The following is a 101,608-nucleotide window of genomic DNA, read 5'->3' on the forward strand; positions in this document are numbered from 1 at the left end:
GACCCCCGCTGCGCACTTCGTGCGGCGGGGGTCCTGCCGTCCTGCGGAAAGATTTGGGGGCAAAGCCCCTGGCCTCCCCTACGTTCACTTCGCTGGCGGCGGCTACAGGGACCTACACTCTGTAAAAGCGCCGGGCTGATAGTTGCTTTTTATTGGTAGGGGCTCTTGCTAGGTAGGGACACTTACTAGTGACAGGCTTCGCCTGTGCGCTTGGTTTACGCTGCGCTGGTTTCTTTGTATTCGAAGACTGGTTCTAGGAGGTCTTCGATGTTGCAGTGGAGGGCTTTTGCTATGGCTCTTACGCTTGTTACCGAAGCTTCATTGATGTTTCTCTGGCGCTGCTCGTACATTTGGATTGAGCGGAGTGACACACCCGATTCGTATGCCAGATCTTGTTGGGTTTTCTTGAGCCTCTTTCTTGCTAACGCAAGTTTGGTTTGCCTGGACGCTTTTTTCGCCATATCGCAGACGAGGCAAGTCACGCGTTCCTCCGAGGCTTCGTGCCAGGGGTAGTACAGACTGCGTAGCACATCGAATGGAACGACATGCAGCAAATCTTCGAAAGACTCCCCTAGGCGCCACTGAAGGTATGCCAATATCCAGCCTGTCCAATATTCCGGTGTCTTTTCGAATCGGTAGGTTCGATTTGGCATCGGCCTTGATTGATAGCCGGACCTTTCGGCAATGAGCGCGAACAGCTCAACGCCCGATTTTCCCGACACTACCCATGCGTTGCCGCGTTCGAACTCGCGGGCTACGCCGCTCAGGCAAAAGAGTTCAGCAACTTCCGATCCTTCTGCCCCATAATCGTTAACGGCATAGTCAAAGCAGTCGCCGAGGTTGTTCATTGCATCCTCGAGGTAGTAGACGGGGTATGTCCTACTCGGCCCACAATCCGTTAACTCTTGGATCATTCAAATCAACCCTCCCTGCCATCAAATCCCTAATGTCGACACCCTCGGTGTCAAATCCGTTTACCGTATCCAGGTACTTACGTCGAGCGTTCTGTTCTCGCTCAAATCGTTTGGGATAAAACTCAGCTCCCGAGGCCTGCTTCCAATCGCGAAACCTGATCGCCGAGAACGCGCGCTCACTCATAAGCGCATATTGAATGCCCAAATCCCCCAAAAACATAATGCGCTGCAATTGCCTGAGCGAAATCATGCCGTTAACGAACTGTCTTGCAAACGAAAAGTAGGAATCGTCAGCGCGATAGCCTCGAATAACGTCATAGGGAGAAATATCAATCAGGCAGTTGTCCAGCAAATACCGAAGTCCTTCGCGTGCCAGCGGCGTCGAGACATTAAACTCCCGGTTGTCGGCCAAAATCGCAAGCCAATTGAGGATTGAGAACTCCCCAGACTCTAAATCCAAGACCGAAAGGCCATCTAAATCAAGCTCATATCGATTGGCAATGCCATCAGACTCGGTCCGGCATGCCCATTCCATTGCCATTTCCTCATGTGGTGTGCAATAAAACCCGCGCCCATAGTCATTGAATTGCCTGCATTTATCCAACGATGGATGCTCGACAACAACCTCCGACCCGTGCCAAAGCTCCATATCGACCTCCTAAAAATATCACCCCAGTGATAGTTTACCAATAACTATCACTGGGGTGATATAGATGAGAGCTTTTGAGGGGCTGCAGCCTTACTAGAGGCAAGCCTCGGCGATGCGCTTTTTTAGTTCGTCGATGCCGGTGCCGGTCTGGGAGCTCGTGATGATTACGTTCTCGGCCGGGACGTTGAGCTGCTTCTTGATGGCCGCTGCCTGACGGGCCTGCTGGGTACGGCTGAGCTTGTCGGCCTTGGTGAGACAGACGATAAAGTTGAACTCGTTGCCCTGCAGGTAGTCGATCATATCGTGATCGAGCTTGCTGGGGTCGTGGCGAATGTCCACCAGCGACACAACCAGGTTAAAGCTGCGCTCGGAGTCGAAGAAGTCGCCGATAAGCTCGGCCCAGCGGTCGCGCTCGGCCTTGGAGCGACGGGCGAAACCGTAACCCGGCAGGTCCACAAAGTGTACGTCGTCGGCCTCGAAGAAGTTGATGTTGCTCGTCTTGCCCGGCGTGCTGGAAACCTTGACCAGGTTCTTGCGGCCAAAGAGCTTGTTCATAATCGACGACTTGCCCACATTTGAGCGGCCAACGAAGCTCACCTCGGGACAGGTGGACTCGGGGATCTGCGAAACCTTGCCGTAGCTGGCGACGAACTTGGCAAGCTGATAGTTAATGGAATCGGCCATGGACACTCCTTGGTCGTAGGTTTTTACAAAACGGGCGTGCTATTGCGCGGCGGCGATACGACGAACGATGTCAAGCGTGATGCCGCTCGCGGTGCGAGCGTACTCATCCAGATCGAACTCGCGCTCGCAAAACGCGTCATATGCCTCGTCGCAATTATCGCTGATAGCGCGCAGCACCAGGCAATCGACACCATTCTTGGCCGCGATGTGCGCAATTGCCGCGCCCTCCATCTCGACGCAATCGGCATGCGTGGCCTCAATCGCAGCGTTACGCATGGCGTCACCCGTAACAAAGCGGTCACCCGTGGCGATAGTGCCACACAGGAACTGCTTGGGGTCCTTCTCCGCAGCCGCCACATCCAGCGATACGTCCACAAACCCATGCTCGGCAAGCACGGCGGCGGCAACATCAGCCAACGCCGGCGTCGAGACAAACTCCTCGAGCCCCGGCGCCGACTCGGCGATGAGCGCCGTGTCGGTATCGAGATAGCGCAGGCACTTGCCTATAACCACGTCGTTAATATGGAGCTTAGGATTTAGGCCGCCCGCAATGCCCGAAAACACAACGGCCTGCGGGGCATATTTGCTGATGAGATGCTGCGTTGCCGCCGCGGCGTTCACCGTGCCCATGCCCGCCGTTGTGGCGACAACTGTCAGGTCGTCGAGCTCACCGCTCACAACGGTCAAGCCCGCCTCCCGTGCCTCGCAAACGTCGCTCAGCTCTTCCTTAATCTGCATGATCTCTTTTTCGAGCGCACCGATAATCGCGATGGTAGCCATACCATTCCCCAAACCTATACGAAATTCTCAACCAAGGTATGGTACCAGCATTTTGTTTGACCTCGCCAAACGAACACGCTAAGCCAGTGCAGCTCGCGTATCAAACAGAGCCTTTGCAATCGCGGCCGTAACCTCGCTCGAACGGTCACTCCATGGCATCGATGTCATGACGCTCATGACATAGGTACGGCCATCGATGTCGATGAGGCCTGCATCGCATGTCGAATAGTAACCATCCTCGCTAATCCAGCCTGCCTTGTTGCGCACCAAAACCTGCTCGTCCGCAATGCCATCGCGAATAAACGAGCGCGATGTTGATGTCAGAAGGCCCGACAACCACTGTGAAGTCTCGGTATCCATGCTCAGATACTCGCTCATCTCACGCCATAACCTCGCAGAAGTGCGCGGGCAGTAGGTCGGAAAATCACTCATCGGATCCAGTGCCGTATCGTAATCGATGCCAAGACCGACAATCCAATCCTCGTAACCGACACGGTCAAACGCCGCACGTAACGCAATAAACGAATCGTTGTCTGAATAAACGACCGCAGCCTCTATCAAGTCGCGTACCGTCTGCCAACCCATGTTGTAGCCACCATAGGTGCCAAGGGAGTCATCGAGTGAAACCTGGCCCGTCTCGACCAGAGATTCGCAAATGTACAACGCATAGAGTGCCTTGTAGCTACTCGCACCGTACACCTCGACATCAGCGTTATACGTCACGCCCTTACCGCTCGACAGGTCGTAAAACACCACGCCCACATCGCCCAGCTCCTGCGCCTGGTCAAGCGCATTCTGGAGTGCGGCGAGGTTCTCATCCTCCAGGGCGAGGATCTGGTCATCAACCAGCGAGAAGGTCTGCACGGTATCGCCTGAGGGAATATCGTTAAAGTCCGCCTTCGAAAGCCCCGTCTTGAGGTTCGCTGTCGACAGGGTTTGACTTGCGGTGACTTTAGATTCAGAGACCTTTTTGTTTTGCGCCTGTACCGTTGACGCATCTGAGTGTGCCATTCGCTCCGACGCGTAGGTTTTGGCGGTAATTCCGAGGATAATAACCGCCGACGTTAGCATCCCAATGGCGGCAATCTTCCTCACGCGGATGCGAGTGTCGGCAAGGCCACGCGAAGACGTGTCCTTCGTCTTATATCTGCTGCCATGCTGCGGCACATACTCGTCCCGCGATGCGATGTTTCGCACGTGGTCTCCTGACTGCTACCGTTTATATACGAGCAGCATGATACCGAGCAGGCATTTCTTTCCAAAGATATTCAGTGGCGTTTAAGGTGTCTTTAAAGAAACCACAAGCGTTTCTATGCATTTTTGCCAATTCTGTTGCACATCTCTACCCAAAACGCAGTTGCGGTGAAATAGTTCCTGTTTGGACGGCATAAGCCGAAAAACAAGAACTATTCCACCGCAACTTGACGGGGCTCTTTGGCAATCAACTTGGTGCCCAGGGGTACTCATTTAAGTCTGTCCCCAATGAGTGCCTTTGGGGAGCGAAAATGGCTCGCTAGCCGATGGCGTTTTTGAGTTCGGCGCGGCGCTTTTTCATGCCCGTCATGACGGCGTTGCGCAGCTCGGGCATGCGCGCGGTATCCATCTGGGGCACGCCCTCAAGCTTATAGGGAATGCCCAGTTGCTCGTACTTGGCGACACCCATGGTGTGATACGGCAGCATTTCCAGGCCCACCACGTTGTGCCATGGAGCGATCAGACGACCGAGCGCCTCGCACTCCTCCACCGTGTCGGTAATGCCGGGCACCACCACGTGGCGGATAACGACCTTGATCTTGCGACGTGCAAGCTCATCGCCAAACGCCAAGATGCGTGCGGGATCGCAACCGGTCAGCTTTTTATGCTCAGCCGGATCGGCATGCTTGATGTCGAGCAGCACCATGTCGGTCTCGTTGAGAACGGCATCGAACTTCTCGGGGTGGTTGGGATCGAACGCATAGCCGCAGCTGTCCAAGCAGGTATGCACGCGGCCATCGGGGTTGTTGTGCATTGCACGGAACAGGTCGGCCAAAAACTCAGGCTGTAGGAGCGGCTCGCCGCCGGACACCGTAATTCCGCCGCTGCGATAGAACTCGTGGTTACTCTGGAACTCATCCATGAGGTGCTCGACGGTCACCATCGTGCCGCCGTTGACCGACCAGGTATCGGGATTGTGGCAATACGCGCAGCGCATGGGACAGCCTTGGACAAACACCACAAAGCGGATGCCGGGTCCGTCGACCGTTCCCATCGTCTCGATTGAATGCACGCGGCCAAGGGCAAACGCAGAGTCCTCGGGACGAGCGTCCACACCCTCAAGCGTCATTTCTGCCATTCGCGCTACCTTGCCTCTCCTTGGGTGCAACCAATTAAAATGCCAGAGCCATTCTAGCCCATACGCATGATGGTGAAATGGTTTAGCGGTCAATTGGATTGTTCTATTTGACCCCACGCAAGAGCGGCGGGAGGGTTATCGCAACCCGCCCGCCGCCGTGGCAATAGAAATCGATAGACGCCAGGCCTTTACGCCTTGAGTGTGAGCACCGCGCCGAAGGCGGTCGGGCCGCAATGGCTCGAGATGACGCCGCCGACCTGAGTCCAGGTAACGTCCTTAAAGCCCAGGCCGTGCGCATAGACTTCCATGTCGTCGCGCAATTCCTCGGAAAGGCCTACCGAATACGCCAGGCCAATATGCGAGTAGTCGATCTCGCCCTTCTCTACCATGTGATCAATAAAGGCACGGGCGCACTTGAGCATAGAGCCGCGGAACTTCTTGGTCGCCACGAACTTACCACCCGTCACCTCAATGCAGGGCTTAATCTTGAGCAGATGGGCGCCCAGGAACGCGACGTTGGACAAGCGACCGCCCGCCTTAAGGAAGGCAAGGTCCGTAGGAACAAAGCCCAGCAGCACGCGGTCCATGACGGAGTTCGTAAATGCAAAGATTTCGTCGACGGTGACATCGGGGTGAGCCTCGATGTATTTGGCGGTCTCGACGACAACGAGCGACTGGCCCACCGAGACAAAGCGCGTGTCCATGGAGAACACGTAGTCGCGCCCCTGAGCCGCAATCTTAGAGGACTGATGCGAACAGGTCGTGGCCTCGGAATATGCAAGATGCAAAATAGTCGCGTCGGGTTGCTCGGCATGGATGCGGTCGTACACATACGCAAAATCCGCTGGCGAACAGCCACTGGTCTTGGGCATCACACCAAACTCGTTGCAGCGCGAATAAATCTCGAGCGGATCGATCGAGCCGTCCTCGACGGTCTCGTCACCAATCGTGACATGCATGGGCACGCGCACGATGCCGTAGCGCTCGCAGAGCTCTGGCGTCACATCCGACCCAGACTCAACCACGATTACATACTTGCCCATTCTTATCACGACCCATCTCGACGTTGGTTTTTTAATATATGACGCACGTCCACCGTCCTGCTGTAGAACGGCCTCCAAGCGCCAAAGAGACGCCGTCCCTTGCACACAACAAAGGACAGCGTCTCCCTGGAAAACTCCGTGCTTATCTGAGATTCTACACGGTTTATTAAGGAGTGTTACTTATTCCGCAAACGGTCGCTATACGCGATAAGCGGTAGCTGGCCGCGGCAACTGCGACACATTCCGCCCAACAAGTCCAATCGTGCTCCATGCACGGTTAATGAGCGAGGCGGTAGAAATCCATCGACGCCGCACCCTCGGCGTTCAGCGCCATCGCCGGAACCGCCGGCGAATAGGTACGGCTCGTAAGTGCCGCCTCGCCACCGTTGGCAAAAATCTCGACCATCGTAGTGTCCGAAAGCACGCGCAGGTCGCGAAGTTCGCCGAGCTCGATCGACCTCTGGTCGCGTCCATAGCCTTCGTCGCCCATATCGAGGGCAAGCATCCCGTCCGTATAACGCACAAAGACACCCTTGCGGATTTCGAGCTCGATCATCTTGGCTCCCTCGCAGGAAACCACGACATCAAACAGGCGTCCCGGCTCCTCAACGGTCTCACCGCCTACAGCACGAACGCAATCGCCGCGCATCCTCTCAATCTCGTGCGCCGGCCACTGGCAGAGCTTGCCGCCGCGCATGCTCAGCTCTCTCGGCATCGTCAGCGCGCACTGCCACCCGCGCGCCGCCGTCGGGCTTTCTGTCGTCGCATCGGGGCAACCCGACCATCCGATCATCAAACGCCGACCCGCAGCGTCCTCAAAGGACTGCGGGGCATAGAAATCAAAACCGGCATCGACCATCGGGGGCATGCCCTTCCCGACGATTTTAAAGCTCGGCGCCTCCCAATCGGCCTCGATGGGGAACCACACGCACTGATGCGGATTGCGGTAACGCCAACCATCGGCAGGCACACCCTGCGGACAGCAAACGAGAATAAGCTCGCCATCGAGCTCAAACAGATCGGGGCACTCCCACATAAAGCCAAACTTCTCGCCCAACTCAATGCGCGTCGCATAGCTCCAGTCCTCAAGATTGCGCGAGGTATAGACAAGCACGCAGCCACGGTCGTCTTTCGTACGAGCGCCCAGAACCATGTAGTAGATACCGTCGTGTTCAAGGATCTTGGGGTCGCGCACGTGCGTACCGATATCGTCGGGGTAATCGACCGGCCCAACAGCTATGCGCTTCTCGCCCAATTCGTCGGGATTCTCGGCAACCATATGAATCTGGTTTTGCTCACGGCCCGTCAACACGTAGTCGTAATCATCACGGTCAAAATGCTTAACGTTGCCGGTATAGAAGTAGTGAATCTTGCCATCACGTACAAAGGCAGAACCAGAATACGCTCCACTCGAATCCAAATCGGAATCGGGGAACAGCACGGGACCGTGATTCTCGTACGTCACAAAATCCTTTGTCGCCAGATGGTTCCAAAGCACTGGACCGCCATGCGCAGCATCGAACGGATCGTATTGATGATAGATGTGATACGTATCACCAATCTGAACCAAACCATTGGGGTCGTTGAGCCAGCCAAGCTCAGGCTCCACATGGAACAAAAGCCTATCGGGGTCGGACGCGATGCGAGCCGCCGTCTCATCCTGTCCGGCACGCCACTGCTCATAGTCCGCACGCATCACCTTGTTTTTTTGATTAAACATCGCCATTGACCTTCTCGTCTATAGGAAAGGACGCTCGACTCACACGAGCCGAACGCCCTTCCCCAAATGGACTTATCCGCACATTACGCTGAACGGCTCAACTAGAAGCTAACGTCGAAGCCAGCGCCAGCGCCCTCTTCATCGGTGGTCGGCACGCCCTTTGCCTTGTTGTAGGCAAAGATCAAGACGATCGGCACGATGAAGGCGATGAGATTGCCAGCCACATACCACACGAGCGTCTCAGGCGTAACGATGAGCAGGCCAAGCACGCCGGTCAGACCCTGACCGATGGCGCGCACCTCAAAGAGCTTCACGAAGGCACCGCCGCAGCCTGCACCGATGCAAGCGCAGATGAACGGGATGATCGAGTAGCGCATGTTTGCAGCAAAGATTGCGGGCTCGGAGATACCGACCAGCGTCGGGATAAAGGACGACATGCAGATGTTGCGCTCTTTGGAATGCTTCTTGTGAATGAGGTACATGCCGATGGCGCCGCCGCCCTGGGCGATGATGGAAACCGACCAGATTGCCTGGATGTAGTTGAAGCCAGTCGTGGCAACGAGGTTTGCCTCGATACCCTGGATGAACTGATGCGTACCGGTAACGACGAGCGGCTGCAGGAATGCGGCAAAGACAAAGGCACCGAAGACGCCCATCCTGTTGTACAGGATATCGATTACGCCGGCGAGGACGTCGCCGATCAGGTTGCCGAGCGGGCCGAACACGGTGAACAGGGCGACGTTAGCAAGAATCAGGGTAACGGTCGGAACAAAGACGAACGAAACGACCTCGGGGATGTACTTCTGGGCAATCTTCTCGACCTTGGCCATAAACCAGGCAGTCAGGATTGCAGGGAACACGCCGCCCTGGAAAGCAACCATGGGAATGGAGAGCGGACCGAAGTTCCAGTACTCAGCACCCGTCGGGTCCATAACGAACGTGTTACGGTTCATAAGGCTCGGGTGAACCATGACGATACCGACGAGGATGCCCAGGATCGGGTTACCGCCAAAACGCTTGACCGCGCTGTACATAACCAGGACAGGTAGGTAGTCGAAGGTGGTGGCGATAATGGCAAAGAAGCTTGCGAGGTTCTTGAGGAACTCGCTGTGATCGGCGAGGCTGCCCTCCATGCCAAAGAGGCCGTTGGCAACGATCAGCGACTTAAGGCCGATGATGATAGCAGCGCCGACGAAAGCGGGAATGATGGGGATAAAGATGTCCGAGAATACCTTGAGGACCGAGAAGAACTTGCCCTTCTTGTCCGCCTCGGCGCCCTTGACCTCGGAAGCGCTGATCTCCTTAACGCCCGTCAGAGCCATAAACTCATCGTAAACCTTGTTGACGGTACCGGTACCGAAGATGATCATGAGCTGGCCGCTGTTGTACAGCACGCCCTTGACGCCATCGATGTTCTCGAGCTCGGCCTTGTTGTACTTGCTCGTATCCTTGAGCACCAGACGCAGACGCGTAACGCAATGCGTGGCGCCCTCGATGTTCTCCAGACCGCCGACGTTATCGACGACTTGCTGAGACACTGCTTTGTAGTCCATGTTCCTCTCCATTCCTTTACGAAATCATAAGACGTTTTGATGCCATTACAGAGACGCGATCGTTGCATTTGCGCACTTAAGCGTACCGTCGGTGACCGTCAGCGCCACACCCTGGCCCTGCTTATTGCAGAATCGAGCGTTAAGCGCAACATCATCGACAAAGATGGTCGCGATATCGTCGTCAACGACCAGGCGCACATGATGAGTGCCCTCGCCCTTAAAGAACAACGGACGCTCGAGGCCCATGTTGTTGACCTGGAACCACGGATACTGGGGGGCCGCCGTAAACTCGAGCTTGCCCTCACGCAGGTTGGCGCGGAACTCATAGGCAAGACCGGACTCGGCGTCCTCGGCAAGCTTCACCGAGAAGCCGGCAGCGTCACCGGCGAGCTCGATGTCGGCATCGAGCATATAGGTGGAACCGGCATCCGCGGCGAGCACCTGCTCGACCTTGCCCGACTCGCAGGAGAGCTCAAAGGCCTCGACTGCCTTAGCCTCGCCAAAGGCGCCAAGCATGCTGTCAGGAAGCTTGGTGCCGAGCGTTCCGTCGGCACGCTGAACGATCTCGAGGGGCATAAAGGTGCCACCCCACAGGTAAGAGCTGGGGTCGCCGCCCTCGTCACGCGTAGGAACCCAACCAAAGAGAACGCGGCGCTCGCCGTCAAATGCGGTACGCGCGGCATAGTACGCGCGGCCATCGAAGGAATCGTCCGCAGGAGTGATCCAAGGACCGTTGATAGAGCGAGACATGCGGTAACGGGTCTTGTTGCCATCACTGTACTCGGAGAACACCAGATACCACCAGTCGCCCATCTTAAAGAGATCAGGCATCTCGAACATGGTGTACAGGCCCGGATTCCACCAGTCGCCCTGGAACTCCCAGGTATCCAGGTCCTTGGAGGTGAACTTGACCAGACGACCGGTCATCAGACGCTTGTCCTCGCCCACACGCGTGCCGAGGATGAGCATGTACTCTTCGTTCTCCTCATCCCAAAGCACAAAGGGATCGCGCCAGTTGCGGTCATCGTAACCCTCCTGGGGCGGAAGCAGCGTCTCGGCGATGTTCTTCTCCCACTTGACGGCGTCGTCACTCGTTGCGTGAAGAAGAACCTGCTTCATCAAGCGTGCCTTGACCTTATCGCGATTGCAACCAGTGTAGAGCGCATGGTACTTGTCGCCCACCTTAAACACCGTGCCGGCATAAACATACTGGTCGACTTCCTCGTCGCCGCCACGCTCAAGGCTCTCGCCAAAGTCTTTGTAATTGACGAAGTCCTTGGTTGTCGCGAGTGCCCAGCCAAACGGCTCTCCGAAAGGTCCGGGGTTTCGCGTGTCACGCTGATGATAGAGATAGAACGTGCCGTCCTCGCCGTACGGCATGATGTCGCCTACCCAAATTCCCTCAGGCTGGTAATACACCTTGTGCATCCGAGACTTCCTTTCTCACGAGATACTAACTCGGTACAACTGCAAGATATGTCAATCGTTTTCATATGTCAAACGTTTTCACACCAATACGTCTTTTCGCAGTTCCAGTCGTCGGCAAACGGTTGACATATGCCGGCGAACGGTCATCAGAGGTGTTTGAGGAATTCTTTTGGCACGGGATGAACTACGCGGTTTTACCCTCAATGAGTTCAACGGGGAGCTTGATATTCGATTCGGGCTTTTCGCCGTTAATAAGAGCAACGATGGATTGCGCCGCGAGCTCTCCGATGCGATCGATATCTTGGCGAACGGTTGTTAAGTCAGGCATAAACGTCATAGTGCGGCGGGCACCATCCGCGCCCACGACCTTAATATCGCCCGGAGCGCTCAAGCCGCGCTGCTTCATCACGTTAAGACAGATAGCCGCCATCGTGTCGTCTCCCGCAAAGATGCCGTCAATATCGGGGTTCTCATCGAGGATCTTCGCAACGACCGCGCTCTTTTCGTCGTCGGGCTTAACGAACTCGACCTCACGGACAAGCGCGGGCAAACCGGCCTGCTCAACAACATCGAGGTAGGCATCGGTACGCTTATTGGCAGGCATGCGCATGCGGCTATTGCTGCGCAGGCACAGGATGCGCGAACACCCGTCATCGATCAGGCGACGCGTGGCAAGTTCGCCGATACTATAGCTGTCGCTCGCAATCTGAACAGAGGCCTCGCCAAGGTCGCAGTCGATACCAACCAGACTCAAACCCATCTCGGCATACGCCTCGGCACCGATATTAAGCGAGTTGACGATGACGCCATCAACCATATTGCGTCGAAGCATGTCGATATAAGAGCGCTCAAGCTCGGGTCGATTGGCGCTATTGCACAGCAGCATCTTAAAACCGTTTTCGGCCAGGGTATGCTCAATGACTTGAACCACTTGGGCATGAAACGGACTGCTGACATAGGGGACGATCATACCGATAAGATTCAGGCGACCGTTGAGCATGGCACGGGCGATATCGTTGGGCGTATAGTTGATGCGCTTCATCGCGGCATGGACCTTATCGCGGGTCTCTTGGCTAATATAGCCGCGATTATTAAGCACGCGAGATACCGTAGTAGGCGAAACCCCCGCCACCGCCGCAACTTCCTTGATGCCAGGCTTAGCCGTATCCTTAGAACGAGCACTCTCGCGAGCCATAGCACCCTCCCCCATCAACATGTCATACGTTTACATACGAACAAAGCATACCCCAACAAGAGCGGGAAGACGGTAACAGTACAAGTAAGTAAACGACTCATCCAAATAATTAGGAGAGTTCCGCCTAAAGGGTGACTACACAGGACCCAGCCAAGGCTGTTTGGGCTACCTCCCAAAATATTCCGCAGGACGCAAAGAGGCTCGCCGCACGAAGTGCGCAGCGAGCCTCTTTGCATGTCCGAGGACACCAATTTTGATTTAGCGTGGTTCCCTAAAGGGCGACAACGCAGGAGACCCGGCAAGGCCGGGAGCACTTTGTCTCGCAAACATTCCGCAGCCGCGAAGCGGCGAGGACGTTTGAGAGGCAAAGTGCGTAGGCCTTGCCGGGTCTCCGGTGGGAGTTGAGTCCCTTTAGAACTTGTTGTGGAAGGTACGCGAAATGACCTCGTCCTGCTGCTCCTTGGTGAGCGTGTGGAAGTTCACGGCGTAGCCGGAAACGCGGATGGTCAGCTGCGGATACTTCTCGGGGTGAGCCTGAGCGTCGAGCAGCGTCTCACGGTTAAAGACGTTGATGTTCAGGTGGTGGCCACCCTTCTCGGCGTAAGCGTCGAGCATGTGGACCAGGTTATCGGCCTGAGTCTCGGAAACTTCAGAAACCTTCATAATGTGTCTCCTTCGATTGATAGGCGCCGGCCGAAACCGGCGCGCCAATCAGTAATCGTTATTGTTAGTATAGCACTAACAATAGTTACTCGCCTAGCTGATCAAGGTCGATATCGCCAAAGAACACCTGGTCCTCCTTGCCGAGCGCACCCGGGATGATGGAGAAGGTGTTGGAGATGCCGTCCTGAGCATCGCGGAACGGGAGCTTGGAAACCGAAGACAGCGAGGCGATGGCGCCGAGGCTATCGCGCTTGTGCATGGGGTTAGCACCCGGGGCGAAGGGCTGGCCAGCCTTGCGGCCATCAGGCGTAGAACCGGTCTTCTTGCCGTACACGACGTTGGAAGTAATGGTCAGAACCGAGGTCGTGGGCACGGAGTTGCGGTAGGTGTCGTTCATGCGGATGTACTCCATGAACTGGTGCACAACGTCGTGAGCGATCTGGTCGACGCGGTCGTCGTCGTTACCGTACTTGGGGAACTCGCCCTCGGTCTCGAAGTCGACGATGATGCCATTCTCGTCACGGACGGGGTGGACCTTGGCGTACTTGATGGCGGACAGGGAGTCAGCCACGACGGAAAGGCCAGCGATGCCCGTAGCGAACCAACGGTGCACGTGCTTGTCGTGCAGAGCCATCTGGATGCGCTCGTAGCAATACTTGTCGTGCATGTAGTGAATGATGTTCAGCGAGTTGACATACACGCCAGCGAGCCACTTCATCATGTCGTTGTACTTTGCCACGACGTCGTCGTAATCGAGCGTGTCGCCCTCGACGGCGCGGTACTTGGGGCCGACCTGCTTCTTGGAGACCTCGTCAACACCGCCGTTGAGCGCGTAGAGCAGGCACTTGGCCAGGTTGGCGCGGGCGCCGAAGAACTGCATCTCTTTGCCGATGCGCATGGAGGACACGCAGCAGGCGATGCCGTAGTCGTCGCCGTGGTAAACACGCATGAGGTCATCGTTCTCGTACTGGATCGAGGAGCTGGCGACGGAAGTCTTGGCGCAGAACTTCTTGAAGTTCTCGGGCAGACGGGTCGACCACAGAACGGTCATGTTGGGCTCGGGGCTGGTGCCCATGTTCTCAAGCGTGTGCAGGTAGCGGTAGCTCATCTTGGTAACGAGCGTACGGCCGTCGACGCCCATGCCGCCGATGGACTCGGTGACCCACTGCGGATCGCCGGTGAACAGGGCCTGGTACTCGGGGGTACGGGCAAACTTGACCATGCGGAGCTTCATGATGAAGTGATCCACGAACTCCTGGATCTGCTCCTCGGTGAAGGTGCCGTTGGCAAGGTCGCGCTCAGCGTAAATGTCGATGAACGTGGAGGTACGGCCGATGGACATAGCGGCGCCGTTCTGCTCCTTGACGGCAGCGAGGTAGGCGAAGTACATCCACTGGATGGCCTCCTGCGTGTTGGTAGCAGGCTTGGAGATATCGAAACCATAGGTCTCGGCCATCATCTTGAGCTCGCCGAGGGCACGGATCTGCTCCTGCAGCTCCTCACGATCGCGGATGTTGTCGGCAGTCATGACCGTCGGGGTGGAAGCCTTCTGGGCCTCCTTGTCCTTGATCAGGTAGTCGACACCGTACAGGGCGACACGACGGTAGTCGCCGATGATGCGGCCGCGGCCATAGCCATCGGGCAGACCGGTGATGATGTGGGCCGAACGGCAAGCGCGCATCTCGGGGGTGTAGACATCGAAGACGCCCGCGTTGTGGGTCTTGCGCTCGAAGGTGTAGCGCTCGACAACGTTCTCGTCGATCTTGTAGCCGTGCTGGCTAGCAGCCTGGCAAGCGATGCGGATACCGCCGTTGACGTGCAACGCGCGCTTGAGCGGCTTGTCGGTCTGGAGGCCGACGATGGTCTCCTTCTCACGATGGGCGTTATCGATGTAGCCAGCGGGATGGCTCACGATACCCGTGACGGTCTTGGTGTCCATATCGAGGACGCCGCCCTGCTCGCGCTCCTTGAGCAGCAGGTCGAGAACCTCGCCCCACAGCTCCTTGGTACGCTCGGTCGGGCCGGCGAGGAACGACTCGTCGCCCTCGTAGGGGGTGTAGTTCTTCTGGATGAAGTCTCGGACGTCAACCTCTCCCGTCCAGATGCCTTCCTTGAAGCCTTCCCATGCCTCCTGCATTGTGTAACCACGCTCCTAGTTACGTATTATGCGGCGCTCTCACACCGCTGCTTATTGAATTCTTGAATATTCGACCTGCATGACCGGCTTCATTCGCCTTTCATCGCGCGTTAGCGCAGGGAAAAACGTTTATTCACCTTGGTCTTGCAACCCTAAACCCAAGATTTCACCCGTCTGTGAAGGATAACATAGCCACCCCCTTCATCAGGGCTGTTATATGTTCCTTTTTTTATACCATTAGTCCTTTTTTGACAAATCCGCAGGAAACGCACGCGTCATCAGCTACCGTTCACCGAATTGTTTGATATTTCCCCTTGCCTTTATACGTCCTTCACTCTAGCTGTTATGCCAGCTTTAGCAGGGTAAAGTGTCCTAGAGACCCTTCAGAAACTGAAGGGCGGCCACGGGATTTTCCCCGCGGCCGCCCTGTGGCGTGGCTAGTTTTTTAGCTTTGATTGCCGCTTGGCATTAAGCGGCTGAGGCGGCGCTGCCGGTCGCTGCCTTGCTGTTGCTCTGCTGGCCCTGAAAATGCTTGTAGCACCAGCTGGTGACCAGCGGGGTCAAAATGGCCGTCACGATAGCGCAGGCTGCAACCTGAGCCGTAGCCGTCGCGAGCACCGCACCGCCGTACATGGCCTCGTTGACGCTTGCCATAGCGGCAGGCGTTGCCACATTGGCTCCGGCGCAGCTGGAGATTGCCGCACCTGCGACACCGGTGCCACCGGTGAGCTTATCGACCGCAACAACGGGGATAGCGAAGACCACCGAGCAGATCACGCCGAGCAGAATGCCGGGAAGACCGCCGTTGATAAGCTGACCAAAAGTCATGGTCGAGCCCATGGCAAAGAAGACGAGCACGATGATGGCGGAAAGTGCCGGTGCCATCATCTTCTTAAAGCTCGGGAAGAGGTTACCCAGAATAATGCCGACGACGATCGGCAGGATGGCGCCCACGAGCGACCAGCCGATCGGAGCCTGGCCGGCGGCGCCGAGCACGATCATCGTGACCGGAGGGCCGACAACCAGCGTGGTGATGGCGACGGCGCCACGCTCGGCCTCGTTGCCCATGGTGCCCATCAGTCCAGCGTACATAGCGTTGTTGGCACCCGTGCAAGCGGCCAGCATCACCATGGCCGAGATGCCAAACAGGTTGTCGTTGAACACATAAAGGATGAGTAGCGACACGGCGACAACCACGATCTGCTTGACGGCAATGATAATGGCACCGCGGGCAGCGGCAGCAGGAGCGCTCTTAAACGAAATCGTCGTACCGACGATGAGCAAAAAAGCGCCCACAAGCGGGCCGGCGCCCTGCTGGGTCATACCGAGCGTAAAGCTGCCGAGCGTTTTAAACAGGTCGGGGAACAGCGTGTTGAGCAGGCAACCCAAAAAAAGCGGCACCAGGATATTGGCGCCCGGGATGGAGGACATCTTAAAGAACGGCTCTTTTGTTGCCGGCGCCTCCACCGCAGTCGATTCACTCATTTATATCTCCTTTTGATGCGTGTGACACGCGGCCACACGCTCCTGAGTCAGAAAGAAGGCGACGGTCCCGAGTCGCAGGAGCCGTCGCCGAATTATCGCCGCGGGGTATTACCCGTCCAGGACGATGCCGCCGTCGCAGTCGCCGATCTCGCCGTTCACGAAGCTGGCGAGGTCGGAAGCAAAGAACAGCACCATCTGTGCAGGCTCGCTAGCCTGGGCAGCGCGGCCCAGGGGAATACCGTTGATGATGCGCTGAGAGTTCTCATCAGAGAGAATCGAGGTCATGTCGGTAAGGGTAAGCGATGGGCACACGGCGTTGCAGCGGATGCCGAACTTACCGCCTTCCTTGGCGACCGCCTTGGTTAGGCCGTTGACACCGGCCTTGGAGCTTGCGTAGGCAGCAGTGCCGAGCAGGCCGCCGCCGATCTTGCCGGCCACAGAGCTCACGTTGACGATGGTGCCGGTGTGGGCCGCCTTAAAGTGCGGGTACACGGCATTCATCATGGTAAAGGTGCCGTTAAGGTTGATGTCGATGGTGCGGCGCCATTCGGTGTCGTCGATCTCGTCGAACTTTTTGGTGCTGATGACACCGGCGCAGTTGATCAGAATGTTGGTCTGGGGCAGATCCGCGAAGATCTGCTCGACGGACTCGCGCGCCTTGGACGCATCGGCGACATCGAGCTGGTAGAACTTGTTGCCCTCTCCAAGCTCGGCCACCGCGGCCTCGCCCTTGGCAGCGTTCCTTGCGATGAGCGCGACGTGTCCGCCGCCCGCAACGATACCCTTGGCAATCTCGAGGCCAATGCCCTGAGTGCCGCCGGTAACGATCGCGGTTTTGCCCGTGAAGTCAAATGCCATGACTCCAACCCCCTTGATTCAGGTGTCTCCTTGCGGGAAGTTGGAGCATCGCGCGTGGCGTTACTTGAGTCCCAATCGTCATGGTGGTGACAACCCCTCGCCTAACCGCGTGCATGATAATTCTTTGAAACGCTTCATCAATTGAATGATTTTAAGTCTTTATGCGCTCTTTATATTGCTCACCGCATGAGGCCCGCGTATGTGGGTATCATTTTCCACCGAAAATAGTTTCTAGTGTTAGGGGTTTTCGGTGGAAGATACCGATTTCCATGCGCTTGGGCGTCAGCTCTTTACCGAGTTTGGCAGCATGCATCAGCGCATTTCGCGCTTTGCCGACCAGGCCCTGAGCGGCGAGATGGCCGTCATGCGCGCCCTCATGCTCGCTGGTGGTTCGCTCACACCGAGCGAACTCGCTGATCGTGCCTGGGTCTCGAGCGCCCGCATCGCCAATATCCTGCGCGCTCTCGAAGCCAAGGGCTGGGTCGAGCGCGAGCACTCAAAGACCGACCGTCGTCGCGTACACGTCACGGTGACCGACAAGGGATTCCAGGATCTCGCAATCAAACGTCGGGAATTCGAGGACCGCACCGCGGCCTTCCTCGAGCAGCTCGGCGAAACAGATACCCAAGAGATGGTGCGCCTTCTTAGACGCGCCAACGAAATTATCGACCGCAATCAAGAAAGGAGAGATGCCGAGTGAGGATTCTCAAGCTCTTTAAAGAGCATATTCTGGCACTGTTCACAGCTATCGTACTTATCGTAATCAGCTGCAATGCCGACCTAGCGCTACCTACGTATATGAGTGACATCGTCGATGTGGGCGTGCAGCAAGGCGGCATCGCCTCGCCCGTACCCGACACCATTCGCGCCGAATCGCTCGATGACCTCAAGCTCTTCATGAGCGCCAAGGATGCCAAGGCTGTGGAGGCCGTGTTTAGCAAGGCGAACAAGAACGGCATTCGAACGTACAAGGGAACAGAGGAAGAGCGCGCCGATGGCGGCAAGATTGCTGACATTATGAGCCTGCCCGAGACCGTCGTCCTTTCGCTCAACCAGGGCATCGATGCCAGCTCCATGGGCGACATGATGGGCACGTCCAGTGAGAAAGATAACAGCGCCGCCCAAGCCATGCCCACGCCCGAGCAAATGGCAGCGATGACGCCCGAGCAGCTCGCCGAAATGCAGCAGAAGGCCGCAGCGGCACAGAACATGCAAAAGCAGATTGATGCCGACGGCGGTAAGATCACCATGAAGAGCCTACGTCTGGGCATCGAGGGCGGTCTGGTAGACCAAAGCAAGCTCGTCGAAGGTGCCAACGAGATGGCGGACAAAATGGGCTCCATGTCGGGTTCCATCGTCACGCAGCGCGCCGTGACCTACGTGCAGGACGAGTACAAGGCGCAGGGTATCGACCCCGCCGACGTGCAGAACTCCTACCTGGGCCGTATGGCGACCACGATGTTTGGCCTGTGCCTGGTGTCGCTTGTCGCCACCATCCTGACCGGCGCCGTGGCCTCGCGCACTGCTTGCTCCATCGCCCGCGACCTGCGCCGCGAGACCTTCAACAAGGTTATGCACTTTTCGCCGGCCGAGGTGGGCAAGTTTAGCCAGGCCTCGCTCATCACCCGCTGCACCAACGACATTCAGCAGATCCAGATGGCAGCGACCCTGTTCATCCGCATGTGCCTCATGGCGCCCGTCATGGGCATCGTCGCGGTCATGCGCGTCCTGGCCAACCACACCGGCCTGGAATGGACCATCGCCGTGGCCATCATCGCGGTCTCGGCCGTCGTCGGCGTGCTCATGGGCCTCACCATGCCCAAGTTCAAAAAGATGCAGAGCTTTGTGGACCGCGTGAACCTTACCGCGCGCGAGCTGCTCGACGGCCTTATGCCCATCCGCTCGTTTAACCGCGAGGAGCACGAGCTCGAGCGTTTTGACAAGGCATCGCTCGATCTGATGACCACGCAGCTCTACACCAACCGCGCCATGAGCTTTATGATGCCGCTCATGATGCTCGTCATGAACTGCATCACCGTGCTTATCGTCTGGTTTGGCGCACAAGGCGTGTCCGACGGCGTGATGCAGGTCGGCAACATGATGGCGTTTATCTCCTACACCATGCAGATCGTCATGGCGTTTATGATCCTCACCATGGTTTCGGTCATCCTGCCCCGCGCCGAGGTCGCAGCCGAGCGCGTGGAAGAGGTCATCACCTGCCCCACAAGCATCAACGACCCCGTCTCGCCCAAGCTGCCCGCGGCAAGCGCGCCGCGCGGTGAGCTCACCTTCCGCGACGTGAGCTTCCAGTACCCCGATGCCCGCGCCGATGTCATCAGCGGCGTGAACTTCACCACGCACGCCGGCCAGATGCTCGGCATCATTGGCTCCACGGGCTCGGGCAAGTCCACGCTCGTGCAGCTGATTCCGCGCCTGTACGACGTGACGGGCGGCAGCATTTCGCTCGACGGTATCGACGTGCGCGATATGACCCTTTCCGAGCTGCGCCGTCGCATCGGTTACATCCCGCAGCAGGGTCGTCTGTTCTCGGGCACCGTCGAGAGCAACCTCAAGTTTGCCGGCGATATGGTTAGTGACGAGGATATGCGCCAGGCAGCGCGCATCGCACAGGCCGAGGACTTTATCGCCGAGCGCGAGGGCGGTTACGACTCCCCCATCAGCCAGGGCGGCTCCAATGTCTCGGGCGGTCAGCGCCAGCGTCTGGCCATCGCCCGCGCCCTGGCCAAAAAGCCCGAGGTCCTAGTGTTCGATGATTCGTTTAGCGCCCTCGACTACAAGACCGACGCGCGCCTGCGCGAGGAGCTTGCCAAAAACGTCACTGACGCTGCGCTCGTGGTCGTGGCCCAGCGCATCGCGACCATCATGCACGCCGACCAGATCATCGTGCTCGATGACGGCCACGTAGTGGGCACCGGCACGCACGAGGAGCTGTTGCACAACTGCCCGGCGTACTTGGAGATCGCACAGTCGCAGCTTTCTGCCGAGGAACTGGGGCTTACCCAAGAAGAGATTGCAGCTGTTATGGAAGGAGGCGAGCGATAATGGCAGACGAGACCAAGACTCAGATTCCCAAACCCACCCGCCAGCGTGGCCCCATGGGTCGTATGGGCAGCATGGGCCGCGGCGAAAAGGCCAAGGACTTTAAGGGCACCATTCGGCAGCTGCTCGGCTATATCGGCCAACACAAGGTTGCCGTGTTTGCCGCCGTCGCCTTTGCCGTGTGCTCGGTCATCTTTAACATTGTGGGGCCCAAGGTGCTCGGCCAGGTTACGACCAAGCTGTTCGAAGGCCTGGTTGCCAAGGTCAACGGTACCGGCGATGTCGACTTTAACTGGATCGCCAAGACGCTCGGCTTTTTGCTCTGCCTGTACCTGGCGAGCTCTGCCTGCAGCCTGATCCAGGGCTGGCTCATGACCGGCGTTACGCAAAAGATCTGCTACCGCATGCGCAAGGAGATCGCCGCCAAGATCGCCGTCGTACCGATGAGCTACTTCAACGGCCACAGCAAGGGCGACGTGCTCAGCCGCATTACCAACGACGTCGATACGCTCGGCCAGTCGCTCAACCAGAGCGTGACGCAGCTCATCACGTCCATCACGCAGATTATCGGCGTACTCGTCATGATGCTGTCGATCAGCCTGCCGCTCACCGGCGTCACCGTGCTCACGCTGCCGGCCGCCGCGATTATCTTGATGGTGATGATTCACTTCTCGCAGCCGTACTTCCGCGAGCAGCAGCAGGTCCTGGGCACCGTCAACGGCATTATCGAGGAGGACTTTGCCGGCCAGAACGTCATTCAGGTGTTCGACCGCGCCGAGGCCTCGATCGAGGAGTTCGATAAGGAGAACGACCGTCTCTTTATTAGCGGATGGCGCTCGCAGTTCCTGTCGGGCCTGATGATGCCGCTTATGAGCCTGGTGGGCAACATGGGCTACGTGGGCGTCGTCGTGGTGGGTGCGCAGCTCGCGCTGACCGGCAATGCCACGCCTGGCGATATTCAGAGCTTTATCCAGTACGTTCGCAACTTTACGCAACCCGTGCAGCAGCTGGGCAACGTGAGCAACACGATGCAGTCGATGGCCGCCGCCACCGAGCGCGTCTTTGAGTTCTTGGCAGCGCCCGAGGAGGAGCAGAAGGTCGACGCACAGATCCCCGAGAAGCGCCCTGGCCACGTGGAGTTTGACCATGTCAAGTTTGGCTACACGCCGGACAAGACCATCATCCACGACTTTAGCTGCGAGGCGCAGCCCGGCCAGACCATCGCCATCGTCGGTCCCACCGGCGCTGGAAAGACCACGCTCATCAAGCTGCTACAGCGTTTCTACGATGTGGACGACGGTTCGCTACGCGTCGAGGGCATCGACGTGCGCGACTGGGACCGCGCGGCACTTCGCGGCGAGTTTGCCATGGTGCTGCAGGATACCTGGCTGTTTAACGGCACCATCCGCGAGAACATCCGCTACGGACGCCCCGACGCGAGCGATGCCGAGGTCGAGGCAGCTGCACGCGCAGCGCGCTGCGATCACTTTATCCATACGCTCGCCGGCGGCTACGACTTTATGATCAATGAGGAAGGCACGAACCTGTCGCAGGGCCAGCGCCAGCTCGTGACCATCGCTCGCGCCATTTTGGCCGACCGCCCGGCGCTGATTCTGGACGAGGCGACCTCCAACGTGGATACCCGCACCGAGGAGCTCATTCAGCGCGCCATGGATGCGCTGATGCAGGGCCGCACCAGCTTTGTCATCGCGCACCGCCTGTCCACGATCCGCAACGCCGACGTGATCTTGGTAATTCGCGACGGCGACATCGTCGAGAAGGGCACGCACGATGAGCTGCTCGCCCAAGGCGGCTTCTACGCCGACCTGTACAACTCGCAGTTCGACGAAGCGGCGTAAATTCTGCCGTAGGGAACGAATAACGCCCGAGAACGGGGGCGCAGGACAACCTGCGCCCCCGTTTTGTGTCCTTTGGGCCTCGAAACGCCTCCCCTGGAACCTGATTGACGCTCTCCCTCAAGACCCCGTGGGCAAAAAATGGCAAATATGAGTACTGTCACCTTTTTAGTAACAGCCAAAACTGCCCCAAACGACGTCTTTGCGGCCTAGATATGCCTTCAAATTGATCAAAACGCCCGGTAGCATGCTTCTGCGTGCCAACGTTAATGAACATATCTACTGTTGTGTCTAATATCTTATAAGGTCGATATGATACTAAGCTAGCAACAGTACTCATATTTGCCATTTTTTGTCCACGGGGTATGCCACAGAAGATCCAACTTGCTCCAGCATGTCGTACGCCGGCCCTCCTTCCGGCGAGTGCCGACATTTCCCCAGATAAAACCGACCGAAATAAACCTGTCCCTTTTCGGTAGGTTTCGCTTGCACTTTAGCGTGCGACAGCGGATAATGCCGAGCATTCGAGAATTCGCCAATTGTTGCCGTTAATTGATAAAGGAGGCCCCGTATGGCCATGGAATTCAAACGCAGGCTGCCGATCCCCATGGAGATCCGCGAGGAAATGCCGCTTTCCGCCGAGCTTACTGCCAAGAAGCAGGCATTCGATGCCGAGGTCGCCAAGGTCTTTACCGGCGAGGACGCACGCAAGGTGCTCATCATTGGCCCGTGCTCTGCCGATCGCGAGGACTCGGTGCTCGAGTACATGAACCGCCTGGCCAAAACCGCCGAGGAGGTCAAGGACAAGCTCATCATCATCCCGCGTGTTTACACCAACAAGCCGCGCACCAAGGGCACCGGCTACAAGGGCCTGCTGCACAACCCCGACCCCGAGGCGCCCGATGACCTGCTCGAGGGCGTCAAGGCCATCCGCCACATGCACCTGCGTGTCATCGAGGAGACCGGCTTCTTTACCGCCGATGAGATGCTCTACCCGTCGAACTACCAGTACCTCGTCGACCTGCTGAGCTATGTCGCCGTGGGTGCGCGCTCGGTTGAGAACCAGGAGCATCGCTTGGTGTCGAGCGGCATTTCGGTGCCGGTAGGCATGAAGAACCCCACCGCCGGCTCCACCACCGTCATGCTCAACTCCATCTACGCCGCCCAGGCGCATCAGAGCTTTATCTTCCGTAACTGGGAAGTCGACCCAATCCACTGTCAAGGGCCACAATGGCCCCGCCGACCGCTTGCAATCGGTCGGCGGGGCCTGCCGTTAAACCCGTCCCGGTCCGCCCCCGGCATGTCATCGACGCCTTCGGCTCAGTCTCATATCCGCGGAGATGCGGCAGTTGGGGACGTTCCTTTCCTGCCGGCAGTCTGGGACATTCCTTGGGGTAGTCGTTGGGGACGCTCTTGTTTGACTAGTCGTTTAAGAACGTCCCCAATGACTATCCTCGTGATCCCTTTTCCTCCGCCCCCGAAGGATCGGGGCTCGTCTGCCGAATGGTTGCTGCAGCGGCGGTGCGCCCATGTCACACTCAGAGGTGGCCTGACCCTACCTGGAAGGAGCCTCCGTGAGCCTTGACAACGTAACCCTGCGCGCCGCCACGCTTGATGACCTGACCGGCATCGCCGCCATCTACAACCAGCTGTGGTGCAACACGCTACGCAACCGCGGCGACGTCGAAGCTGCCGATTTCTGCGCGCGCTTCAACATCGCCATGCAGCTGCAGCGCTCCCCTATCGCACTCGTCGCCGAGGCCGAGGGCCGCATTATCGCCGCCTGCTGCATCGGCATCTTCGAGAACGGCAAGCCGCGTACCAACCCCACGTGGGTACCCTGCTACGACGAGATGTTCGCCCAGGCAACCGAGATGGCAAAGACTGCCGACGCCAAGCTCGAGGGCTCGCTCTTTGGCGACAGCCGTGAGAAGGCAACGGCCGACCGCTTTGCCGCCACGGGCAATGAGTATGCCCAGGGCCAGCTCAACCTGATCATCATTGTGCCCGAGTGGCAGGGCAAGGGACTCGGCCGCGAGCTCATCGACCTTGCGCGCGCCGAACTCGCTAAAGCCGGGTGCACCAAATTCTTCCTGATGAGCGACTGCAACTCTGACTGGCAGTTCTACGAGCACCTCAACATGAAGCGCATCCTGGAGGATCACAGCCAAGACACCGGCGACGGCTTTATCGTCTACATGTACGGAGGCGACACGCAGGATTAGCCTGAGTGCCGCCTCATGGCTTTCTCCAAAACAGCCCAAACCAATCAGCCACGCCAAAAGGGACATGCCAAAAAGGGACAGGTTTATTTTGGCAGGTTTTATCTGGGCAAACGCCAACCGCCGCGAGAAAGTTGCCTTCCCTCGCGGCGGTCTTCTAGCAGCCAAAACCAAGTGAGTAGACTTTTTGCAGGAGGCCGAGCACACCCCAAATCGCCACAGCGCTGACCTGCGGTTTTATTGAGCACTTGTCGTGATGTGCTCGGCAGATCCAAAAAAGCCTACTCACTTGGTTTTGAGGCGCTCCAGATAGGCAAAAAACGCCGCGAAAGGGGTCCGATCCTCTTCGCGGCGGTTGTTCGCGCTGGTTTTGAGGCGGTTTTGCCCGCTTGCTACTCGCTGTAGCGGGCAGCGATGGCAGTTCGCACCATGCCGGCGCTCATAAGGCAGGCCCCCGACGACTACAGCAGCACACGCCATAATCTGACAGTATCATTTGCCATAATCTTGCAGTAGTGTTTTCCATAATCTAATAGTAGCCCAGTTCAGAGGCGTTATTGGATAGTAACCTATAACCGTTTTAGAACGTCCCCGACGACTGCCTGGGAGCGATAACAGGTATTATCTGGTCAAACCCCAAATCCACCACAAAGGTGCCTGTCCCCTTTGTGGTGGTTTGGAGCTCTCCGCGGCGGGATGTTAGACTTGCGGCGTACACATTCGCGCTAAAACACGGGTCGCATGCAGGAAAGGAGATGCCATGGCGCCTATCGCACTGCTCAAAATACTCGTTGCCCCTGCCGCCAAGGCCATCGTCCACCTGAGCGACTCACTTACCTACAATGACGTCCCCTGTGTCGTCGAGGAGCGTTCGGACGGCTGCCCCTACCTGGGCCACGTCCCCTACTTTGCGCCTAAGCTCGTTTCCGATCCCGAGCACCGCGAACAGTAATCCAAGATGCACCAAGCGCTGCGCAACTCGCGGCGCTTACTGTTTTGGTGCAAAGTAACCTGACCCCCGTGCACCAACGCCGGGATTGTCGACGCTTCGGCCGCGGCGCGATATGAGGCGCGAAACCTCGCCCAGCAACACACCAATCACCACGCCCACGAGGATCGGCAACTTTGCCATCTCGGCAGGTGAGCTGTTGAGCGGCACAATCGTAGCAACAATCGAAAGCACAAGCTCCACCACGGGAATCGCAAGTGCCACCGCAAGCACCTTGCCCTCGAAGGGCGCGCGGAACACGCGCGGGCGATCGTCGTATTTGCGCAGGCGCCAAAACGCTGGGAACATCGGGATATAGCTCATGAGCAGAAAGACGACGTTCATCGAGAAGAAGACCCAAAAGACGTCGGAACCCTCACCCAGCGGAATCTGGAGCAGCAGCACCAGGCTGGCAAAACAGCCGTTAATGAGCGCCGAGCCGTTGGGCATGCCGGTCTTTTTGGACACCAACGCAAAGGGACGCGGCATGTTGCCATGGCGCGCGGCATAGCTCGCTACGTTGTTGACGCCAAAGCTCCAGCAGATCATATTGGCGAACAGCGTCACCAAAAAGGCCACGCCCACGACCATCGTCAGCGGGTGGGTGCGCCCCACCATAGCGGCGACTGCGTCCACAATGCCCGAATCGAGTGAAAGCTGCTCGGTGGGAACCGCGGCTCCAATGCCAATGCCGCAAATGATGTAAATTGCCGCAATGGCCACGCCACCGGCAATAACCGCCTTGGGGATATCGCGCGACGGGTTCTTCATCGTGCTGGCAAAAGTCGCGACCACTTCGAAGCCCATAAAGTTGAACAGGATAATCGATAGGTACGTCAACGAATTGGTGTCGCCCAGATCTGGAATGAAGGTCTTAAATGACATGTCGTTGGCAAAGCCGTTATTGCAGGCAAACCAAATGCCGACGATTCCCACCACAGCGGTAATGAGCACCTTGATGACGGCGCCGCCGTCCATAACCCAATCGGCCTCGGCCACCGGCTGCATTGCCATGACCGTGACGCCCCACACAAAGGCAATCTCGATGGCAATTCGGATCCCGAGTGAGAACTCGATACCCCACACCGCATTAATGACACTGGGGAACATGCAGGCGATACTTGCCGCCCACAGCGGAAAGTTAACCCAGTAGCACCAAGAGCAACGGGCGCCCCAACGGTCGCCCAGACCCAAGCGAACCCAATCGTACAGGCCGCCCTCGGAATCAAACGCCGTACCCAGCTCGGCCACCACCAGACCATAGGGAAGCAAAAACGTAATGATAAGGAAGATCCACCAGAAGAACTGCACGTTGCCCATGGCAGATGCCGGAGCCGCCGCCTCGATGGTAAACACAACGCAGATAACCGAAAGGATGACCTCGATCAGGGAGAACTTTTTACCTGCCATGGCGCGCGCCCCCTACAGCAAAAAGGATGGCATCTGTACCGAAGGCGCAGCCCAAGGTAGGGTTACAGGCCGCGTCACCGGTACAGGTGCCATCCCAAAGAGAGGAGAGGATGCAGTTGTTGGACCAACGCTCGCGGAACAGACGCGTGTAGATGACGATACGCTGGTACATAGATACTCCGATCAAAACGGCCGCGTTCGCGACCGGGAACTTTCGGCAATTGAAGACGCGTCTGACCTGGGAAATTCAAGCGAACAATTGGCCTAACCCGCAAAAAATCCCAGGCCAGACGCGTATTCAATCAAAGAAAAAAGGCACTCCGATGTGGAGGCAACGGAGTGCCCAAAGACAACCCAACCGACCAAGACATCAAGCAGCAGCCCATCAATGCCCCGAGATGGGACGACACGCCACCTGTCCGATTGATCGACTGGGTTTTCGAGGTGCCCCAGGTCGCCGCGAAAGAGGAGCGAAGCGTACTTTGGTACGCGAGCGACGGTTTGAGCGGCGAGATGGGGTGCCTCGGAAAGCCAGACGTTTACTCGGCGTGCTCAGGTGCGCCAGATTGGCGCGAACGAGGAGCGAAGCGTACTGACGCTACGTAAGCGACGAGTGAACGCCAAGGTGGCGTGCCTGAGTTACGCCGAGGGCTCCTGCTGCGTAATGCAGTGGATATTGCCGCCGCCGAAGACGACCTGCTCGGACTGAACGCCGACGCACTTGTAGACGCCCTCGCCCCAGACCTCGTCATAGATCTTCTGGAGCGTGTCAACGGCCAACTGGTCGTTCTCGTCGCCGTACTGCGGGACGATAACGCCGTGGTTGGTGACCAGGTAGTTCATGTAGGAGGCGATCAGCGGCTCGTCGGGAACGCGCGGCTCGGCGTTCTCGTCGGCGTCGATGGTGTCGCAGGAAGCCTGGTCCATGAACAGCGGGTTCACGGGCATGCAGAGCTTGTAGACCTTCATCTTGCGGCCCTTGGCGTCAACGGCGTTGGAGAGGGTCTCGTAGGCAGCGTGGCACTGCTCGTAGAACGGATACTCGGGATCGTCGGTCCAGATGCAGGCCATGACGCCCGGGGCGATGAACGTGGCGACGTCATCGATGTGGCCGTTGGTCTCCTCGGGGTCGATGCCCTCCTTGACCCAGATGACCTTCTCGACACCCAGGTAGTCCTTGAGGTGCTCGTCCATGTAGGCGCGAAGCTCCTCGCTCCAGGGCTCGAACTTCTTGTGGTACTTGGGCCAGATGGACTCGGGGTCCTCTTCCTCCTCGAGCACCGCGGAGCAGGTGCGGCCGGGGGACAGGAGGCACTGGTCGGTCACGACGAGGGTGCCCTCGCCGTCGACGGTGATGGAGCCGCCCTCGAGAATCATGTCGTCGGGACGGTAGCGGCGGCAGCCGGAGAGCTCGGCCATCTTGAGGGCGATCTGCTCGTCCTTGTCCCACGGGAAGTACAGGCCGTCGACGAGGCCGCCGTAGGCGTTGAAGTGCCAGTGGTTGGCGCGCTTCTCGCCCTTGCCGTTGATGACGTAGGTGGCGGCGGTGTCGCGGAACCAGGCGTCGTCGGTGGTCATCTCGATGACGGTGACGTTCTCGTCGTTCTCGAAGACGGCCTTGCAGTTGGCGTAGTCGACCTGGTTGGCGCACATATAGACCGGGGTGAACTCGGAGATGGCGCGAGCGATGGCGGCATACTGCTTCTGAGCCGGCTTGGCGCCGTGGGCCCAGGTGTCGGTGCGGTGGGGCCAGCCCATCCACACGCGATCCTGCGGGGCAAACTCAGCAGGCATGAAGAAGCCGTCGGCCTTGGGAGTGGACTCGGACTCGGTGATCGTACGCATAAGATTTCCTCCAAATCGAACGATCGCTTGCCGCGGGCGGGTTACCCGCGGCCTAAAAACCAAGAGATAGTGGGTGCCCGTCCCCCGGCAAAGGTCGGGGCGCCCGGTACCGGTTTTCACGGAGTCGCACCGGCGAGCGACGACGTAGCCAAGTGCGCGGAGACATACGCACGAAGGATACGAAAGAGAGAGGTTGGGGCGGGCGGTGGTTACCGGAGCTATCGCTCGCACCCGCCCCAGGAAATAGTGAGCAAATTTGTCGCTTTGGGCACGCCCCCGAAGAGGCTAGCGTGCCCGGAGTCGGGAGCGACAAGCCCGACGAAGCGTACTTTGGTACGCGAGGAGGGTTGGAGCCCCGAATCCGGGTGCTCTAGTCCTCTTCGGCCTCGGCGGCCTCCTCAGCGAGTCGCTGAGCAGCCAGCTCAGGGGTGAGACCCTTGTACTCGGTCTCGCGGCCCTTGGCGCTGACGACGCGGACGACCTCGCCGATGAGCACGAGCACGATGAAGATAACGATCATCGGGACCTTGTCGCCAATTTCATCGACGGAGAACGGAGCCAGCGTTGCAACGATGGCCAGGATCAGCTCGATGCAGGGGATGGCCAGCATAACCTTCATCATGGCGCCCTTAAACGGGAACGTGAAGATGCGCTCACGGTTCGGGTCGTTCTTACGAAGGTTGAGGAACGCCGGGAACATCGGGATGTAGGTGAGCAGCAGGAAGACGACGGAGGTGCCAAAGAGCATCCAGAAGACACCGTTGGAGATGGCGTCGATGGGAACCAGCTGCAGGCACAACACCAAGGAGGCAACGATAGCGTTGACCAGGTTGGCGCCGTTGGGCATATCGTCGTCAGAGATCATCGAGGCGAAGACCTTGGGCATGTTGCCGTGCTCGGCAGCGTAGCGAGCAACGGAGTTAACGCCGAAGGACCAAGCGGCCATGTTGGCGAACAGGGTGATCAGGAAGGCGATGCAGATGACCTTAAAGATCATGGAGTCGCCCACCATGGTCTGGACTGCGACAATCATGCCATAGTCGGGGTCGATGGAATCGGCCGGCACAGCAGCGCCGATGCCAAAGCCAGCGAACAGGTAGATCACAGCGATGGACAGGCCACCGACGATGATAGCCTTGGGGATATCGCGAGCGGGATCGGCCATGTCGTCGGTCATGGTGCAGATGACCTCGAAGCCCATGAAGTTAAAGATGATGATCGACAGGTAACCGAGAGCGTTGGTGTTGGTGAGCTCGGGCAGGAAGGTGGCAGCGGACATGTCGTTCGCAAAACCGTTCTCCATGGCATACCAAATGCCCAGAGCGCCAACGATAACCGCGACGGCGACCTTGATGATGGCGCCACCGTTAAGGACCCACTCGGAGTCGGACGCCTTGGAGCGGCCCATGAGGTAGACGATCCACACAAAGGCAAGATCGATACCCATCTTGGCGATCAAGTTGAACTCGACGCCAAAGACCATGCCCAAAATGTCGGGGAACATAGTGGCCAGCGAGGCAATCCACAGCGGGTAGTTAACCCAGTAGTAGTACGAAATGCGGGCGCCCCATTTGTCGCCCAGGCCGTCGCGTACCCAGTCGTAAATGCCGCCCTCGCCGTCATAGGTGGTACCGAGCTCGGCAACAACCATGCCATAAGGGAGCAGGAAGGTCAGGATCAGGAAGATCCACCAGAAGAACTGCTGGTTGCCAATGGCAGCAGCAGGAGCGGCGGCCTCGCAAACGAAGACGACGCAGATGATGGTCGAAATGACCGTCAAGAAGGAAAGCTTTTTCTTTCCGTCGCTCATGATGAGCTCCTTCGCTCAGTCTTGGACAGATCCGAGGCCCAAGGTACTAAGGCAATTGCTTAAGCCTCGGTGAGCGGGCGACAGGAGACGAGTATCCGCCGCCCGCAAACGTACTTTTAGCGGCCTTGAGGCTTAGAGCTGCTCGAGAGCCTTGAGAGCGGCGTGGAGCTCAGCCTTGGCGGAGTACTCGACACCCTCGTCGTTGAGCGGGGTGCGCTTGCCCAGGGCGGCAAGGAGAGCGCGGATGGAGTGCTTGCGGTTCTCGGCCTCAACCCAGCACAGGGAGCGCTCAGGGTCGTCCATGACCTCGTCGACGACCTCCTCGTTGCGGGTGGCCGGCAGGCAGTGCATGAACTTGGAGTTGGGGCCGGCAAAGTTCATCATGTCCATGGTGACCTGATACTTGGGATAGAACACGTCCATGTAATTCTCGCCCGAGACCTCCTCGTCGTACAGGCCATACCACACGTCGGTGTAGATGAAGTCGGCGCCCTTGATGCACTCGATGTCGTCGGAGATGACGATGGAGCCACCGGAGACCTTGCAGTTCTCCTCGGCGATGGCCATCATCTGCTTGCCGAACTCGGCGCGCTCCTCAACGGTGCCAACGTGCAGGCCGCCGTCGGGGACCTGGTGGCCCTTAGGTCCAAACTGGACAAACTTCATGCCGACCTTGGAGGCGATGAACATGAGGGAGACGCAGACCTGGGTGGCGTCACCGATGAAGGCCAGGGTGCAGTCCTCGATCTTCTTACCCTCGGGGAGGTTCTCGAGCATGGTCATGAGGTCGCCCATCTCCTGCGTGGGATGGTTGAACTCGGACATGCCATTGATGACGGGCACAGCGGAGCCCTCGGCGAGGCCGACGACGTCCTTGTGACGGTCAACGCGAGCCATCATGATGTCGAGCAGCGAGCCCATAACGCGAGCGGTGTCGCCCAGGGACTCGTGACCGCCGAGCTGGATGGTGCCAGGGCCATAGAACTGAGCATGGCCGCCGAGGTCGGTCATAGCGGTCTCGAAGGAAAGACGGGTGCGGGTGGAGACCTGCTGGAAGATCATGCCAAGGCTCTTGTTGCGGAGCAGGTGCGGATAATAACCGTCAACCTTGATGGCCTTCTTCATTGCCAGGCCAAGATCCTCGATAGCCAGGATCTGCTCTTTGGTGAAGTCATTGGTGTCGATGAAATCCTTAGGCAGTGCCATGTCAATTTCCTTTCCGCCGGTCTTGCCGACTATTACTATGAGACGCTCGAACATCACGCCTCGTGTTGACAAGACCATCATTCACCCGTATGCAATTTTTACCTAGTTTATTCGGGATTAAAGACCGTTCACGGAGTTACACCCCCTCTAATCCAATATAAACCCGCAGGTAGCGAGCTTGCAGGGGGTTTAGTATCTAGAACCGCGAACGGTATACGGCTATGCTGTAACTCGGCGCCTAATCCGCAATGGAACGAAGGGTTGAGACGTCTATATCCCACAAGATATACAGGACTCGACCATAGATAAATGAGATGGGACGGTGGCAGATGAACACTCTGATGTTCTTCTATACCCTAGCGATACTCGTGATCTGTATTGTGACGGCAGTGCTTTCGCTTGCCGCCTATGCCTCGTCTCGTCGACGGTTCTTTATCTATGGCAGCGGCGTTTTTATTTGCTATGCCATCGAGATGACCGAGATTTTCTTTTTTGAATACACGCTGCAAAACCAGAGTTTTCCGGCCAGCGACTATTACTCAATTACCATGCCTGTGTTGCGGACGCTTGTGGCAACCGCTTCACAAGCTTTTATTTGGCTCATTGCCATGGACTTGCTCGACAAACATTCAAAAAAGCAGTTTGTAATTCCCGTCGCAACGTTCTTCCTGAGCGAGCTGCTGATCATTGTCGCTGTCCCCTACGGCCCCATGCATCAATGGCTCTACTACACGATGCGTCAGGTATTCCTTGTATTTGTGGGGCTCTATATCTTTTGGACGGCGCATAAAAGCACGCAGGTCGAGCTTAAGGCGCGCGTCAACAATCAACGAAAGCACCTCATTATCGGCGCCATTCTGGTCGGGTGCATCGTTGCCGAGGACTTCTACAACATCTTGGTCGTCCCCATGAGCCTGGCACCCTCCTGGCTGCAGCTGTACCTATCCGAGCGCAACTTTAGCGAGAATATCTTTGCGTGCTACTTTGCGATCCTGCTGATTATCTATGCCTATCACGTGCTTTCGATTCGCATGCAGGAGGCACCCGAGGAAAAGAACGTCAGCGATCTTGATCGACACATCGAAGAGCAGATGCCCTTCTACCGCAACGCCTACAGGCTCTCCAACCGCGAGGCCGAGGTTTTGCGTCTGGTTGTGCTGGGCAAATCGAACCAAGAGATCGCCGACGAGCTATTCCTTGCCGTAGGCACCGTCAAGACCCACATCCACAACATCCTGGTCAAAACCGAGCAGCAAAACCGCACGACGTTGATCCTCCACTTCTGGAAGCGATAAAGTTATGCAGAAAAAACCACCACAAAGGGGACAGGCACCTTCGTGGTGGTTTTTGATTGTTTCGCCACGAAAGAATCACCCTGACGCCAGAACCACCACGAAGGTGCCTGTCCCCTTTGTGGTGGTTCTGGGTTGGACGAGCTACTCGCTGTAGCGGGTGGCGATGGCAGCCTGTACCATGCCGGCGCTCATGAGGTACGTCACCAGGAAGTAGCCGCCGTAGGCTGCCAGGAAAATCGCACAGGTAAGGCCCACCGTGCCACCGATGCTCATGTTGCCAAAGATGCTCACCAGCTCGATGATCACCTTGAGCGCCACAAAGGAGTGCGCCAAGCCCACTGCCAGCGGGAACAGGAAGAATACCGCTTGCTGCGCCATCACCGAATGGCGAATCTGGCGGTCGTCGCAGCCGATCTGTGCCAGCACACGATAGCTGCGGCTGCCGTCGGCCACGTTGGAGAGTTGCTGGATCGACAGAATCGCCGCGCATGCAACGACCAATACAAAGCCGATGTAGATGGCTAGGTAGCTAATAAGACCGTTCATTTGCGCTGCTTGCGCGTACATCTCGGAGCGTGTGATGAAGATTCCCCACGATCCCGGCTCCTTGCCGTCAACGAGCAGATTGTCGAGCACAGTGTATTTAATACTCTCGTCTGCCTCGGTCGTATCCATCCCCTGTTTGTAGTTAACGAGCAGGCTACTGGAATACGGCTGCAGATTGAGTTGGGACAACAGCTCGTCGGCAACGACGACGGTACCCCCGTTACTGCCCATCGCCGAGTTGGCGATGGCCGCCGTGTCCTCGTCCGACTTATCGGTTGCGGGCTTGAGCGTATGCCCGCCCAAGGTAAGGGCATGGCCGCCAGCCATATACTTGGTGTACAGGTCGACCAGCTCACCGCCCATATCACACGTAAGCAAGTACTGGTCGCGGCCAATGCTCACCGGCTCCTCGCCCATCATCTGGCGCAATTTGTTGTACTGACTTGCCGGCGTCACAGACAGGCCTGTCATGTCGGCGTTGCTGCCCTCGAACGCCTTGGGGAGCTTTTCGCCCATGGTCTTGCACATCTCACTTGGGATCACCGAAGGATTCGAGCCGCCAAGCGGGTAACTCAGATACGAATCGATCTGCACATGCTCACCGGCAACATCGGCGATATTGACCTTCTTGCCGGTCTCGTCGTTGTTGTCCGCCGACTTGTCCTTACGATCGCCGTGCCATGGATCGCCGTGCCATGCGGAGTACAAATCGACCGTACTATCGGCCAGCACCATGCGATCGGCCTCAGACGGATTGACGTACTCTTTGTAGTAGTCGAGCGTATCGGGCGTGTAATAGACATACGTCTGCGACATGTCGGCCGGATTATAGCGCTCCAGGTTCTCGTTCATCACGCTGGCAATCGACATACCGCAAGTCACAGAAGTAATGGCAAGGAACAGAATCATCGCGATGACGCCCATCGAAAAGCACACCGTGTTGACCTTGGCCGCAAGCTGGCGCACGGTAAACATGTTGAGACCGCGCCAATACACGCCGCGCAGGCTCTGCAGCAGCTTGATGAGCATGCCCGAGAGTCCCCAGAACAGGGCAAAGGTGCCCACGGTAACCATAGCGGTCGTAATACCAAACTGGTTCATGGCCTCTTGCAGCTTGCTGTCCGTCGCGGTTAGCGGGAACCCATCACGTAGCAGACGGTAATAGGCCACGCCCACCAGCACCACGCCCACGGCAAAGATGGCAATCGCGATCCAGGGGTTGCGTGTCTTGATGGTCTCGTTGCGACGCTCGGCACCCATAAGCTCGATGAGTTTGGTACGACGCACGGCGCGGAGGTTCAGCAGTAGCGTGAGCACAAACATTACGAGCATGCAGGCAAGGGCCAGATTGAACGCATGCATCGAGAAAAAGAAGTGGAAATTGGCGATCTGCGTCTTAAAGAGCGAGGCCGTAAAGAACGTCATGAGCTGGGAGAGTCCCACACCCAGCACAATGCCGGCAACAAAGGCCACCACCGAGACAATCACCGTCTCGAGCGCCATGATCGTGGCGACGCGCCCGCGCCCCATGCCGAGCACCTGGTACAGGCCAAACTCCTTTTTGCGGCGTTTCATGATGAAGTTATTGGCGTACACCATCAAAAAGGCCATGACACCGGCCAAAAAGTACGTCAGGTCGCCGAGCATACTGCCCATAACCTGCGCCAAGCCCTCTTCATCAATTCCGGCGATGTCGACCTGCATCGAGATGGTGTTAAAGGCATAGAAGACCGTGACGCCCAGGGTGAGCGTCAACAAGTAGACGAGGTAGTCGCGGCCGGCACGGCGGACGTTGCCCCAAGCGAGTTTACAGAGCATCGGAGCCCTCACCGCCCATCATGGCAACGACCTCCATAATGCGGTCGAAGAACTCGCGGCGGTCGGTGTCGCCGCGGCGCAGCTCGGTGAAGATCTTGCCGTCGCGGATAAACAGCACACGGCTCGTGTAGCTGGCGGCAAAGCTATCGTGCGTAACCATGAGCACCGTGGCGCGCAGGCGGCGGTTGAGCGCCTCCAGGCTCTCGAGCAGCAGGCGGGCGCTCTTGGAGTCGAGGGCGCCGGTGGGCTCGTCGGCCATGATCATCGTGGGGTCGGTGACGAGCGCGCGGCAGGCGGCAACGCGCTGCTGCTGGCCGCCGGACATCTGGTAGGGGTACTTGTCGAGCACTTGGCTAATGGACAGGCGCGCAGCCACATCCTGCACGCGGGTCGAGATCTCCGCCGAGTTCATACGGGCGATGGTGAGCGGCAGGGCGATGTTCTCGCGCGCCGTGAGCGTATCGAGCAGGTTGGAGTCCTGGAAGATAAAGCCAAGCTCCTCGCGGCGGAACTGCGAAAGCTTGGCCTGCTTCATGCGCGTCACGTCCTGGCCGTTGATGCGGATGGTGCCACTCGTGGCGCTATCGATGGTCGACACGCAGTTGAGCAGCGTCGACTTGCCTGAGCCCGAGGCGCCCATGATGCCGACGAATTCGCCACGGTTGACGGTAAAGCTGACGTCGTTGAGCGCGCGGGTCACGTTGCCCAGCGCTCCATATACCTTTTCGAGATGCGCGACCTCCAGTACCGGGGTCGCCGTTTGCGTGGTTTGCATACCGAGTCCTTTCTTGCGATTAGTCTACGGCATCTATAGTCGCAAGAAGCCGAGTCGGCTACCATCGATATGGCTTACGCTTGCCTTACCGTTGCGTAAGGTAAGGGTAGTCTTTTTGGGACGGGGCTTTTTTAGCTGCCCCATCCGAAGCTTTTGAGGCATGAGGGCGCATTTGACATAGGGCAGCTAAAAAAGCCCCGTCCCAAAAAGACTACCCCGTCATGTAATGGTGTTGAGAGAGGACTCCTGTTGAAGACCGTTCATGTTGCCGCTGGGATCATTCGCAAGGATGGATCTGACGAGCTACTTGCTGTGCAGCGCGGCTACGGCGACATGCAGGGACTGTGGGAGTTCCCAGGCGGCAAACTTCTGCGCGGCGAGACGCCCGAAGACGCCGTGCGCCGCGAACTTATGGAAGAGCTGCAGGTAAAGGTCACCAACCTACGTGATTTCTACACTGTTGAGTATGACTACCCCGATTTTCATCTCTCGATGGAGTGTTACTACTGCTCGCTGGCCAAAGCGTCCGGCGAGCCCCAAAAACACGACCGTCAGCTCGATATCCGCTGGATTCCGCGCACCTCGCTTGCCACGGTGGAATGGATGCCCGCCGACAAGGGGCTCATTGATGCCCTGATTGAGCTGAAGGAAGATCGGCTTAAGGCCAACAGCACTGCCAACGACACCGAGGCCACCACGACCGACGAGCCCGCTTCCAAGCCCAAGCGCGCACCTAGGCGCCGCAGCAAAAAGCGTCCCAAGCCCGGTCTGCTCGACGGCATCGATACCTCGGACCTTTCCGCCGACGAGCGCGAACTGGTGCGCCGTCGCGCTGCCATCAAAAAGTCCATGAAGGGCAACAAGCGTGCAAACACCAAACCCGAGCTGCTCGTTCGCCAGCGCCTGCGCGCAGCGGGCCTTACGGGTTATCGCTTGGAATGGAAGGTTCCCGGCAAGCCCGACATCGCCTTCCCCGGCCGCAAGATCGCCATCTTTGTCAACGGTTGCTTTTGGCATCGCTGCCCTAAGTGCAATCCGAGCCAGCCAAAACGCAATGTTGAGTTTTGGGAGGCAAAGTTCCGTCGCAACGTCGAGCGCGACCGCGCTGCCGTGGCAGCACTCACTCAAATGGGCTGGACGTCCATAACCATCTGGGAATGCGATCTCAAAAAAGACCGCATCGACGCCACGATGGAAAAGGTCATCGAGCGGGTGCGCGCCGCAGAGCCGCAGCGCTAGGAACGAGCCGTCCACACACCCCACACAGGCGAGCCACATCCACGTCACAAACCTTAGAAAGCCCTTAAGCCCAAAACCTTTCAAGAGTGTTACTCGATACCTCTGACCTGCGGTTTCATCGTAACGCCAAACCTCATTAAGCCTTTCTTTAGCGCTTCTTTGCGACGGCCGCGGCATAATACTGCCAACGCACGGGACCTAGCAGCACACCCCGCGCGCAATCTTTTGGTGGACATCGTGGAGGCCGCATAAGCATGCATTCTTCCAATGACGCAGCACAGCAGCCATCCCTAACACATGCAGACCTTTTCTCCTTCCCCCCGACACAGAGAGACGGTCTCCTCGACTCCCCCACCACAAAAGCCAAACGCTCAACCGACCAAAGCCTCAACTTGCAGACGTCGTTCGAAAAGCTCCAAGCATCCCTAGACAAAACCTTCCCCAACCAAGCCCGGGCATACTAGCCCCTCATCAACAAAGTAGCCCAAACGCCCCACCCTTCCAGCCATAACGCCACAAGGGCGACGACCTCGAGTAGGTCAACCTGGGAGGGACCAGGGCTTAGTTCCCCAATCTTTCCGCAGGGGGCAAAAAGCCTCGCCGCACGAAGTGCGCAGCGAGGCTTTTTGCATGCCCGAGGACGATTGGGGAACTAAGCCCTCGTCCCTCCCCGGGATATGTAGCGAGTCGGAGTACCCTTGCTGTTACTCTGCTTTGCCCACAGAGTTGAGGTTGGTCATGCGGATCTTAACCAGCTCGGTGATCTCACGCATACCCTCCTTGGCCGGCTTCTTAGGATCGAAGCAGGCGGGGTTCTCGGCCATGTAGGCCATGAAGCCCTTGGTGTAGGCCTGACGCAGCTCGGTAGCGTAGTTAACCTTGCAGATGCCGTTCTTCACAGCCTCGGCAACCTGCTCATCGGGCACACCGGAGGTGCCATGCAGAACCAGCGGCACGTCGACGGCGTCGCGGATGGCCTTGACCACGGACTGCTCGATGTGCGGATCGCTCGTGTACACGCCGTGGCTGGTGCCAACACCAATAGCGAGGGAGGTGCAGCCAGTGCGCTCGACGAACTCCTTGGCCTCGGCAGGATCGGTGTAGGGGCTCTCGCCCTCAACCGCGGGACCGTCGTCCTCCTTGCCGCCAACCTTGCCAAGCTCAGCCTCGACGGGCACGCCCATGGCGCGGCCAGCGTCGGCGACGGACTTGGTCAGGGCGATGTTGTCCTCGAAGGACTCGTGCGAGCCGTCAATCATGACAGAGGTGTAACCGGTGCGGAAAGCCTGCATGCAGCGGTCATAGCCATCGCCGTGATCGAGGTGCAGAGCGACGGGCACGGAAGCGCGCTCGGCGGCAGCCTTGACCATGCCGTAGAAGTAGTCCAGACCAGCGGTCTTGATGGTGCCCGGGGTGGTCTGCATGATGACGGGGGACTTGGTCTCCTCGGCAGCGGCCAGAACGGCCATAACAAACTCGAGGTTCTCGACGTTGAACGCGCCGACGGCGTAGTGGCCGGCCTGAGCGTCCTTGAGCATCTTTTCGGTGGTAACAAGTGCCATGAGCGTTTGCTCCTCTCCCTCGCCCGCATCTGGACATCGGGCGTACGTGTCCGCAAGGCCTTTTACCTTGCGTTTTGCTGCGCCCATTGTATGGAAATCGTTCGTGTTACATGTATGAGATATCACCGGCACGCAGGTCAGGACACCCGTTTTTGAAAAGCAAACGGAAGGGATTCGGACCAAATTTCTCTATCCGACACTGAAGTTTTCACGCGAATCGTCTTTCTTTTATAGAAAAGATAAGTAATCGAAAGGTGTTTTCTTACTTAAAAAGAAAATGAACGAAAATGGACTCAACACAATTCCTGCAAATTTCAGACGCGGATGGAGCAGCTATGGCCCACGTAACAACTCGAGCATTCGCCGACGAGCGGCGCGCCGCCATTATGGAAATGCTCGAGCATAACGCCTCCGTTCAGGTGGCAGACATCGCCCAAACCTTTGGCGTGTCCTCTGTCACCGCCCGCGCCGACCTGGACGCGCTCGCCGAATCCGGTAAGCTGCGCCGCACGCATGGCGGCGCCGTGTCGCTTCATAAACGCCTAACTGTCTCCACGCAAGATCGCCGCATAAACATCAATGTCGCCGCCAAGCAGGCTATCGCACAAAGTGCCATTGAACTCGTCGGCAACGGTGACACCCTGCTCGTCGACTCGGGCACCACGGCACTCGAGTTTGTCCGGCTCCTCGATCAGCGCGACGGCATCACCGTCATCACGGCCGACATCACCATTGCCGATTACATCGACGAAAGCATGCCCTCGGTCGATGTCGTCATGCTGGGTGGGGCGCTGCGCAAAGGCCATCGCTATCTATATGGCCCGCTCACCATGCAGGCGCTTCAAACGGTCCACGCAGACCTTGCCGTCATGTGCCCCGGCGCCTTTGTCCCCCACTGCGGCTTTACGACCGACTTTCCCCAGATGGCCGAGACCAAAGCGGCTATGATCGCCGCAGCCCGTCAAAGCGCCGCTCTCATGGACGCCAGCAAGGTCAACGGACGCGGCATGTATCGCTTTGCCGAACTGACCGATGTCGACACCGTCGTGATGGATTGCGACCCCGACCATGCCGTTGCCACCTCAATCGCCGAGATTGCCGATGACGAACGCCCGAACCTCATCATCACCGGCGCATAAACAAAAACCACCACAAAGGTGCCTGTCCCCTTTGTGGTGGTTTGCGCGTCAAAAGTGAGCGTATCGCTATTTGGAAAGCTCGTCGGCGAGGGCTTCGATCTGGGCGCGCGAGGCGTCGTTGAGCGAACCCAGCACGGTCACCTTGTTCTGCGTCAGGGTGATGTCCTTCATGCCCTCGAGCTCCTTGGTCATAACCTTGGCAGCAGCGGGCGCCCAAGAGCCGGCCTCGACAAGCGCCACCGTGCGGTTCTGGTAGGCATGCTCGGCGAGCGTGTGGATGAAGGTGCTCATAAACGGGAAGATCTCGCCCTGATAGGTGATGGAAGCGAGTACCAGACGGTCATAGCGGAACGCATCCTCAACGGCCTCGGCCATGTCGTCGCGAGCCAGATCAAAGACGGAAACCTTCTGGCCGCGAGCCTCAAGCGCGGATGCGAGTTCCTTAACGGCGGCCTTCAGATGGCCGTACACGCTCGCGTAGGCAATCGTGATGCCGTCGTCCTCGGGCTGATAGCTCGACCAGGTGTTGTAGGTGTCGAGGTAATAACCCAGGTTCTCGGTCAGCACGGGGCCGTGAAGCGGGCAGATAATCTGAATGTCCAGATCGGCGGCCTTCTTGAGCACGGCCTGCACAAACTTGCCGAACTTTCCCACGATGCCAAAGTAGTAACGGCGCGCCTCGCAGGCCCAGCCCTCAGGATCCTCGATGTCGTTGGCGCCAAACTTGCCAAAGCCGTCGGCACTAAAGAGCACCTTGTCGGTGGCCTCGTAGGAGAAGAGCACCTCGGGCCAGTGAACGTTGGGGGCGCCAACAAACGTTAGGCTGTGGCCGCCCAGGTCGAGCACATCGCCCTCTTTGACGACCATCTTGCGCTCGGGGAAATCGGTGCCAAAGAAGTTGACCATCATGCGGAAGGCGCCCATACTTGCCACGATCTGGGCCTGGGGATAGCGCTCCATAAAGGCGGCAATGCCGGCGGAGTGATCGGGCTCCATATGATGGACGACCAGGTAGTCGGGCGTACGGCCATCGAGCTCGGCCTCGAGGTTGCCGAGCCACTCGTCGACAAAGCCAGCGTCGACCGAATCGGCGACAGCGATCTTTTCGCCCAAGATAACGTAGCTGTTGTATGCCATACCGTTCTCGGACACGTCGTACTGGCCCTCGAACAGGTCGATGTCGTGGTCGTCGACGCCGATGTAGCGGATATCCTTGGTGATCTCCATCAGGCAAAACCTCCTAGATAGACAAAAGAACCCGTCTATCATAGCACTCGGCTGCATCCCAACAGCCATCTGCCGGCATCCTTATCGATTGTTATTGATGTTCAACATATCACCGTTGACCTGCGGAAACTATGCGCGCGGTGCCGCCGTACTATGTCGAACGATAAGCTGGCCGGGAATACGAATGGCAACGGTTTTGCCCGCCGTACCCGCCTCGGGAACCGCATGCTCAAACACCTCTCGTCCGCGCTGATGCAAGTCGAATCGAACGGTCGTGAGCTCGTTATGCGCGACAAAGTCGTCGAGTGAGTCATCGACGCCCACCACGCTCACGTCCTCGGGCACGCGCAAGCCGCTATCGCGCAGCGCGGCGATGGCGCCGTTTGCCATCTGGTCGTTTGCCGCGTAAATCGCCGTCATGGTGCGGTCGTGCTCGGCCAGGTACCTGCCGGCCTCGTAACCGCTGTTGGCAGACCAGTCACCCTCGAGCGGCTCTACCGGCTCGATGTGTTTACGCTCGAGTGCATCCTGCCAGCCGGCGCGACGAAACTGTTCGTCGACTGAGAACGACGGGCCACCAATATAGCGAATCTGCTCGTGCCCCAGCTCAAACAGGTGATCCATGAGCAGCAGCGAGCAGCCGTAATGATCGGAATCGACCGTGGTCACGCGCGGATGCGCATACATGGTGACGATAACCGTGCCAATGCCCGGCAGTGGATCAAACGACTCAAAATCGGGCGCCATGCGACTCATGCCGATGATGATGCCGTCCACCGGCAATGCAGCCATACGACGCGTGGCCTCGGCAAGCGAAAACTCCTCGGTCTTGGACATCTCGACCAGCGTGATGGCGCAACCGCGCTCACGGGCCGCACTGGCAATGCCGTCGATCATCGTCAGGTTACCGAACTTGGTGACATCGTTGACGCACAGACCGACCGAATGGTAGCGGCCGTCGCGCAGCGAGCGACCGGCATAACTCGGACGAAAGCCGAGCTCTTGCATGGCGGCCTGCACGCGCTGGCGCGTCTGTTCGTTAACGTTGGGCAAGCCGTTGGCGACGCGCGAAACCGTCTGCTGCGAAACGCCAGCAGCGCGGGCGACGTCGGCCATGGAGACCGGACGCGTACCTGTATCGTTGGACGGGCGCCTTGCCACAGGATCACCTTCACCCTTGCGAGATCTGAATAGCGTGAATGCCGGCCCGGGCAGAAACACACCCCGCGCCGAAGCCCGCTATCGTCGGACGCATGCTAACGTACTCTACTTTTTCAATCCGCAACTCTTCTGCTCTATAAGTCCATACGGCAATACCGTTCACGGCTGAATTTCTACCGATTACCAGATTCTCAAAAAGTGATAAGCGTTGTGTTATGAGTACGTTAACATAGCCCGTAACGTGCGGCATCGTAGATGCTGAGTTTACGCCGCTTCAGATTGTTAACGTACTCACTACGACGCAAAGCTCGTCAGTATGCGCCAAGGAAAGGACCCTCATGACCGCTCCCGACGAAAAGACACTCGCCACGCTCACCAAGCTGTTCGAGGATGAGTTTGGCCCCATCGGCGATCGCCAGGTGCTCTATGTGCACGCGCCCGGCCGCTCCGAGATCAGCGGCAACCACACCGACCACGAGGGCGGCCACGTTATCGCCGGCTCGCTCGATGTCGCCGTCGACGGCATCGCCGTGGCAACCGCTTCCAACAAGGTCCGCGTTGCCGACGAGGGCTATCCCACGTTTGAGATCGCGCTCGACACGCTAGACGTTCAGGAGTCCGAGAAGGGCACGTCCGCGAGCCTCGTCCGCGGCATGGCCCACGAAATCGCTGCTCTGGGCGTTGAGCCCCAGGGCTTCGACCTCGCCTTCACCTGCTCCGTCCCCTCGGGCGGCGGTCTTTCGAGCTCCGCTGCTGTCGAGGCGGCATACGGTCGTGCCATGGAGACGCTCTGGGGAGCGCCCGCCATCGAGCCCGTCGCGCTCGCCCAGATGAGCCAGCGCACCGAGAACAATTACTACGGTAAGCCCTGCGGCCTTATGGACCAGGCCGCCGTGTGCTTGGGCGGCCTTGCCTACATGGATTTTGAGGATCAGGCTCAGCCTAAGACCCAGAAGCTCGAGCTCAACTTTGAAGATCACGGCTATGCGCTCGTGCTCGTTAAGGTCGGCGCCGACCACGTGGCCGCCACCGACGACTACGCCGCCGTTCCGCGCGAAATGCAAGACGTCGCCGCCGAGTTTGGCAAGGCACGCCTGTGCGAGGTAAACGTTGCCGATTTTGACGCCAAGCTCCCCGAGCTGCGCGCCAAGCTGGGCGACCGTGCCTGCCTGCGCGCCGTTCACTACTGGTACGAGAACGGCCTGGTCGATAAGCGTTGGGCGGCCCTTAACGCCGGCGATATCGATCAGTTCCTGGTCCTGACGCGCGAGTCCGGCGCCAGCTCCGCCATGTACCTGCAGAATGTTGTTGCCAAGCTGGGATCTGAGCAGCCTTCCATGTATGCCCTGGCGCTGGCCGAGCACGTGCTCGACGGCCGCGGCGCCGTTCGCATTCACGGTGGCGGCTTTGGTGGCACCATCCAGGCCTTCGTGCCGCTCGACCTGGTCGACACCTTCATTGCCAAGATGAACGGCTGGCTGGGCGAGGGCTCTGCCCGCCACTACGCAATTTCTGACAAGGGGGCTTACGCGGCATGGCTGTAATGACCGACGTGCGCGAGGCCGCGCAGAACCTGATCGAGTACGCTATCCACCGGTCGATGATCGGCCAGGACGATCGCATCTGGGCATACAACACCATTTTGGAGTGCATCGGCGCCACGGGCCCGGCGCTCGATATGACCTGGGCGCTCCAGGCTGAGAAACTCTCGCTCTTGCACCCCGATACCCTGCCCGACTTTGACCTGGAGGGCACGCTCGCCGCGCTTGCCGAGGCCGCCGTTGCCAACGGTGCTGCCGAGGACACGGCATCGGGGCGCGACCGCATCGCCATGCGCATCATGGGTATGCTCATGCCGAGGCCTTCGGTTGTAAACGAGGAGTTCAACGGCCGCATGGGCGTCAACGAGCCCCGCGCCGCGACCGACTGGTTCTACGGCCTGTGCTGCGACGCCGGCTACGTGCGCCGTGCCGCCATCGCGCGCAACATCAAATGGAGCACCCCCACCAACTGGGGCGATCTCGAGATAACCATCAACCTGTCCAAGCCTGAGAAGGACCCGCGCGATATCGCCGCGGCAGGTGCCGCCAAGAACACGGGCGAAAAGTATCCCGCCTGCCAGCTCTGCATCGAAAACGAGGGCTACCCCGGACGCTCCGCCGCAGCCGACGGCGGCGCTCATCCTGCACGCCAGAACCTGCGCATTATCCCCATCTCGCTCAATGGCGATCGCTGGGGCTTCCAGTACAGCCCGTACGCGTACTTTAACGAGCACTGCATTGCCATGAGCTCCGAGCATCGCCCGATGCACGTTGATCGCAAGGGCCTGACGTGCCTGCTCGACTTTGTGGACCTGTTCCCGCACTACTTTATTGGCTCCAACGCCGACCTGCCCATCGTGGGCGGCTCGATTCTGTCGCACGACCACTTCCAGGGCGGCGCGCACGAGTTCCCCATGATGCATGCCACCGAGGTCTCACAGTTTAGCGTGCCCGGCTTTGACAGCGTTACGGGTGCTGTGCTGCAGTGGCCGCTTTCGGTGCTTCGCCTGCGCTCGCATGACCGCGCTCAGCTGCTCGACGCTGCCGAGAAGATTATCCTCGCCTGGCGCGAGTGGACCGATGAGTCTGTGGGCGTCATCGCGCACACAGCCGATGGCATGGCGCACAACACAGTGACACCCGTCATCCGCCGCGTCGACTCCCGCGGCAATGCCGGCGGCAAAATCTACGAGGCCTACCTGGCGCTTCGCTGCAACATCACGACCGACGAGCATCCGTTGGGCGTGTTCCACCCGCATGCCGAGTATCACCACATTAAGAAGGAGAACATCGGCCTGATCGAGGTTATGGGTCTCGCCATTCTTCCGCCGCGCCTGGTTCCCGAGCTCGGTGCTGTCCGCGAGCACCTGCTGGCGGCCAAGGCCGATGCCAGCTACGACCTTGCCGGCGCGCTCGAGGGCGATAGTCTTTGCCGCAGCCACGCCGCATGGGCCGAGGATGTCTATGCCCGCCGCGCCGACGAGCTTACGGCGGACAACGCCATCGATATCCTGCACGAGGAGGTCGGCGTGGTGTTTGGCCACGTGCTCGACAACGCCGGCGTATTTAAATGGGATGAAGCCGGCCGCGCCGCCCAGCAGCGCTTTATCGACTCACTGTAATGATCCCTTTCGGACGAAGGAAAACGGATCATTTCGTCTTCAAGACAATGGCGCCCGCCGGCAACATCGCCGGCGGGCGCCATTTTTGCGTGTAGTCATTGGGGACGCTCTTAAACGACTAGTCAAACAAGAACGTCCCCAACGACTAATGACTCGAGCGTGGAAAATCTCCCACTTTGAGCTCGTATGGGCACCAAAAGCAGGAGATTATCCACGCTCATTCTATTAGGAGTCGCAACCGCTACAACTCTACGACCTCAACGCTGTTGTAGACCTCGTCCCAGCGGTCCATGACCAGGTGGCCGGTCTTGGGATCCATGGCGTTGAGCTTGCCGCAGGTATTGGCGGTCTTGAGCACCGTGACGTCGTCGGCACCAGCAGCAATGGCATGCGCAAAGCCGGCGATGGTCGAGTCGCCGGAACCCGTCGCGTTCACAGCCGCAATCGCGGGCGTCTTGGCGCGGAACGCGCGGCCCTCATGGAAGCCCACCGAACCGGCAGCGCCCATCGAAACGACAACCCAGGGGATACCGGCAAAACGGTCATCGGCGGCAAGCGCCTCGCGCAGAGCATCGACATCATCGGTCGTGAAGGACGTGCTCAGCAGACCGTTGATCTCGGTCAGATTGGGCTTCACAAGCTCGGGCTTAGCGTCGGACTCCAGCGCGGCCTCCAGCGATGCACCCGAGGTATCGAGCAGCACCTTGGCGCCCGCCTCCTCGGCGATCTTGACGAGCTTGGCATAGTAGCCAGCATCGACGCCACGCGGCAGCGAGCCCGAAAGCGTCACAACGTCCGCCTTCGCTGCAAGCTCGGCAAACTTGGCCGTAAAGGCCTCGAGCTCGGCCGGGGCGATCTGCGGGCCGCTCTCCAGCAGCTCGGTCTGATTGCCCTCGTGCAGAATATTCAAGCAAATGCGCGTCTCACCGGCGATGGGCACAAAGTCGTTCTTGACGCCGTCGGCATCCATAAGCTCGGCCATATAGGCACCCATGTGGCCGCCGAGCAGACCGGTCGCGAGCACATCGTCGCCCAACTGCAGCAGCACACGGCTCACGTTGAGGCCCTTGCCGCCAGCGGTCTTTTCGGGCGTCACACGGTTAACATCGTCGATGATCAGCTTGTCGAGCTGATAGCGCGTATCAATCGACGGGTTCATGGTAACGGTCAGAATCATGTTGAACTCCTGTTCCGGGGCGGCATGACCCACCCCAAACATACGATAACTCGTTAAAGGATCTCGATCTCAAAGCCGCGGGTAACAGTCTCCCCCGGCTTGGCCACCAGGCAGCCACGCTTGTGCTCCAGGATATCGTCCTCGTCGGAGCAGGTGGACAGACCACCCCACGGTTCAACAGCCACAAAGTCGCCCTCTGGCTTGCTCCACACAATCAGGAACGACATATCGGGGAACGTCAGGCGCACGCCCTTGTCCTCGGTTTTCTTGGTCAGCGTAACCACGCGGCTCTCGAGCACGTCGAAGATGGTCTCCGCGAAGTCAAAGAGTTCATGGGTAAGCGGCAGGTTCTGGCCGATCATGGGGTTCTTGCTGCGATGCTCAACATCAATCAGGCCCGTCGAGGGAACGGCAGTACAGAGCTCGGTGGCCTCACGCTGTTCAAAACGAAGCTCGTAGTCGTCATAGGACTCGCCCTCGTCGAGCGGACACTTAAAGCCGGGGTGACCGCCCACAAAGAACGGCATGTCCTCGGTGCCCTCATTGGTCACCTCGTACGACACGGCCACCTTTTCCGAATCAATCGTGTAACGAGCAACGATCTTAAACGGATACGGGTACTGCTCGAGCAACTCGGCATGGTCGGTAGAGCTTAGGCTCAGCGCAACCATGTTGTCGCTCTGTTCCTCGAGCTTCCACTCCTGTTTGCGCGCAAAGCCGTGGCGGGCGAGGTTTACCTCGCGGCCACCCATGGTCGTTGCGTGACCGTCACGAAGGCCACCGCAGATCGGGAAGCAAATGGGTGCCTGGCCCGACCAGACCGCCGGGTCACCCCGCCACAGGTACTCACGGCCGTTTGCCGCAATAGAAGTGAACGACCCGCCCGCCGTGCTCAACGCCACACGAATCAAGCCGTTATCAAGAACAAACTCCATAGGAGCCTTCCCTTTCGTACGACAGCCCGCCAAGTCAATAGGGCTGATAGAAAACCGGCCCGCGCCCCCTCACAGAAACGCGAGCCGTCAACGGACTAGTAAATTACGCCGGATACCCGCTAGTCATGGTATTCGCCACGGTCCCACTTCTCGAGGAACTCGTCAAAGAAGTGCGGGTCGGCCTGAGCCTCGGCGTCGGCCTTATTGCAGGCATCGATCTTGGCAATCAGGGCATCGTGCTCGGGAGTCTTGTCGTAGGGCTCCTCCAGGAAAGCAAGCATGATATCGGCCATCAGGAACTCGCCGGTGATCTTGCCGCCAAAGCCCACGATGTTGGCGTTGAGCTCACGACGGGCATACAGGGCAGAGGTCATGTCGCGAACCAGGGCGCAGCGGGCGCCGGGAACCTTGTTGACGGCGTTGGTGATACCGATGCCGGTGCCGCACAGGGCCACGCCAAAGTCGGCCTTGCCGCTGGCAACAGCCTCGCCCACGGCCTTACCGTAGATGGGATAGTGCGTACGGGAGTGGCTGTAGGTGCCGCAGTCGAGCACCTTGTAGCCAGCCTGCTCCAGGCGGTCGGCCAGATAGATCTTCTCGTCCGTAACGATATGGTCGCAACCGATTGCGATGGTCTTCTTCATCAGAACGTCCTTTCGTCTGAATTCACAAGTTGAGGTAGAAGTTCGAGTTCTCGGTGGCTCTCGTTAGGCCATCTTGTTGAGCATGTCGACACGGATCTGGTGACGGCCGCCGGCGTACTGGGCGCGCAGGAACTCGCGGGCGATCTTCTTGGCGACCTCGGTGCCCACGACGCCCGGGCCCATGGTGACCATGCGCGAGCCGTTGTGCTCGCGGGTCATGTAAGCGGAACGCTCGTCGGAAATGTTGGCGACGACCATGCCCTTGATCTTGACGGCAGCCATATAGGAGCCGACGCCGTACTTATCGAATGCGAAGCCCTGGGAATCCTTGTGCTCCAGCAGGTCCTTGGCAACGGCGGTCGCGGAATCGACAAGGTCCGCGGCAGGGGTCTCGGAATAGTCGACGACTTCGTGACCGTCGGCGATGAGCATCTCCTTGATGGACTCCTTCATCGACATACCGTCGGCATCGGAAGCGATTACAACCCTCATGACATCCTCCTTGAGAGATACGCAGATGCGTAGTTTCTGTTTGGAAGTGTTGAATCGCGTTCAGGTCCGGGCATCTGAATGTGCGGTTCTTCACTGTTCATGTTTATTTGAACACATTCGAACATTAACTGCAACAACTATTTGTTTATCTTTGTTCTTTTTTGAACAAATACCATTCACGGGTGATTGCTGACCGTTTGGGTCTGGCGCGGACGTAGCGACCATGTGTCCAACAAACAAAAGGGCGGCCGAGAACGTGTCTCGGCCGCCCTTCGGCAGTATGCCCCGGTTTATACAGCTGTTTTAGCTACACGGACTGCCCACCCTTCTTGGCATGCTTGGACGGAGCGCTCAGAAAGCGCCCCGTTAAGTAGTTCGCCGGACCGGAAATATCGATCCCCAGCAGCGTGTGCCCCAACCACAGAAACGCCGCGAGCACCAGCAACGGAATAACACACGAGGTCACGATCATCACGATAACGCCTTCGATCAGATCAGTCACCTGCTGCACAATCTCATCGGTCATCTGCTTGGCGCCGCTGGTCACCGATGTGACAAGACCCGAGGCACCGTCGGCAAGCTGCTCAAGCACGTTCTTGGGCTCTGTGGACTCGGTCTTTTTCTTGCTTGCTTTGGAATTGTCGCTATCCGCCACGTCTGCAGCGTCGGCCGCCTTTTGCTCGGCCGCCTCGATGCTCACTCGATACGTTTCGTCGACCCTTTGCGATACCCACACGCTTGCAGGCACCAACGCCATGCCGATCATGGCGACTACCAGCACGCGGGTCGCCACGCGGCGCAGGACGGCACTCGTGCTCCAGCGTCCGTGAATGCCAAGCGAGACCGCAAAGAGCACCAGAGCAAACGGGATCAGGATGCCCAGGCCCACCGACCACAAGATGGTCAGCAGATATTTCTCGAGGTAGAGCACGGCAAGCACAATGCCCAAGTTGCCCGAAAGCTGGGCGAGCTGCTCGGCGACCGGCGTTCCCGTATCGCCCGGCAGCGCCGTAATGCCCGCAGACAGCGCCACGCACGAGGTCGTGAGCGCCAAAACGTTGCCCTTCTTTTGATCGATAACCTCGATGGTGGAGTCCCAAGTTTTGGTATCGGCGAAATGCGGACGAGCTACAAAGCCCAACAGCAGCGCCAGTACCACGAGCGCAACGATAAAGCCAATCTGCAGCTTTTTGTTTGCGCACACGACATCGGACAGGCTGGGCTGCAGCTCGGTTACTGTCGTGTGCTCGGTTATCTGGACAGAACGCCCATGAGCTACCTCGTGCGCGTCTCTTTTTTGTATTGACCCGTTATCCGGCATTTGGATACCTCCTCAGTCCGGCCTGTATTGCGGATGGAAGTATACCCACCCAGCGAAAAACCGAACGGAAGGGCGGCAGAGCACCCCAAGACTGTCCCCAACGACTAGTCGTTTAAGAACGTCCCCAATGACTAAAGGAGTGGCCCAAACTGCCGGCAGATAGGGAACGTCCCCAACTGCCGGATGCCGCAACTTGGAGGAGGACGGAAAAAGCCCTGTCGCGGGTTTGCGGCAGAGCTTTTGGAAGGGGACTTGATTGTGAGGACTCGTTAGGCGAGCTTGGCCTCGAGCTCGGCGATGCGCTTGTAGGCATCGATGGTAAAGCGGGCCTGCTTCTCCAGAATCATGGTGGTCATGAGGGTGTCCTGGGCGTGAGCCATGATGAAGGTCATCTCCATCTCGCCGCCGCCGGCCTCCTGCGACAGTAGCTTGGTCTGCGTGTCGTGAGCGCCGATGAGTGCATCGCTGGCATCCTTGTGCAGCTGCTCGGCCTTCTCAAAATCACCCTCGCGAGCAGCATCGAGCGCTGCAAGCAGATCGGTCTGGGCGTCACCTGCGTATGCGACAATCTCGAATCCAACCATCGAGATTTCTTCTTTGGTTGCCATATTGCGTTCCTTTCACATATGAACCAATGGAGAGCATCGCGTCCGGGCATACGCGCTGCGTTGTGTATGACAGAAACAATAACATTCAAACAAAAAAGAACAGCGCAAAACGTGATTTCGAGCTATGAACGGTCGCTTTTCGCCCGTGAACGGTTTTTAAACCAATCTGAACAATATCGAACACAATTAGCGGCAACCCAAACAGACCTGCGCCCTAGCGTACATCGCGCACCGTATCACCCTCGACGAGCACGCCCGGAAACAGCATGTGCTCCACACCGGGCGCAACGCCCTCGGCGCCGACAATCTTGTCGACCGCCCACATGCCGACGCGCTTGTTGTCAAAGCGCACCGTGGTCAGGCGACGGTCGGGCACGATATCGCCCAGGCTGTCATCAACACCCACCACACTCACGTCCTCGGGCACGCGCTTTCCGCGCGACTCGAGCCCGCGAATGCAGCCGTAGGCCATGGCGTCGTTGGAAGCATAAATGGCCGTACAGGTCGGATCATCCGCCAGGGCCTGACCTGCGGCATATCCGCTCTGCGCCGTCCAATCGCCACGGATAAGTCGCGGTGGCTCAATGCCATGCGCACGCAATGTCTCGCGCCGGCCTTCCTCGCGCCGCATGCCCGAAAGCGAGCGCTCGGGACACGAGATAAAGTGCACGGTCTTGTGCCCCCGCTCCAGCAAGTACTCGACCACCTGGCGCGAGCAATCGAACTGGTCGTTATCGACCGTTGAACAGAGCGGGTGCTCCAACATCGTAACGAGCACCGTCTGCATGCCGGGCAGCGGCTCAAAAGTGCCAAAGTCTGCCGGCATGCGATTCATGATCACAACCATACCGTCCACTGGCAGTGCGCTCATGCGCGACGATGCGCTCTCGAGGGTATACGGATGCCCGTCTACTTTAGTGAGGGTGATGGCATAGCCGTGTTTGTCGGCAGCGGCGGCAAAGCCCTCCATACGGTCGAGATTGCCGGTGCCGGTAATGTTGAACATGGCGACGCCGACGGTCTTAAACTTACCGCGGCGCAGCGATCGACCGGCAAAATTGGGGCGATACCCCAGCTCGCGCATGGCGGCACGCACGCGTTCCTTGGTCTCGGAGCGCACGCTGGGCGAATCGTGCACGGTGCGCGAGACCGTCTGCTCCGAGACGCCCGCGAGGCGCGCTACGTCTTTGACGGATACCGATATTTTAACAGCGGCCATAGGTCGATCTTTCTATGTCAACGATGCCATTGGTGGCACCTTGCGCAGTCATTTTTAACGCCTTCAAGTATATCCAACGCCTCCCCCACCATACGCTCACCACCCAAAACCTACCGTTCACCGACATTTTTGCTTCCCCGAACGGCTTTTGTCGCCCAAATGTTAACGTTGCCATTGTGCAAACACAGAGCCACCGGGCGGCTCAAACGTTTACGCGTAAGGAATCGACGGTTCGCAGGCACAGGAACCACCGGTTCACTTCTTTTTTTGTGTCACAAAATGGCAACGTCAACATTTTGGCAACCGAAAGCTAAAAGCTACCATCGTTGCTAACCCACCGACTCTTAGGAGCATTGCATGGAGCAACTCATCGCCATCATCGAAAAGGGCCAGCCCTTTTTCAACGCGATCGCCCGCAACAAGTACCTCAAGGCGATCCGCGACGGCTTTATCTCCGTCATCCCCATCATCATCTTCTCGTCCATCTTCTGCCTGGTAGCCTCGGTCCCCAACATCTGGGGTTTCTACTGGCCCGATGACATCAACAACGCCCTGTGGAAGTGCTACAATTACTCCATGGGCATCCTGGCCATCGCCTGCGCCGCCACCACGGCCAAGCACTTCGCCGACGCTCAGAACCGCGATCTGCCCAAGAACAACCAGATCAACTTCATCTCGTGCATGTGCGCGGCCATCATCGGCTTCTTGCTCCTTTCGAGCGATACCATCGCCACGAACGCTGTCAGCGGCTTCAACACCACCTACCTTGGTTCCAAGGGCCTGCTGACCGCTTTCATCGCTGCGTTTGTGACCGGCATCATCTACAAGTTCTTCATTAAGCGCAACATCACCGTCAAGATGCCCGAGCAGGTTCCGCCCAACATCTCGCAGACCTTCAAGGACATCATCCCCTTCTCCGTCTGCATCACCGTCTTTTGGGTTTTTGACATCGTCTTCCGCGCTGCTTTTGGCTTCTGCTTTGCCCAAGGCGTCATCCAGGTGTTCCAGCCCCTGTTCACCGCTGCTGATGGCTACATCGGCCTCGCTGTGATCTACGGCGCCATGAGCCTGTTCTGGTTCGTGGGCGTCCACGGCCCCTCGATCGTCGAGCCCGCCATCGCCGCCGCTCTCGTTGCCAACATGACCGACAACCTAGCTGCGTTCCAGGCCGGCCAGCACGCTTCCGCTGTCCTGACCCAGGGTGCCCAGTACTTCGTCGTCTGCATGGGCGGCACCGGCGCCACGCTCGTCCTGGTCTTTATGTTCTGCTTCCTGGCCAAGTCTCAGGAGATGCGCGCCGTCGGTAAGGCAGCTATCGTCCCCGTGTGCTTTGCCGTCAACGAGCCGCTGCTGTTCGCCGCGCCCATCGTGCTCAACCCCGTCTTCTTTGTCCCGTTTGTCTTTGCCCCGATCGCCAACATCTGGATCCTCAAGATCTTTATCGACTTCTTGGGCATGAACGGCTTTATGTACACCCTGCCCTGGACCGTCCCCGGCCCCATCGGCACCATCATGGGCCTGGGCTTCCAGCCGCTCGCCTTTGTGATGCTCGCCCTTATCCTGGTCGTCGACTTCGTTCTGTACTATCCGTTCTTCCGTGCCTATGACGCCCAGAAGTGCGCCGAGGAGGCCGAGATCTCCCAGGAGGAGCTCGCCGCCAAGAACGCCGAGAAGGCCGCCAAGCTCAACGATGCCTTCCAGGGCAAGGCTGACGCCAAGAGCGTTGCTGCCGGCGCCGCTGCCGAGGCCGTGAAGGCTGACGCCGCCCCCGCTGCTGCCACCACCGAGGCTACGGCCGCCAGCGACCTCAACGGCAAGCGCGTGCTCGTGCTCTGCCAGGGCGGCGGCACCTCGGGCCTGCTCGCCAACGCGCTGGCCAAGGCCGCCAAGGAGCGCGGCATCGATCTTGAGACCGCTGCCGATGCCTATGGCAACCACGTGGACATGCTTCCCGACTTTGACCTGGTCGTCCTGGCTCCGCAGGCTGCCAGCTACCTGGCCGACCTGCAGAAGGACTGCGAGCGCGTGGGCAACAAGTGCGTCGCCTGCCGTGGTAAGCAGTACATCGAGCTCTCCCAGAACGGCGACAAGTCTCTCGCCTTTGTGAGCGAGCAGCTGTCGAAGTAAGCAACGCTTAGGGCCAGCCAGCTATCCAAGACAGGCTGGCCCTTCGATTTAAACGATTGGATCATCATGTCCGTTAACCCTGCTAGCGTCACCAACCCGCCCGCGCAGTTTCCCGAGGACTTTGTCTTTGGCGGCGCCACCGCTGCCTACCAGGTAGAGGGCGAGACCCGCACCCACGGTAAGGGCAAGGTTGCCTGGGACGACTTCCTGGAGGCCCAGGGGCGCTTCTCCCCCGATCCCGCTTCGGACTTCTACAACCAGTACCCCGTCGACTTGGAGCTGTGCGAGGAGTTCGGTATCAACGGCATCCGCCTCTCCATCGCCTGGAGCCGCATCTTCCCCAACGGTACCGGCGAAATCAACCCCGAGGGTGTCCAGTTCTACCACGACCTCTTCGCCGAGTGCCACAAGCACCACGTTGAGCCGTTTGTCACGCTGCATCACTTCGATACGCCGCTTCCCCTCTTTGAGAAGGGCGACTTCCTCAACCGCGAGACCATCGACGCCTTTGTGGACTTTGCCACCTTCTGCTTTAAGGAGTACGCCGACCAGATAACCTACTGGTTCACCTTTAACGAGATCTGGGCCGACGCCTCCAACACCTACATTGAGGGCACCTTCCCCGGTGGCGTCAAGGCGCATCTGGCCGAGGCCTTCCAGTGCGAGCACAACATGATGCTCGCCCACGCCAAGGCCGTGCTGGCCTTCCACAACGGCGGCTTTAAGGGCAAGATCGGCGTCATTCAGTCGCTGGAGTTTAAGTATCCGCTCAACGAGAACGACCCCGCCGACATCAAAGCCGCCAACAACGAGCACGTGCTGCAGAACCAGTTTCTGCTCGACGCCACCTTCCGCGGCGACTATGCCCCCGACACCCTCGAGTGCGCCAACCGCCTGGCTGCCGTCTCAGGCGGCACCATCGAGATCCTGGACGAGGACCTCGAGATTATGCGCGAGGCCGCGCTCTACAACGACTACCTGGGCGTTAACAACTACCAGTGCCGCTTCCTCAAGGCTTACGATGGCGAGAACGACCTGCACCACAACGGTACGGGTGAGAAGGGCACCGGCCGCTGGCGCGTTAAGGGCATTGGCGAGCATGTGAACAAGCCTGGCATCCCCACCACCGACTGGGACTGGATTATCTATCCCGAGGGTCTGTTCGATCTTCTCGTCTACATTAAGCAGCGCTACCCCAACTACAAGCAGATCTTCATCACCGAGAACGGCATGGGCTACAAGGACCCCTACAAGGACGGTTTTGTGGACGACCAGCCGCGCATCGACTACATCGAGCAGCACCTGCGCTGGCTGCTTAAGGCCATGGAGGTGGGCGTCAACGTGGGTGGCTACTTCCTGTGGAGCCTGCAGGATCAGTTCTCCTGGACCAATGGCTACAACAAGCGCTATGGCTTCTTCTACGTTGACTTTAAAACCCAGAAGCGCACGCCCAAGGCAAGCGCCTACTGGTACAAGCACGTAGCGCAGACCCGCCGTCTGGACTAGCGGCTGACGGGGTTACCCGCCCACATAACCTGTCCCCATTTCTCAGCCGGGGGCGGCACGTCACACGACGCGCTGCCCCCGGCCTTTTTGTGCAGGTCGGAAGCCGTTTGTCTCAATCTGTAACATCTAGCCGAGTTTTTGGGTCCTAGCTGTTACAGATTGAGACGAACGGGCGGCCCGGGCCGAACAATCTCGATCTGTAACATGTAGACCACTTTTGACCGTCTAGTTGTTACAGATCGAGACAAGCGGAATAAGCCGGACCGAATTGTCTAAATCTGTAACAATTAGCTGAGATTTTCGGCTCTACCTGTTACAGATTGAGACGAACGGGCCGAAAAACCCTACGCCCGCAGGTCCTTTACGCTGGAACGTTCGACCAACACGCCCGAGACGAGCGTACGGCTTCTGGAGCTCGGGGCTTCCAGACCTGCGACGACCTCGTTAAGCGCACGGACGCCCAGCTCGCGGTGACGGAACTTCACCGACGTCAGAATCGAGTTGGGAATCGTCTTGTAGAGTTCATCGTCGAAGCCGATCACGGACACATCGTCGGGCACACTCAGACCCTTGTCACGTAGAGCCATCATCACGCCGTTTGCCATGCAGTCGTTAGCAGCGAGGACCGCCGTGCAATCGGGCTTATCGGCAAGCACAAGGCCCGCGGCATAGCCACTATCCGCATTCCAATCGCCTTGCAGAGGCTCGGGCGGCTCAATGCCACGCGCCTCGAGTGCCGCTCGCCAACCTTTCATACGGCACTGGCTCGACAGTGACTCTTTTTTACCAGAAACGAAGTACACGTTCTTGTGCCCGTGATTCAAGAAGTACTCGCACGCCATGCGCGCGCCGCCCTCTTGGTCGTCACTGACGGTGGAGCAGGTAGGATGCTCCATCGGCGTAATAATCACCGTCTTGAGGTCCTTCGGTGCCTCAAAGGCATCAAAGTCATCGACCATCTGACGCAGGTTGAAAATCATGCCGTCGACGGGAAGCTGCGACATTCTGTGCGCCGCATCGGCAAGGGTCATCTTCTCCCCCGCCCGCTTTTTGATCATCGTGAGAGCAAAGCCCCGCTCTTCGGCGGCATCGGCAATACCGTCAATCATGTCCACGGCGCCGCCCGACAAGTGAAACAGCACCACGCCGATACACCCGTAACGGCCCAACTTGAGCGAACGCGCGGCAAAGTTGGTTCGAAACCCGAGCGCCTCCATTGCGGAATGGACCTTATCGCGTGTCGACTCTCGCACGCTATCGGGCTCGTTGATCACGCGCGACACCGTCTTGAGAGAAACACCCGCGGCAATCGCCACATCGTTCATCGAGACGTTTTTCTTGTCCATCGTTGCCACTGCTTCTCCACTCGGTTCTCTATCGCTTGTTTTTTTGCGTTCTAGCATACACTACCTGCCTGACTGATAAATCAACCATTCACCGGACAATATCGACCGCTCGCCCGTATATCCTTGTTGCTCTTCCAAAAATGTCTTACGTTGTCATTAACGAAATGACAACGTTGTCATTTCGCAATGCCTTCCTTAAGCAGGAAGGCTTCCGGGCAGTCCTGACCATCCATCGACGACCAGTTCCATCCACATGCATCGCGCATCAAGTAGCAAAGGAGCTCTATGGACGCCATCGTAAAGATGCTCGAGAAGCATCAACCGTTCTTTGAGAAGATCTCGAGGAATGTCTACCTCCAGGCCATCAAAGACGGATTCCTTGGGTGCATGCCCATCGTCCTTACCTCTTCGATCTTTCTGCTGATCGCCACCCTTCCCGGCGTAGTTGGAATCACGTTGCCCCAGCCGCTCATCGACTGGTGCAACAAGCTGTACAACTTCACCATGGGCGTCATGGGCATCATGGTTGCCGGCACCACCGCCAAGAACTTTACGGCTTCCATGAACCGTCGCATGCCCGCCGGCAAGGTGCTCAACGACGGCTCCACCATGGTTGCCGCCCAGTGCAGCATGCTGCTGCTCGCTGTTACGCAGTTCACCACCAAGTTCGACGGCTCCGAGCTTTCTGTCTTCGATTGCACCAGCATGGGTACGCGCGGCCTGTTCTCGGCCTATATCGCCGCGTTCATTACCGTGTGGGTCTATAAGTTCTGCGTCTCGCGCGATCTGACCATTAAGCTGCCCAAGGAGGTTCCGGGCGCCATCGCTCAGAACTTCCGCGACATCATCCCCTTTGGCGGCGCTGTCATCATCTGCGGCATCATCGATGTTGTCGTGCGCAACCTCATGGGCGTTCCGTTCTCCGAGCTGCTCATCAAGCTGCTCTCCCCGCTCTTCACTGCGGCAGAAACCTATCCTGGCCTTATCCTTATCCAGGCAGCCACCGCGTTCTTCTGGTTCATCGGTGTCCACGGCCCCTCGATCGTCCAGCCGGGCATCGACCCCATCCGTCTTGCCAACCAGGCTGAGAACCTGCAGGTTCTGCTGGCCGGCGGCCACCCCGCCCACTCCCTCACCTTTAACATGTCGCTCGTGGGTGAGTTCGGCGGCACCGGCGCCACGTTCATCGTGCCGCTTCTGCTGATTCTCTTTATGAAGTCCAAGCAGCTCAAAGCCGTCGGTAAGGCCTCGATCGTTCCTGTTGCCTTCGCCGTCAACGAACCGCTGCTCTTTGGCGCGCCGATGATCCTTAACCCCTACATGCTCATCCCCTTTGTTGCCGCCGGCTGTGCCAACGTAAGTGTTGCCAAGTTCTTTATCGACAACGTGGGCATGAACGGCTTCTCCTTCGTGGTGCCTTGGGCTACCCCTGCCCCCATCGGCATCTTCATCACCACGAACTTCCAGCTTATCGCCCTGGTATTTGTCGCGATCATCATCTTGCTGGACGCCATCATCTACCTGCCGTTCTTGAAGGCATACGATAAGCTGCTCTGCGACCAGGAGGCCGAGCGCGCCGCCGAGCTGGGTCTCGAGTCCGATGGTGCCGCTGCCATCGCCGCCAACGCCCCTGCGCCCGCTGTCGAGCAGGCTACCGTTTCCGTCGAGACGACCGCTGCCGCCGCCGGCAGCGAGCCTGTCGCCGATCAGCCCGAGCCCGCTGCCGATGCATCCGCCAAGAAGGATGTCGATGGCCTGAAGGTCCTCGTCCTGTGCGCCGGCGCCGGCACCTCTGCCATGCTCGCCAACGCCATCAAGGAAGGTGCCGCGCAGACCGGAGAGAACATCGCTTCCTCCGCAGGCGCCTATGGTCAGCACACTGCCATCATGGATCAGTACGACGTCATCGTGCTCGCCCCGCAGGTTCGTAGCTACTACAACGACATGAAGGCCGACACCGATCGCCTGGGCATTAAGCTGCTCGCTCCCCGCGGTAAGGAATATATCGACCTTACTCGCGACCCCGCTGGCGCCATCAAGTGGCTCCGCGAGAACCTCGACTAGTTCCTCCCTCTGTTGGTGCCCGGATTCCCGGTTCGGGCACCTCTCCCTATTCGTATCCCACAGAAAGGATGACTCATGACCAACCCCATGCAGTTCCCCGACGGCTTTGTGTTTGGCGGCGCCACCGCTGCTTACCAGGTTGAGGGCGAGACCCGTACACACGGCAAGGGCAAAGTGCCCTGGGACGATTTCCTGGCTGCTCAGGGCCGTTTCTCCCCCGACCCCGCAAGCGATTTCTACAACAAGTACCCGGTCGATATCGACCTGTGCCAGCGCTTCGGCATCAACGGCATTCGTGTCTCCATCGCTTGGAGCCGTATCTTCCCCAGCGGCACTGGTGAGATTAACCCCGAGGGTGTTGCCTTCTATCACGAGCTCTTTGCCACCTGCAATAAAGCCGGCGTTATCCCCTATGTCACGCTCGATCACTTTGATACGCCCGAGGCCTTTTACCAGAACGGCGGCGAGGGCTTCCTGACGCGCACGACGATCGACGCCTTTGTCGAGTACGCCAAGTTCTGCTTTGCCGAGTTCACCGAGGTCAAGCACTGGTTTACCTTTAACGAGATTCCCGCGACCGCCGAGGGCAGCTTTATCGTCGGCAACTGGCCGCACGGCGAGAAGTATCGCCTGGACAAGGCCTTCCAGCTCATGCACAACATGATGGTGGCCCACGCCAAGGCCGTCGTCGCCTTCCATGAGGGTGGCTTTGAGGGCGAGATCGGCATTGTCCAGAACCTGGAGCCCAAGTATCCCCTCGACCCCAACAACGCCGCCGACTGCGAGGCAGCTCGCATGGCCGACGTCATCAACAACCGCTGGGTACTCGACGCCACCTTCCGCGGCCACTATGCCGCCGACACGATGGAGGCTGCGACCAAGCTGTCCCATATCGCCGGCGGCGAGCTCGACGTCCGCGACGAGGACATCGCCGCGCTGACCGCCGCGCTCCCCTACAACGATTGCCTGGGCGTCAACACCTACAAGTGCCAGTTCCTGCGTGCCGCCGAGGGCGAAAATGACATCAACCACAATGGCACCGGTGACAAGGGCTCCTCGCGCTGGTTCCTCAAGGGCGTGGGCGAGTCATGCGTGCGCGAAGGCGTACCCACCACCGATTGGGACTGGATCATCTATCCCGAGGGCCTCTACGACCTGCTGCTGCGTATTAAGAACGATTACCCCAACTACAAGAAGATCTACATCACCGAGAACGGCATGGGCTATAAGGACGACTTCGAGGATGGCTTTATCGACGACGCCCCTCGCATCGACTATATGCGCCAGCATCTCGCATGGATCCTCAAGGCAATCGACGGCGGCGTGAACGTCGACGGTTACTTCGTGTGGTCGCTGCAGGACCAGTTCTCCTGGACCAACGGCTATAACAAGCGTTACGGCCTGTTCTACATCGACTTTGAGACCCAGAAGCGCTATCCCAAGGCAAGCGCGTACTGGTACAAGAACGTCGCGGAGACCGGCCTGCTCATGGCCTAACTTTTGCCGCATACCCCCTGTCGGCCGCATACGAATCCCTCCATGGGTTCGCATGCGGCTTTTTTGTTTTGGTGGGCCCGAGCGGATCATTCGTCTCGATCTGTAACATCTAGTCGAGTATTTCGGCCCTAGCTGTTACAGATTTAGACGAACGGGTGGCCCGGGCCGAACAATCTCGATCTGTAACATGTAGACCACTTTTGACCGTCTAGATGTTACAGATCAAGACAATAAGATAGTCAAATCCAAACTTTCCAAGCAGTTATGAAGCATGGTTTCTAGTTTTCGGTATCACGAACATACTTTCGGTATCATTTAATGATATTATGATATCGAAAGTGTGTTCGTGATACCGAAAGGAGCCGCATGCGCCAGTTCGATTACACCACAGTCCCAGCGGAACTCGAAGCAACTCCAATCACCAACCTCCTCCTCTCGATACGCGAGCATAAAGGCCGACAGCTTGCTCTGAGTCAAGTCAAACCCGAACTTCTATCGTCCCTTATGGAGGAAGCTAAGATCCAAAGCACCCAATCCTCCAACGGACTTGAAGGAATTGTTACCACCCAAAAAAGACTCAAAGCGATCATGGCGTATTCCGCCAAGCCAAGCTCCCGCGCAGAGGAAGAAATCGCTGGATACCGAGATGTGCTGTCGCTTATTCACGAGCAACACGATTCCATTCCCGTAACGCCATCGGTCATTCTGCAGTTGCATCGTGACCTCATGGTACACACAGCAATCTCGTATGGGGGCCATTGGAAAGATAGCGATAACGAAATCATCTCCATCGACGATCAAGGCAATCGATTTGTGCGCTTTAGGCCGCCTTCGGCCCTAGCAACCCCCGGACTTATCGAAGAAGCCTGTCGGTCCCTCAACGACGCCTTATCTCGTCAAGTTTGCGACCCCCTCCTTATATCATTCCGCTTCATCTTCGATTTTGTCAGCATTCATCCCTTCAACGATGGCAATGGCAGGATGAGCCGGCTCCTTACAACGCTGCTACTCGAAAAGACTGGATACGACGTTGCGCGTTACATCAGCATCGAACGACTTATTGAAGACAACAAGGCGCTCTACTACAACGCCCTCGCTGCAAGCTCCGCTGGATGGAATGAAAATCAAAACACCGAAGCACCCTTTATCCGTTTCATGCTCGGAACAACCCTGGCCGCCTACCGACAGCTCGAGCAGCGTACCTTAATTGAATCAAGCACTCGTCCCATGTCGAAGCAAGCGCGCATCGCCGTTCTATTTCAACAGAGACCCGGTGTCATTAAGAAATCCGACATCCGATCCAACTGCCCCGATATCAGCGAGGTTACCGTTAAACGAACCCTCGGTCAGCTTGTTAGTTGCAGCGCAATCGAAAAAACAGGAGCGGGTCGTTCGACGGGCTACATACTCAAAGACGTCCATGCTCTAGAACTATTCTTGCAATCCACATTACCCGATAGCGAGGCCGCAATAACAAAAGAGGCTCCAAAGGATAAGCTCCTTGAACGTGTAAACCACGCCGAGGATGAAAGCAGAGAGGGGCTCTATGAAGACTACGATTCATTCTCAAGGGACATAAAGACGAAATACGGAGTCTAGTCATATCCCAGAATAGCCTCATCCTTGTTGCCCAAAGTTATTTACGCGTCATTGTAAAGCGGTACCCCCGCGCCGGCAGGGGGCAGATGTATCGCTTGCAGCGCTAGCTAGCAAATGACCTGCGTGAGTTCCTCGATGGCGGCGCGATCCTCGGCGGCGATGCCCGGCTCGCACACCACGGCGTCCAGGCTGTCCAGACGGCAGAAGGTGTAGAAGTCGCGCTTGCCGATCTTACTGGAGTCGGCGATCAGATAGCGCGAGTCGGCCTTGCTAAAGGCGAGCTGCTGGATACGACCCTCATCCATATTAGACGTAGACACGTCGCCATCCAGAATGCCGTTGGCGCCGATAAACGCCGCGTCGATACCCAGCGCACGCAGGGTATCCTCGGCCGTTGGTCCCACAAAAGCGGCGGTACGGCGACGGTACATGCCGCCCACTAGGCACAGGTCGCAGTCCTCGCGCGCCTCGAGCAGGTTAAACACCGAAAGCGAATTGGTCACGATGCGCAGACGAAATGCCGGCAGCATCGAGGCCATCTGCTCAACCGTGGTGCCCGTACCCAAAAAGATGGTCGAGCCCTCCTCGATGAGCTCCACGGCGCGGCGCGCGATCTGCAACTTTTCCTCGGCATGCTTGGTGCGCTTTTCGCTGTGCGAATACTCATGGCGCAACATAGCATGTGGACGGCCCTGCGCACTGCGGGCTCCACCGTGCACGCGCTCGATCTCGCCCAGGCTCGCAAGCTCCTCGAGATCGCGGCGGATCGTCATATCCGAGACACCCAGTGCATCCGAAATCTCCTTGACCGAGACCGTGCCCTGCTCCTCGAGCAGCTGACGAACCCTATCCTGTCGCTCTGCCTTAATCACGATGAATCCTCGCCGTTCTATGCGTGCATATCATTCAAACAGTAACGAACAAATTGTATCAGACCCGTGCGTGTCAAAAATGAACGCCCGTACAGCTCAATCATCACTTTTTTGAGAAAAATACCCCCTGCTTTAGTGGGGTGTAGTGATAATCTCGCCTGTTCGCGCTACAGTTTGTCGGAAATACCTCGATGTTAGGAACCAAATGATCACTTCCGAGCTTTTCGGCACCGCGCCGTGCGGTACCCCCGTTCATCGTTACACCCTCAACGGGCCCGAGATCTGCGTTCGCATTATGGACTTTGGCGCCACCGTGCTGGGCATCGACGTGCCCGACATCCCCGGCAACGTGCGCGATGTGGTGCTGGGCTTCGATAAGCTCGAGGATTACTTTGACAACCCCGCCTGCTTTGGCGCGACCATCGGCCCCGTGGCCAACCGCACTGCGGGTGCCACGATCACCATCGCCGGCACGGACTGGCATATGCCGGCCAACGAGGGCGTCAACAACCTGCACAGCGACCTTGAGCACGGCCTGCACAAGCGCGTGTGGGACGTTGAGCTCGACGAGGTCCACAATGCCGTGCGCATGACCACCTCGCTTGAGGACGGTGAGCTGGGTCTTCCCGGCAACCGCACCTTTACGGCCGTGTTTACCGTGACGCGCACCGGCTGCTTCCGTATCGAATACGGCTGCGAGAGCGACCGCGCCACCTACGTGGCCATGACCAACCACACGTACTTTAACCTTGCCGGCCATAACGCCGGAATGGACTGTGAGCACTTCTTTGTTGCTAACGCTGCCCACTACCTGCCCATCAACGAGCAGAACATCCCCACCGGCGAGATTGCTCCGGTCGAGGGCACGCCGTTTGACTTCCGTGAGCTGCGCCCCATCGCGCCTGGCATGGAGGCCGACGATCCGCAGATTAAGCAGGCACGCGGCTACGACCACTGCCTGTGCATCGATGACTATCAATACGGTCGCAACCTGCGCCGCGCCCTGCATGTCGAGGAGATGTGGACCGGCCGCGAGCTGGACTACTACACCACCGCCCCGGGCGTGCAGCTCTACACTGGCAATTGGCTGGGCGACGAGCACGCCAAGGACGATGCCAACTATAGCTGGGGCGCCGGCTTTGCCCTCGAGGCAGAGATGTACCCCGACACGCCGCACCAGCCGCTGTTCCCGCAGGGCATTGTGGGCCCGGGTCACCCATACAGCAATGTGATCGAATACCACTTTATGAGGCACTAGGCCCACAACGCGACATATCGCACACCAGCGCCCGCCGGCACCGCCGACGGGCGCTTTGCCACCTAGTCATTGGAGACAGTCTTCACTGCCAGACGAGGAGGACTGTCCCAATCTGCCGGCACTTGGGGACGTTCCTAAAAGGCCGGCACAAAAGGAACGTCCCCAAGTGCCAAGGGTGTCCCCAATGACTAGTTGAACAGATTGCCGATGGGGTCGGGATTGGAGCTGGGGAGGTAGCGGATTTCTAGTTCTATGCCGAGCGCTTGCAGCTCTTTAAAGGCGGCGGTATCTGCATCGCTTACGGCAACGGCAGGCGTTACAGAGCGCTTGCCCTCCCCTGCCTGCATATGGCCAATGCTAATCTTGGTGATCGGCACACCGCCCTTGACCAGCGTGAGTGCATCGGCGGGCGACGCCACCATGATGAGAATCCATTGGCGCGGCGTTGCGGTATGAATGATGTCAATGGTCCTTTGCACCGAGAAAAACCGCGTCCACACGCCATCGGGCGCCGCGACCCTCATAGGCGCCCACTTGCGCGAATCCGCCGCAATCTCGTCGTTCACGATTAGGACGAGGTTGGAACCCACAGCCTCGTTCCACAGCTCAACGTCTTGCCCGTAAATAAACCGATCATCGATACGTGTAAGAAGGATCCTGGGTTGAGCCATGGCAGCCCCATTCTGTTTGAGACCCGTAAGAGCAAGACATCGCGTTTCCAATATTAGTGCATTTAAAGCGAGAAAAGCCGTCAGAACACTTGCGCGGATGTGTGATGTCCCGTATCATAGACAACCGTTGACGCCTCCGTTGCGTCACCACATGGCCGCCAGCGTAGCTCAGTTGGTAGAGCACCGCTCTCGTAAAGCGGGGGTCACCGGTTCGAGCCCGGTCGCTGGCTCCATTGCACAAGATAGCCGCCTTCGGGCGGCTTTTTTGTTGCCGATTTTGAGTGCGCATACGCCAACCCAAGCATCACCACGTCGATCGCTTCCTGCTCAAAAACAGAAAGCCCCGCCAAACGTGATTCCCCTAGGGAAAACATGTTTGGCGGGGTCCTAGCGTGATTTCCCTAGGGGAATCACGCCATCAGACGAACAACTCAACCGAGCAGCTCGCTACTCCTCCCAGTAAGCATCTGCAAGCAGCTTAAAGCAAATCTTTTTGACCGGCTGTGCGCCATCGCCCGGGAACTCGAGCGTGGGCATGTGAGGCTCGCCGGCAACAAACAGCGCGAACTTGTCGTCGGCAAGATCGCCGGCGATCGAAGCGTCGGAATCGACCAGATCGTAGTCGTCCTTCTCGTCAAACTCCTGAACCAACGTCAGGCTGCCCGTGGCAACCTTAAAGGCCTCGCGACCCTCGACATCGATCTGCAGGTCGTGATAGCGCTGATGCGTCTCATAGTGAGCCTCGGCCTCGGGACGCGTCGTGGGAGCCATGACGTTCGCATAGACCTTGTCGCCCAGAATCGGATGGCTGCCGACCTCGAGCTGCGCCGGGTCGTTCTCCTCGAGCCAGTCGATCAGCACGTCGAGGCCCTTGAGCATTCCGCGATACTCCTCGATATCGCCCAATGCACCGTAAATCATCTAAATCCCCTCTCGGATCGTTTCCTTGGCGGCTACTCGGCAAACGCATTACCAAAGCTGTTGCCGCCCACATACGTCTCGACCAGGGTAAGGTCGGGACTGAACACGACAAAGTCGGAGTCGTGCCCCGGCATAATGCTACTGCACTTGTCGTCGACATGAGCTAGCAAGCGATGCCGGGGCCGCAGCACAAGCTCCTACAGCTCGGTCACGACAACGCCGTTGTAGACCTCGTCCCAACGATCCATGACCAAGTGGCCAGTCATAGGATCCATGGCATTGAGCTTGCCGCAGGTATTGGCGGTACGCAGCACCGTCTCATCATCCGCGCCGGCTGCGATGGCGTGCGCGAAGCCGGCAATGGTAGAATCGCCAGAGCCCGTAGCGTTAACGGCGGGGATATCGGGGGTCTTGGCGCGGAACGCGCGGCCGTTATGGAAGCCCACGGAACCGGCGGCACCCATGGACACGACGACCCAGGGGATATCGGAGAAGCGGGCATCAGAGGCGAGCGCGGCGCGAAGCTCGTCCACATCGTCGGTGGTAAAGCTCGTGCCCAGAAGGCCGTTAATTTCGGTCAGGTTAGGCTTAACCAGCTCAGGCTTGACCTCGGACTTGAGCGCAGCCTCAAGCGAAGCACCCGAGGTATCGAGCAGCACCTTGGCGCCGGCGTTCTCGGCAATGCCCGTGATCTTGGCGTAGTAGTCCGCCTCGACGCCGCGGGGCAGCGAACCCGAGATGGTAACGACATCGGCCTTGCTCGCAAGCTCGGCGAACTTGGCGGTAAAGGCATCGAGCTCCTCGGGGACTATCGTCGGGCCGCTCTCGAGCAACTCGGTCTGGTTGCCAGCATGAAGGATATTGAGGCAGATACGAGTCTCGCCCTTAATGGGCACAAAATCATTCTTAATACCGTTGGCATCCATGAGTTCCGCCATATAGGCGCCCATGTGGCCGCCGAGCAGACCGGTTGCCACAACGTCGTCGCCCAGCTGACCCAGCACACGGGCCACGTTGAGGCCCTTGCCGCCGGCGGTCTTTTCGGGCGTCACACGGTTGACGTCGTCGATAACGAGCTCATCGAGCTGATAGCGCGTATCGACAGACGGGTTCATCGTAACGGTGAGGATCATTTTTAGCTCCTTATCTCGCAGGCTCCTTGTGCCTCGCGATACGAGTCGACAAAACGGAATTACAGAATCTCGATCGTGAACGAGCGCACGATGGTTTCTTTGGGCTTGGCGATCAGGCAGCCGCGCTTATGCTCAAGCACGTCATCCTCATCGGAACAGGTCGAAAGGCCACCCCAGGGCTCAACTGCCACAAAATCACCCTCGGGCTTACTCCACACAATAAGATACGGGAAGCCCTCAAAGCTCAGGCGAACACCCTTGTCCTCGCCCTTCTTGGAAAGCGTGACCTGACGGCTCTCGAGCACGTCAAAGATGGTCTCCGCAAAATCGAAGAGCTCATGCGACAGAGGCAGCGTCTTTCCCACCATGGGATTCTTGGAACGCCTGTCCACATCGATCAATCCAGTCGAGGGAACGGCAGTGCAGAGTTCCGCAGCCTCGTCCTTCTCAAAGCGCAGCTCGTAGTCCGTATAGGCCTCACCCTCGTCGAGTGGGCACCTAAAGCCAGGATGTCCACCGATAAAGAACGGCATGTCCTCGGTGCCCTCATTGGTGACCTCATAGGAGACACGCACGGCAGCGTCCTCAAGCGTATAGCGGGCGACGAGCTTGAACGGATACGGATAATCTTTCAGCAATGCAGCGTTATCCTCGGATGCCAGACACACAGCCAGCTCGTTCGTGCTTTGGCTCAGCAGTTTCCACTCCTGCTTGCGCGCAAACCCGTGACGGGCGAGCTTCACATGATGCCCGGCGAACGTCATGGCGCTGCCGTCGCGCAGACCTCCGCAAATCGGGAAGCAAATCGGCGCCTGGCCGGACCACACGGCAGGATCGCCCTGCCACAAATACTCGCGACCGTCGGCCTCAATCGAGGTAAACGAGCCGCCGGCTGTGGAAACCTTGATAGAGATCGAATCGTTGGAGAGAGCGTATTCCATTGCCCATCCTTTCGAACAACTGCTTTTTGCTCGCAAGTACCCGTCTCGGCCCTAACCAAAGGACAAACCCGCATGTTCATCGATGCGCCCGGTATCCTAGCCATGCAACGGGGTACCATACAGACATTGACGTCATTACAGCTGAAAGGCCTTCTTATGCGAACCATCATCCTCTACGCCTCGCGTCACCACGGCAATACGAAAAAGCTCGTGGACGCCATCGTTGAGGCGCACCCCGAGATCGATACCCTCGATGTAAAAACGCTCGGAAAAAACGAGTATCCCGACCTGCACGAATATCATCTAATCGGTGTCGCTACGGGCATTTATTACTCCGAGATCGACAAAGATATGGCACGCGTGCTCACCAACGTGCTGCAGCCGCAGGACAAGGTGTTTGGCCTTATGACCTACGGTGGCAAAAACAAGTGGTACGGCAAGGATATCGATGGCATCTGCCGCATGAGACAGGCCATATTTATGGGCGTCTACGGCTGTCCCGGTTTTGACACGTGGGGACCGTTCAAGATTACCGGCGGCGTCCAAAAGGGACACCCAACCGCCGAGGAAATTAAGGGCGCCGTCGATTTCTTCGACAAAATCGAAGACGAGTACGGCGATATCATCGTCGAAGAGTATGCCAAGCGCGAGAAGCGTCTAGCCTACGAAAAGGAGCATCCTGCGGGAGGTCTTGTGGCCGGCGTCAAGCGCACAGCAAAGAAGATCGCTAACAAGCTGTAACTGTGAAGGTGCTTTTGAGCGTTTAACCCATACGGCGGGTCCGAGCAGATTCGGGCCCGCCGTCTTTTTCTATCGTTACTCGGTAAAGGCGTTGCCGACGCTCTGGCCGCCAACATACGTCTCGACGAGGGTGAGCTCGTGGTCGAATACGACAAAGTCGGCATCGCGACCCGGCATAATGCTGCCGCACTTATCCTCGATGTGCGCGGAGCGAGCCGGCACCTCGGTTGCCATGCGAATGGCGATATCGGCGCTGGCAATGCCCCAGTCGACAATGTTCTTGACGCCCTGGGCAAGCGTGAGCACCGAGCCGGCAATGCTCTTGCCGTCGGCGAGCCAGCACAGGTTGTCCTTCATGATAACGTCCATACCGCCACTGGTGTAGCTGCCCTCGGGCATGCCGCCGCAGCCCAAGCAGTCGGTGATGAGCACCGTATGCTGCCAGCCCTTAGCCTGCAGCAGTGCCTTGATAGCGGCGGGGTTCACATGCTTGCCGTCGCAGATAATCTCGGCGTAGGTCTCGGGGGTGGTCATAGCAGCGCCCACAACACCGGGCTCGCGGTGATGCAGACCGCGCTGGCCGTTATAGGTGTGCGTAAAGCAGCTAGCACCGGCATTGATGGCGGCGACGCACTCGTCATACGTGGCATCAGAGTGACCGATGCTGGTCACGACACCCTTAGCGTTCAGGGCGGCAGCATAGGCAGCAGCACCATCGCGCTCGGCGGCCATGGCGCTCTTAACGATACGTCCGCCGGCAGCCTCCTGCCACTGGTCGAAGACCTCCTCGGAGGGGTCGATCAGGTAAGCGGGGTTCTGTGCGCCCACGTGCTTCATGGTAAAGAAGGGGCCCTCCAGGTAGATGCCCTGAATGCGAGCACCGCAGAAGTCGGGGCCGCGGCCCTCGTCAGCCTGGGCAATAGCGGCACAGGCGTCCTTGATCTGCTCGACGCCATCGGTGAACGTCGTGGGCAGCCAGCTGGTGGTACCGCGACGGGCGAGCTCGGTCGAGCTGATATCGATACCCTCGGGATCGTTGTCAGTAGTTGAGTGGTTGTAGAAGCCATGGATGTGGGTATCGACCATACCCGGTGCGATCCACGATCCCGTGTAGTCCTTAATCTCGCAAGAGGGCTTGTCGGCCTGCCAGGCGCCAAAGACGCCATCCTCGACCATAAGATAGCCGCCCAGCTGCGGACCTGCCGGCAAGAAGAACTTGTCAGCCTTAATTGCGTACGTGCTCATATGCACTCCTTGCTTCTAAAGCAGTTGACTGTGGTGATGCTTATACCCGGTCCTAGTAAAAACAGAAAGCGCCCGCCCGCCGTTATGAGCGGACGGGCGCCCTTACAGGGGGGACGCGATTAAGCGGTGAAGGGGTGAATCGTCACGCCCTTAACCACGCGGTTGACCGTGCCAGTGGGGCTCGGCGTATCGGGCGTGTTGCCCACGCGCACGGAGTTGAGCAGGCTGATGGCCTGGGCAAACATCACGAACGGCAGGGCAAGGTAGCCCTCGGGGAGTGCCTCATAGCCCTTAAAGGTGAAGGACTCGCCCTCGTAGACGGTAGCGCCATCCTGCTGAACGGCAACGGTGTGCTGAGCGATCTCGTCGCCACCGATCTCGTTGAGGATGTCGATATCGTACTGACGGGTGTAGGCATCGTTGTTGACGAACACGAACACGAGGGTCTTGTCGTCGACGAAGGACTTGGGTCCGTGACGATAACCCATGGAGGTGTCGTAGGAAGTAGCGACCAGACCGTGAGCGAGCTCGAGGATCTTGAGCTGGCTCTCCTGGGCAAGGCCCCCGAAGGAGCCGGAACCCAAGTAGGTCACGCGGTTGAAGTCGCCAGCCAGGTAATCGGCGACCTCGGGCTCACGATCGATGACCTCCTCGCCCATCTTGGCGATGGTCTCGACCCACTCGGCCTTCTGCTCGTCGGAAGCCTCGTCAAAGATGAGGGTAGAGAGCAGGGTCATGCAGGTGTAAGAACCGGTCATGGCGAAGCCCTTGTCGTTGGCGCGCGGGATGAGCAGCGTCAGCGCATTGGGGTCATCAGCGGACTCGACGGCGAGCTTGCCCTCGGGAGCGCAGGTGATGTTAAGGAACTTGACGTTGTGGACGAGCTCCTTGGCAACGGCAACGGCGGCAAGGCTCTCGGGGCTGTTGCCAGAACGGGCAAAGGAAACCACGAGCGTGGGATCCTCGGCGCGCAGGAAGTCGCGCGGGGCGCTCACGATGTCGGTCGTGGCGATGGGCTTAAAGTCGTAGAGATCAGTGTTGCCAGCGTGACGCAGGTACGGGGCGCAGGTATCGCCAACATAGTCGGACGTACCGGCACCGGTAAAGACAACGGACAGACGGCCCTCGCCCATAGCGCGAGCCTCGGCCAGAAAGGCCTCGATGGCCTCCTTGTTCTCGCGATAGATGTTGAGCGTATCACGCCAGAGCTCGGGCTGCTGAGCAATCTCGGCCGTGGTGATCTGGGCGCCGAGCTCGGTGAGCTCCTCGACACTCTTCTCGAACATTTCTAATACCTCTCTCTAGAAGTAATCCTCTGACGTGCAATTATACACTTCAGTTGGTTATCTGGTAGTAACCAGTTAAATGCAAAGAATCATCACATGGAAACGATGTGAACACTAGTCGCCACGCTGGTGGTAAACCTTGTATTTAAACTGATCGGCACGAGCAACCGAGAGCGTATACTCCACAACCTCGTTTGACTCGTTATACGTAGTCCTGACCAAATCGAGCACAGGCGAACCCTCGACAATTCCCAAAAGATGGGCATCGGTGGGACGGGCTATGCTCGCATAAAACTCCTCTTCGGCCACGCGTATCTTTTGCTGAAAGTCCTGCTCAATCACATCGTAAAGCGGCTTACGCTCCAGCAGCGGTCGCTTTAGGGACAGAAATTGACGAACCGGTAGATAGCTACGTTCGACCATCATGGGCATGTTGTCGGCAGAACGAAGGCGCTTGAGCTTAAAAATGCGATCACCGATACGTAATCCCATATGCTCGGCCAGATTCTTATCGGCCTCCATCTCGCAAAACTCGAGAATCGTGGTCTCGGGGTCGCGACCCATCGCGCGCATCTGCTCGGTAAAACTGTAGGACTGCATAAGATTGGTTGCCTTTGCCGAACGGTCGGTCACAAAGGTACCGCGACCGTGCTGCCGAACCACCAGTCCCAAACGCTCCAGTTCCTGCAGAGCCAGGCGTACCGTAGTGCGCGAGAGGCCATAGCGTTCCGAAAGTTCGCGCTCGGAAGGAATCATGTCACCGGCGCGATATTCATGGTCAATCTTTTCGGTCAGAATATCGACCAGCTGATCGTACAGCGGTTGCTTACGCGCTCCGATCGCCATCCTATCCTCCCATTTTCTCAAACTCGGCTAACTACCTAGGGTGTTTAGCATTATCTGTCTGCCACACCCGAATCATCAAGAAAACAAAAGCCGCGCGCTCTTTCGAGCACGCGGCTTTTAACATACACATGGCTTAAGGGGTCGGGGTGTGAGCCGCGTAGGGACACACCCCTCAAGCTAGAGCCTTACCAGATGCTCGGCCAGAGACCAAGCGGGCCAGCGCCCAGGATGCCCAGGACGAAGAGCAGCAGAATGCCCTTGGTCGGGGTCCAGCTGTGCTTAGCGAACATGTAGTAAAGCAGCAGCGTAAGCATAAGCGGGACGAGCTTCGGGACGATGGTGTTGAGGGTGTCGGCAACGGAGAAGTTGACCGGATCCTCGGTGACGGTGCCGTAGGTAACGGACTCCATGCCGTTGCCCAGATCGGTGACGCCGCACTCGACAGCGTTGCCGTCGGCATCGGAAGCGGTAAGGGCGTTGCCGTCCTTATCGGTCATGGCGATGGTACCGGCCTCAGCGGTCTCGGTATCGATGCCCTCCATACCGGTGAAGTTCTCGGCCTCCTTCTCGGAGACGATCACGGTAGTAGCGGAGAGGCCACGGGTGGTGCCGTTGGGGATCTGGAGGTTGATCTGGGTGCCACCCATGGTGACGACCAGGCAACCGACGACGAAGACGCCCATGATGGAAGCGGCACGCGTGAAGGCCTGCATGTTGGCAGTCAGAGCGTCAATAGCGCTGGTGCCAAGCTTGTAGGACCAGTTCATGAGCCAGAAGCGCAGAGCGAACTGGACGACGTTGAAGATCACCAGGAAGATGATCGGCGCAGCGGCGTTGCCGTTGATGGCCATGTTGGAGGTGATGCCGGCCGTGATAGGCACGAGCGTCAGCCAGAACAGGGCGTCACCGATACCACCGAGCGGGCCCATTGCGGCGACGCGGACGGCGCGGATCGTGGGGATGTCAACCTTGTTCTGCTCGAGCGAAAGCACGATACCCATAACAAAGGTGACGAGGAACGGGTGGGTGTTGAAGAACTCCAGGTTGTGGCTCATGGAAGCCGCGAGGTCGTTCTTGTTGGTGTGGATCTTCTCCAGACCGGGGATGATGGAGTAAAGCCAGCCAGCGGCCTGCATGCGCTCGTAGTTGAACGATGCCTGCAGGAAGCAGGAGCGCCAAGCCATCTTGTTGAGGGTCTTCTGGTCGAGCTGCGGAGCAGGAGTGAGATCCTCGTAGTGCTCCGGGATCACATACTCATTAGATGCCATCTTCGAAGTCACCTCCGTCAGAAACAGCTGCACCCTTCAGCTCGGTCTGCTGCTGGAAGTCCCAGAAAGCGATGCCGAAGCCGATGAGAGCGAGGATGAGCAGAGCAGGGGTTGCCAGCGAATCGTTGGCAACGGTGATGAGCGCGAGGCCAAAGCCCATGAGGAAGAAGCCCCACATATCGCGGTTCATCATAACCTTGAGCAGGACGGCGAAGCCGACGAAGCGCATCATGCCGCCTGCAGCGGACAGACCGGTCTGCAGCCAAGTCGGGATGGCGGAAGCGATGGTCTGACCAATGGTAGCGCCAGCGATGAAGAACAGGGTGACGACGACAGCGAAGATCAGGCCGAGCAGAGCCATGGCGAAGTAGTTCAGGCGCTCGATGCCCTTGGTGTCCGCGTTATGAGCCATGTTATCGGCCGTGGACATAAGCGGGGACATAAGCGTGAAGACCAGGGTAACGCCGAGCTGACCAAGCAGAGCGAACGGAATGGCAAGGCCGACTGCCGCGTTGGGCTCGAGACCCGTAGCGATAGCGAGAATGGCTGCCATGATGCCGCCAATGACGGCGTTAGGCGGCTGAGCGCCTCCGATCGGCATGTTGCCGATCGTCATGAGCTGATAGGTACCACCCACGAGAAGACCGGTGTTGAGGTCGCCAAGGATAAGACCGATGACGGCGCCGGTGACGATGGGCTGATAGAGAGACTCGAGGAAGTCAAACTGGTCGATTGCCGCGATGAACGTGACGACGAAGACCAGAGCGATCTGGATAATCGAGTATTCCATCTTGCTCCTCCTTTCAAAATGTATGTACGCACTTTGGATTTCACGTACAGAACGTCAGGGTTTCAATCCTGACAACGTGGATCACGAGGATTACGAGAAGAGCTTGCTCGTGTCCTCAACAGGCGTGCTCGGAACGCGCCTGATCTCCAACTCCACCCCCAATTCCTGCAGCTCTTTAAACGCAGCGACATCCTCGTCGTTAACTGCGACGGAGGTGGCGACTTGGCGCTTTCCTTCCGACATGTGCATGTTGCCGATGTTTACCTTCTTTATAGGCACACCGCCCTTGACGAGCGTAAGCACGTCTTCCGGTGTTTCGGCCACGATGAAGATCTTCTGGCGCGGGCTCGCCTTGCCAATGACGTCGATGGTCTTCTGCAGGGAGAAGAAACGCGTAGCGACGCCGGCGGGAGCGGCCATCTTCATGAGGTTCTGGCGCATGGTGTTGGTCGACACATCGTCGTTGGCGACGAGGATGAGGTTGGAGCCCAGGGTGGAGTTCCACTGGGTAGCGACCTGACCATGGACCAGTCGGTTATCGATGCGGGTAAGAAGAATGTTGGGTTCTGCCATGTTGATCAGCTTCCTTTCGTTATTTGCTGACGACAGTTACTTGATCTCCTGAATCGCGTAACGCGAAACATCTACGACGGCACCGGATCGGACTTTGATCTGGACCTTTTCGCCTTCGATGCCCTTGACGGTTCCGTAGATACCGCCGGCGAAAAGAACCTCCTGACCCGGCTTGAGCTCGGTGTGCAGCTCCTTGAAGTACTTCTGCTTCTTCTTCATGTTGATTTGCGACCAGATGGTGTAAATCACACCCATGATGGCAAGCAGGCCCAAAAGAGCTACCGAGGAACTCAGAACACTGGCTCCGAAATCGGCCATTAGATGCCGTCCTCGTCGCCGAAGATATCCTCTTCATCGGAGCCGGCAACGGATGCGACCGTCTGGGCGGTGATGCCCGTCTGGCCAACAGTCACGGCCTGCTCGCCAAGCTCGGCGAGCGTGGCGTTACCGCGGAGGAACAGAAGCTCAATAACCATGGGAAGGTTGGTGCCAGTCAGAACCTCGACGTTGTCGACATCCTGGGCAATCATCATCGACTGATTGAACGGAGTACCACCGAGCAGGTCGGTAAAGACGAGCACGCCATCGCACTCCTCGCGCATGGCGGTAATAGCGGCGCGGAGATCCTCACCGTAGGAAGCAGCCTGGTCGCCCTCAAAAGGAACGACGGTAAAAGCGGGCTGGTCGCCGGCAACCATAGCGATAGCACTTGCAAGGCCGGGTGCGAACTGTCCATGACCGGTAAGAATAAAGCCAACCATTCAAATTTCCCTTCCGAAGGTGTGTACGATCTGAGTCCGATGATGTTCGGAAGCCAGCGGGCGCTCGCCCTTAAAGCTTCTTAGAAAGCGTTCTTTGAAGACCAGTGGTCTCTCAACTGGTAGTAACCACGTGACGTGTTGTTGTCACTATATCACCACAGAAGAGGTCGCTTTCGTTGATTCATACAGTAAAACGTTTTTGCACCGTTCACGGTGATAAATCGACCGTTTACCGCTCGTTAACACTTCTACCTGCGGTTTTGAAACCGTTTCGAAATGCGTTGGCAAAAGATCGGATCTTTTTCTGTGTCTAAACAACGTAGGGCGGCTAAATATAGCGTGTAGGAAAAATGCAGGTCATTGTGAAGATTTGTGAATTGGTCTTTTTGACTTAATACCAGTTAGAACCAGTTTAGAAATTATCGGTGAACGGTAGTTTTTGACCGTTCACCGGTTATTTGCAATCGTTTGCAGCCGTTTTCCCATATGAATTAGGGAGACCCGATGAAGCATTTGCGCTATTGCAGGAAATATCGTTCTTTGTCCACCCCCCCCCGCATTCCAAACTCCCATTCCCTGAATATGCCATAGCTCTCACTATTCGTCTCACAAACATTACTTACTCTAATCTGTAATTGTTTATCGTTTATCATTAAGTATGATATAAGATACAAGTATCATCCAAGACATTGGTTGGAGGAGCTATGGTCCGCTGGAACGTATCCAAATCGAATGAAGCCATCGACCGTGAACAGGCAATAGCCAAACTGAGGAAGCTCACTCGCTACTGCAAATGGGGCACAATCTGCACCATCGTGGCGCTCGCTCTGGCACTCCTCGCAGTCATTGCAATCGAACTTCTACTCATATTGCCTAGCCTCTCCCAAGGGTTCTGTCTCCAATCCGTAGAGCTTACGGCTGGCGAAGGGCCATTTCTCGCTCTCGTCGGCGCCAACGAACAGACCCCTCTTATGCTTGTCGCGCACGACGGTCATACTGCCATAGGGAGCGGCATGATGGCATGCCTCGCGCTTGCCATCGCGCTAAGCGCATACAGGTTTTTCTCCGCCATTGAAAAGGCGGGCAGGCCCTTTGACCTCGAATGCATCCGCATACTACGTCAAATAGGACATTTGTTCCTTATCGGCGGCGCCGCCGTGAAACTTTTTGGTGCCATAGTCACAGGGCTGATACTCTCAGGATTTGGCGGTAGCTTTACGGATGCGCTTGGCGGCCAGCATCTCGACCTCTCCATGCTCTTTACAGGCCTGATTATTAGCCTGATTGCCAGCGTCTTCCAGTACGGGTGTATCCTGCAAAAACAAGATGACGAGTTGCTCTAGGGGGAATCCATGATTATTCTGCGGCTCGACCGCATGCTCGCCGAACGCAAGATCTCATCGAAAGAGCTTGCGGAACGCGTGGGCATCTCCCAGGTCAATATGTCGCGCATCAAGACGGGCAAGGTTTCTGCCGTGCGCTTTTCAACTCTTGACGCGATATGCCGAGCACTCGACTGCCAACCGGGCGATGTACTGGAATATATGCCTGACGATGAAGCCGATAACCTTTTTGGACTTAAAGATTAATAGGCATAATCTAACCACCAGTGTCTAAACGCAATAAGCCCGCTAGAACGACATCCGTTCTAGCGGGCTTATCAGTTTTTTTGGCTACGCACTCGGTGGCTCGGGCAGCCCTTACGCAAACAGGCCGTAGATGCTGATGTTGGCCTTGGCGTAGAGGCCGTTAGCATACTCGGTCCACTTGGAGCTGGCGCTCGAAGCCTGCGAGGAGTACTGCTGGTAGGCGGTGTAATAGGCGGTCATGGCCTGTTTATAGGTAGCGCTATCGGCAGTAAAGGCATCGTCGGCGAATGCCTTAGCGTAGGTGCCATCGGCGTCCTTCCAAGTGCCCTTTGAGCTATCCCACTCGTCGCCGGCAAGGTTGATGATGTAGTCGGCGTAGTCCTTGCTCGCGGTCTCCTCGTTGCCGTCAGCAGGCTCGGTCGGGGCGGTCGGCATGCTTGCGGAGCTGTCGCCGACCTTCTTCTTGTAGAGCTTCTGCAGCGTCGCGGACTGGCGGACGATCTGCTTGGCCTGGTCCTTGGAGACGCCATACTGCTTGGCCATGGTGTCGTAGTCAGAAGTGCCGATAGAATCCTCGGCGTACTTCTTCATCTCCTTAGAAGAGACGGTAATACCCTCGTCCTCGGCAGCATCGAGCAGAATCTTGTTGCGCACGTAGGACAGGATGACGTCGGCAGAAGGAGCCGTGTAGTTGCCGTCGCCGTCCTTGACGGTGTCGAGGCTGTACTGGCTCTCGATAGCCTCGCGCGCGGTGATGTCGCTCTTCTTGCCGTTGTAGCTATAGCTTGCCACGGTCGAATCGAGCTGGTCCTCGGTCAGGGTCGACGAACCGACGCCCTTGCCGCCAAAGCCGCCATTGCCAATAAAGAAGCCGACCACAGCAGCGATCACGACTGCAACCACGAAGGCGGCGATCATCGTCTTCTTGTGCTTGGATGCATGGTCGTCTTCCTCGGAACCCAGAATATCGTCATCCTTGTCCTGGGCCTCGGGCATCAGATTCTCGTCAGCGGCATCTGCGGCGATCTGAGCCTCCAGACGGGCGTCCTCCTCCTCGGCCGTCGTACCGGCGGCAATGTGCTCGGCAGACGTACCGGCGACCAGGTCGATCTTCTCGTCCTCGTCACCATTGGGGCCTTCGCCGCGCTCGATGATCTGGATGCCGTCGATCTCGTCCTTCTCGTCCTTCTTTTGAATAAAACCCATATCGGTTACTCCTTGTTAGGAAACATAGTCCCCAATAGAATACGCCCGACGGAGCGCCGGGCGTATTGATTCTTAGGTTATACGCAAACACTTAAGTACTATTTAGGCGTTTGCAGTCTGCATGCCTTAGACCAGGTGCGCGATAACGGCATCGGCAAAGGCCTGCGTACCCACGGCACCCTCAACGGAACCGGTCTGGGCACGACGCACGTCACCGGTAACCTGCTCGCCCTCGTCGAGCGTGGCAGAAACGGCGGCGCGAATGCGATTAGCGGCGTCGTTCTCGCCCAAGTGATCAAGCATCATGGCAGCAGAGAGAATTTCTGCCGTGGGGTTAGCGATATCCTGGCCGGCGATATCGGGCGCGGAGCCGTGCGTTGCCTCAAAGATGGCGCAGTCGGCACCGATATTGGAGCCCGGAGCCATACCCAGGCCGCCCACCAGGCCGGCGCACAGGTCGCTCACGATGTCGCCGTACAGGTTGGGCAGCACCAGGACATCAAAGTCGTTGGGGTTCTGGACCAGGCCCATGCAGGTGGCGTCGACGATCTTGTCGTTGAACTCGATGTCGGGATAGTTGGCGGCCACCTCGCGCGCAACGCGCAGGAACAGGCCGTCGGTCGCCTTCATGATGTTGGCCTTGTGCACGGCCGTCACCTTTTTGCGGCCGCAGCGGCGGGCGTACTCAAAGGCGTATTCCACAATGCGGCGGCTCTTGGCGATGGAGATGGGCTTGATCGAGATGGCGGAATCAGCGGCGAAGGTCTTCTGACCCGAGCGCTCGACGAGCTGCGAGAGCTCCTCGACCTCGGCAGCACCCTCATCGAACTCGATACCGGCGTAAAGGTCCTCGGTGTTCTCGCGCACGATGACCAGATCGACGTCGCGGAAGCGCGAGCCGTCGCCCGGCTGCGACAGGCAGGGGCGCACGCAGGCGTACAGGTCGAAGTGCTTGCGCAGGGCGACGTTAACGCTGCGGAAGCCCGTGCCGACCGGTGTGGTGATGGGGCCCTTGATGGCAACTTTGGTCTCGGCGACCGCATCGAGGACGTGCTGGGGCAGCGGCGTACCGAACTCGTCCATGACGCCGGCGCCGGCCTCCTGGACGTTCCAGTTGATCTGGACACCGGTGGCCTCGACCACGCGGCGCATGGCCTGCGTAATCTCGGGACCGATACCGTCACCGGGAATCAGGACTACATCGTGCGCCATAATCTGTTACTCCTCGTCTTCGGCGTCGTCAGATTTCTTAACGCTAGCACGCTTCTTCTTTTTGGAGAGTTCCAGGCCAAAACGTTTAACAAGCATTTCGCAAATCTCGCTCGAACGGGCCTTGAGATAACTGCCCTTGCCGTTCTCGGCATCGAACTTAAGGCGCAGTGCGAGCTTGTCGGCGACCTCGGCGTCGATCTCGCCCTGGCTAAACTCGTACAGGCAACCGAGCATGTCGCGATACTCGAGGTCGCCGTGGTAGCACTGGATGGCCTCGTCCAGGATGGGCCAAGCCTCGCGCGAACGCTCGACGCTCGTGGCGCCCCATACGCACAGCAGGCGGAAGGCGGCATAGCGCAGCGTGGAGGAAATCTCGTCGAACAGCGCGGTCTCGGCACCCTCAAAGGCATCGCCCAGCTGCTCGGGGCAGGTGGTGGCGAGCGCCGCCAGGGCATCGAGAGCCTCCCAGCGGGTCTGAGCCTCGGGGCGGTCGAGCGCCTCGATCAACGCGGGCACGCAGGGCACGACGCGCTGCGGATCGCGCTCGGCAAGCAGGTGCAGCACGCGGGCGGCAAACTGGCGCATGCGGCGCGTGGGGCAGCCGAGCTCCTGGACCAGTCGGTCGACGGCGTTCTCGTTCTCCTCTGCCAGCTGAAGCTGTGCCAGCTCCTCGTCGGTGAGCTGTTCGTCTTTGTTTTCTGCCATAGTTACCTCTTCTTACTATTTCTTAGCGTGCTTGCCAGCACCCTTGCTGTCATCGGTGACCGAGATGAGCTGTCGGTCGGCCGCGCCATTGCGACGCGCACGGCGGCGCTCCTCGGCGTCACCCGCGTCGGCGGCGGCGCGATGGGCCTTGTTGACGTTAAAGACCTCGTCGTGCTTGCGCCACGGACCGACGGACTCGCCAAAGCTCATCTTAAGACCGGCGATAAAACCGCCGAGCCAGCCGATCGGCGCAAACTGCACCAGCGGGAACAGCGAGAACACCCAGGTCAGCAGGACGACTGCCGCCGCTCCTGCAAAGTTGGCAATCCAGTAGTCGCGCTTGGTGATGACGCGCTTTTCGCAGGCCCACTGGCCGCACAAAAAGCCAATGTAGATCGCAAAGAGAAAGAGCACCAGCGCGAGCACCACGAACGTCCAGCTCATGGGCGCTACTCCTCGTGATGGTGGCCGCAGCAGCACTCGTGGCCGTCGTCATGGCCGTGGCCGCCACAGCACTCGTGGTCCTCGCCGTGGTGGTGGCCACAACCGCACTCGTGGTCGTCGCCGTGCTCGCCGCAACCGCAGCCCTCCTCGTGAGCACCATGCTCCTCGGGACGATACTGCGACCAGTCCAGTCCGGCGGCGATGGCGTCGGCCTCCTCCTTGTAGAGTACCGTGATGGCCTGGGTGCCCAGCTTGGCGCCGCCGATGGCGTCGAGCATGTCGTAGAGCGTAAAGGCCACGTCGGCGCCGGGCAGCGCAAGCTCGCGATCGTCGGCATAGGCGAGCGCCAAACGCAGGTCCTTAATGAAGTGCTCGACCATAAAGCCGGGCTTGTAGTCGCCGTCGAGCGCCTTGGGCGCCAGGCTCTCCATGGCGCCGGACTTGCCGGTGCCGCCCATGATCATCTGACGGGTCTTCTCAAGATCAAGGCCGCTCAGCTCGGCAAACGCCAGCGCATCGGCCATGCCGACCATGCAGGCGCCCAGCGACACCTGGTTGGCGAGCTTGGCAGCCTGACCCTTGCCGGCGCCATCGAAGCAGCAGATAGTTGCCGCAAAGGCGGAAAGGATGTCGCGGACCGGGGCGATGTCGTTCTCGGTGGCGCCCACGATGGCCGTGAGCGTGCCGGCGATAGCACCGGACTCGCCGCCGGTGACGGGGCAGTCAAACGCCATGCGGCCGGAAACCTGGGCGGCCTCGGCAATATCGCGCGCGAGCTCGGGCGAGCTCGTGGTGAGGTCGATCAGGACCGCGCCGGGCTTGGTGCACGCGAGCAGGCCGTCGCCCGCCAGGTAGAGCTCCTCGACCTCGGAGGGATAACCCACCATGGTAAAGACGACGTCGGCGTTCGCCACGGCATCGGCCGGCGTATCGGCCCAGACAGCGCCGCGCTCGATAAGCGCCGCGGCCTTGGACTTGGTGCGGTTGTTGACCGTGACGGGATAGCCGGCGTCCAGAATGTGGCTGGCGATGGGGGCACCCATAATTCCGGTGCCAATAAATGCGACAGAGAGCTTGTTTGCCATGAAACCTTTCCTTTTGGGTTGGGTGTTATTACCGGGTTGAATACTCGGTGCCAGCGTTTGGGCTGTGAGTTGAGGGCGATTACGGCCGCGGAACCTGCCTACTGGCCGCGCACACGGCGGGCGATGCGGTCGGAAAGCGACGCCTTGTCGGCACGATTCTTACCCCAAAACGCGCAGGCCACCATGCCGGGTCCCACGTGCGAGCCGATGGTGGGGCCCACGGAGCTGCGGATGATCGTGGCGTCGGCGCAGCCCTCCTCCTTGCGGATGGCGGCCTCGAGCCAGTCACCGTCCTTCTCGGCATCGGCCGTCATAATGGCGATGGGCATGATGCGGTCGGGCACGTAGTTCTCGCGAAACGACTTGAGGATGGACTTGAGCGCCTTCTTGCGACCGCGGTTGACGCCGATCAGCGACAGTGAGCCGGCCAGGTCGTAGGAGAGCTCGGGCTTGACGTCGAGCTTTGCCGTGAGCTGTGCCGCTGCGGGCGGAATGCGGCCGCCGGCAGCCAGCGCATCGAAGCTCTCGAGCGTAAAGTAGCCGTGGACATAGGTCTTGGCCTCGTTTGCCCAGTCGACCAGCTGCTTGGCAGTCAGTCCCGCCGAACGCTGGCGCACGGCCTCGAGTGCCAAGAGCTCGCCGGTCGCGCAGGGCAGGGCGTTGTCGACCACGTAGAGCTCAAAATCGGGATACTCGGCGCGCACGGCATCTGCCGCCTGGCACGCGGAGTTGTAGCTCGACGACAGCGCCGAGGTAAAGCACAGGTAGACCGTGGGCGTACCCTCTTTGGCGCACTCGGTAAAGAACTCGATATAGCGACCGAGTGACACGGCGGAGGTAGACACGCGAGCGCCGGCGCGCATGCGGTCGTAGAACTCCTTGGGGCTCATGCTCGACCAGATATCGTCCGTGCGCTCCTCGCCATCGATGATAAAGGGGAAGCCCAAGATATCGACATCGAGGTTCGCAGCGACCTCGGGGCTAAAGTCGCAGCAGGTATCGACGACGATGCGGCAGCGGTCAGAATGGCCGGTAGATGCAGCCTTGTCCATCAAAGCGACTCCTTACGTAAAAAAGGCGGCCATCCGCATGGGATGACCGCCGGCCGTTAACTCATGCAAGTTAACGTATTTTACTCGTCAAGTGTTTCGATGCGGGGCTTGATGATGCCATATCCACCATTCTTACGGTGATACACCACATTGATGAGGCCAGTTGTCGCGTTCTCGAACACGTAGAAGTCGTGGCCGAGCAGATCGGTCTGCACCAGCGCCTGCTCCTCAGTCATCGGGGTGACATCGATGACCTTCTCGCGGACGAGCAGATCGTCCTCCTCCTCGGGCAGCAGCAGGTCGGCCAGATCCTCGACGCGCTCGACCGGTGCGACATCCGCTGCGCTGGCACCGCCCTGGCGGTTGTCCACGACCTTGGTCTTAAACTTGCGCAGCTGGCGGGTGACCTTATCGGCGGAGAGGTCGATGGCGGCGTACATATCTGCGCCATGCTCGGCAACGCGAATCACCGAACCGCGGGCACGAACCGTAACCTCGACGATTGCCGGGTTGGGGTTCGAGGGGTTCTTCTCATAGCGAAGCACAACGTCGACCGTCATGGGCTCGATATCGAAAACCTTGAGCGCCTCGCCGATCTTCTCATCCACATGCGCACGCAGAGCATCGGTTACCGTCGTCTTGCGTCCAGAAACCTTGATATCCATACGTGGCTCCAATCTGCCTCGGGGACTTACTGTACTGGCTATGTACCCACTGCCGTGCATTTAATCACCCGAATTCCCAAAGACCCGAATAACGATTGCTTGATACCGCATACCGAAGTCTCGCACTTTTCCGTGGCAAAGTGCGCTATAGGAAAGCGTCGGCTGAGTTGGTTTTTCTCCTGGAAATTGCCCTTGACCTGCTGGTTTTACGGAAACAAAAAAGCCGGGCTCCCCTATTGGGGAAGCCCGGCGGTGCGTGTTGAAACCGTGAAGAGGTGTCCTTTCCAACGTATAGGAGACGCCACCCCTAGCAATAACTAGCTATTGAGTTTGTTAATGTCGTCGTCGGTGATGGCGCCTTCCTGGCTGGACGATTTGTCCTCGGAGGATGCGGTCTCATTGTTGGAATCGGAGGACTCGCTGCCGGAGGACATGGTCTCACTGGACTCAGAATCGCCCGGCTGCACGTTAGCGCCCGAAACCGTCTTAGTGGTGAGGTCGTAGGGCATCGTGCCGTACCAGACGCAGTGGACCGCCTCGAGCGTGCCGTCGGCCGTAATACCGTCGAGGGCATCGCTCACGGCACGGCACAGTTCGTCATTGGACGAGAGGCCCGCAACACTAAGCGTCGAGGGCGCCTCGAGCGAACCGACATAGGAGACCTCGCTCATCAGGCGTGCAAGGTAGCCGCCGGCCGTAGAGTCGCAGATCACATAGTCGACCTCGCCGGACTCGAGCGCCTCAAAGCACTCGTTGATGTTGGAATAGGTCTTTTGGTTGGCGGTGATGCTCTGCTTAGCAAGCGCCTCCTGCGAGGCCGAGGACATCTGAACGCCCAGGGTGGACGTGTTAAGGGTATCGGTGGAAACGCTGAGCGACCCACCATCGCTAGTTTTACCGAACACAGAAGCGGCATCGTACAGGCAGGTGCCGAGCGAGCTAATGTCCCCGTCCGTGGAGTTGATCTCGCCGATAAAGATATCGGCCTTTTTGTCGCCAAGCGCGGAACCTGCCGAGGACGCATCGACAAAGGCGACCTTAAGGCCCATGCGGCTTGCGAGGGCGCGGGCAGCGTCGACTGCAAACCCCGTGAGCTCGCCGTCGGCGCCCTGCATTGCCTGTGGCGCATCGGAAGTATCGAGGGCGACCGTCAGGGTTCCGGGAGTGACCAGGGCATCATCCGACACCGCCGGCGTGACGGTCTCGTACTCGATCTGGTCGATCGTGGGAGTCGTGAACGTAGACAGCGGGTTGAACGCGCATCCGCTCAGGCCCAAAACGGCGATGACCGCTGCAGTCCCAGCACCTAACCGAGCCGCGTGCATCAAGCTGCCCCTCACCATGTCCACTACCCTGCCTTCTGTGTCGTATACGATCCGTGCGTTGCGCGGAATATCAGGTTGTTCCCACCAGCTGACCTGGTATTTGACCCCACACTTGCGCACCGGGGTGTTTGCTCGGGAGGCCGCAGCCACCTTCACGACTGACCCGCTCGCCCGCGAGGCGGTATTGCCCCAAAGAAAGTAGAACGGACGGTGCGGCTTACATCTAGGACGCGCCATGATCGCGCCGCGCGCACGCGGTCGCTTACGTGGATCCCTTTGACCGCGTCTGTCTTGGACTAGGACGGGCATTTCGTCCGTCCGCAACCACAGCCTGGTAGGAACGAAGCGCATTATAGCTAAGTTCAAGCTAAAGTTTAAGGTTAGGGGCGTCATTCGCATCGCGAGTACAGATTTCGCAGGTCGGAGTGGGCTATTCGTGCCCCTATGAAGCCCGAAGCTCCCCTGTGGGGAGCTCCGGGGCACCCTTCTTAGGGTGCCGTGACCAAAAAATGGCAAATATGAGTACTGTCACCAATTTAGTAACAGGCAGTTTTGGCCTTTCGGACAGATTTCGCGCTCAGTGTCGCCAACCTGATGCTTAGTTATTCTACATTTGTTTATTATCTTCTTACTTTACGCCGCCTCCGAGTCCTAAATTCTTTGATTTTGCTGTTACTGATTTAGTGACAGTACTCATATTTGCCATATTTTGGCCAGGGCATATGATTAACCCCCTATTTTCGACGCGAATTAGACCGGCTTAAGCCCAAAACACACCCGCAGCGTGTTAAGCAACGCCTCTTGCTTCTTTCTGCGGGCATCGACACGATTCCGGTACCGCTTTCGCATACGCTGGTGGATGCGCCACGCGAGCGCTTCCATCGCTTCCATGTCGCAAAGCATTTCGTTGTTGACCGTTGCGACCTCGATTCCCATAGTAATCAAGCCCGTGTTGCGTTTTTCATCATGGGTACGTCCCCTCCGGGAGGAATGGCCCAGCTCACCGTTGTATTCCAGGTCAAACCAGGCTGCCTCCTGATATGCATCGCAAACTGCATGGGGCATCCCCGAGATTGCCTGCGCGCGATCATCGAACTCGATCTTGTAGTCGGTCTTAAAGGGACCGCAAGCAAATCCTCCATAGGAAAACGGAAGCGAAAATAGGGCGAGCATGATGCACTCCATGGGCGAGCGCAGGTTTTCTGACAAGTAGGGACACAGACGCTGCAATTGTTTGGCCGCGTTTCCCTTGCATACCGCGAGGTAATCTGCCAAGCGATCGGGCGTCAGCACTGGCTCGACTTCAAAGTAGCCCACGTCTGTCGGTTGGTCCTTGTCCTTTGCAAGTTTGTTCGCAACGGGCGAGGTGTAGGGAGGCAGATACTTCCCGCGGTCGCTCAGTGAAATCTTAGAGCACAGTTCCTGGGTCAGGGCAAACGCCTGGATGCAGCCAACCTCGCGTGCAACGGCAACACAAAGGGCCTCGGGAGATAGGCTGTACACCCCCGGTTCCACCTCTAGAATCGAGCCGGCAGGCAACCCGGAACACACGGACCAGCCCACGCCGGGCATGCGGCGGCGCTGCGCTGCAGACCCTATCAGCAAGCACAAATCCTCTTGCACCTCACCGCTTGCGGCCCCAATCCGCACCAAGTCAGGAAGATAGATGTCCTCAGCCGAAGGCGACGAAGCGTTTAGTACGCGGCGCTCCTCATCGGGATCAAGGTCCTTCCAGCTGATATAGCCCATCTGCCGGCGCTCGGCGCGCATCATGCGCAGCGCCGAGGCGCCTGTTAGGATTACGGAAGCCGCTAGCTGTTCGCCTGTCGGCTCGTTGCGCCGCTCAATCTTTACTGCCACAAAACCACCCCTACCAAACACGTGCGATAGCAAGGCCATCGACTGCCGCAGCGCCGGCGCGCTTGAGTTCCGCCGAAGCCGCGGCCATCGTCGCGCCCGTAGTGATAACGTCATCGATAAGCAGCAGGCGGCGGCCGTACACGTCCTCAACCGTCTCGTACATGCCTTGGGCACGCTCGCGGCGCTCCTCACGACCGAGTTCGCGCTGGTCGCCATGGCCGTACTTGACGAGGGCATCGAGCAGAGGGACACCCGACAGCTCGCAAAATGGGCGCGCAATGGCCTCCATATGATCGAAACCGCGCCGCCGAAACGCTGCCGCCGTCGCAGGCACAAACACCACCGCATCCGCACCGGACAGCACGCCTCCTAAGCGTTCGGGCGCTACGACCTGGGCATGCAGGGCGGTGTCGTAGAGCAACTCCGCCAGATACGGAGCCAGACGTCGCTCGCCCGCGTCCTTGTAAGCTTTAATGATGCGCGGCAGCGGATGCGCATAGACGGCGCACGCCAGGCAGCGGTCGAGCGCCTCCGACATTGCCGAGGACGTGCCCTCGACCGAACACTCAGTGCACAGCAAATCTCCAAACGGGGCGCCGCATCGGGTGCAGCTATGACATGGGTCGATAAGCGTGAGCGCAGCCAGGCAGTCTTGGCAAATAAGCGTACCGGCGCGCTCGCAGCCGGCACATCGTGTTGGCGACAATGCCTCAAGCGCCTCGCGTGCCGCCCGCTCGGCAAACGGTCGCAATTCGTCCGCAAACGGTAGAGCGCCGGCTCCCTGCAGACGGCTCAATATGTTCAGATGGCTCTTCAAGACACAACCCTCCCTACATTCGGTCGCAGGGAGGGTTGTTGATTCAGCGCTATGATACCCCGATGCGCTCGGGTCAAGGCGGGCTAAATCCGCTCGCAGGCGTTATTCGCCGGCGGGCGGTTGTGGTGCAAACGAAGACGGGGTCGAGCCCTCGCCACCATCCTGGCGCGGCTTGCGGGAACGGCGACGGCGACGGCGCTTTTGACCCTGGTCGGCCGAGCCCTCGCCACCGCGATCCTCGCGCAGCTCGCGCTCGTCGCGAGCGGCGCCACGCGAAGCCTTGGCAGCCGCTCCCCCGCCATCTCCGGGACGACGGCGCGTGACCTTGACCTCGCCATCCGAGACCTGATCGGCCACGGAGGGCACTGAGGGCTTCTGTTGCGCGCCCGAGGAATGGCGGCGGCGCGGACGCGGCGCGCGCTCGTCATCGTTGCGTTGCTTGCCACCCTTGTCGGCAGGCGTATCGGAACCCGAACCACCCTTGGGGGCGGCACCAGCCTCGCGAGCAGCTGCGGCGCGGAAGGCGTCCTCGCGCTCCTCACTCGACAAATGGCGGCGACGACGACGTGTGGGGTTCATGCCACCGCCGCGATTCTGCTGCTGGGGCTGCTGAGCCTCGCGCTCGCGAGAGGCGTTCTTGCCCGCGGCCACGGCCTCGGTAACATCGCCCGAGCCCGCGCGCTTGCGACGACGACGGCCACCGGCGGCCTCCTCGACTTCGGGCACCTCGGCCTTGCCGCGGCCCTTTCCGCGGCCACGACCCTCGCCCTGGCCTTGACCGGCGCGAGCATCGGATTCAGCATCGCGACGACGGCGCTTGGGCATCGACGTACCGGCCAGACGGTCGGCACTCGACAGACCATCACCCACGTCGACGCCGTTCTCACGGTCGAGCTCCATGAGCGCCAGGCGCATCTCAGGCGACTCGATGCGCTCGAGCACGTCGCGCGTCACGCAGTCGGGGCGACAGTTGCAGCCCTGCTCGGCGGCCTTCTTTTTGCAGCCCTCCGAGCACGTCATGTCGGCCAGATTGACCTTGAAGACCTTGCCGTTCTCCAGACGCAGCACAAGCTGCTCGCGCGGCGTGTCATATTCCTGGATGCGCGCCTTGCCGAGCGGCGTGTCGATAAGCGTCTTCTTTTTGGGCGCGCGGCTCTTAAAGTCCTTGTACGCCTCGAACTCATAGCGCAGGCAGCACATCAGGCGGCCGCAAACACCGCTGATCTTGGACGAGTTGAGCGGCAGGTCCTGCTCTTTTGCCATGCGAATCGAGACGGGCTCAAACTGTCCGCCAAAACGCGTGCAGCAGAGTTCCTGTCCGCACTGGGCATAGCCGCCCACCAGGCGGGTCTCGTCGCGCACGCCGATTTGGCGCATGTCGACGCGAATGTGCAGCGTCGAGGACAGGTCCTTGACGAGCTGGCGAAAATCGACGCGCTCCTCGGCCGCAAAGTAGAACACGGCCTTCTCGCCGCCAAACAGGTACTCGACGCCGACCGGCTTCATCTCGAGGTCGAGTTCCTTGACCAGACGGCGGAAATCGACCATGGCCTCGTCGCCTTGGATGGCCAGGTCATCGGCAAGCTGCAGGTCGATGTCGCTCGCCACGCGCAGCACGGGCTTGAGCGGCTGGCCGATCTCATCTTGCGGCACCTCGAAGGGATCGGCCGTGACCAGGCCGATCTCGGTTCCGCGCTCGGTGGAGCAAATGGCGTAATCGGCCTCGAGGATATCCAGGTCCTGCGGATCGAACCACAGGTCGCGCGAGGCGTAGGTAAACTTAACGGGTACGACTAACGGCATTTCAGTGCCTTCCTGATATCGAACAGCATGACCTCGATGGCCAGCTGGGGAGTAACGTTTCTGGCGATGTTGCGCTCGGCGGTTGCGACTGCCTCGAGCGCCCGCGTGGCACCCGCAACATTGGTCGCGGCGGCAAGCCGACCGATCGTGTCGCGCACGTCTTCGTTCACCACGTCGGCCGCCTCGTCCTGAAGCGTCAGCAGCACGTCGCGCATGAGCGTCCGCGCGCTCGCCAGCGCTTCCATGATACCCGAACGCTCGCGCGCGTTGAGTTCGCGCTTGTTGCGGTCCTCAAGCTGCTTCAATGCTCCACGCGACAGGTAATCGGCATTTTGCTCGAGCACCTTTTCCTGCGTGGACTTGACCTCGGCGAGCGGCGCCTTAACGGCGACGATGAGCGACTTGGCGAGGCTGAGCACATCAGCCTCGTCGGCGGCGATGAGCGAGTCGATGGCGCGAACCATCTGGCGGCGAGCGTCCTGGCGCTCGGCGCTCTTAAGGAACTCGATGCCGCGCGTGGGGCTCCCCGCCACGGCGACCGCCATGCGACAACGCGCGAGGTCCTGGCCGGTGGCGCGGCTCACGGCCTGCGCGGCCACGGCGGGCGACACCAGCCGAAACGGCACGCACTGACAGCGGCTCACGATGGTGGGCAGCATCACGTCTGCCGAGGTGCCCAGCAAAATGAACATAACGCCCTCGGGCGGCTCCTCGAGCGTTTTGAGCAGCGCGTTGGCGGTGTTGGCGCGCAGCTGCTCGGCGCGGTCGATGATGTAGACCTTGGCCTTGGCGCGGATGGGCGCCAGCGGCACGTCATCGAGCAACTCGCGGGTCTGGGCAATGAGGTAGCCCGTGGCACTCTCGGGCGTGTAATAGTGCACGTCGGGATGCGTATGCCGAGCAACGCGCACGCAGCTGTCGCATGCGCCGCAGCCATCCTGCTCGCACAGGAAGGCCTGGGCGAGCGCCCATGCAGCGTCGAGCTTGCCGGCGCCGGGAGCACCCAAAAACAGGTAAGCGTGCGATGCGCGGCCGCCGGCGACGGCATTGGTCAAAAAGTCGCGCACGCGCTCTTGGGTGTCGAGCTTGGCCAACAGGCTTGTCTGAGCGGGGGCCATGTTACTCGGCCTCCTGGGCAAGCGCGGCGGCAACGGCGTCTTGGGAGATATCGAGACCGTGCGCGCGGACCTGCTCGACCGTCTTCGCAAAGACTTCCTCGATGGGCGCGGTGGCGTCGATGAGCTTTACGCGGGCGGGTTCCTCGGCGGCAATGCTGCAAAATCCCTGGTAAACGCGCTCTTGGAACGCCATGCCCTTTGCCTCCATGCGATCTGCCGCGCCACGGGCGGCCATACGCAGCGCCGCCTGCTCGGGTGTGATGTGGTAGACGAGCGTGAGCGCCGGATGCGTTCCCGCGACGGCGAGGTTATTGGCATCGCGTACCATCTGGCGATCGAGGCCGTCGGCAAACGCTTGGTAGCAGGTCGTGGAATCGTAGAAGCGGTCGCACAGGACCACTTTACCGGCCGCGAGAGCGGGGGCTATGACCTCGTGCACCAGCTGGGCACGCGCAGCCTCGTAGAGCAACAGCTCGCAGGTATCGCCCATCGCCGTGTTGACGGGGTCGAGCAGCAGGGCGCGAATCTTTTCGCTGATGGCGGTACCGCCCGGCTCGCGCAGACTCACCACCTGGTAGCCGGCAAGATCGAGCGCACGGGCAAGCAGGCGCGCCTGCGTGGACTTGCCGGCGCCGTCGACGCCCTCGAGCGTGATAAAGCTATGTTGAGCGGGCTCAAAAGCCATGGGCGCAGCCCCTTCCTACAAGGCGCGAAAATGCAAGTTATAGCAACCAAGCCATGATACCCCAGGGGCAGGCGCGCCCCAACCACCAGGCGGCAGTTAGGGGCGTTCCCAAACTGCCGGCCGAAAAGGAACGTCCCCAACTGTCATGATGGGGAATTTTGGACGATGGGTATAATCGTCGTATTGCATTGAAATGTGGCGAAAGGAGTGGCAATGTCTCGGTACTGCGCCTCGTGCGGCAAGCTTCTTGCAGATAATGCCAAGTTCTGCACCTCGTGCGGTGCACCCGTTGAGCAAACAGCCGCGAGCAATGGCCAGCCCGCTTTTGAGCAGACCGGCTCCCTTGATATGCCGCAAGCCAAGGCAGACGACCCCCTCGCCTATCGCCCCGACCCCGCCGCAAGCCCCGCGGCCGTCGAGACCACGCAGCGCATACCCGTCGCGAGCGGCTCGCCCCAACAGCAGCCGACTCCCTCATACGCGCCCGCTTCGCCACAGACCCCCGCTCCCAAAAAGAGCGGCACCGGGCCGCTTATCGCCGTTATCGTTGTGCTGGTGGCGATCATCATCGCTCTGGTCATCTTCTTTGCAATCAGACCGTTCGACAACGCCGCCACGCAGACGACTGCCGAGGTAGCTAAGCTGCACCATGACGTCGACGACGGTGACCTAAAGCCCCTCGGCGATCCCAACAGCCTGTACGACGATGATGACGAGGATGGCGGCGAAGCAACGCTCTCCGAGCAGAACCTCTACCGCCGACTGAGCGAATACTACGACCTGCTCGAAGACCTCGACAGCCAGGTCCGCGCCTGCGCGCAGGCCTTCAATGGTAGCTATCTGGAAGAAGATCGCACCGCCCGCCAAAATCTCGCCGACGTCGCCGAGCGCACGGAGGACACCATCGAGCAGTATTACGACATCGTCGAGGATCTGGACGTCCCGACGAGCTCCAGGAACTACAGCTCCTGGAAGGACATCGTTGCCCTGTACGACGACCTGGATCACCGCATCGACGCAATCTGTGATGCCTGGGAGATCAGCCTGAAATACGCCAAGCCTGCGGACCATAAGAATGAGATTGTGGCGCCGCTGTCACACGACAACGTGGCGGGCACCAATGACAATAAGTACCGCCTAGACTTTGAGGAGCGCTATCCCGGCGCCAAACCCGTCGAAGTGAACTAGCGCTTTGTCGTTCCCGATTCGGCAGTTAGGGACGTTCCTAAACTGCCGGCAGAAAAAGGAACGTCCCTAACTGCCGGTCAAAAAACGAGCGAGGATCGCAGGGTCCTCGCTCGTTTTTTAGGGCAATGTTTCGACTGCGCCGCTACTTGTCGGTAGCCGCTTTCTTGGCAGTCGACTTCTTCGCCGTCGACTTCTTGGCGGTTGTCTTCTTGGCTGTCGTCTTCTTTGCCGCCGTGGCCTTCTTTGCCGTGCTCGCCTTGGTTGTGGTTTTGCGGCCGCGGGCGGGCTTCTTCTCCTTGGTCGGGCAGTCCATGTTAACGCAGATGCGCCACGGGCCGCGCGCCGTGTTGACCACCACGATGGGGGCACCGCACTCGGGGCAGGTCTCACCCGTCGCCTCGAGCTTACCGCGCGCCGGCAGCGGATAGCTCACGCCGCAGTCATCGTAGTTGGTGCAGCGGATAAAGCGCTTGCCGCTCTTCTCGCTCTTGTGCGCGATCAGATCGCCATGGCGTCCGGCCTCGGCGCACACCTTGCACTCGCCCACCTTAAGGTCGGGCTCGTAGTTGGTGGGGCACGTCGGGTTCACGCAGATCTCGAAGGCCTTCTGGCGGAACGGCTGGCACTTAATGCGCGGCGCGCCGCATTCGGAGCACACGGCGGCCTCGCCCTCGAGCGGGCTCACCTTGACACCGCTCGGCACCGGATAGGTCACGTCGCAGTCGGGCCAGCCCATGCAGCCGATAAAGCTGCCGCGGGTCTTGGCGCTCGTCTTCATAACCAGGTCCTTGCCGCACTTGGGGCAGGCGCCCACGCGCGCATCGGCCGTGACGGCGTCGCTGATGGCGTCGCCCAACTCCTGCGTATGTTTGAGCAGCTCGTCGAGTACGCCGGCCAGCAGCGCGCGCGAGTGCGTCACGACATGCTCTTCGGTGTCCTCGCCGCGCTCCACGCGGGTCATATCGCCGTCGAGCTCGCTGGTCATATCGGGGCTCGTGATGCGCGGGGCAAACTGCGACAGTGCATCGATAATGGCGATACCCAGCTGACTCGGCTCCACGGGATCGTTTTTGAGGTAACGCACGGCGTACAGGCGCTCGATGATGCTTGCGCGCGTGGACTTGGTGCCCAGGCCACGCTTTTCCATCTCTTGCACGAGCTTGCCCTGGCTGTAGCGCGCGGGCGGCTCGGTCTGCTTGGCCTCGAGCTTAATGTCGAACACGTCGACCGTATCGCCCTGCTCAAGCGGCGGCATCTGTTCATCGCGCTTAAGACCGTACGGATAGGCCTCGCGGAAACCCGGGGTCACGAGCACGTCGCCCGAAGCCACGAAGGGCTCGCCGTTGACGTCGAGCTCGAGCTTGGTGTTCTCGATGGTCGCAGGACCCATAAGCGTCGCCAGGAAGCGACGGGCGATGAGGTCGTAGAGCTTACGCTGGCCGCCGTCGAGCGTGGACGGATCGCCCTCGCCCGTGGGATAGATAGGCGGGTGGTCGGTGGTCTCGACCTTGCCGCGCGTGGGCTTCATGGGACCGGCGAGCACCTTTTTGCACACGGGCGCCAGCGCCGGGTTGATCTTTGCCAGGTCGCTCACCACGGCGCCCAGATCAAGCGTCGCGGGGTACACGGTGTTGTCGACACGCGGGTAGCTGATGAGGCCCGCCATGTAGAGGGACTCGGCGATGCGCATGGTGCGTGCGGGCGATATGCCCTCGGCCGCAGCGGCTGCCTGCAGCGAGGTGGTCGCGAACGGCGTGGGCGGCTGCTGCTTACGCGAGCGCTTGGTCACCGCGGCAACGGTCGCCGTCGTAGCGCCGTCGACATGACCATACGCTGTCTCGGCGGCATCTTTGTCGGTAAAACGCGCCGTCTTGTGCGCGATCTTAAAGCGGTCGTCCTCGGCGGCGCCCTGCGCGGCACCCATGCCGCGAATCTGCCAATAGTCCTCGGGCACAAACGCCATGCGCTCGCGCTCGCGCTCGACCACCAGGGCAAGCGTCGGCGTCTGCACGCGGCCGGCGGAGCGCACGTTGCCAAAGCCGCCAAACTTGGCGAGCGTCAGGTAGCGCGTGAGCACCGCGCCCCAAATGAGGTCGATATGCTGACGGCTCTCGCCAGCGTCGGCCAGGTTCTGGTCGAGCGAGACAAGGTTATCGAAGGCCTGCGTAATCTCGGCCTTGGTAAACGAAGAATACTGGGCGCGGGCAACCGGCAAGTCGGGCGCAACCTCACGCACCTTGTTGAGGGCGTCCGAACCGATCAGCTCGCCCTCACGGTCGAAGTCCGTAGCGATAATGACACTGTCGGACTTCTTGGCAAGGTTCTTGAGCGAGCGAATGAGCTCCTTCTCGGCCGGCAGCTTAATGACGGGCGCCCAGGTGAGATAGGGCAGGCTCTCGAGCTTCCAGCCCTTGATGGAGATACCGTCGGCAAGGAACGGCTTGCGCTTGGTGTCGTAGGGCGGACGTGCCAGGCCATCGGGCATGTCGGCCGGCAGCATCTCGCCGTCCTCAGTAACCGAATACCAGCCCAGCTTTTTATCGAACAGCACGCTGTCGCAAAAATCGGGCGCAAGGATGTGACCGGCAAGGCCGATCGTCACGCACTCCTCGCCCTTCCACTCAAAACGGTAGATGGCGGTGTTGTACACCTTGTCCTTTTTGGGCTTGCCCGTGGACAGACGCTCGGCGATCTGGCGCGCGGCGTCGTTTTTCTCGGCGATGATGAGCTTCAAAAGAGGCCCCTATCTCATGTCTCTGCGGCTGCGCCCGCGCTTATGGCGGCCGACTTACGCCCTTGCTTGCTCGATCTGCCCGATGAGCCAATCGCACCAGGCATCCATGCCCTCGCCCTTGCGCGCGCTCACGGCAAACCGCGGCGCCTGCGGATTGAGGTCATCGAGTGTCTTAGTATACCTATCCATGTCAAAATCGAAAGCCGGGGCAACGTCGACCTTATTGAGCAGCTGCGCGCCGGCGTGCTGGAAGATACCCGGGTACTTGATAGGCTTGTCGTCGCCCTCGGGCACCGAGAGGATCATGATGGACAGGTTCTCGCCCAGGTCAAAGTCGACCGGGCAGACCAGGTTGCCAACGTTTTCGATAAAGATGACGTCGATGTTTTCCAAACCCACAGCCTGGTCGAAGGCGTCGACGGCCTCCATGATCATGTTGCCCTCGAGGTGGCACAGACCACCCGTGTTGATCTGGATGGCGGGCATGCCGGCTTCCTTCATGATGATGGCGTCGACGTCCGAGGCGATATCGCCCTCGATGACGGCACAGCGCAGGCCGGCTTTGTCACGCAGGCGCTCGTTGGTGCCCAGGATCGTGGTGGTCTTGCCCGAACCGGGGCTCGACAGTACATTGATCACATAGGTGCCTGCCTCATTAAATCGCTGACGCAGCTGGTCTGCCAGACGCTCGTTGCGCGACAGGATCGGCGATGCGATATCAATCGTTTTCTCGGCCATACTCGGCACTCCTTACTTCTGCCATTTGGTGACGGCTAATCGTCGGGGGTTTCGATTTCGATACTTGCGATGTCGAGTTCGCGGCCGTGCAGTAGGCGCACGTTGGCACCACCACACTGGGGACAGCGACAGTGGAAGCGATCGTGGTCGAAGACGTCGCCGCAGTCCAGGCACTCGCTTTGTGGATGGACTTCCTCCACGGAAAGCTCGCAGCCTCGCGTGAGCGGGTCCTCGTCGCGAAACGTCTCCCACGCAAAGTCGAGCGCCTCGCGCACCACCTCGGTCATATCCCCGATACGCAGCGTTACCAAAACGGCGCGCGAGGCCCCCGCCCCACGCGCCGCGCGAATCACTGTATCGAGTATGCCGTTGACAATGCCAACCTCGTGCATACCGATTTACTCCTCGTCGTCCTCGTCGTCCGAGAACAGGTCCAGACGGCTCACGAACAGGCCCTCCTTGCCCTCGCGCGCAGTAATGACCACGCGAGCGATGGCGAGCGAAATCTCGTAGAGCGAAAGCAGGGCACCGTACATAAGGCCCAGCGTGACGGGCGAGCCGTCGGGCGTGATCACAGCCGAGCCCACGAGCAGGCCCACGTACACGTAGCGCCAGGCGCCGCGGAAAGCCGCGTAGGACACGATGTGGAAAACGGACAGGTAGAAAATGATGAGCGGCAGCTCAAACGCCACACCAAAGCCGATCATAAAGAGCAGCTCCATGTTGACGTAGTTCTCCAGATCGGGCAGCGCAGTTGCGACGGCAGAGGTCTCGCCGATGAGCCACTCAAAGCCCGCAGGAATGATGATGAAGTAGCAGAAGATGGCACCCAGGAAGAACAGCACCGTCGAAGCGAGCACCGTGGGCACGACCCACTTGCGCTCGTTGGGGCGAAGCGCCGGCAGGAAGAACGCCAAGATCTGCCAGATGATCATGGGCGTGCACATGACAACGGCCATCTTGATGGCCAGCGAGAAGCGCAGGCCAAAGCCGCCGAGCGTGGTGGTGATGTAGAACTTACCGTCCGGCACAAACGAGCGGATGGGGTCTTCCAGGATATCGAGCACCACGGGCGTGGCGAAATACAGCACGATGGCGGCGGCAAACACCGATACGACCACGATGGTCAGGCGGCGACGGAGCTCTCCCAGGTGATCGAAGAGCGGCATGCGCGCAGGTCCGATAGGCATTACTCATCGCCTCCCTTCGGGGCGTCGGCGGCAGCGGCTTCGTCCTCGACCTCAAGCTCACGAGCGAGCTGGTCGACGACGGCCTTGCGCTTGCGGGGACGACGGGCGTAGAGGTCGGCCGTCGTGGGCTCTGCCGGCTCGGGCTCGGGCTCTGCGGCAGGCTCGGGCTCGACGGCGGCAGTGGCAGCATCGGCAGCGGCGGGCCCAGCGCCCTCGGCCTCCGTCTCCTCGGCAGCAGCCTCGCCCTCAGCAGCACCCTCACTCGCGGCCTTCTCGGCGGCAAGGCGGGCGCGACGCTCGGCAAAGGTCTCCTTCTTGGCGGGCGCTGCCGTCTCGGTGGCATCCTCATCCGCATCGGAATCGTCATCGACAGCGGCCTTCTTGGGCTTGACCGGCGCCGAAGCGGCCTCACTTACCGGATCGATAATCTCGGACTGAACAACTGCCGTCATCTTTTCCTGCGTCTCGCGGAACTGACGGATGGCACGGCCGATCGTGCGGCCCATCTGCGGGAGCTTATCCGGGCCAAACAGCAAAAAGCCGAAGACCACGATGATTGCCAGCTCACCCTCTCCAATACCAAACACACATACCTCCAAGGCTCGATGTGAGTCGAGCCCGCACCGCGCCATTCGGCCGGAACTCGTCTATTCATTCGGTCAAGTATAGCGCCCGGACGCCAAAACGTTCGAGCGCATCACAAACATATGCCAAACGGCACGCCCCTTTTGGGACAGGGCTTATGCGGCCGTGATCGAAATCTCCTGGTCGACACCCAGCAGCTGAACCACGCGCATCACCGGGGGTTGCACGTTGGCGCAGCTAAAACGCTTGCCATGATCGGCTGCGTGGTGCGCGGCGCCCACAAGCACGCCAATGCCCGTCGAGTCGATATAGCTCACCTGGGCAAAGTCGAGCTCAACGGCCTCGGTGGGCTGCTCAAGCGCCAAGTCGATGGCGTTACGCAAACTGTCGGCGTTAGAGATATCGATTTCGCCGGTCACCTTAATGGTGTAGAGCTCCGGCGTGGGGTTGGTGGAAATACCCAAATCCATGTATACGCTCCTTTGCGTATCGAAAGTGCGGAAAAGTACGCGGCGCGGACTTGCAGAGCTCTGCGCGCTAGGCGCGCTCGGCACGCGCGATCTCGGCAGCGACGAGCTTGACGGCCAGCACCAGTACGTCGAGCGCGGCCTCCAGGTCCTCGACCGTGGGATAGCTCGGCGCGATGCGGATGTTGGTGTCGCGCGGGTCCTTGCCATAGGGCCAGGTGGCACCAGCCGGCGTGAGCTTGACGCCCAGATCGGCACAAAGCGCGGCGACCTTTTGGGCCGAGCCCTCAGGACCATCGAAGCTCACAAAGTAGCCGCCGCGGGGATGCGTCCAGGTGGCGCAACCCGTGTTGCCCAGACCCTCGGTGAGCTTGCGCTCAACGGCCTCAAAGCGCGGGCGCAAAAACTCGGCATGCTTTTTCATATGCTCCTTGACCGCCTCAATGGTGGGAAGGAAACGCACGTGACGCAGCTGGTTGAGCTTGTCGGCGCTGATCAAGCCGGCCTTGAGGCGCTTGGAGAACTCCGCGATGACCGCAGGGCTCGCGCCGATAAAGCCGATGCCGGCGCCCGGGAAGGTAATCTTGGACGTCGAGGCAAAGGCCACCACGCGGTCCTCGGTGCCCGCCGCGCGAGCGAGGTCAAAGATATTGGCAAGCTCGTCGGTCTCGTCGTACAGGTCGTGCACGCAGTAGGCGTTGTCCCAGAAGATGCGGAAATCGGGCGCGGCCGTGGGCATCTCGACCAGGCGGCGCACGGTGTCCTCGCTAAAGGTGATGCCCGTGGGGTTGGAATACTTGGGCACGCACCAGATACCCTTGATGGAATCGTCGGCGGCAACGAGGCGCTCGATCTCGTCCATGTCGGGGCCGTTGTCGGTCATCGCAACGGGGACGTTCTCGATGCCCAAGTCGGCGGTGATGCCAAAGTGGCGATCGTAGCCGGGAACGGGGCACAGGAACTTGACCTTCTTGCCGTCGTGCGCGGCCTCGTAGGCATCCCAGGGCTCGCTGCCGCACGAACCACAGCGCCAGAACATGCCGGCGATGTCGTGCTCGATCAAAAGGCTCGACGAACCCAGCACGAGCGTCTGCTCGGCGGGGCAGCCCAGGAACTCCCCTGCCAACTTGCGTGCCGAGGGAATGCCCTCGAAGCAGCCGTAGTTGGAGCAGTCGACGTTGCCGTCGTGCAGATCGGCCTCGGCATTGAGGATATCGAGCATGGGGCGCGAGATGTCCACCTGGGAGGGCGACGGCTTGCCGCGGGCCATGTCGAGCGCCAGGCCCTTGGCCTTGACCTCGGCGACCTCGGCTTTGAGCGCCTCGATGGCGGCATCGAGTTCGGTGGTTTCCATCTTCTGGTAGATCGTCTGCATGGGTGCGACCTTTCGCGAAGCGGGACGTTGCAGTTCGTCTAAGTATAGACCGCCACCGCCGCAACGGTATGAAGCCGTGATAGATTAAGTTCATCGCAATGAATTACGACATCGCCGCGCATGCCGGCGTGGGGCGCCCAAGGAGGCATTATGGAATACGGTTCGTTTAGGGCTGAGGAATTCGGCGACCTGCAGCGCCTGATCGACGGGCTGTTTTACGACCGCCACGCCATCGACCGCCTGGACCTAATCGTGCAGGCCGAAATCTTGGACCTGGCGCCCGACCTTATGGAGATCGTGAACCTTTTGCCGCCCGGCTATTACGACCGCCAGTCACTTTGCGACCAGCTGAACTCCGCCTTAGCCGCCCACGGCTGGGGCGCCGTCTACGGCACCGTGGAATAGAACCACTCATTGGGGACAGACTTAAATGAGTAGTCCCAACCTGCCGGCACTTGGGTAGTCATTTAAGTCTGTCCCCAACGACTACCCAGTGACTAAAACGCCGCCTGTGATGGTGTTCACAGGCGGCGTTTTCAAACTTGCATGTGCCCTTACTCGTCCTTGGACGCGGGGTGCTTGCAGACCACACTCATGTAGATCATGCCCAGCACCGCGGCGGTAACGGATCCGGCAAGAATGGCGGCCTTTGCGGCCAGGACCTCAAACTCGGCCGTCGGGAAGGCAAGGCCGCTGATGAGAATCGACATGGTAAAGCCAATGCCGCCCAGAATGCCCACGCCGGCAATCATGTGCCAGTTAACGTTGCGCGGCAGCTCGGAGATCTTGAGCTTAACCAGGGCAAACGTCATGCCAAAGATGCCAATCGGCTTGCCCAGCAGCATGCCAAAATACACGCCGAGCGTCACCGGGTCGGTCAGCAGCGTGCCCATATCCACGCCCACCAGGCGAACCTGCGCGTTGACAAATGCAAAGATCGGCAGGATCACAAAGTTGACCGGCGTGGAGATCAGGCGCTCCATGCGAATGAGCGGCGGGGTCACGCGGTGCATGACGCGCTCGACTCTGGTAGTCGAGACGGTAAAGTCGTGCTGACCCAGGATGTGCGCCTCGTCGTCGTAGCGGTCGTCGAGCAACGGCAGGCACTCGCCCAGCCAATCGGTGAGGCTATCGAGCTTGACGCCGCACTTGGCCGGAATGGTGAAGGCCAAGATGACGCCGGCGAGCGTGGCGTGCACACCACTCTTAAACATACAGAACCACAGCAGCAGACCCAGCACCGAATACGGGGCAAGGCGGTAATGCTGCGTCTTGTTGAGCCACACGAGCGCGCAAGTCACAACCGCGGCGGCGCCCAACCAAAACGGGTTGGGACTCTGACCGTAGAAAATGGCGATGGCGGCGATGGAGATCAGGTCGTCGGCGATGGCGAGCGTCGAGAAGAACACGCGCACGCCGTTGGGCACGCGGTTGCCCAAAAGCGATAGCACGCCCAGCGCAAAGGCGATATCGGTTGCCATGGGAATAGCCCAGCCGTTGTGCGCGCCGGCATGGTTAAAGATCAGGTAGATGCAGGCGGGAACGACGACGCCGCCCACGGCCGCCAACATGGGAAGCATGGCCTGACGCGGGTTCTTAAGCTCACCGACCGTCATTTCGTACTTAAGCTCGATGCCCACCAGCAAAAAGAAGATCGCCATGAGAAAGTCGTTGACAAAGACCTCGACGGTGAGGCCGGCCGTAAGGCTGCCAAGACCCACATACAGCGGGGTCTCCAAAAAGTGATGAATGGCCTCGTAGGCATCGGTGTTGGCACAGATGACTGCGGCGATGGCAGCGATCACCATGACGGCGGCGGAAATCGTGCCGTTCTCGGCAATGCGCTCCCAAATGTCGTGACGCTCAAAACGCTTGCGCTCACGAACGTTAAACAGCTGCTCGGGTGCTGCCATGGGCGGCTCCTTTCACGGGAAGGCTCCCGTCTTAAAAAAGCACGGCCCGCCCAAATGGCGGCGCCGCGCTCCAACGTATTACGCTTGCACCTAGCCTACCCTGCGCGACAAGCGCACAAGCGCGGCCGAAAAGCGGAACCACAGGTTGAACATTATTTGCTCAACGGTGCGAGCGCCCCCGTTCAATAGGCGACGCGATCCCGCGCACAATCAGAACCACCCTTAAAAAGGGTGGTTTGCTCTTAGGG

Annotated in this window: 89 protein-coding genes and 1 tRNA gene; 23 read left to right on the plus strand and 67 right to left on the minus strand. The window is 59.1% G+C overall.

Features of this window, described 5'->3' with window-relative positions:
- Nucleotides 1-215: 215 nt before the first annotated feature.
- The 15 genes from DXB98_RS03985 to DXB98_RS04055 form a co-directional block, all read right to left on the minus strand.
- On the minus strand, nt 216-848 hold the full coding sequence (locus DXB98_RS03985) for a helix-turn-helix transcriptional regulator (protein WP_117743232.1): 633 nt from the start codon (nt 846-848) through the stop codon (nt 216-218).
- A gap of 31 nt (nt 849-879) precedes the next feature.
- Nucleotides 880-1,563 carry a DUF3990 domain-containing protein gene (locus tag DXB98_RS03990; RefSeq protein ID WP_117635679.1) on the minus strand — a complete coding sequence of 228 codons (684 nt, stop codon included), beginning with the start codon at nt 1,561-1,563 and terminating at the stop codon, nt 880-882.
- Nucleotides 1,564-1,656: 93 nt separating this feature from the next.
- Entirely contained in the window at nt 1,657-2,247 is a 591-nt protein-coding gene (gene yihA / locus DXB98_RS03995) for a ribosome biogenesis GTP-binding protein YihA/YsxC (RefSeq protein WP_006234871.1), read from the minus strand.
- A gap of 39 nt (nt 2,248-2,286) precedes the next feature.
- The gene (mtnN, locus tag DXB98_RS04000; protein ID WP_117635678.1) at nt 2,287-3,027 is read right to left on the minus strand and encodes a 5'-methylthioadenosine/S-adenosylhomocysteine nucleosidase; all 741 of its coding nucleotides are present in this window, start codon (nt 3,025-3,027) and stop codon (nt 2,287-2,289) included.
- Between the two features lie 78 nt (nt 3,028-3,105).
- Entirely contained in the window at nt 3,106-4,224 is a 1,119-nt protein-coding gene (locus tag DXB98_RS04005) for a serine hydrolase (protein ID WP_117743233.1), read from the minus strand.
- Nucleotides 4,225-4,540: 316 nt separating this feature from the next.
- Nucleotides 4,541-5,359, minus strand: a complete 819-nt coding sequence (gene pflA / locus DXB98_RS04010) for a pyruvate formate-lyase-activating protein (protein ID WP_117635676.1) — start codon at nt 5,357-5,359, stop codon at nt 4,541-4,543.
- A gap of 188 nt (nt 5,360-5,547) precedes the next feature.
- A complete protein-coding gene (locus DXB98_RS04015) occupies nt 5,548-6,402 on the minus strand; it encodes a DegV family protein (RefSeq protein WP_117743234.1) in 855 nt (284 codons plus the stop codon).
- 277 nt (nt 6,403-6,679) lie between these two features.
- The gene (locus tag DXB98_RS04020) at nt 6,680-8,122 is read right to left on the minus strand and encodes a glycoside hydrolase family 32 protein (protein WP_158553143.1); all 1,443 of its coding nucleotides are present in this window, start codon (nt 8,120-8,122) and stop codon (nt 6,680-6,682) included.
- A 101-nt stretch (nt 8,123-8,223) separates the two neighbouring features.
- Nucleotides 8,224-9,675 (minus strand): PTS transporter subunit EIIC, encoded by a 1,452-nt coding sequence (locus DXB98_RS04025; RefSeq protein ID WP_052044095.1) that lies wholly within the window; start codon nt 9,673-9,675, stop codon nt 8,224-8,226.
- Nucleotides 9,676-9,720: 45 nt separating this feature from the next.
- The gene (locus tag DXB98_RS04030; RefSeq protein ID WP_117743236.1) at nt 9,721-11,103 is read right to left on the minus strand and encodes a family 43 glycosylhydrolase; all 1,383 of its coding nucleotides are present in this window, start codon (nt 11,101-11,103) and stop codon (nt 9,721-9,723) included.
- 184 nt (nt 11,104-11,287) lie between these two features.
- Nucleotides 11,288-12,298, minus strand: coding sequence for a LacI family DNA-binding transcriptional regulator (locus DXB98_RS04035; protein ID WP_233505084.1), 1,011 nt, complete (start codon nt 12,296-12,298; stop codon nt 11,288-11,290).
- A 411-nt stretch (nt 12,299-12,709) separates the two neighbouring features.
- Nucleotides 12,710-12,961 carry an autonomous glycyl radical cofactor GrcA3 gene (gene grcA3 / locus DXB98_RS04040; RefSeq protein WP_055252439.1) on the minus strand — a complete coding sequence of 84 codons (252 nt, stop codon included), beginning with the start codon at nt 12,959-12,961 and terminating at the stop codon, nt 12,710-12,712.
- Nucleotides 12,962-13,046: 85 nt separating this feature from the next.
- A complete protein-coding gene (gene pflB, locus DXB98_RS04045; protein WP_117735726.1) occupies nt 13,047-15,098 on the minus strand; it encodes a formate C-acetyltransferase in 2,052 nt (683 codons plus the stop codon).
- A 468-nt stretch (nt 15,099-15,566) separates the two neighbouring features.
- Nucleotides 15,567-16,583 carry a 2-keto-3-deoxygluconate permease gene (locus tag DXB98_RS04050; RefSeq protein WP_117743238.1) on the minus strand — a complete coding sequence of 339 codons (1,017 nt, stop codon included), beginning with the start codon at nt 16,581-16,583 and terminating at the stop codon, nt 15,567-15,569.
- 108 nt (nt 16,584-16,691) lie between these two features.
- Complete coding sequence (locus DXB98_RS04055; protein ID WP_117743239.1) at nt 16,692-17,441, minus strand: SDR family NAD(P)-dependent oxidoreductase; 750 nt, start codon at nt 17,439-17,441, stop codon at nt 16,692-16,694.
- Between the two features lie 250 nt (nt 17,442-17,691).
- Here DXB98_RS04055 and DXB98_RS04060 point away from each other — a divergent pair, with 250 nt between their 5' ends.
- The 6 genes from DXB98_RS04060 (at nt 17,692) to DXB98_RS04085 (ending at nt 25,531) form a co-directional block, all read left to right on the plus strand.
- Nucleotides 17,692-18,141 (plus strand): MarR family winged helix-turn-helix transcriptional regulator, encoded by a 450-nt coding sequence (locus tag DXB98_RS04060; RefSeq protein ID WP_117743240.1) that lies wholly within the window; start codon nt 17,692-17,694, stop codon nt 18,139-18,141.
- A complete protein-coding gene (locus DXB98_RS04065) occupies nt 18,138-20,504 on the plus strand; it encodes an ABC transporter ATP-binding protein (RefSeq protein ID WP_117743241.1) in 2,367 nt (788 codons plus the stop codon). Before DXB98_RS04060 ends, DXB98_RS04065 begins: the two co-directional genes overlap by 4 nt.
- Nucleotides 20,504-22,360 (plus strand): ABC transporter ATP-binding protein, encoded by a 1,857-nt coding sequence (locus DXB98_RS04070; RefSeq protein WP_117743242.1) that lies wholly within the window; start codon nt 20,504-20,506, stop codon nt 22,358-22,360. The genes DXB98_RS04065 and DXB98_RS04070 overlap by 1 nt, the downstream gene beginning before the upstream one ends.
- 568 nt (nt 22,361-22,928) lie before the next feature.
- On the plus strand, nt 22,929-23,942 hold the full coding sequence (locus DXB98_RS10395; protein ID WP_233505085.1) for a hypothetical protein: 1,014 nt from the start codon (nt 22,929-22,931) through the stop codon (nt 23,940-23,942).
- The gene (locus DXB98_RS04080; protein ID WP_117743243.1) at nt 23,932-24,582 is read left to right on the plus strand and encodes a GNAT family N-acetyltransferase; all 651 of its coding nucleotides are present in this window, start codon (nt 23,932-23,934) and stop codon (nt 24,580-24,582) included. The genes DXB98_RS10395 and DXB98_RS04080 overlap by 11 nt, the downstream gene beginning before the upstream one ends.
- Before the next feature lie 757 nt (nt 24,583-25,339).
- The gene (locus DXB98_RS04085; RefSeq protein WP_117743244.1) at nt 25,340-25,531 is read left to right on the plus strand and encodes a hypothetical protein; all 192 of its coding nucleotides are present in this window, start codon (nt 25,340-25,342) and stop codon (nt 25,529-25,531) included.
- Nucleotides 25,532-25,567: 36 nt separating this feature from the next.
- Here the strand turns inward: DXB98_RS04085 and DXB98_RS04090 are convergent, their stop codons facing one another.
- The 5 genes from DXB98_RS04090 to ptcA all read right to left on the minus strand — a co-directional run bounded on the left by DXB98_RS04090 (nt 25,568) and on the right by ptcA (nt 31,838).
- Nucleotides 25,568-26,977 carry an APC family permease gene (locus DXB98_RS04090; protein ID WP_117743245.1) on the minus strand — a complete coding sequence of 470 codons (1,410 nt, stop codon included), beginning with the start codon at nt 26,975-26,977 and terminating at the stop codon, nt 25,568-25,570.
- A complete protein-coding gene (locus DXB98_RS04095) occupies nt 26,967-27,149 on the minus strand; it encodes a hypothetical protein (RefSeq protein WP_055252462.1) in 183 nt (60 codons plus the stop codon). Before DXB98_RS04095 ends, DXB98_RS04090 begins: the two co-directional genes overlap by 11 nt.
- 467 nt (nt 27,150-27,616) lie before the next feature.
- Nucleotides 27,617-28,822 (minus strand): agmatine deiminase family protein, encoded by a 1,206-nt coding sequence (locus DXB98_RS04105; RefSeq protein WP_117743247.1) that lies wholly within the window; start codon nt 28,820-28,822, stop codon nt 27,617-27,619.
- Nucleotides 28,823-29,192: 370 nt separating this feature from the next.
- Nucleotides 29,193-30,632 carry an APC family permease gene (locus tag DXB98_RS04110; RefSeq protein ID WP_055252460.1) on the minus strand — a complete coding sequence of 480 codons (1,440 nt, stop codon included), beginning with the start codon at nt 30,630-30,632 and terminating at the stop codon, nt 29,193-29,195.
- 132 nt (nt 30,633-30,764) lie between these two features.
- Nucleotides 30,765-31,838, minus strand: a complete 1,074-nt coding sequence (gene ptcA, locus DXB98_RS04115; RefSeq protein ID WP_055252459.1) for a putrescine carbamoyltransferase — start codon at nt 31,836-31,838, stop codon at nt 30,765-30,767.
- A gap of 329 nt (nt 31,839-32,167) precedes the next feature.
- On the opposite strand from ptcA, the gene DXB98_RS04120 reads away from it, so the two are divergent.
- A complete protein-coding gene (locus DXB98_RS04120; RefSeq protein ID WP_158553144.1) occupies nt 32,168-33,133 on the plus strand; it encodes a response regulator transcription factor in 966 nt (321 codons plus the stop codon).
- A 141-nt stretch (nt 33,134-33,274) separates the two neighbouring features.
- On the opposite strand, the gene DXB98_RS04125 is transcribed toward DXB98_RS04120, so the two are convergent.
- Together DXB98_RS04125 and DXB98_RS04130 are read right to left on the minus strand one after the other, a co-directional pair.
- On the minus strand, nt 33,275-35,497 hold the full coding sequence (locus DXB98_RS04125; RefSeq protein ID WP_117743249.1) for an ABC transporter permease: 2,223 nt from the start codon (nt 35,495-35,497) through the stop codon (nt 33,275-33,277).
- The gene (locus tag DXB98_RS04130) at nt 35,487-36,272 is read right to left on the minus strand and encodes an ABC transporter ATP-binding protein (protein ID WP_117735470.1); all 786 of its coding nucleotides are present in this window, start codon (nt 36,270-36,272) and stop codon (nt 35,487-35,489) included. The genes DXB98_RS04125 and DXB98_RS04130 overlap by 11 nt, the downstream gene beginning before the upstream one ends.
- Before the next feature lie 249 nt (nt 36,273-36,521).
- On the opposite strand from DXB98_RS04130, the gene vsr reads away from it, so the two are divergent.
- The gene (gene vsr, locus DXB98_RS04135) at nt 36,522-37,511 is read left to right on the plus strand and encodes a DNA mismatch endonuclease Vsr (protein WP_117743250.1); all 990 of its coding nucleotides are present in this window, start codon (nt 36,522-36,524) and stop codon (nt 37,509-37,511) included.
- 704 nt (nt 37,512-38,215) lie between these two features.
- On the opposite strand, the gene DXB98_RS04140 is transcribed toward vsr, so the two are convergent.
- Complete coding sequence (locus tag DXB98_RS04140) at nt 38,216-39,073, minus strand: class II fructose-bisphosphate aldolase (RefSeq protein ID WP_022095149.1); 858 nt, start codon at nt 39,071-39,073, stop codon at nt 38,216-38,218.
- 335 nt (nt 39,074-39,408) lie between these two features.
- Here DXB98_RS04140 and DXB98_RS04145 point away from each other — a divergent pair, with 335 nt between their 5' ends.
- Entirely contained in the window at nt 39,409-40,212 is an 804-nt protein-coding gene (locus DXB98_RS04145) for a DeoR/GlpR family DNA-binding transcription regulator (RefSeq protein ID WP_117743251.1), read from the plus strand.
- 66 nt (nt 40,213-40,278) lie between these two features.
- On the opposite strand, the gene DXB98_RS04150 is transcribed toward DXB98_RS04145, so the two are convergent.
- Both DXB98_RS04150 and DXB98_RS04155 read right to left on the minus strand, forming a co-directional pair.
- Nucleotides 40,279-41,439 carry an FprA family A-type flavoprotein gene (locus tag DXB98_RS04150; RefSeq protein ID WP_117743252.1) on the minus strand — a complete coding sequence of 387 codons (1,161 nt, stop codon included), beginning with the start codon at nt 41,437-41,439 and terminating at the stop codon, nt 40,279-40,281.
- Between the two features lie 129 nt (nt 41,440-41,568).
- Nucleotides 41,569-42,555 carry a LacI family DNA-binding transcriptional regulator gene (locus tag DXB98_RS04155; RefSeq protein ID WP_117743253.1) on the minus strand — a complete coding sequence of 329 codons (987 nt, stop codon included), beginning with the start codon at nt 42,553-42,555 and terminating at the stop codon, nt 41,569-41,571.
- A 383-nt stretch (nt 42,556-42,938) separates the two neighbouring features.
- Between DXB98_RS04155 and DXB98_RS04160 the strand changes: the two genes are divergently transcribed.
- On the plus strand, nt 42,939-44,144 hold the full coding sequence (locus DXB98_RS04160; RefSeq protein WP_117743254.1) for a galactokinase family protein: 1,206 nt from the start codon (nt 42,939-42,941) through the stop codon (nt 44,142-44,144).
- Complete coding sequence (locus tag DXB98_RS04165; protein ID WP_199407117.1) at nt 44,135-45,763, plus strand: UDP-glucose--hexose-1-phosphate uridylyltransferase; 1,629 nt, start codon at nt 44,135-44,137, stop codon at nt 45,761-45,763. Before DXB98_RS04160 ends, DXB98_RS04165 begins: the two co-directional genes overlap by 10 nt.
- A gap of 241 nt (nt 45,764-46,004) precedes the next feature.
- Here DXB98_RS04165 and DXB98_RS04170 read toward each other — a convergent pair whose 3' ends face one another.
- From DXB98_RS04170 to DXB98_RS04200, 7 genes are all read right to left on the minus strand, one after another.
- Nucleotides 46,005-46,940 carry a hexose kinase gene (locus DXB98_RS04170; RefSeq protein WP_117743286.1) on the minus strand — a complete coding sequence of 312 codons (936 nt, stop codon included), beginning with the start codon at nt 46,938-46,940 and terminating at the stop codon, nt 46,005-46,007.
- A gap of 53 nt (nt 46,941-46,993) precedes the next feature.
- Nucleotides 46,994-47,875 carry an aldose 1-epimerase family protein gene (locus DXB98_RS04175; protein WP_117743256.1) on the minus strand — a complete coding sequence of 294 codons (882 nt, stop codon included), beginning with the start codon at nt 47,873-47,875 and terminating at the stop codon, nt 46,994-46,996.
- Between the two features lie 119 nt (nt 47,876-47,994).
- Nucleotides 47,995-48,519: a galactose-6-phosphate isomerase subunit LacB gene (lacB, locus tag DXB98_RS04180; protein WP_117743257.1), complete on the minus strand. Its 525-nt coding sequence runs from the start codon at nt 48,517-48,519 to the stop codon at nt 47,995-47,997.
- A 63-nt stretch (nt 48,520-48,582) separates the two neighbouring features.
- A complete protein-coding gene (gene lacA / locus DXB98_RS04185) occupies nt 48,583-49,011 on the minus strand; it encodes a galactose-6-phosphate isomerase subunit LacA (protein WP_117735479.1) in 429 nt (142 codons plus the stop codon).
- A gap of 307 nt (nt 49,012-49,318) precedes the next feature.
- Nucleotides 49,319-50,332, minus strand: coding sequence for a hypothetical protein (locus DXB98_RS04190; protein WP_117743258.1), 1,014 nt, complete (start codon nt 50,330-50,332; stop codon nt 49,319-49,321).
- 269 nt (nt 50,333-50,601) lie between these two features.
- Nucleotides 50,602-50,940: a PTS lactose/cellobiose transporter subunit IIA gene (locus DXB98_RS04195; RefSeq protein WP_055252615.1), complete on the minus strand. Its 339-nt coding sequence runs from the start codon at nt 50,938-50,940 to the stop codon at nt 50,602-50,604.
- Nucleotides 50,941-51,154: 214 nt separating this feature from the next.
- Nucleotides 51,155-52,159 carry a LacI family DNA-binding transcriptional regulator gene (locus DXB98_RS04200; protein WP_117743259.1) on the minus strand — a complete coding sequence of 335 codons (1,005 nt, stop codon included), beginning with the start codon at nt 52,157-52,159 and terminating at the stop codon, nt 51,155-51,157.
- A 357-nt stretch (nt 52,160-52,516) separates the two neighbouring features.
- Between DXB98_RS04200 and DXB98_RS04205 the strand changes: the two genes are divergently transcribed.
- Both DXB98_RS04205 and lacG (DXB98_RS04210) read left to right on the plus strand, forming a co-directional pair.
- Nucleotides 52,517-54,286, plus strand: a complete 1,770-nt coding sequence (locus tag DXB98_RS04205) for a lactose/cellobiose PTS transporter subunit IIB (RefSeq protein ID WP_117743260.1) — start codon at nt 52,517-52,519, stop codon at nt 54,284-54,286.
- Nucleotides 54,287-54,352: 66 nt separating this feature from the next.
- Nucleotides 54,353-55,792, plus strand: a complete 1,440-nt coding sequence (gene lacG, locus DXB98_RS04210) for a 6-phospho-beta-galactosidase (RefSeq protein ID WP_117743261.1) — start codon at nt 54,353-54,355, stop codon at nt 55,790-55,792.
- Between the two features lie 344 nt (nt 55,793-56,136).
- Here the strand turns inward: lacG (DXB98_RS04210) and DXB98_RS04215 are convergent, their stop codons facing one another.
- Nucleotides 56,137-57,138, minus strand: a complete 1,002-nt coding sequence (locus tag DXB98_RS04215; RefSeq protein WP_158553145.1) for a LacI family DNA-binding transcriptional regulator — start codon at nt 57,136-57,138, stop codon at nt 56,137-56,139.
- Nucleotides 57,139-57,423: 285 nt separating this feature from the next.
- Here DXB98_RS04215 and DXB98_RS04220 point away from each other — a divergent pair, with 285 nt between their 5' ends.
- The 3 genes from DXB98_RS04220 to DXB98_RS04230 all read left to right on the plus strand — a co-directional run bounded on the left by DXB98_RS04220 (nt 57,424) and on the right by DXB98_RS04230 (nt 62,298).
- Nucleotides 57,424-59,202, plus strand: a complete 1,779-nt coding sequence (locus DXB98_RS04220) for a PTS lactose transporter subunit IIBC (RefSeq protein WP_117743263.1) — start codon at nt 57,424-57,426, stop codon at nt 59,200-59,202.
- 75 nt (nt 59,203-59,277) lie between these two features.
- Entirely contained in the window at nt 59,278-60,699 is a 1,422-nt protein-coding gene (lacG, locus tag DXB98_RS04225) for a 6-phospho-beta-galactosidase (RefSeq protein WP_199407118.1), read from the plus strand.
- 366 nt (nt 60,700-61,065) lie between these two features.
- Complete coding sequence (locus DXB98_RS04230; protein ID WP_117743264.1) at nt 61,066-62,298, plus strand: Fic family protein; 1,233 nt, start codon at nt 61,066-61,068, stop codon at nt 62,296-62,298.
- Between the two features lie 107 nt (nt 62,299-62,405).
- Here the strand turns inward: DXB98_RS04230 and DXB98_RS04235 are convergent, their stop codons facing one another.
- Nucleotides 62,406-63,170, minus strand: a complete 765-nt coding sequence (locus DXB98_RS04235; protein ID WP_233505086.1) for a DeoR/GlpR family DNA-binding transcription regulator — start codon at nt 63,168-63,170, stop codon at nt 62,406-62,408.
- Nucleotides 63,171-63,375: 205 nt separating this feature from the next.
- On the opposite strand from DXB98_RS04235, the gene DXB98_RS04240 reads away from it, so the two are divergent.
- The gene (locus DXB98_RS04240; RefSeq protein ID WP_117743265.1) at nt 63,376-64,428 is read left to right on the plus strand and encodes an aldose epimerase family protein; all 1,053 of its coding nucleotides are present in this window, start codon (nt 63,376-63,378) and stop codon (nt 64,426-64,428) included.
- A 188-nt stretch (nt 64,429-64,616) separates the two neighbouring features.
- Here DXB98_RS04240 and DXB98_RS04245 read toward each other — a convergent pair whose 3' ends face one another.
- On the minus strand, nt 64,617-65,099 hold the full coding sequence (locus DXB98_RS04245; RefSeq protein ID WP_117743266.1) for a PTS sugar transporter subunit IIB: 483 nt from the start codon (nt 65,097-65,099) through the stop codon (nt 64,617-64,619).
- A gap of 157 nt (nt 65,100-65,256) precedes the next feature.
- Here DXB98_RS04245 and DXB98_RS04250 point away from each other — a divergent pair.
- Nucleotides 65,257-65,332: transfer RNA gene (locus DXB98_RS04250), tRNA-Thr, on the plus strand.
- Nucleotides 65,333-65,546: 214 nt separating this feature from the next.
- Here the strand turns inward: DXB98_RS04250 and DXB98_RS04255 are convergent.
- From DXB98_RS04255 to DXB98_RS04270, 3 genes are all read right to left on the minus strand, one after another.
- Nucleotides 65,547-66,020, minus strand: coding sequence for a YhcH/YjgK/YiaL family protein (locus tag DXB98_RS04255; protein ID WP_117743267.1), 474 nt, complete (start codon nt 66,018-66,020; stop codon nt 65,547-65,549).
- Between the two features lie 197 nt (nt 66,021-66,217).
- A complete protein-coding gene (locus tag DXB98_RS04265) occupies nt 66,218-67,153 on the minus strand; it encodes a hexose kinase (RefSeq protein WP_117743268.1) in 936 nt (311 codons plus the stop codon).
- 59 nt (nt 67,154-67,212) lie between these two features.
- Nucleotides 67,213-68,094 carry an aldose 1-epimerase family protein gene (locus DXB98_RS04270; protein ID WP_117743269.1) on the minus strand — a complete coding sequence of 294 codons (882 nt, stop codon included), beginning with the start codon at nt 68,092-68,094 and terminating at the stop codon, nt 67,213-67,215.
- 156 nt (nt 68,095-68,250) lie between these two features.
- Between DXB98_RS04270 and DXB98_RS04275 the strand changes: the two genes are divergently transcribed.
- Entirely contained in the window at nt 68,251-68,835 is a 585-nt protein-coding gene (locus DXB98_RS04275) for a flavodoxin domain-containing protein (RefSeq protein WP_233505087.1), read from the plus strand.
- Nucleotides 68,836-68,910: 75 nt separating this feature from the next.
- On the opposite strand, the gene nagA is transcribed toward DXB98_RS04275, so the two are convergent.
- From nagA to DXB98_RS04315, 8 genes are all read right to left on the minus strand, one after another.
- Nucleotides 68,911-70,080, minus strand: coding sequence for an N-acetylglucosamine-6-phosphate deacetylase (gene nagA / locus DXB98_RS04280; RefSeq protein WP_117735494.1), 1,170 nt, complete (start codon nt 70,078-70,080; stop codon nt 68,911-68,913).
- A gap of 119 nt (nt 70,081-70,199) precedes the next feature.
- Nucleotides 70,200-71,366 carry an SIS domain-containing protein gene (locus tag DXB98_RS04285; protein ID WP_117743270.1) on the minus strand — a complete coding sequence of 389 codons (1,167 nt, stop codon included), beginning with the start codon at nt 71,364-71,366 and terminating at the stop codon, nt 70,200-70,202.
- Nucleotides 71,367-71,480: 114 nt separating this feature from the next.
- A complete protein-coding gene (locus DXB98_RS04290; RefSeq protein WP_117735495.1) occupies nt 71,481-72,212 on the minus strand; it encodes a GntR family transcriptional regulator in 732 nt (243 codons plus the stop codon).
- A 185-nt stretch (nt 72,213-72,397) separates the two neighbouring features.
- A complete protein-coding gene (locus DXB98_RS04295; RefSeq protein WP_055251210.1) occupies nt 72,398-73,480 on the minus strand; it encodes a PTS system mannose/fructose/sorbose family transporter subunit IID in 1,083 nt (360 codons plus the stop codon).
- Entirely contained in the window at nt 73,470-74,270 is an 801-nt protein-coding gene (locus tag DXB98_RS04300; RefSeq protein WP_022094610.1) for a PTS sugar transporter subunit IIC, read from the minus strand. Before DXB98_RS04300 ends, DXB98_RS04295 begins: the two co-directional genes overlap by 11 nt.
- A gap of 90 nt (nt 74,271-74,360) precedes the next feature.
- A complete protein-coding gene (agaV, locus tag DXB98_RS04305) occupies nt 74,361-74,843 on the minus strand; it encodes a PTS N-acetylgalactosamine transporter subunit IIB (RefSeq protein ID WP_089572404.1) in 483 nt (160 codons plus the stop codon).
- A gap of 36 nt (nt 74,844-74,879) precedes the next feature.
- Nucleotides 74,880-75,161 carry a preprotein translocase subunit YajC gene (yajC, locus tag DXB98_RS04310; RefSeq protein WP_117735497.1) on the minus strand — a complete coding sequence of 94 codons (282 nt, stop codon included), beginning with the start codon at nt 75,159-75,161 and terminating at the stop codon, nt 74,880-74,882.
- The gene (locus DXB98_RS04315) at nt 75,161-75,604 is read right to left on the minus strand and encodes a PTS fructose transporter subunit IIA (RefSeq protein ID WP_117743271.1); all 444 of its coding nucleotides are present in this window, start codon (nt 75,602-75,604) and stop codon (nt 75,161-75,163) included. Before DXB98_RS04315 ends, yajC begins: the two co-directional genes overlap by 1 nt.
- Nucleotides 75,605-76,308: 704 nt before the next feature.
- Here DXB98_RS04315 and DXB98_RS04320 point away from each other — a divergent pair.
- Together DXB98_RS04320 and DXB98_RS04325 are read left to right on the plus strand one after the other, a co-directional pair.
- Nucleotides 76,309-76,947 carry a DUF2975 domain-containing protein gene (locus tag DXB98_RS04320; protein ID WP_117735499.1) on the plus strand — a complete coding sequence of 213 codons (639 nt, stop codon included), beginning with the start codon at nt 76,309-76,311 and terminating at the stop codon, nt 76,945-76,947.
- A gap of 9 nt (nt 76,948-76,956) precedes the next feature.
- Nucleotides 76,957-77,193 carry a helix-turn-helix transcriptional regulator gene (locus tag DXB98_RS04325; protein ID WP_117564746.1) on the plus strand — a complete coding sequence of 79 codons (237 nt, stop codon included), beginning with the start codon at nt 76,957-76,959 and terminating at the stop codon, nt 77,191-77,193.
- Nucleotides 77,194-77,304: 111 nt separating this feature from the next.
- Here DXB98_RS04325 and DXB98_RS04330 read toward each other — a convergent pair whose 3' ends face one another.
- From DXB98_RS04330 to tmk, 13 genes are all read right to left on the minus strand, one after another.
- Nucleotides 77,305-78,399: a hypothetical protein gene (locus DXB98_RS04330; RefSeq protein WP_117743272.1), complete on the minus strand. Its 1,095-nt coding sequence runs from the start codon at nt 78,397-78,399 to the stop codon at nt 77,305-77,307.
- Nucleotides 78,400-78,525: 126 nt separating this feature from the next.
- Nucleotides 78,526-79,611, minus strand: a complete 1,086-nt coding sequence (locus DXB98_RS04335) for an isocitrate/isopropylmalate dehydrogenase family protein (RefSeq protein ID WP_117743273.1) — start codon at nt 79,609-79,611, stop codon at nt 78,526-78,528.
- Nucleotides 79,612-79,617: 6 nt separating this feature from the next.
- Nucleotides 79,618-80,316 (minus strand): hypothetical protein, encoded by a 699-nt coding sequence (locus DXB98_RS04340; RefSeq protein WP_117743274.1) that lies wholly within the window; start codon nt 80,314-80,316, stop codon nt 79,618-79,620.
- A gap of 15 nt (nt 80,317-80,331) precedes the next feature.
- A complete protein-coding gene (locus DXB98_RS04345) occupies nt 80,332-80,760 on the minus strand; it encodes a hypothetical protein (protein WP_055310425.1) in 429 nt (142 codons plus the stop codon).
- Between the two features lie 5 nt (nt 80,761-80,765).
- The gene (locus DXB98_RS04350; protein ID WP_117743275.1) at nt 80,766-81,845 is read right to left on the minus strand and encodes an NAD(P)-dependent oxidoreductase; all 1,080 of its coding nucleotides are present in this window, start codon (nt 81,843-81,845) and stop codon (nt 80,766-80,768) included.
- A 98-nt stretch (nt 81,846-81,943) separates the two neighbouring features.
- Nucleotides 81,944-82,897, minus strand: coding sequence for a DegV family protein (locus DXB98_RS04355; protein ID WP_117743276.1), 954 nt, complete (start codon nt 82,895-82,897; stop codon nt 81,944-81,946).
- Between the two features lie 80 nt (nt 82,898-82,977).
- On the minus strand, nt 82,978-83,562 hold the full coding sequence (hpf, locus tag DXB98_RS04360) for a ribosome hibernation-promoting factor, HPF/YfiA family (RefSeq protein WP_035137685.1): 585 nt from the start codon (nt 83,560-83,562) through the stop codon (nt 82,978-82,980).
- Nucleotides 83,563-83,879: 317 nt separating this feature from the next.
- Nucleotides 83,880-84,905, minus strand: a complete 1,026-nt coding sequence (locus DXB98_RS04365) for an ABC transporter substrate-binding protein (RefSeq protein ID WP_233505089.1) — start codon at nt 84,903-84,905, stop codon at nt 83,880-83,882.
- Nucleotides 84,906-85,637: 732 nt separating this feature from the next.
- On the minus strand, nt 85,638-86,747 hold the full coding sequence (locus DXB98_RS04370) for a hypothetical protein (RefSeq protein ID WP_117743278.1): 1,110 nt from the start codon (nt 86,745-86,747) through the stop codon (nt 85,638-85,640).
- A 10-nt stretch (nt 86,748-86,757) separates the two neighbouring features.
- Entirely contained in the window at nt 86,758-87,564 is an 807-nt protein-coding gene (locus DXB98_RS04375) for a ComF family protein (protein ID WP_233505088.1), read from the minus strand.
- Between the two features lie 102 nt (nt 87,565-87,666).
- Complete coding sequence (gene ricT / locus DXB98_RS04380) at nt 87,667-89,367, minus strand: regulatory iron-sulfur-containing complex subunit RicT (protein WP_117743279.1); 1,701 nt, start codon at nt 89,365-89,367, stop codon at nt 87,667-87,669.
- Entirely contained in the window at nt 89,358-90,485 is a 1,128-nt protein-coding gene (locus DXB98_RS04385) for an ATP-binding protein (RefSeq protein WP_117743280.1), read from the minus strand. The genes ricT and DXB98_RS04385 overlap by 10 nt, the downstream gene beginning before the upstream one ends.
- A 1-nt stretch (nt 90,486) precedes the next feature.
- Complete coding sequence (gene tmk, locus DXB98_RS04390) at nt 90,487-91,170, minus strand: dTMP kinase (RefSeq protein ID WP_117743281.1); 684 nt, start codon at nt 91,168-91,170, stop codon at nt 90,487-90,489.
- Nucleotides 91,171-91,383: 213 nt separating this feature from the next.
- On the opposite strand from tmk, the gene DXB98_RS04395 reads away from it, so the two are divergent.
- The gene (locus DXB98_RS04395; RefSeq protein WP_117743282.1) at nt 91,384-92,358 is read left to right on the plus strand and encodes a zinc-ribbon domain-containing protein; all 975 of its coding nucleotides are present in this window, start codon (nt 91,384-91,386) and stop codon (nt 92,356-92,358) included.
- Nucleotides 92,359-92,500: 142 nt separating this feature from the next.
- Here the strand turns inward: DXB98_RS04395 and DXB98_RS04400 are convergent, their stop codons facing one another.
- The 7 genes from DXB98_RS04400 to DXB98_RS04430 form a co-directional block, all read right to left on the minus strand.
- Nucleotides 92,501-95,092 carry a DNA topoisomerase I gene (locus DXB98_RS04400; RefSeq protein WP_117743283.1) on the minus strand — a complete coding sequence of 864 codons (2,592 nt, stop codon included), beginning with the start codon at nt 95,090-95,092 and terminating at the stop codon, nt 92,501-92,503.
- A 54-nt stretch (nt 95,093-95,146) separates the two neighbouring features.
- On the minus strand, nt 95,147-95,830 hold the full coding sequence (gene hypB, locus DXB98_RS04405) for a hydrogenase nickel incorporation protein HypB (protein WP_055251237.1): 684 nt from the start codon (nt 95,828-95,830) through the stop codon (nt 95,147-95,149).
- 35 nt (nt 95,831-95,865) lie between these two features.
- A complete protein-coding gene (gene hypA, locus DXB98_RS04410; protein ID WP_117735512.1) occupies nt 95,866-96,222 on the minus strand; it encodes a hydrogenase maturation nickel metallochaperone HypA in 357 nt (118 codons plus the stop codon).
- A 6-nt stretch (nt 96,223-96,228) separates the two neighbouring features.
- Nucleotides 96,229-97,020, minus strand: a complete 792-nt coding sequence (gene tatC / locus DXB98_RS04415) for a twin-arginine translocase subunit TatC (protein ID WP_022093860.1) — start codon at nt 97,018-97,020, stop codon at nt 96,229-96,231.
- On the minus strand, nt 97,020-97,607 hold the full coding sequence (locus DXB98_RS04420) for a twin-arginine translocase TatA/TatE family subunit (RefSeq protein ID WP_158553147.1): 588 nt from the start codon (nt 97,605-97,607) through the stop codon (nt 97,020-97,022). The genes tatC and DXB98_RS04420 overlap by 1 nt, the downstream gene beginning before the upstream one ends.
- A gap of 153 nt (nt 97,608-97,760) precedes the next feature.
- A complete protein-coding gene (locus DXB98_RS04425) occupies nt 97,761-98,075 on the minus strand; it encodes an STAS domain-containing protein (protein ID WP_117735514.1) in 315 nt (104 codons plus the stop codon).
- Nucleotides 98,076-98,142: 67 nt separating this feature from the next.
- Nucleotides 98,143-99,447 (minus strand): aminotransferase class I/II-fold pyridoxal phosphate-dependent enzyme, encoded by a 1,305-nt coding sequence (locus DXB98_RS04430; RefSeq protein WP_117743285.1) that lies wholly within the window; start codon nt 99,445-99,447, stop codon nt 98,143-98,145.
- Between the two features lie 150 nt (nt 99,448-99,597).
- Here DXB98_RS04430 and DXB98_RS04435 point away from each other — a divergent pair, with 150 nt between their 5' ends.
- Complete coding sequence (locus tag DXB98_RS04435) at nt 99,598-99,852, plus strand: hypothetical protein (protein ID WP_055251249.1); 255 nt, start codon at nt 99,598-99,600, stop codon at nt 99,850-99,852.
- 149 nt (nt 99,853-100,001) lie between these two features.
- Here DXB98_RS04435 and nhaA read toward each other — a convergent pair whose 3' ends face one another.
- The gene (gene nhaA / locus DXB98_RS04440; protein ID WP_055251251.1) at nt 100,002-101,360 is read right to left on the minus strand and encodes a Na+/H+ antiporter NhaA; all 1,359 of its coding nucleotides are present in this window, start codon (nt 101,358-101,360) and stop codon (nt 100,002-100,004) included.
- Nucleotides 101,361-101,608 lie beyond the last annotated feature (248 nt).

The sequence above is a fragment of the Collinsella sp. OM07-12 genome (assembly GCF_003438275.1).
Lineage (GTDB): Bacteria > Actinomycetota > Coriobacteriia > Coriobacteriales > Coriobacteriaceae > Collinsella.

What these genes read in the sequence shown, in the direction of transcription:
- DXB98_RS03985 (WP_117743232.1), bottom strand. Translation starts at nt 848, where the DNA reads ATGAACAACCTCGGCGACTGCTTTGACTATGCCGTTAACGATTATGGG.
- DXB98_RS03990 (WP_117635679.1), bottom strand. Translation starts at nt 1,563, where the DNA reads ATGGAGCTTTGGCACGGGTCGGAGGTTGTTGTCGAGCATCCATCGTTG.
- yihA (WP_006234871.1), bottom strand. Translation starts at nt 2,247, where the DNA reads ATGGCCGATTCCATTAACTATCAGCTTGCCAAGTTCGTCGCCAGCTAC.
- mtnN (WP_117635678.1), bottom strand. Translation starts at nt 3,027, where the DNA reads ATGGCTACCATCGCGATTATCGGTGCGCTCGAAAAAGAGATCATGCAG.
- pflA (WP_117635676.1), bottom strand. Translation starts at nt 5,359, where the DNA reads ATGGCAGAAATGACGCTTGAGGGTGTGGACGCTCGTCCCGAGGACTCT.
- DXB98_RS04015 (WP_117743234.1), bottom strand. Translation starts at nt 6,402, where the DNA reads ATGGGCAAGTATGTAATCGTGGTTGAGTCTGGGTCGGATGTGACGCCA.
- DXB98_RS04020 (WP_158553143.1), bottom strand. Translation starts at nt 8,122, where the DNA reads ATGTTTAATCAAAAAAACAAGGTGATGCGTGCGGACTATGAGCAGTGG.
- DXB98_RS04025 (WP_052044095.1), bottom strand. Translation starts at nt 9,675, where the DNA reads ATGGACTACAAAGCAGTGTCTCAGCAAGTCGTCGATAACGTCGGCGGT.
- DXB98_RS04030 (WP_117743236.1), bottom strand. Translation starts at nt 11,103, where the DNA reads ATGCACAAGGTGTATTACCAGCCTGAGGGAATTTGGGTAGGCGACATC.
- DXB98_RS04035 (WP_233505084.1), bottom strand. Translation starts at nt 12,298, where the DNA reads ATGGCTCGCGAGAGTGCTCGTTCTAAGGATACGGCTAAGCCTGGCATC.
- grcA3 (WP_055252439.1), bottom strand. Translation starts at nt 12,961, where the DNA reads ATGAAGGTTTCTGAAGTTTCCGAGACTCAGGCCGATAACCTGGTCCAC.
- pflB (WP_117735726.1), bottom strand. Translation starts at nt 15,098, where the DNA reads ATGCAGGAGGCATGGGAAGGCTTCAAGGAAGGCATCTGGACGGGAGAG.
- DXB98_RS04050 (WP_117743238.1), bottom strand. Translation starts at nt 16,583, where the DNA reads ATGAGTGAATCGACTGCGGTGGAGGCGCCGGCAACAAAAGAGCCGTTC.
- DXB98_RS04055 (WP_117743239.1), bottom strand. Translation starts at nt 17,441, where the DNA reads ATGGCATTTGACTTCACGGGCAAAACCGCGATCGTTACCGGCGGCACT.
- DXB98_RS04070 (WP_117743242.1), top strand. Translation starts at nt 20,504, where the DNA reads ATGGCAGACGAGACCAAGACTCAGATTCCCAAACCCACCCGCCAGCGT.
- DXB98_RS10395 (WP_233505085.1), top strand. Translation starts at nt 22,929, where the DNA reads ATGGCCATGGAATTCAAACGCAGGCTGCCGATCCCCATGGAGATCCGC.
- DXB98_RS04085 (WP_117743244.1), top strand. Translation starts at nt 25,340, where the DNA reads ATGGCGCCTATCGCACTGCTCAAAATACTCGTTGCCCCTGCCGCCAAG.
- DXB98_RS04090 (WP_117743245.1), bottom strand. Translation starts at nt 26,977, where the DNA reads ATGGCAGGTAAAAAGTTCTCCCTGATCGAGGTCATCCTTTCGGTTATC.
- DXB98_RS04095 (WP_055252462.1), bottom strand. Translation starts at nt 27,149, where the DNA reads ATGTACCAGCGTATCGTCATCTACACGCGTCTGTTCCGCGAGCGTTGG.
- DXB98_RS04105 (WP_117743247.1), bottom strand. Translation starts at nt 28,822, where the DNA reads ATGCGTACGATCACCGAGTCCGAGTCCACTCCCAAGGCCGACGGCTTC.
- DXB98_RS04110 (WP_055252460.1), bottom strand. Translation starts at nt 30,632, where the DNA reads ATGAGCGACGGAAAGAAAAAGCTTTCCTTCTTGACGGTCATTTCGACC.
- ptcA (WP_055252459.1), bottom strand. Translation starts at nt 31,838, where the DNA reads ATGGCACTGCCTAAGGATTTCATCGACACCAATGACTTCACCAAAGAG.
- DXB98_RS04120 (WP_158553144.1), top strand. Translation starts at nt 32,168, where the DNA reads ATGAACACTCTGATGTTCTTCTATACCCTAGCGATACTCGTGATCTGT.
- DXB98_RS04125 (WP_117743249.1), bottom strand. Translation starts at nt 35,497, where the DNA reads ATGCTCTGTAAACTCGCTTGGGGCAACGTCCGCCGTGCCGGCCGCGAC.
- DXB98_RS04130 (WP_117735470.1), bottom strand. Translation starts at nt 36,272, where the DNA reads ATGCAAACCACGCAAACGGCGACCCCGGTACTGGAGGTCGCGCATCTC.
- DXB98_RS04140 (WP_022095149.1), bottom strand. Translation starts at nt 39,073, where the DNA reads ATGGCACTTGTTACCACCGAAAAGATGCTCAAGGACGCTCAGGCCGGC.
- DXB98_RS04145 (WP_117743251.1), top strand. Translation starts at nt 39,409, where the DNA reads ATGGCCCACGTAACAACTCGAGCATTCGCCGACGAGCGGCGCGCCGCC.
- DXB98_RS04150 (WP_117743252.1), bottom strand. Translation starts at nt 41,439, where the DNA reads ATGGAGATCACCAAGGATATCCGCTACATCGGCGTCGACGACCACGAC.
- DXB98_RS04155 (WP_117743253.1), bottom strand. Translation starts at nt 42,555, where the DNA reads ATGGCCGACGTCGCCCGCGCTGCTGGCGTTTCGCAGCAGACGGTTTCG.
- DXB98_RS04160 (WP_117743254.1), top strand. Translation starts at nt 42,939, where the DNA reads ATGACCGCTCCCGACGAAAAGACACTCGCCACGCTCACCAAGCTGTTC.
- DXB98_RS04165 (WP_199407117.1), top strand. Translation starts at nt 44,135, where the DNA reads ATGGCTGTAATGACCGACGTGCGCGAGGCCGCGCAGAACCTGATCGAG.
- DXB98_RS04170 (WP_117743286.1), bottom strand. Translation starts at nt 46,940, where the DNA reads ATGATTCTGACCGTTACCATGAACCCGTCGATTGATACGCGCTATCAG.
- DXB98_RS04175 (WP_117743256.1), bottom strand. Translation starts at nt 47,875, where the DNA reads ATGGAGTTTGTTCTTGATAACGGCTTGATTCGTGTGGCGTTGAGCACG.
- lacB (WP_117743257.1), bottom strand. Translation starts at nt 48,519, where the DNA reads ATGAAGAAGACCATCGCAATCGGTTGCGACCATATCGTTACGGACGAG.
- lacA (WP_117735479.1), bottom strand. Translation starts at nt 49,011, where the DNA reads ATGAGGGTTGTAATCGCTTCCGATGCCGACGGTATGTCGATGAAGGAG.
- DXB98_RS04190 (WP_117743258.1), bottom strand. Translation starts at nt 50,332, where the DNA reads ATGCCGGATAACGGGTCAATACAAAAAAGAGACGCGCACGAGGTAGCT.
- DXB98_RS04195 (WP_055252615.1), bottom strand. Translation starts at nt 50,940, where the DNA reads ATGGCAACCAAAGAAGAAATCTCGATGGTTGGATTCGAGATTGTCGCA.
- DXB98_RS04200 (WP_117743259.1), bottom strand. Translation starts at nt 52,159, where the DNA reads ATGGCCGCTGTTAAAATATCGGTATCCGTCAAAGACGTAGCGCGCCTC.
- DXB98_RS04205 (WP_117743260.1), top strand. Translation starts at nt 52,517, where the DNA reads ATGGAGCAACTCATCGCCATCATCGAAAAGGGCCAGCCCTTTTTCAAC.
- lacG (WP_117743261.1), top strand. Translation starts at nt 54,353, where the DNA reads ATGTCCGTTAACCCTGCTAGCGTCACCAACCCGCCCGCGCAGTTTCCC.
- DXB98_RS04215 (WP_158553145.1), bottom strand. Translation starts at nt 57,138, where the DNA reads ATGGACAAGAAAAACGTCTCGATGAACGATGTGGCGATTGCCGCGGGT.
- DXB98_RS04220 (WP_117743263.1), top strand. Translation starts at nt 57,424, where the DNA reads ATGGACGCCATCGTAAAGATGCTCGAGAAGCATCAACCGTTCTTTGAG.
- lacG (WP_199407118.1), top strand. Translation starts at nt 59,278, where the DNA reads ATGACCAACCCCATGCAGTTCCCCGACGGCTTTGTGTTTGGCGGCGCC.
- DXB98_RS04230 (WP_117743264.1), top strand. Translation starts at nt 61,066, where the DNA reads ATGCGCCAGTTCGATTACACCACAGTCCCAGCGGAACTCGAAGCAACT.
- DXB98_RS04240 (WP_117743265.1), top strand. Translation starts at nt 63,376, where the DNA reads ATGATCACTTCCGAGCTTTTCGGCACCGCGCCGTGCGGTACCCCCGTT.
- DXB98_RS04245 (WP_117743266.1), bottom strand. Translation starts at nt 65,099, where the DNA reads ATGGCTCAACCCAGGATCCTTCTTACACGTATCGATGATCGGTTTATT.
- DXB98_RS04255 (WP_117743267.1), bottom strand. Translation starts at nt 66,020, where the DNA reads ATGATTTACGGTGCATTGGGCGATATCGAGGAGTATCGCGGAATGCTC.
- DXB98_RS04265 (WP_117743268.1), bottom strand. Translation starts at nt 67,153, where the DNA reads ATGATCCTCACCGTTACGATGAACCCGTCTGTCGATACGCGCTATCAG.
- DXB98_RS04270 (WP_117743269.1), bottom strand. Translation starts at nt 68,094, where the DNA reads ATGGAATACGCTCTCTCCAACGATTCGATCTCTATCAAGGTTTCCACA.
- DXB98_RS04275 (WP_233505087.1), top strand. Translation starts at nt 68,251, where the DNA reads ATGCGAACCATCATCCTCTACGCCTCGCGTCACCACGGCAATACGAAA.
- nagA (WP_117735494.1), bottom strand. Translation starts at nt 70,080, where the DNA reads ATGAGCACGTACGCAATTAAGGCTGACAAGTTCTTCTTGCCGGCAGGT.
- DXB98_RS04285 (WP_117743270.1), bottom strand. Translation starts at nt 71,366, where the DNA reads ATGTTCGAGAAGAGTGTCGAGGAGCTCACCGAGCTCGGCGCCCAGATC.
- DXB98_RS04290 (WP_117735495.1), bottom strand. Translation starts at nt 72,212, where the DNA reads ATGGCGATCGGAGCGCGTAAGCAACCGCTGTACGATCAGCTGGTCGAT.
- DXB98_RS04295 (WP_055251210.1), bottom strand. Translation starts at nt 73,480, where the DNA reads ATGGCATCTAATGAGTATGTGATCCCGGAGCACTACGAGGATCTCACT.
- DXB98_RS04300 (WP_022094610.1), bottom strand. Translation starts at nt 74,270, where the DNA reads ATGGAATACTCGATTATCCAGATCGCTCTGGTCTTCGTCGTCACGTTC.
- agaV (WP_089572404.1), bottom strand. Translation starts at nt 74,843, where the DNA reads ATGGCAGAACCCAACATTCTTCTTACCCGCATCGATAACCGACTGGTC.
- yajC (WP_117735497.1), bottom strand. Translation starts at nt 75,161, where the DNA reads ATGGCCGATTTCGGAGCCAGTGTTCTGAGTTCCTCGGTAGCTCTTTTG.
- DXB98_RS04315 (WP_117743271.1), bottom strand. Translation starts at nt 75,604, where the DNA reads ATGGTTGGCTTTATTCTTACCGGTCATGGACAGTTCGCACCCGGCCTT.
- DXB98_RS04320 (WP_117735499.1), top strand. Translation starts at nt 76,309, where the DNA reads ATGGTCCGCTGGAACGTATCCAAATCGAATGAAGCCATCGACCGTGAA.
- DXB98_RS04325 (WP_117564746.1), top strand. Translation starts at nt 76,957, where the DNA reads ATGATTATTCTGCGGCTCGACCGCATGCTCGCCGAACGCAAGATCTCA.
- DXB98_RS04330 (WP_117743272.1), bottom strand. Translation starts at nt 78,399, where the DNA reads ATGGGTTTTATTCAAAAGAAGGACGAGAAGGACGAGATCGACGGCATC.
- DXB98_RS04335 (WP_117743273.1), bottom strand. Translation starts at nt 79,611, where the DNA reads ATGGCGCACGATGTAGTCCTGATTCCCGGTGACGGTATCGGTCCCGAG.
- DXB98_RS04340 (WP_117743274.1), bottom strand. Translation starts at nt 80,316, where the DNA reads ATGGCAGAAAACAAAGACGAACAGCTCACCGACGAGGAGCTGGCACAG.
- DXB98_RS04345 (WP_055310425.1), bottom strand. Translation starts at nt 80,760, where the DNA reads ATGAGCTGGACGTTCGTGGTGCTCGCGCTGGTGCTCTTTCTCTTTGCG.
- DXB98_RS04350 (WP_117743275.1), bottom strand. Translation starts at nt 81,845, where the DNA reads ATGGCAAACAAGCTCTCTGTCGCATTTATTGGCACCGGAATTATGGGT.
- DXB98_RS04355 (WP_117743276.1), bottom strand. Translation starts at nt 82,897, where the DNA reads ATGGACAAGGCTGCATCTACCGGCCATTCTGACCGCTGCCGCATCGTC.
- hpf (WP_035137685.1), bottom strand. Translation starts at nt 83,562, where the DNA reads ATGGATATCAAGGTTTCTGGACGCAAGACGACGGTAACCGATGCTCTG.
- DXB98_RS04365 (WP_233505089.1), bottom strand. Translation starts at nt 84,905, where the DNA reads ATGGTGAGGGGCAGCTTGATGCACGCGGCTCGGTTAGGTGCTGGGACT.
- ricT (WP_117743279.1), bottom strand. Translation starts at nt 89,367, where the DNA reads ATGCCGTTAGTCGTACCCGTTAAGTTTACCTACGCCTCGCGCGACCTG.
- DXB98_RS04385 (WP_117743280.1), bottom strand. Translation starts at nt 90,485, where the DNA reads ATGGCCCCCGCTCAGACAAGCCTGTTGGCCAAGCTCGACACCCAAGAG.
- tmk (WP_117743281.1), bottom strand. Translation starts at nt 91,170, where the DNA reads ATGGCTTTTGAGCCCGCTCAACATAGCTTTATCACGCTCGAGGGCGTC.
- DXB98_RS04395 (WP_117743282.1), top strand. Translation starts at nt 91,384, where the DNA reads ATGTCTCGGTACTGCGCCTCGTGCGGCAAGCTTCTTGCAGATAATGCC.
- hypB (WP_055251237.1), bottom strand. Translation starts at nt 95,830, where the DNA reads ATGGCCGAGAAAACGATTGATATCGCATCGCCGATCCTGTCGCGCAAC.
- hypA (WP_117735512.1), bottom strand. Translation starts at nt 96,222, where the DNA reads ATGCACGAGGTTGGCATTGTCAACGGCATACTCGATACAGTGATTCGC.
- tatC (WP_022093860.1), bottom strand. Translation starts at nt 97,020, where the DNA reads ATGCCTATCGGACCTGCGCGCATGCCGCTCTTCGATCACCTGGGAGAG.
- DXB98_RS04425 (WP_117735514.1), bottom strand. Translation starts at nt 98,075, where the DNA reads ATGGATTTGGGTATTTCCACCAACCCCACGCCGGAGCTCTACACCATT.
- DXB98_RS04430 (WP_117743285.1), bottom strand. Translation starts at nt 99,447, where the DNA reads ATGCAGACGATCTACCAGAAGATGGAAACCACCGAACTCGATGCCGCC.
- DXB98_RS04435 (WP_055251249.1), top strand. Translation starts at nt 99,598, where the DNA reads ATGGAATACGGTTCGTTTAGGGCTGAGGAATTCGGCGACCTGCAGCGC.
- nhaA (WP_055251251.1), bottom strand. Translation starts at nt 101,360, where the DNA reads ATGGCAGCACCCGAGCAGCTGTTTAACGTTCGTGAGCGCAAGCGTTTT.